A 111,341-nucleotide genomic window follows, 5' to 3' on the forward strand; every position below is an offset into this window, starting at 1 on the left:
CACCAGCACCAACAAACAGAAACCCCAGCACGGCAACAAGAAGAAGTCCACCAACCCGAGACCCCGCCGAACAGGTTAAAACTCAAGCTAGGGCGCGATCGGCCGGTCCAGGAGCCGGGACAGCACAACCGTCGACACGGTCCGGTCGATGATCTCGACGGCCCTGAGCCGCTCCAGCGCGGTCTCCAGGTGGTGGATGTCCGCGGCCCGCAGGTGCACGATCGCGTCCGCGGCCCCGGACACCGTGTAGGCCGCGCTGACCTCGGCCATCGGCTCCAGCCGGTGCTGGATGTCGTGCGGCGCGACGTTGCCCTTGCAGTGCACCTCGACGAAGGCCTCGGTGCCCCACCCCAGCGCCTCCGGGTCCACCACCGCCGTGAACCCCCGCAGCACCCCCGTGTCCAGCAGCTTGTCGACCCGCCGCTTCACCGCGGGAGCACTCAGACCCACCTCCTTCCCGATCTCCGCGTAGCTGGAACGGGCGTTGGCCATGAGGCACGAAATGATTCGCTGGTCGATGCTGTCCACACGCAACATTCTGCCCTAGTTAACGCAATGTCGCGGCGTTGATCGATGGTCTAACCGCCCTTTACATTTCGATCCATGACCGTATCCATCTCCGGGCCCGGCGAGCCGATCACGCTCGACATCGCCGCACCCCTCGCGCCGACGCGCATGCCGACGACCCGTCGGTACCTCATGTGCCCGCCGACGTACTTCACGGTGGAGTACGCCATCAACCCGTGGATGGATCCCACGAAGCCCACCAGCACAACGCTGGCCGTGGAGCAGTGGACCGCGCTCAAGGAGACCTACGAACGCCTGGGCCACGACGTGCAGGTGATCGACCCGGTCCCCGGCCTCCCCGACATGGTCTTCTCGGCCAACAGCGGCACCGTCATCGACGGCCGAGTCCTCGGCTCGAGGTTCAGGGCCTCCCAGCGCTCGGCCGAAGCCGACCACTTCCGCCGCTGGTTCCTGTCATCGGGCTACAAGTCCGTAGTCATGCCCACCGCCGTGAACGAGGCAGAGGGCGACTTCACCTGGACCGGCTCCCTGCTCCTCGCCGGCACCGGCTTCCGCACGGACCCCGGCGCACACTCGGAGGCCCAGGAGGTCCTCGGCGTCCCGGTCGTGTCCCTGCAGTTGGTCGACCCGCGCTTCTACCACCTCGACGTGGCCTTGTTCATGCTCGACGACCAGTCCCCGTCACCCCTGGTCGCCTACTACCCGGAGGCCTTCTCTCCGGGATCCCAGCAGGTCCTGCGCCGCCTCTTCCCGGACGCCGTCATCGCCAACGACGACGACGCCGTGTGCCTCGGCCTGAACGCGGTGTCCGACGGCAAGCACGTCGTCATGCCGGTGGAGGCCACGCATCTCGCCGAGCAGGTGGCGCGGCGCGGGTTCGAGCCCGTGTTCGTGGACATCTCGGAGCTGCGCAAGTCGGGCGGCGGCCCGAAGTGCTGCACGATGGAACTCCGGGACTGATCGGTCACTCTTCGCGGTTCTCGTCTGCGCTGGTCGAAGGCTCTAGATGGGGTCTTCACCAGCGCAGACTCATGTTCCGGGCTCTGGACGGCTCCGTCGCTGACCGACGCATGCCGTTCCGTCGATCTTGTCGTTGGAGCTGTCCTGCAAGCCGTGGCCGGCGTATCGCTGCAGCGATACGACCTGTCGGTGCAGCGCATCGAAGTACGTGGAATGCCGAGGCCGATTGGCCCGCGGGCTTGATCTGCGCTCAGTAAAGGCTGAACCAGCCTTCGCCAGCGCGCAGATCAGTCTCGCGTCGCGTCCCGACTCTTGAACGACTCACACGCTTTGCAGCGGCGGATACGGATCGTCGGATGCCGGCGGGGGCGTGAGCTTGGCGTTGAGTGCCTGAGCTTCCTCGAGCTGGTCTTCCAGGGTGATGATGCGGCACGCCGCATCCAATCCCGTGCCCTGATCGACCAATGCACGCACGCGGGCTGCCAGACGCAGTTGGTGGCGGCTGTACCGGCGGTGCCCGCCGGCTGAGCGCTGGGGCTCGATGAGATTCGCCTCGTCGAGGCTGCGCAGGAAGTTCGCCGTCGTACCGAGCAACTCCGCGGCCCGGCCCATCGTGTAGGCGGGGTAGTGCTCGTCGTCGAACTTCTCCGCTGCTGTCTGCGGTTCGTTCTCATTGCTGTCTGGGGTCATCGCGCCTCCGCATCACGAGGGGCCCCGGTGCAGTAGCACCGGGGCCCCAAGGGTTGTTGGGTTTCACTTCCACCTAGCCGACCGTGAGATCGGCATCCTCTTTCCGCATGCCCCGTACTGCAAGCGGGCGCTGCGGGGATCGCGTGTGCGTAACCGAAGACCACCTTCCAATCTGATGGAACCGCGGTACCCGTCCGGCCGAGTTCAGCCGAAGGCGGGCGATCCGATGGTGTGCAACCCTTCCCTTCTCCTCTGAGTACTGACTTTTCTTCTCTCACGTGGCTGTCGGCACCGGACCTCTTGCACATGCCGGATTCACCTCACCGACCGCCCCTGGTCACCTGCCAGAACCCCTTCTACTGATCGGCTCCGGCACATCTGACCGTCTTGCACTTGCAACTGCGATTTCAACTTCGAACTGCTACTTGCACTTGCGACTTCAACTTCGGAACTGCCACTTGCTGATCACGCGGTCGTCGGCTCCGGGGTCTTGCACTGCGTCCGGTCTTGCCCTGCCGACTTCCCTTGGTCGCGAGCCTCAAGCCCTGGAACTACGAACTCAGGCGCGCCTGACCGTCTTGCACTTGCTTCACGGGTAGTTCGTCATCTCCCGTGTCATGTTCTCTCTCGTCCAACAAGGAGAACACTACACACGCCAGACGGACAATGTCTACTCCCATCACCATAGATTTGCTCGATCGGGTGACGGAGCTGTGCTGACCTGGTCTGATTCGATCAGTCCGTCGGGTGGTGAGGGGGGTGCTGTGACCGGCCAGGAACAGCACGAGTACAAGGCGTCGCTGAGAGTGTTCAGCGAGTCGCTGGCGCTGCCGGACCTCGTTGCCGCCCTTGGCGAACCCACCAGGAGCTATGACATCGGCGACCTGGTGAGTCCACGGCGCCTCGACAGCCTTCGTCGGACCAGCGCCTACTGGTCTCTTGGCAGCCGGGCGCAGCGCACAGACCCACTCGACGAACACATCGCAGAACTGGTCACGTTCGTCGACGCGCACAGGCGTGAGATCGACGCACTCAGAGACAGGGCCCAGATCGACGTCTTCTGCGGAGTCTTCACTGGCGACGACACGAAGGCGGCTTCACTCTCACGTCCGGCCTGATGCGCAGGCTGGGCGAGCTCAACCTCGACGTTGGCTTCGACCTGTACTAGCTCGTCAGGCTTCCTCGCACCTGAACGGCCTCAGCCTTCTAGTTCCCACCGCACGAAGCGCATCGTCGAGGTGAAACCGGCCCGCTCGAAGATGCCGAACGCCCCAGTCGAGTTCTCTGAGTCCACGCTGAGCAGCGCGCGGTCATAACCCTGCTCGGAGGCCGCCCGAAGCGCACGGCCAAGCAGAGCGCTCGCAACGCCACGGTTCCGATAGCCGGGCAACGTTACGATGGCCGCGAGGCTGCCTCGTTCCAGGTCCGCGTAAGGGTCGATCAGCTCGGTGAGGGTGTCCTCCGCCGTGTAGTTCTCGCCGATCTTGTCGACGGCCTCGACGGCATTGAGGAGGTCGGCTGACGGCTGGGCGTCTTCCCAGGTCAGCGAGCGTGAGGCCTTCGATCATGCCCCGAACTTGTTCGGGCCCGAGCGGGCTGTCGCTTCAGTTGTCTGCCTGCGCGAAGCCTCAACATCCGGTGGCCGCAGTAACTTCGGACGAGTGCCCAACATCCTCGCGATCGGCTTCGACCCCCACACAATCCCCGGCTTCGACCCCGCGCCGGTCGCCGCCGGCATCGAGCAGGCCAGCAGGGCGTTCGCCGAGCTGGGCCTGGCCGAGGACCTCTTCCTCATCGACTACGCGGAACTGGACGGCCGCGCCCAGGCCAAGCTCGTCGAGAAGCTCGAATCCAGGAAGTACGACTGCGTCCTGATCGGTGGCGGCATCCGCAAGGGACCCGGTCTGCTGGAGCTCTTCCAGGTCGTCGTCAACGAGGTGCACCGGCGTCAGCCCCAAGCCGCGATCGCGTTCAACGACAGCCCCGGCGACAGCCCGGACTGGGTTCTCAAGGCGCTCGAGCAGAAGCGCAACCGTTAACCCACGACATCGGGTGAACCGGACGGGCGGCTTCTCCGTACCCCTCGTCAGACCAGAAAAACGCTGTCCAGCGATCAAGTCCCCGCAGGTCAGCACCCCGCACCCCAACACCCACTACGAAGCGTGACGGCATCACTCGATCGCGTGGTCGTGGACGTACCCAATAACGAGAGCCGGACTAGCAACGAACTAACAGACAGCTCCGCCAGTTCGTCAGGAGGCCACGATGAACTTACGCAGGACTCACGCGGCTAGTTGACTGTCTGTCAGCAACGGATAGCCCAGCTCATCGGAACGTGACGAGAGTCACCGAACGGGCGCTCAAGCTTGCCTGCGCTCGTGACGCGAGGTTACGTTCTCGCCCGCCGATAACGGTTTGGTCACCGGCAGGACACAGGAGCCCTAGTACTCAGGGTCCTGAGTCCGGCTCGGAATCCCCCGCCGAGACAGCCCGGTGGCCAAGCTCCCCGACGCAGGAGGCTCCCCCTTGGCCCGGCACAGCAAGGCCGATGGCCGAACCGTGTACACGGTCGTGCCCAGACAAGAAGTCAAGCCCGGCGCTCACCGCGTCGAGGACGACAAGGTTCCGCTTGCCCACCGTGTGAGCGCGATCGTCGTCGCCGCAGGTGTCGCCGCCGGCACCGCGGCCATCGCCAACGCCGCCACCAGCGGCCCTTCGACCGAACTCGCCGCGGGTGCGGCCGAGCTGGGTGCTCTTCCCGACCAGCAGGCCAAGACCATCCAGACGGTTCACGACGTGAACCCCGGCAGCCAGGTCGGCCGTCTCCTGCAGTTCCAGCAGATGTACGCGCAGCAGACGTTCCAGCAGGCCACGAAGGTCGCCGCGGACGCGCACGCCCAGCGCGAGGCGGCCGCCAAGGCCGAGGCCGAGCGTCAGATCGAGATGCGCAAGCCCGCCAAGCAGCGCGAGGTCGAGGGCTGGATCAAGGAAGCCATCAAGATCCTGCAGGCCAACGGCACCAACATCGACAACGGCTCCGTCGACGAGATCTACACGATCATCATGAAGGAGTCGAACGGCAACCCCAACGCCGTCAACAACTGGGACTCCAACGCGCTGCGCGGCACGCCGTCCAAGGGCCTGATGCAGTGCATCGACCCGACGTTCCGCGCGTACAAGCTGGCCGGGTACGACAACATCCTCGCGCCGGTCGACAACATCATCGCGGGCGTTCGCTACACCTACGCGCGCTATGGCGGCTTCCACAACCACCCAGGTCTGGTCTCCATGAACCTCGGCGGCGGGTACCTGGGGTACTAAAGGAGCGGAATACGCCGTGTCGGGGTGCGGGAAACCTATCGGCGGACGATGCTGTCAAACAGGTTCACCCACAAGCATGGCGGCCCTAGCGGGCACACGCCCGGTAGTGCTCCCATCGAACGCGATCCCCGAACGCAGGGAGTGGCCGATGAACGAGCAACAGGCACGCGACGACGAGCTGGAGAAGATCCGCTCGGAGGCGACGAGTTGGCTGGCCAAGATGGCCAAGGCCCAACATCGTCCGAACGTCGAGCAACGCAGGCCTGAGCACGACGCCATGACACCCGCGAAGAAGTAGGCAGGAAACGACAGAAGCGCCCCGGTCACGACCGGGGCGCTTCTGTTTTCGCCTGGGGTCACGGCCGGAGCCACCAGGCGTCTCACAGAGGCGGAGCCTCCCGCTCGAACGCGGCCCACAGGAGCTTCAGCGGGTGGTCCGCCGGGTGCTTCGCCAGCGCGTCGGTGCGCGCGAACACGCCCACGAGCCGTTCCAGCGAATCGTCGACGAGTTGCACCACGCGCAGGCCGCTTCCCTCGCGCAGCTCGTTGTTCGCCGCCACCACCCCGAGGCCGGACGTCACGATCATCGCGCCCTTGACGAGGTTGGAGCGGAGCAGGGAGATGCCGTACTGGATCTCGTCGATCTCCGCGGCGATGTCGAGCCCCTGCCGGTAGTCGGGGCCGAACCAGCCGCGCAGGAACTCCGCGATCAACCCGGCGCCCGGCACGACCAGCGGCACCGACCGCAACGCGGGCACGCGCACGCGGTCCCCGACGACCGTCTCCGGCAGGTTCGTCAGCAGGGCGAGGCCGCCCCGCCGCCACTGGATCACCTCGAACTCGGGGCGCTCCCAGCCCTGGCCGGCCCGCGTCACGACGCTGCCGCAGACGACGTCGACCTCCTGCGTCTCCAGCTTCGTCCAGATGTCCTTGGTGCGGATGTGCACGACCTTGAGGTCCACGTCGCGCTCCTGGAACTCGTCCGCCACGTGGTGCCACGCCTTCGCGAGCGTGTCGAGCATGTATCGCGTCGTGCCGACGGTGACGGTCGTGCCGAGCTTGCGGCGGCACTCGTGAATTCCGTCCAGCCACTCCGCGAGCGTCTCCCGCGCCAATTCGACGAGTGACTCACCGGTCGGCGTGAACAGCACGTCTTTTCCCCGGCCCTGCTTCACCACGAGCGCTTCGCCGCACAGTTCCAGGAAGTTCCTGTTCAACGTGTCGAGCTGCTTCTGCACGCTCGACTGCTCGCGTCCCAACGCCCGCGCCGCGCGTAGGGCCGAACGGGTCTCGTGCACCGTGAGGAGGGTCCTGAGCTGGTCCATCGTGGTATCCAGTAGTGCACCGGGCATGTTCAGCAAACGGTGCAGCGAGGTGCTGGTGGGGAGCACCAACTGGGACGAGCCGGACATCGGGTCCTCTCCTGTGTTCTGTCGATCAGTTGAACTGAACTTGACCGCATTTCGCCGACAAATTATCTGCAGATCCTGTCGGCAAATCCCTGGACACCAATCTCGCGGTGTACAAAACTATCTGCGGCGACCACGCGTGGGAGCCGATTCCGGGGGGAATCATTGGGGGGTGGGGGTCCGCCAGGCGCAAGCCGGCGGGCCCCCAAGTATTACCCTCGCCAGTTGTGACGGCTTCCGCTCGCCTGGAATGGGGCACCACCTACCAGGTCACCGTGCTCGAACTCGGACTCGCCTGCTGTGGGGTCGAAGTGATGGCAGCTCTCGACCGCCTTCCCGACCTCGGCGTCACGCCGGTCGACGGCGCGGGCGAGGCGCACGTTCTCGTTGTCTCCGGCACGGTCACGGACGTCATGTTGCCCGCTGTCCTCCGCAGTTACGAGGCCATGCCCGAACCCCGCTACGTGATCTCCGTGGGCGCCTGCAGCAACACCGGCGGTCCGTACTGGGATTCCTACAGCGTCACCAAGGGAATCGACCAGGCCCTGCCGGTCCACGTCGCCGTTCCCGGTTGCCCGCCGCGGCCCGAAGCACTGCTCGAAGGCCTGAAGGCACTGCACAAGCTGGTGAACGCATGACGACCCCCAAGACCGCCTTCGGTCAGACCGTCCACCACGTGGAGCTCGCCGGCTGGCTCGCCACGGCCACGGCCCACCACGCCGACGGCTACGTGATGTTCGACTGGCTCGGCGTCGAGGACGCGGGCCGGCCGGGTGCCGCGGGTCAGCGCCACGCGGTGTTCCTGCACGTGATCAACCCGCAGACGCGCGAGGGCGTGATGCTGCGGACCGAGATCACCGAGACCGACGCGCTGCCGAGCGTGGCGCACCTCTGGAAGGGTGCGCAGTGGCACGAGCGCGAGGCCGCGGAGATGTTCGGCGTCACGGTCGACGGCAAGCCTGAACACCTGCTGCTCCCGGACAGCTTCCAGGGCCACCCGCTGCGCAAGGACTTCGTGCTGGCTTCTCGCGTCGTACGCCCCTGGCCGGGCGCGCTGGAGCCCGGCGAGGACAACACGAGCGCCCCGAGCCGCCGCCGCACCGCACCACCTGGCGTTCCGGACCCGTCCTGGGGCCCGCGCCGTGAAGAGGAGAGCACGTCGTGACGAACCTTCCACCGCGCACGAGGGGCGTCATCGCGCTGCTGGAGGCCAACTGCACGGTCTGCATGATCTGCGCGCGCGAGTGTCCTGACTGGTGCATCCACATCACGTCGCACACCGAGGTCGAGCAGCAGCCCGGCAGCGCCCGCCCGCGCAGCCGCAACGTGCTCGACCGGTTCGCGATCGACTACGGCCAGTGTCTCTACTGCGGCATCTGCGTCGAGGTCTGCCCGTTCGACGCCCTGCACTGGGCGCCGGAGTTCGGCTATCCGGGCACGGGCTCGATCGACGGCGAGGGTGCCGTCGCGGAGCTCGTCCACGAACGGGACGTGCTGTCCACATGGGTCGAGAAGGTGCCGACACCGCCTCCGCTCGACCCGGCCGCGGAGGCCGCGCCCGAAACCGCCACCGGAACCGGACGGCGGCCTGGTTCGTTGAGGGGTAGGACGTGAAACCCGGAGGCGAAAACCGTGCACAAGCACTTCAACGGGTTGAAGACGGCCGTGTTGCTCGGCGGGATGAGCGCTCTGATCGTGCTGGTCAGCAGCCTGTTCGGCCGGACGGCACTGGTCATCGGCCTGGTGTTGGCCTTGGGCGTGAACGCCTACGCGTACTTCAACTCGGACAGGATCGCGCTGCGTGCGATGCGGGCGGTGCCCGTGTCGCAAGTGGAGCAACCAGTGCTCTACGCCATCGTGCGTGAGCTGTCGCAGAAGGCGCGCCAGCCCATGCCCAGGCTCTTCCTGAGCCCGACGATCGCGCCGAACGCGTTCGCCACGGGCCGCAACCCGCGCAACGCCGCTGTGTGCTGCACCACGGGCATCCTCGACCTGCTCGACGAACGCGAGCTGCGCGCCGTGATCGGCCACGAGCTCGCGCACGTCTACAACCGCGACATCCTGATCAGCTGCGTGGCCGGAGCACTGGCCGGCGTGATCACGATGCTCGCCAACCTGGCCCTGTTCGCCGGGATCTTCGGCGGCGGCGACTCCGACGACGACGGCCCCGGCCCGCTCGGACTGCTGCTGATCGCGCTGCTCGGCCCGATCGCCGCGACCGTCGTGCGCCTGGCCGTGAGCCGCTCGCGCGAGTTCCAGGCCGACCAGTCGGGCTCGGAGCTCACCGGCGACCCGCTGGCCCTGGCCTCAGCGCTGCGCAAGATCGAGCTGGGGACGCGGGCGGCGCCGCTCGCACCGGAGCCGCAGGTGGTGTCGCAGAGCCACTTGATGATCGCGAACCCGTTCCGTTCGGGGGAACAGCTCACGAAGTGGTTCTCGACCCACCCGCCGATCGCCGACCGCATCCGCAGGCTCGAGGAGATGGCGCGCAGGGCCGGTTAACGCCCTGCCGTCGCCACGGCCATGAGGTACTCGCCGTACCCGGACTTGCCGAGCTTCTCGCCGAGCGCGTAGCACTCCTGCGCGGAGATGAAGCCCATGCGCAGCGCGATCTCCTCGGGACACGCGATGCGCACGCCGGTCCGGTGCTCCAGCACCTGCACGAACTGCCCGGCCTCGAGCAGCGAGTCGTGCGTGCCGGTGTCGAGCCACGCGAACCCGCGGCTCAGGTCCACGAGCTGCGCCCGGCCCTCGCGCAGGTAGGCGAGGTTGACGTCGGTGATCTCCAGCTCACCCCGCGGCGACGGCGTGAGCTGCCGCGCGATGTCGAGCACACCGTTGTCGTAGAAGTAGAGCCCGGTGATCGCCCGGTTCGACTTCGGCTTCGCGGGCTTCTCCTCGATGGACAACAGCTTGCCCGTCGCGTCGACCTCGCCCACGCCGTACCGCTCGGGGTCTTTCACCTGGTAGCCGAACAGCACGCAGCCGTCCAAAGAGGACGCGTGGTGCTGCAGCGTGGTGGAGAAGCCCTGGCCGTAGAAGATGTTGTCGCCCAGCACCAGCGCCACGTCGTCGTCACCGACGAAGTCCGCGCCGATGAGGAACGCCTCCGCGAGCCCGTTGGGCGCGGCCTGCTCCGCGTAGGAGAAGGCCATGCCCCACTGCGACCCGTCGCCGAGCAACCGCCGGAACAGCGGTAAGTCGGTCGGCGTGGAGATGATCAACACCTCGCGAATGCCGGCCAGCATCAGCACCGACAGCGGGTAGTAGATCATCGGCTTGTCGTACACCGGCAGCAGCTGCTTGGAGACGGCCTGCGTGATCGGGTGCAGGCGCGACCCACTGCCACCGGCGAGGACGATGCCCTTCACCGGTAGTTGGTGAACTGGAGGGCGATGCCGAAGTCGGAGTTCTTCAGCAGGGCGATGACGTCCTGCAGGTGGTCCTTCTTCTTGCCGGACACCCGCAGCTGGTCGCCCTGGATCTGCGCCTGCACGCCCTTGGGCGCCTCGTCGCGGATCTTCTTGGCGATCTCCTTGGCCTTCTCGGACGTGATGCCCTGCACGAGGTTTCCCGTGACCTTGAACACCTTTCCGGAGATCGCGGGCTCACCCACCTCGAACGCCTTCATCGAGATGTTGCGCTTGACCAGCTTCTCCTGGAAGACGTCGATCGCCGCCTTGCAGCGCTCCTCGGTCTCGGAGGTGAAGGTGATCGCCTCCTCGCCGGCCCAGGCCACTGTGGTGTTGGTCCCGCGGAAGTCGAAGCGGGTACTCAGCTCCTTCGAGGCCTGGTTGAGCGCGTTGTCGACCTCCTGCCGGTCCACCTTGCTCACCACGTCGAACGACGGGTCCGCCACGACTTCACTCCTCAACGATCTCGGGATCACAGCCAGCGTCGATGCTACTGGGGGACCCCGATTTGGGGCCTCCCGAAGGGGTTATGTATTGTTCTGCCCGCACCGTTACGGCGGTGTGGGGCGGGTTGCCCGAGCGGCCAATGGGAGCGGACTGTAAATCCGTCGCGAAAGCTACAGAGGTTCGAATCCTCTACCCGCCACGCAAGACCGATGGGCCTCTGACCGGACTGGTCAGGGGCCCATCGTCGTACCGGACCGAGGGGGCTCTCAGTGCGTGCGCAGATGGCGACGGAAGCCGGCAGAACGACGGCGCCGAGCGAGGACCGGGCGTTGGTCGGCCCGAACCTGCTCGCCGTGCTCGACGGGGTGACGGCGAAGCCCGAGACCGGGTGCGAGCACGGTGTCGGCTGGTTCGCCGACCAGCTCTCCGGGGAGATCCTGCGGTTCGCGCACCTCGAACCTGGCGTGGCGCTCGCGAAGGCCGTCGAAGAGGCCGCTGAGCTGCACTCCGGCACCTGCGACCTCGATCATCCGGACTCGCCCAGCGTGGCGATCGCGATGGTGCAGACGAAGGACGACGTGCTGCGGTACCTCGTGCTCGGGGACGCCACGGTCGTGGTCGACACCAAGAGCGAGTTGCTCGTGGTCACTGACACGCAGACGAAGCGCACGGCCGGTGCGAAGGTCGCGGACGTGGCGCACGCGTTGACGGGTGAGGTGCCGTTGCAGGACGTGCGGCGCGTCGCGATCCTGTCCGACGGGGCCGCGCGGGCGGTCGACCTGTTCAATCTCTTCGATTGGCGTCAGGCGCTCGAACTGATGGCGGCGAACGGGCCGGACGACCTCATCCGCAGAATGCGCGGTCGAAAAGGAAGACGCCAAGGCCGTCGAATGGCCGCGCAAGAAGATTTCCGACGACGCGACTGTCGTGTACCTCGACCGCTAGTCGGCGGCGTCTGCGTCAATGCCTCGGCGCGGGCTCGACACCGCGGCGGCGAGCGATCGCGCGCATGTTCTCCTCGCCCCAGTTGCCCAGCGCGTCCAGCGCCTCGTTCAGCCGTGCTCCGAGCGGTGTCAGCGAGTACTCGACGCGGGGCGGGACCTCGTGGAACACCTCGCGGTGCACGATCTCGTCGGCCTCCATCTCGCGCAGCACCTGGATCAGCATCTTCTCGCTGATGCCGGACACCGACCTGCGCAGCTCGCCCGTGCGCATGGGGCCGTGGTGCAGCGCCCAGAGGATCAGCGCCTTCCACCGGCCACCGATCACGTCGATCGCCGCGTCGAGACCGCACGAATACTGCCGTGGCTTCATGCTGGATCCTTACCAAAAAGTGGGTACCTGACAAAATAGTAGGTACTTGTCGATCCGCCAGTGTCGGAACGAGCATTCACGGCATGGGGAACAAGAAAACCGTGAGCGTGCTCGGCCTCGGCCGGATGGGCAACGCGCTGGCGAAGGCCCTGGTCGGCCAGGGCTACGAAGTGACCGTGTGGAACCGCACTCCCAAGACAGTGCCGAACACCAGAAGTGTTGCCACTCTGGAAGAAGCGTTCAAGAGCGACGTCGTCGTCACCTGCCTGTCCACGTACGACGTTCAACAACCCTTGCTCACCAACGAGATCAAGACGCTCGTCAACCTGACGTCCGGCACGCCGGAGCAGGCCCGTGCCACCGCGCAGTGGGCGAAGACCAACGGTGTCGAGTACGTCGACGGCGTGATCATGGCTGTGCCGCAGCAGATCGGCACGCCGCAGGCGAAGATCTTCTTCGGCGGCAGCGAGAACCACCACGTGCTGCAGGCCTTCGGCGAGCCGGTGTACGTCGGTGAGGACGCTGGGCTCGCCGCGCTCTACGACCTGGCCCTGCTCGGCCTCATGTGGGCCACGTTCGGCGGCTACCTGCAGGCGGTCGCCTTGATGGGCAGCGAGGGCATCGCGCCGCAGCGGTTCACGCCGATGGCCATGAGCTGGTTGAACGAGATGAGCACCCTCCTGCCCGAGATGGGGGAGGAGACGCAGACCAGGCAGTACGAGACCGAGGTGTCCGCGTTGGACATCAACGTTGCTGGACTGCGCATGCTCACCGAGGCCAACCGCGAACAGGGCCTCGACACCACCATCCCGCAGGCCCTGCACGACCTGTTCGAACGCGCCCAGCGCAACGGCCACGGCGCGCACAGCATCGCGAGTGTCATCGAGGAGATCCGGAAGTGAAGTACCTGGGGAAGAAGGCCGTTGTCACCGGCGGCACGCACGGCATGGGCCGGGCGACGGTCGACAAGCTGATCGAGGGTGGCGCCGAGGTGCTGCTCACGGGGCGCAGCACGGAGAAGGCCGAGGGCATCAAGGCGCACGCCGTCGCGTCGGACGCGGCGAACCTCGACGACATCGTCAAGCTCGGAACCGAAGTGCGGGAACGGTTGCAGGAGATCGACCTGCTCTTCATCAACGTCGGCTACTCGACGCTGACCCCGTTCCCCGACGCCACCGAGCGCGACTACGACCGCACGTTCGACATCAACACCAAGGGTGCGTTCTTCACCGCGCAGCAGCTGGCTCCGCTCATCAAGGAGGGCGGCGCGATCGTCTTCACGACGAGTGTCGCCACGGAGCAGGGCGCGGAGGGGCTGACCCTGTACGCGGCGGCCAAGGCGGCCGTGCGGTCCTTCGCGCGGGGGTTCGCCGCGGAACTGGCCCCGCGCGGGATCAGGGTCAACGTCGTCAGTCCCGGCTTCATCGACACCCCGTCCATGGGTGTCGTCGGTGCGCCGCCTGAGGTGCTGCAGGAGTTCAAGGAGCTGGGCGACCGCATCACACCGCTCAAGCGCCACGGCACGATGGACGAGGTCGCGGACGCGGTGCTCTTCCTGGGGTTCGACGCCACCTTCACGACCGGTGCCGAACTCGCCGTCGACGGCGGACTGGGCCAGGGGATCAGCGCCTAGAAAAAATCTTCGGACGACCTGTCACACCTTCGTCGCCCTCCGGGTCGACCAAGCAGGAAGACGACGAAGGAGAACGAAGATGAGGATCGCCAACCCGATCATGTCCGTGCCCGGCGCGATGAAGGCCCTGCTGGACCTGTCGGAGGCAGCCGGGAAGACGGGTCTGGACAAGGACTACGTCGAGTTGATCTGCCTGCGCGTCAGCATCATGAACGGCTGCGGCACGTGCATCGACTACCACACCAAGCTGCTGCGTGAGGCGAAGGTGGCGGACGAGAAGGTCTACGCCGTCGCGGGGTGGCGGGACGTGCCGTACTACACCGCCGCCGAGAAGGCGGGGTTCGCGCTCGCGGAGCAGATCACGCACGTTCATGTGAGCGACGAAGTGTGGGACGAGGCGGCGAAGCACTACACCGAGGAGCAGCTCGCCGGTCTCGTGATCGCCATCGGCGCGATCAACCTGTGGAACCGCATGAACGTGGCCACGGCGCAGAAGGTGGCCTGAGCAAAAAGGTTGAAGCCGGCGCGCAAGAGCTTCCTCTCTCTTGCGTGCCGGCCTCAGCGCGGAGCCTACCCCATGTCGAACAGATGTTCGATCACTGGGCGATCAACACGCGGATCAAATCGCGGCGAGTGCCGCCCGGCCGTCGTCGGTCAGTTCCGCGCAGACGCGAAGGCCGAAGCTCGTCGGCTGCGAAGGGCGCAGCAGTCCCGCGTGCACGAGGTCGTGCGTCGCCATGCGGTCGCAACAGGGCAGCCCGTCGACGTACAGGTCGGGCTCCGTGCCGCCGGTCACCTCGGCACGTCCTGCGGCGACAGCCCGCAGCATCGCTCTCGCTCTACCGCTGAGTTCCATCTCGACCCCCCAGGTGTGGTGTCCGAATCCGCTATCCCCTTTGTCGGAATAGAGTCCGGATTCGTTCCACAAGTACGGGTTCGTTCGGGTTCTTCGCTTGTGTGAACGGGTAGATCATGTCTCACTAGGCCGATCGGGTTGCGCCGACACGCCGGAGGAAGAGCGCAGCGCGGGGCGGCGAACCCACAGCGTCCAGCGTGGCCGGTAGCCCTGCGAGTACCAGAACGGCGTCGAGCGCGGGTTCGGCAACGCGTGGTGCAGCAGGGTCGATGCCACTCCGGCCGCGTCCAGGATGCCGTGCGCGTGAGCTGCCAGAGCGCTGCCCGCACCCGTGCCCCGCACATCCGGCCGCACGCCGAGATGACCGAGGTAGGCGAACGGCCGCGCCGACGCGTACTTCTCCATCCATCCCGCCTCCCGCGGCATGTCGACGTAGATCATGCCGACGGGCGTGTCGCCGCTGAGCGCCAGCCACATCGCCTCGTGATCGCGGCCGAGCACCTCGGCCAGCGCCGTGCGCAGGTGTTCGACGGTGTTCGGGCGCTCGGTCACCAGACCGAACTGGGCGTCGTACCGGACGGTGTGCAGGTTCAGTTCGACGGCGGCGTCCAGGTCCGCGGCCGTGGCGGCGCGGATGCTCACGCCGGACGGCCTCGGCGCCGGCGAACGGCCGGCGAGGCGTTCGGCCACCACCGTGAGCGGCGCGAATCCCCGGTCGATCAACGTCCGCGCGTCGCCCGTCTCGTGGCTGGGCAGCTGCACGATCGCCGCGGTGTCCGGGTCGTCCAGGCCGGTGAGGCGGGCGTCCCACTCGTCGAGCAACGCCGGCAGGTCCCAGCCCGGCTGCCAGGTCAGGCCGTGCGTGCGCAGGGGGCCCCAGGTCGGGAGCAGGGAGTCGGGGTCGGTCTCGCGGTAGGAGAAGATCTCGCTCACACCCCATCTGACCATGGCAGGGTCGGTCGGGTGGAGATCTACGTCGTGGACTCGTTCACCAGCAAGCCCTTCGCGGGCAACCCCGCCGGAGTCGTGCTCCTCACCGAACCGCGCGACGACGCCTGGATGCAGCACGTCGCCGCCGAGATGAAGCACGCCGAGACGGCCTTCGTCACCCCGGACAACCACCTCCGCTGGTTCACGCCGGAGGTCGAGGTCGACCTCTGCGGGCATGCCACCCTCGCCACCGCGCACGTGCTGGGCGGAGAGCAGGCGTTCACCACGCGTAGTGGGGTGCTCACATGCGCAAATGACGATGGGTGGATCCGGATGGACTTCCCGGCGGACCCCCCAGAGTTGACTGACCCGCCAATCGGTCTAGCGGAAGCGCTGCCACATGCGACGATCAAGTCCGTGTCGCGCGGGCGGTTCGACTTCCTGATCGAGTTGGAAAGCGCGGCGGAAGTCCGTTCCTTGCGACCCGACGTCCAAGCACTGGCACAAATCCAGTCACGCGGAGTAATCGTGACGGCGGTCGGAGACGGCGACGCGGACATCGTCAGCCGGTGCTTCTACCCGGCCGTCGGCATCCCGGAGGACCCCGTCACCGGATCGGCCCACTGCACCCTTGCGTCCTATTGGGTGTCTCGGCTTCAGCGCGCTGACCTGCTGGCGGAGCAGGCGTCGCCGCGCGGGGGGTTCGTCAGGACGACCCTCGCCCAAGATCGCGTACTGCTCTCGGGGCAGGCCGTGACGGTGCTCCGGGGACAGCTGAACGTGTAGTCACGTCTGGGTGAATCAAAGTCACTAGGGGTGCTCGACCTGCCATTTCGTCCCCCGAGCGGGGTACATTGGTGCCCCTGGAGGGGTCCTGATCGCGAAGTGCGGGACCCCTCAGTCACGCCTAGAGGTCCCCCACCCAGGCCGACGAGGAGGCTGGATGTCCGACCGAGCGTCGGCCCCCGTGTCGGACTCGGCCGCCTGGTCGGCCAAGTCGACCAACCGCGCGTTCAGCGCGTTCGCCGTCACCCTCCTGGTGGCCGGCGTCGCCTGCGCGGGCATGGTCGCGGCCTGGCTCCCGGAGAAGGAGACCACCTCCCTCTTCTGGATCGGCCCCCTTCTCGTCGTCGGCTTCCTGCTGGCGGAACAGCTCGCGATCAACGTCGACGTCCGCAGCGGCGTCGCGTGGACGATCTCCTTCACCGAGATCCCGCTGGTCCTGGGCCTGCTGGTTGCCCCGTTCGAGATCGTGCTCGCCGCGCACGTGGTCGCCGGCGTGGGAACGTTGCTCGGCAGGCGCATCCTCGACCGGGCCGTCTACAACGCGGGCCTCATGTTCATGGAGATCTCCGTGGCGTTCGCCGCTGCGGAGGCCGTGAACCGGATGATCGGCGCGGGCGGTCCGTTCTGGGCCGGAGCTTTCGTCGGCACGATCACCGTGCCGCTTCTCGCGAGCGTGCTGGGCCTCTGCGCGTTGCGTCTCATGGGCAAGTCGATGCGCGTGGGCAACAGCGTCCGTCTCGTGCTGCAGACGCTGGTCGTCGCGCTGCTGAACACCTCGGCCGGCCTCGTCGGCTACCAGATCGTCGCCACCACGCCGTGGGGCGCCGCCCTGATCATCCTGGTGCTCGCGGGCATCGTGGCCACCTACTTCGCCTACTCCGGGCTGCTGCGCGAACAGCGCGACCTGGAGGCGTTGAGCGAGGTCAGCCTCCGCGTCGCGAGGTCGGGACAACACGGCACCGGCCCGCGCCAGCCCGACGACGACCTCACCTCGGGCGTCGAAGAGGACGAGTGGCAGCTCATCGCGGAACGCATCCGCGAGCAGCTCAACGCGAACAGGGTCGTGCTGCGCCTGCGCACCGACCCGCAGGAAGCCATGATCACCCTCGTCGCCGGCGAACCGCTGCCCGACGAGATGACCGCGACGGACCCCCGTGCCGTGCGCGAAGACCCCGTACTTCAGTTGCCGGGCACGCACGTCCGCTACTACCGCGTGGCCGACGCGACCGAGGACGTCACCGAGGCACTGCTGCGCCGCGACGCGCAGGAAGCCCTGGTCGTCCCGTTGCGCGGCGCGACCCAGCTGCTCGGTGCCGTCGAGGCGCACGACCGGCTCTCGCGCTGGCGCGGTTTCGGCAAGGCGGACATCCAGCTGCTGCGCACGCTGGCCTCACACCTCGCGACGGCCGTCGACAACCGCCGCCTGCTCGCCCGCCTGCGCCACGACGCCTACCACGACCCGCTGACCGGCCTGCTGAACCGCGCGGGCCTCCGCGAGGCGTGCGCGGAGCCGTTGCGCGAGTCCCAGAAGGCAGTGGTGCTGCGCATCGACCTCGACATCCTGTCGACGGTCTCCGACGCGCTGGGCCAGGCCTGGGGCAACCGCATGGTCGTGGCCGCCGGACGCCGGCTGCGCGACGCCCTCGGAGCGGACGTGCCGCTGGCGCGCCTGGAGGGTGGCGCGTTCGCCGCGTACCTCGACGACGAGCGCGCTGAGACCGCCCACGAGACCGCGGAACGGTTGCGCGCCGGGCTTTCCGTGCCGTACCCGGTCGACCGCCTGACCGTCGAGGCCTCCGCGGTCGTGGGGTACGCGTCCAAAGCGGACTCCGAGACCGAGGACCCGGACCCCGACGTGTTGCTGCAGCGGGCCGATGTCGCCGTGCGTGCGACGTCCGAGGGCACGCCCGTGAAGGCCTACGCGCCGTCGATGGGCCACCTGTTCCTGCGCCGCTTCCAGCTCGTGACGCAGTTCCGCCAGGCCGTCGAGACCGGGCAGATCTCGGTGCACTACCAGCCGAAGGTCGCCCTGCCCTCACGTCAGGTCGTGGGCGCGGAAGCGTTGGTGCGCTGGACACATCCGGAGTTCGGCCGCGTCGACCCGGACGAGTTCGTGCCGGCCGTCGAGGCCACCGGTCTCGTGGACGTGCTGACGGACTTCGTGATGGACCGCGCGCTGGAACGCGTGCGCCGCTGGCTCGACCGCGGCCTGCGGATGTCCATCGCGGTGAACCTCTCCGTGCGGACGCTGGGCGACGAGGACTTCCCGAACCGCGTCGAGGCCGCCCTGGAGCGCCACGACGTGCCGTCGGGTCTGCTGACCTTCGAGCTCACCGAGTCGGGCGTCATGGCCGATCCCGAGCGCGCTTTGCCGGTGCTGCGGCGCCTGCACGCGATCGGCGTCGTGCTGGCGGTCGACGACTTCGGCACCGGCTACTCGTCGCTGGCCTACCTGCGCCAGCTGCCGGTGGACGAGGTGAAGATCGACAAGTCGTTCGTGCTCGGCATGGGCACGGACCTCGGCGACATGGCCGTGGTCCGGTCGATCGTGGAGCTCGGCCACTCGCTCGGTCTCGTGGTCGTGGCGGAGGGCGTCGAGGACGACGCCGCGCGCGACCAGCTGGTGGGCATGGGCTGCGACGTCGCTCAGGGCTACCTGATCTCCCGGCCGCTGTCCGAAGATCGCTTCGAGGCCTGGCTGCGAGCCCGAACGGTGCAGGTCAGGGGTGCTCGCGATGAGACGGTGCTCACCTTGGTCCACTAAGAGGACCCCCGGATTTCGTTCTTGGTTGCCGCGTGTTGTAGAGTTCTCCTCGCTCGGCAAGAACGAAAGAGCAAGCCCCTTTAGCTCAGTCGGCAGAGCGTCTCCATGGTAAGGAGAAGGTCTACGGTTCGATTCCGTAAAGGGGCTCCACTACTGGCCGCAGTGCTGAGCGCTGCGGCTTGTAGTTGTGTTGAAGGTTGTGTCAAAGCGGTGTAGCTCAGTTGGTAGAGCAAGCGGCTCATAATCGCTGTGTCGCCGGTTCAAGTCCGGCCACCGCTACTTCACAAGATCCCCGCCAGGCGGTAAGCCCGTACTGGGTGTTCGGGGCCCGTGTGCTCTCAGGAAGGCAAGGACCGTGGCTGCAACCGACGTACGCCCCAAGATCACCCTCGCGTGCGAGGAGTGCAAGCACCGGAACTACATCACCAGGAAGAACCGGCGCAACGACCCGGACCGCCTGGAGATCAAGAAGTTCTGCCCGAACTGCAAGACGCACCGCGCGCACAAGGAAACCCGCTGAGCGCGTAACCAGTCTTCGACGAGGCCCGTCCCACACCGTGGGGCGGGCCTCGTCGCATATAGGCTCCTTCGGTGCCTCTCGACCCCGCTTTCACCGGACGTAGTTATCCGCCGTCGCAGCCCTACGACGTGAGCCGCGAGAAGATCCGCGAGTTCGCCGACGCCATCGGCGCGACCAGCCCGGCCTACCGCGACGCCGAAGCCGCGAAGGCGTTGGGGCACAGGGACGTCATCGCGCCGCCGACGTTCGCGATCGTCGTGTCGATGAAGACCAACGAGACGGTCATGTTCGACCCGGAGCTGCAGCTCGACTACAGCCGCGTCGTGCACGGCGACCAGAACTTCGTCCACCACCGGCCCATCACCGCGGGCGACCAGCTCGTGTGCGTGGCGCACATCGACGCCATCACGTCCCGCATGGGCAACGACATGGTGACCGTGCGGACGGAGATCAGCACGGTCGGCGGCGAGCCCGTCACCACCGCCAAGTCGATGCTCGTCGTGAGGGGAGAAGACGCGTGACGTACGAGGTTGGCACCGAACTGCCGGCGCTGTCCGTGCGCCTCAGGCGCGACGACCTGGTGCGCTACGCGGGCGCCTCGCTGGACTTCAACCCGATCCACTGGAACGAGAAGACCGCGAAGGACGTCGGCCTGCCGGACGTGATCGCGCACGGCATGCTGACCATGGCCGTGGCCTCGCGGATCGTCACGGAGTGGCTCGGCGACCCCGGCGCGATCGTCGAGTACGGCTGCCGCTTCGGCCGGCCCGTCGTGGTGCCCAACGACGACGAGGGCGCGCTCGTCGAGGTGACCGCGAAGGTCACCAAGGCCTTCGAGGACGGAACTGTGAAGGTCAACATCAACGCGGCTTTTGACGGCAAGTCGGTGTTGACGGGTGCCTTCGCGCGCGTGCGGGTCGGCTGATCTTGTGATCAAGAACACCACCGGGCGACGCGGTCCGGTGGTGTTTGCGGTGTTCACGGGAGATTCGAGCCGGTGTGGCACCGCAGTTGCACGACCCTGATTCGTGTTCTCGGCTCGCATATGGGTAGGCTGTGCGACAGGCCGCTCGGCAAGTGCTTGAGCGGTCTGGTTGGAATGGACGGGGCAGGTTACCGTACACTTCCTGCTTGGCCAGGGGATCCCACTCGGGATCTCAAAGGGGTGTAGCTCAACTGGCAGAGCAGCGGTCTCCAAAACCGCAGGTTGCAGGTTCAAGTCCTGTCGCCCCTGCTGTCGAAGCGCGTCATGGGTGGAGTGGAGGCACGGCATGGTCGAGGGCCGCGAGCAGGACCAGCCGGAGGAGCGCGAAGGCGCTGTCCGGCCGTCCACTGCTGCGGCGCGACGTGAGCGTCGTGCCTCCTCTCGCCCGGCCGCCCGCAAGGACGGCAGCAGCGCTGAGTCGAAGAAGAGCGTCGCCAAGTCCGACTCCTCGGACGAGGACGCGAAGAAGGGTCGCCCGACCAAGACCCGTGAAGGACAGGAGAAGCGTCCCTCGCTGATCGGGCGGTTCTTCCGCTACATCCGCGAGGTCATCGGCGAACTCCGCAAGGTGATCTGGCCGACGCGCAAGCAGCTCGTCACCTACACCGGCGTCGTGCTGGTGTTCGTGGTCTTCATGGTTGCGCTGGTGTGGGCTCTCGACCTCGGCTTCGGCGCGGCTGTTTTCGAGTTGTTCGGCTGAGCCGGACAGCTGCCGCTGCAATCAGGAAGCGAGATCCACAGTGACCTCCGATAACGGCGTCGACGCCCAGGAGAAGACCGACCTCATCGACGACGAGGTGTCCGAGGACATCGCGGTCGACGAGACGGTCGAGTCGGAGGCTGTGGACTCCGAGGACGCGGACACCGCGGACGAGTCCGAAGAGGACGCCGACGTTCTCGCGATCGACGAGACGCCGATCGACGAAGAGCCCGAAGACCCCGCCGAAGAGCTGCGTCAGGCCCTGCGCCGCGCGCCCGGCGACTGGTACGTCGTGCACTCGTACGCCGGCTACGAGAACAAGGTCAAGGCGAACCTCGAGACTCGTATCCACACGCTCGACATGGAGGACTACATCTTCCAGGTCGAGGTGCCGACCGAAGAGGTCACCGAGATCAAGAACGGCCAGCGCAAGCTGGTGCAGCGCAAGGTGCTGCCCGGCTACATCCTGGTCCGCATGGAGCTCACCGACGCGTCCTGGAGCGCCGTCCGCAACACGCCGGGCGTGACCGGGTTCGTCGGAGCCACCTCGAAGCCCTCGCCCCTCACGATCGACGAGGTGCTGAAGTTCCTGCTCCCGCAGCAGGAGCAGAAGCCGGCCGAGGGCAAGAAGACCGCTTCCACCACCGTGTCGAAGCCGACCATCGAGGTCGACTTCGAGGTCGGCGAGTCGGTCACGGTCATGGACGGCCCGTTCGCCACGCTGCCCGCCACGATCAGCGAGGTCAACGCGGACGGCCAGAAGCTGAAGGTCCTGGTGTCGATCTTCGGCCGGGAAACGCCGGTCGAGCTGTCGTTCAGCCAGGTCTCCAAGATCTGAGCGGTTTTCCCTGACCGGAAGACCGATCGGCCACGCTGCGGCTGGCAGAGCCGCGCGCGGACACTGCAATAACAGGAAGTACGGACAATGCCTCCCAAGAAGAAGAAGCTGTCAGCGATCATCAAGCTGCAGATCAAGGCTGGTGCCGCCAACCCGGCGCCTCCCGTTGGTCCCGCGCTGGGTCAGCACGGCGTCAACATCATGGAGTTCTGCAAGGCCTACAACGCCGCGACCGAGTCGCAGCGCGGTCAGGTCGTGCCGGTTGAGATCTCCGTGTACGAAGACCGCTCGTTCGACTTCAAGCTGAAGACCCCTCCGGCCGCGCGACTCATCCTCGCCGCCGCTGGTGTCGACAAGGGCAGCGGCGAGCCCCACCGCGTCAAAGTCGCCAAGGTGACCATGGAGCAGGTGCGCAGCATCGCGCAGGTCAAGATGGTCGACCTGAACGCGAACGACATCGACCAGGCGGCGAAGATCATCGCCGGCACCGCCCGTTCCATGGGCATCACGGTCGAAGGCTGACCACACCCTCTTTCTAGCAAGCGTGGGAGAGCCGAGCGCGGCTCAATCACCACGAACTGATCCACGGTAAGGACAGAGAATGAAGCGCAGCAAGGCCTACAAGGCCTCCGCAGAGCTGGTGGACCGGGAGCGGCTGTACTCGCCGCTGGAGGCCGCCAAGCTCGCCAAGGAAACGTCCAAGGTGAAGCTCGACGCCACTGTCGAGGTCGCGATTCGCCTCGGCGTCGACCCTCGCAAGGCCGACCAGATGGTCCGCGGCACCGTGAATCTGCCGCACGGTACGGGCAAGACCGCCCGCGTGATCGTCTTCGCAACCGGTGACAAGGCCGCTGAGGCCGAGGCCGCCGGTGCGGACGCTGTCGGCTCCGAGGACCTGATCGAGCGCATTCAGGGTGGCTGGCTCGACTTCGACGCCGCGATCGCGACCCCCGACCAGATGGCCAAGGTCGGTCGCATCGCCCGCATCCTCGGCCCGCGTGGCCTGATGCCGAACCCCAAGACCGGCACCGTCACCCCCGACGTCTCGAAGGCCGTCAACGAGATCAAGGGCGGAAAGATCAACTTCCGCGTTGACAAGCAGGCCAACCTGCACTTCGTCATCGGCAAGGTGTCGTTCGACTCCGAGAAGCTGGTCGAGAACTACGCGGCCGCGCTGGACGAGATCCTCCGCGCCAAGCCGTCCGCGGCCAAGGGCCGGTACGTCAAGAAGGTCACCGTCTCCACGACGATGGGCCCTGGCATCCCGGTCGACCCGAACCGCACGCGCAACATGCTGTCGGACGAGGCCTGAGCCTCTCCGGTTCGGTAGCTAGCTCTTGAAAAGGCCCCCGGTTCGCCGGGGGCCTTTTCGCATGTCAGGACTGGTGCCGGGGAAACGCCTGCCGGTAGTCGCTCGGCGAGCGCCCCACCTGCTTCAGGAAGTGGTGGCGGAGGTTGTTCGCCGTGCCGATACCGCTCAGGGCCGCGATCTTCTCCACGGACAGGTCGGTGGACTCCAGCAACGCCTGCGCCCGCGTGATGCGTTCGTTGAGCAGCCACTGCAGCGGCGTCGTGCCGGTGGTGGCGTGGAGCTTGCGGTAGAAGGTCCGCGGGCTCATCGAGGCTCGGCGGGCCAGGGTCTCGATGGTCAGCGGCTCGTCCAGGCGAGCGCGGGCCCAGTCGAGCACCGGGGTCAGGCCCTCCTCGTCGCTGGCCGGGACGGAGAGGTCGACGTACTGGCCCAGGTTGCCGGGGCGGTGGCCGGGAACCACCATCCGGCGGGCGAGCTGGTTGGCGACGTGGGCGCCCAGGTCGCGGCGGACCAGGTGCAGGCAGAGGTCGAGGCCGGCGCTCATGCCCGCGCTGGTCAGCACGTCACCCTCGTCGATGTAGAGCTTCGAGGCGTCGACCTGGATGTTCGGGTAGCGCTCGGCCAGCAGCGCGGTGTGCATCCAGTGCGCGGTGGCCTTCTTCCCGTCGAGCAGACCGGCTTCGGCCAGTGCGTACGCGCCCACGCACGCCGACACGATGCGCGCGCCGTTGTCGTGCGCCCTGCGCAGCGCGGAGATCAGCTCGGGCGGGACGGGCGCGTTCTCCTCGAAGACCTCGTCCGGCACCCACGACACGATGACGGTGTCCGCGTGCACGATGTCTTCCAGCCCATGAGCGCTGTTGAGGGTGAAGCCCGGCACGGTGTCGCGACTGCGGTTTCCGGTGCCGCACAACCACAACTCGTACCAGGGATCGGCGAGGTCCGGCTGCGGCGTGCCGAAGACGGCGGCGGGAATGCCCAGCTCGTAGAGGTCCGCGACGCCGAAGTCGCTGGGCACGACCAGGGCGACTGATCCAGCGCTCATGCGATCCAGCCTATGGCAGGAATTTGGCGAAAGGGGTCATTCCGGTCACTGGTCGAGTTGATCACGTGCGGCGAGGCTGAACGTATGACATCTGAAGCGATCACCGTGCTGGGTCTCGGCAACCTCGGACGCGCGCTGGCGGAGGCGTTCCTGCGGGAGGGCCACCCCGTGACGGTCTGGAACCGTTCTGCCGCAAAGGCTTCCGAACTCAAGGTGCCCGGTGCCGTCGTCGCCGGGACCGCGGCGGAGGCGATCGCGGCCAGTGGGCTCGTGATCGTGGCCGTGCTCGACCACGCAGCGGCACAACGGGTTCTCAGCGGTGTGGACGTGCGCGGACGGGCGCTGGTGAACCTCACCTCCGGTACTCCGGACGAGGCTCGTGAACTGGCCGGCTGGGCCGAGGCGAACGGAGCCGATTACCTGCACGGCGCCGTGTACGCGGTGCCCCAGACGATCGGCACCGACGCGTCGTCGATCATCTACAGCGGCTCCCCGGCCGTGTCCGAGCGTTGGCAGAAGCAGTTGGCGCTGCTGGGAAAGGTCACGTTCCTGGGTGCCGACGCGGGCCGCGCCTCCGGGTACGACGTGGCGATCCTCGTCGGGATGTACGGCCTGATCGGCGGCTTCCTGCACGCGGCGGCACTGGCGCGGACCAACGGCATCAAGACCACCGAGCTCACGCCGATGTTGTTGTCCTGGCTGACGGACCTGCACCCCGCGCTCTCCACGTTCGCGGCGGAGATCGACGGCGCGAGCTACGGCAACGCGGAGTCGAGCCTGGCGATGAACCAGACGGGGCTGGCCATGCTCATCCGCGCGGCCGCGGCGCAGGGCGTTCCGTTCGCGGCGCTCGACTCGCTCAAGGCGCTCGTCGACCAGCAGGTCGACGCCGGGCGCGGGCAGGAGAGCCTCGCCCGCGCCGTCGAGTCATTGGGCGTGGGGTCACAAGGGCTTGCGGGCTGACAGCAGGAAGATCGTCACCGAGGCCTGGAAGCCACCGTCGCGCAAATCGGTCAGCCAGCGCTCACCGTCCTCGCGCTCGATGGCGCCCGCGCGGATCGCTCGTTCCGTGTTGCGGGTGAGGGCGAGGGTGTAGTCCGCCCTGGCGAAGTCGCGCAGCACCGTCGTCGCCGCGCGGACGTCCTCGACCTCGAAGCCCGCCTCCCGCGCGAGGCGCCCGAGCCGGCGGCCGATCGTGGCGTTGCGGACCATGGTCGAGCAGACGAACCGGTTGAACGCCCTGTTCATCTCCAGGTCGCCGTCGACGATCAGGGCGTCCCAGTCGGGTTCGGCGATGCGCAGCAGGCCGCCCGGCTTCAGGGCCCGGTGGAGCTCGGCGAGGACGCCGGACGGGTTCTCGACGTGCTGCAACGCGGTCCATGCGAGCGCGGTCGGCGGTGCCGTCGTCCACGGGAAGCGCGTGGGCGTCTCCCTGGCGGACCTCCACCTGCGGGTAGTAGTTGAGCAGGCTGCTCGCCGCCGCCACCATCACCGGGTCCACGTCGACGCCGATGACGCGGCCGGACGTCGTGACCGCGTCGGCCATCACCGGCAGGTCCGTGCCGGGGCCGCAGCCGAGGTCGAGGACCGTGTCGCCGGGCCTCAGGTCGAGCGAGACGAGGAGCTGGTGCTTGTAGTCACGGCCTAGTTCGGCGGCGTCCGCCATGTACTCGACCTTGTCGGGGCTGGGCACCCCCCAGTGCGTTTGCCATGCACCCCAATCAACCACAGGTGCTGGGCGACCAGTCGGTGATGACCCAACCGGCGCCGACCTTCTCCACGACGAACAAGCCCAGGCGCGGGCCGCCCTCGACGGTCAGTGCGCAGGAGTCGATGGTGACCTTGGTGGTCGTCGGCGTCTTGAGCATGTCCGGCGGGAACAGCACCTGCTGGTACCTGTCGACGCTGGTGACCTTGGTCTTCAGGTCCTTGACCGCAGCGGCGCAATCGCTTGCGCCGTAAGCGTTCGCGAACTTCTGGCGGGTGTCGTCGCGCAGGAAGAGCGTGCAGGCGCGTGTCGTGTCGGCGAACGACACGTGCTTGTAGAACATGCCGACGGTGCCCTGCAGCCCGGCCGGCGCGGTGAGGCCCTGCGCCGCGCCGGTCACGCCGCCGCTGTCCTGCGCGATGTCACCGGGGTCGTCCACGCCGAAGAAGTGGTTGTAGGCCCAGACCGCGGAGAAGACGACGAGGAGGAAGAAGAGCGCGCGCCAGAAGATGCCGCTGCCGAGCACCGCGAGCCACCAGCGCTTGCCGCCGGGCTGCTTCGGGGCCTGCGGGGCCTGGCCCGTCGCCTCCTGGTAGCGCTGGAACTCCTGGAACCGTTGGAACTCCTGGAACTGCCGCAGCTGCTCCGGGTCCACCGGCGGGGCGGGTGGCTGCGGGGCAGGCGGCTGGCGGGGTGCGAGGTCCTTGCCGGGCTCGTCGGTCACACGTCACATCATGCCGATTTGGAGCGGCAGGACACAGTCGAGTACTGTTTTGGATGGTTCTACCGAAGACCGCAGGTTTTCTCCGCGAGGAGAACGAAGGCCCCGTTGCAACACGGGCGGCCCGCGCAGGGAGGACGAGGCTCAGTTCTTGCGTGACGCCCCGTGCTGCTTGTGCGCGAGGGCGTTTTTGTTGTTTCGGGACCTTCTCCAGGCCGGCGGTCTAATCCCAGCCCAGAGAGGAGGCGATCATGGCGAAGCCCACGAAGGTTACGGCGGTCGCTGAGCTTGCGGACCAGTTCCGCACCAGCTCAGCAGCGGTTGTCACCGAGTACCGTGGCCTCTCCATGGCGCAGCTCACCACGCTGCGTCGCGCTCTCGGCGCGGGCACCAAGTACACCGTCGCGAAGAACACGCTGGTCAAGCTGGCCGCTGCGGACGCCGGTGTGGAGGGCCTCGAGGCCCTTCTTTCCGGTCCGACCGCCATCGCGTTCGTCGAGGGCGAGCCCGTCGACGCCGCCAAGGCGATCCGCGACTTCGCGAAGGACAACAAGGCCCTGATCATCAAGGGCGGCTACATGGATGGCCGCCCGCTCTCGGTTGACGAGGTCACCGCTATCGCGGACCTCGAAACCCGTGAGGTGCTGCTCGCGAAGCTCGCGGGCGCGATGAAGGGCAACCTGGCCAAGGCCGCGGGTCTGTTCAACGCCCCGGCTTCCCAGGTCGCTCGCTTGGCCGCTGCCCTGCAGGAGAAGAAGGCCGCTGCGGCTCCCGCCGCCGAGGCCGACGCTCCCGCCGAAAGCTGATCACCCAAAGACACGCCCGACGCTTTCGCGCGGGAGATTAGAAAGGACCGCCGATCATGGCGAAGCTCAGCACCGAAGAGCTGCTCGACGCGTTCAAGGAGATGACCCTCCTCGAGCTGTCCGAGTTCGTGAAGCAGTTCGAGACGACCTTCGAGGTCACCGCCGCGGCGCCCGTCGCCGTTGCCGCCGCTGCCGGCCCCGCCGCCGGTGGCGCTGACGAGGCCGAGGAGCAGAGCGAGTTCAACGTCGTTCTCGAGTCCGCCGGCGACAAGAAGATCCAGGTCATCAAGGTCGTCCGCGAGGTCGTCTCGGGCCTGGGCCTGAAGGAGGCCAAGGAGCTCGTCGAGTCCGCTCCGAAGGCGATCCTCGAGGGCGTGGCCAAGGACGTCGCCGACGCCGCCAAGGAGAAGCTCGAGGCTGCCGGCGCCAAGATCACCGTCAAGTGATCTCAGCCCCCTCGGGGGCTGGCGTTCTGCCTTGTAGTGCTTGAACGGGCGTGCACCCCTTTGGGGGTGTGCGCCCGTTTTTGTGTTTCTGGGGCGCGGCTGTTGTGGGCTGGTTTGCGGGCGGCCTGGTTGCGTTGCGTGCTGCCCCCAGGGCCCCTGGCAATCTGATCAGGGGTCCCACTGCTCAGCCCGTTCAGCACGGACGGCTCGCCTTCGGCCTCGCGGGTCGTTGTGTGTTTGGAGTCACAGCGGTCTCGAAAATGCCGGTTGTCAGGCAATGGGTCCAGGTGTTGGTGACCGTTTTGCGAGGTCACGCTCTGTGGCGTTATCTGAACGCAACCGCCGTTAGGCCAACTGGTGAGTAACCTGCCGCGAACGAACTCGTTGCCCAGGTGTGACGCCGATCGCTGCGGCGTCCTCGGGCGTGTGCGGAGGTGCGGATGGGCGTCGAGGTGGTCGTCGAGGGTTTGACCAAGTCCTTCGGCAAGCAGACCATCTGGCAGGACGTCACGCTCACGTTGCCGCCGGGTGAGGTCAGCGTGATGCTCGGGCCGTCCGGTACCGGCAAGAGCGTGTTCCTGAAGTCGTTGGTGGGGCTGCTCAAGCCTGAGCAGGGCAAGATCATCATCAACGGGACGGATCTGGTTCGGTGCTCTGAGCACCGGTTGTACGAGATTCGGAAGATGTTCGGCGTGCTGTTCCAGGACGGCGCGTTGTTCGGGTCGATGAACCTGTACGACAACATCGCGTTTCCGCTTCGGGAGCACACTCGCAAGACCGAGGCCGAGGTTCGGCGGATCGTCCTCGAGAAGATGGAGATGGTCGGTCTCGTCGGGGCGGAGAAGAAGCTGCCCGGTGAGATCTCCGGCGGTATGCGCAAGCGGGCTGGTCTTGCCCGTGCGCTGGTGCTCGACCCCGAGATCATTCTGTGCGACGAACCCGACTCCGGGTTGGACCCGGTGCGCACCGCGTACCTCAGTCAGTTGCTGATCGACCTGAACGCCCAGATCGACGCGACCATCCTGATCGTCACGCACAACATCAACATTGCTCGTACCGTGCCGGACAACCTGGGGATGTTGTTCCGGCGCGAGCTCGTCATGTTCGGGCCGCGCGAAGTGCTGCTGACCAGTGACGAGCCTGTTGTCGAGCAGTTCCTCAACGGGCGGCGGCTCGGGCCCATCGGCATGTCCGAGGAGAAGGACACGGCCACGATGGCGGCCGAGCAGGCCCATGCGGACGCCGGGCACTCGGACGGCTCCACGTCCGAGGACGTCCGGGGGATCATCCCGCAGATCGAGCCGACGCCGGGGCTGCCGTTCCGGGATGCTGTCCGGCGGCGCAAGGACCGGGTCATGACGATCATCCACCAGCTGCCGCACCAGGCTCAGCAGGGGATCATCGAGAGCCTCACGGCCGAGGAGCAGCTGCGGTACGGCGTGCACGCCGGGGCTCCTGCTGCGGCGCCCACGCCCAGCCCGTGGCCTCGGCACGGTGGTGTGCTGTGAGCACGCAGACCTCGTTCCCCGGCGCCGGCGCGCTGCGGGAGACCGGGAAGTTGTGCCAGCTCGGGATCGACGTCGTGCGCACGACGTTCCGGCGGCCGTTCCAGCTTCGCGAGTTCATCCAGCAGAGCTGGTTCATCGTCAGCGTGACGGTGCTGCCTACGGCGCTCGTGTCGATTCCGTTCGGCGCGGTCATCGCGTTGCAGCTGGGGTCGTTGACGCGGCAGATCGGCGCGCAGTCGTTCACGGGTGCGGCCAGCGTGCTGGCGATCATCCAGCAGGCCAGTCCGATCGTGACGGCGCTGCTGATCGCCGGGGCCGGTGGCTCGGCCATCTGCGCGGACCTCGGGGCGCGGAAGATCCGCGAGGAGATCGACGCGATGGAGGTGCTCGGCGTCTCGCCGATCCATCGGCTCGTGGTGCCCAGGGTGCTGGCGGCGATGCTGGTGTCCGTGCTGCTCAACGGCATGGTGAGCGTCGTCGGTGTGATGGGCGGCTACTTCTTCAACGTGATCATGCAGGACGGCACGCCGGGCGCCTACCTCGCGAGCTTCAGCGCGCTGGCCCAGCTGCCCGACCTGTGGATCAGTGAGCTCAAGGCGCTGATCTTCGGGTTCATTGCGGGCATCGTCGCTGCTTACCGGGGCCTCAACCCGGCCGGCGGGCCCAAGGGCGTGGGTGACGCGGTGAACCAGGCCGTGGTCATCACGTTCCTGCTGCTGTTCTTCGTCAACTTCGTCCTCACCACGATCTACCTGCAGGTCGTGCCCGCGAAGGGGAGCTGATGGCGAACAAGGTGCTGTCCACCCTCGACGGGTTCGGCGACCAGCTGTCGTTCTACATCAAGGCGCTGGCGTGGACGCCCCGCGCGCTCAAGCGGTACTCCAAGGAGACGATGCGGCTGCTGGCCGAGGTCAGCTTCGGGTCGGGAGCGCTCGCGGTCATCGGCGGCACGATCGGCGTGATGGTCGGGTTGTCCGTGTTCACGGGCACCGTCGTGGGTCTTCAGGGCTTCACGGCGCTCAACCAGATCGGCACCAGTGCCTTCGCCGGGTTCGTGTCGGCCTACTTCAACACGCGCGAGATCGCGCCGCTCGTGGCCGGGCTGGCGTTGTCGGCGACCGTCGGGTCCGGGTTCACGGCGCAGCTGGGTGCCATGCGGATCTCCGAGGAGATCGACGCGCTGGAGGTCATGGGCATCCCCAGCCTGCCGTTCCTGGTCACCACGAGGATCATCGCCGGGTTCGTCGCGATCATCCCGCTGTACGTGATCGGGCTGCTGACCAGTTATCTGGCCGCTCGCACGATCACCGTGGAGTTCTACGGGCAGTCAGCCGGTACGTACGACCACTACTTCAACCTGTTCCTACCGCCGATCGACGTGCTCTGGTCGTTCGGCAAGGTGCTGGTCTTCGCGGTCGTGATCATCATGACCCACTGCTACTACGGCTACCGCGCGTCCGGCGGTCCGGCCGGCGTCGGGGTGGCGGTCGGGCGCGCGGTGCGGACCGCGATCGTCACGACGGCACTGCTCGACTTCTTCCTGAGCCTCGCGATCTGGGGCGCGACGACGACGGTGAGGATCGCCGGATGAGGAAACGCGTGCTGGGAATCGCCTTTCTCCTCGCGATCGCCATGTTCCTGTCGCTCACGGTGGCGCTCTACAAGGACGCCTTCGGCGACTACGTGAAGGTCACGCTCAAGACCGACCACATCGGCAACCAGCTGCAGACCGCGAGCGACGTCAAGGTGCGCGGGCTGATCGTCGGCTCGGTGAAGGCCGTCCGCACCCGCGGTGACGGTGCCGAGCTGGAACTCGCGCTGCTGCCGGACAAGGTCGAGCAGATCCCCGCCAACGTCAGCGCGCGCCTGCTGCCCAAGACGTTGTTCGGCGAGCGGTACGTGAACCTCGTGCTGCCGCAGCAGAAGAGCGCGGCCATCACCCAGGGCGCCGTCATCGAGCAGGACCGGACGAGCAGCGCCATCGAGCTCGAACGCGTGCTCGACAACCTGATGCCGGTGCTGCAGGCGATCCAGCCGGAGAAGCTCGCCACGACGCTCACCGCGTTGTCGCAGGCGCTCGACGGTCGGGGCAAGCCGCTCGGCGAGACCCTGGTGTCGCTCGACTCCTACCTCGGTGAGCTCAACCCGCAGCTGCCCGCGCTGAAGGAGAACATCTCCAAGCTCGCGGACGTCGCGAACGTCTACTCCGACGCCGCGCCGGACCTGTTGCAGGCGCTCAACGACATGACCACGACGACCAAGACCGTGGTCGACCAGCGGGAGAACCTGCTCGCGCTCTACGGCTCGCTGACCACGACGTCGCAGGACGTCACCAGCTTCGTCACGGTCAACAAGAACAACATCATCTCGCTCGCCGACACCAGCCGCCCGACGCTGGAGCTGCTCGCGAAGTACGCGCCCGAGTACCCGTGCCTGCTCAAGGGGCTCACGGAGTTCGAGCCGATCATCAGCAAGGCGTTCGGCGAGGGCACCAACGAGCCGGGCCTGCACATCACGCTGGAGATCACGCAGAACCGCGGCAAGTACAAGCCGAACCTCGACGAGCCCGAGTACCGGGACAAGCGCGGACCGCGTTGCTACGACCTGATCCCGCGGCCGAACCCGTTCCCGCAGTACCCGCCGGAGGGGCCGGTGCAGGACGGGTCGAGCTCGCCGCCGCCCGCGCGCGTCGCGAACGACGGAGTGCTGCCGCCCGCCACCGCGGGCAACGTGACCGTGCCGCAGTCCGCCGACGTGCTGCGGCTCGCCAACTCGCCCGAGGAGGCCAGGTTGATCGCGGCGCTCTTCGGACCGCGCATCGGCGTCGAACCCCAGGACATGCCCGGCTGGTCGAGCCTCCTGCTCGGGCCACTGGTCCGCGGAACGGAGGTGACCGTCAAGTGAAGGGACTGCTGGCCCCGCTGCTCAAGCTGATCGCCTTCGCGGTGGTCACGATCCTCGCCACGTCGTTGCTCGCGGTCACCATCGCCAACGTGAACCTGGCCAGTGCCACCGAGTACAAGGCCCAGTTCACCGACGTCACCGCGCTGAACGAGGGTGACGACATCCGCATCGCCGGCGTCCGCGTCGGGCAGGTCGACGGGATCAAGGTGGTCGACCGCAAGACCGCCGAGGTGGAGTTCTCGATCGACGGCGACCGCAAGCTGCCCGAGGCGGTGACCGCGACGATCAAGTACCGCAACCTGGTGGGGCAGCGGTACATCGCGCTCGAGTCCGGTACCGGTGACACCAAGGCGGTGCTGCCCGAGGGCGGCACGATCCCGCTGGAGCGCACGAAGGCCGCGCTCGACCTCACCGTGCTGTTCAACGGCTTCAAGCCGCTCTTCCAGGCCCTGTCGCCGGACGACGTGAACAAGCTGTCGTTCGAGATCATCCAGGTGCTGCAGGGAGAAGGCAGCACGATCGACAGCCTGCTGCAGCACACGGCCTCGCTGACCAGCACGCTGGCGAGCAAGGACAAGGTGATCGGCGAGGTCGTCGACAACCTCAACACCGCGCTGGAGACCGTGAACTCGCGCGACGAGGACTTCAACAACCTCGTGATCACGTTGCAGACGCTGGTCTCCGGGCTCGCCCAGGACCGCCAGCCGATCGGTGAGGCGATCACCGCGCTCGGCGACCTGACCCAGGCCACCTCCGGCCTGCTGGAGCAGGGCCGCGAGCCGCTGAAGAACGACATCGCGCAGCTCGGCATCGTCTCGAAGACGCTGGGCGACAACGAGGTGCTCGTCGACCGCATGTTGCAGCGCCTGCCCAACAAGCTGGAGACGATCACGCGGACCGCGACCTACGGTTCGTGGTTCAACTTCTACCTGTGCGAGGCCAGCGGCCAGATCGCCGTGCCGCCGGTCATCAACAACCCGATCCCGATCACGGCGTTGCCGGTGACACAGCAGAGGTGCCGCCGATGAGGACGAGCAACCCGATCAGGACCGGCGCGATCAGCCTGACGCTGATCGCCCTGCTGCTGCTGGCCGCGTTCTACTCCGACGACCTGCCGATCGTCGGCGGCGGCACGAGCTACGCCGCGGACTTCAGCGAGGCCGCGGGGCTGGTGCCGGGCAACGAGGTCCGCGTCGCCGGCGTGAAGGTCGGCAAGGTCACCAAGGTCAGGCTCAACGGCGACCGGGTGCGGGTGACGTTCAAGGTCAAGGACGCCTGGGTGGGCGACCGGACGACCGCGATGATCCGCATCAAGACGTTGCTGGGGCAGAAGTTCCTGGCACTGGACCCGCAGGGCACCCAGCCGCTGTCGCCCGGCAACCCGATCCCCAAGGAACGCACGCTCGCGCCGTACGACGTGAACGAGGCGTTCAACGGACTCGCGACGACCGTCGGCCAGATCGACACCAAGCAGCTCGCGGACAGCTTCACGGTCCTCTCGGACACCTTCAAGAACTCGCCGGAGCACGTCCGGGGCGCGCTGGACGGCCTGTCCGCGTTGTCCAAGACGATCTCCTCGCGCGACGAGCAGCTGGCGAAGTTGCTGGACAACACCCGGCAGCTGACGAAGACGCTGGCCGACCGCAACGCCGAGTTCGAGAAGCTGCTGTCGGACGGCAACCTCCTGCTCGGTGAGCTGCGCAAGCGCCGCGAGGCGATCAGCGCGCTGCTGACCGGCACGCGGAACCTGTCCCGTGAGCTCAGCGGTCTGGTGAACGACAACCAGAACCAGCTCAAGCCGGCGCTGGAACAGCTCGGCAGGGTCACCACGATCCTGGAGCGCAACCAGGAGAACCTCGACCGCAGCCTCGCGCTGATGGCGCCGTTCTACCGGGTGTTCGCGAACACCCTGGGCAACGGTCGCTGGTTCGACACCTACATCTGCGGTCTGCTGCCGCCCTCGGTGAACCTCGGTGTCGTCGGGTTCAACGAGGAAGGCTGCCTGCCTCCGGGGGTGCAGCGATGACTACAGCAGCTCACAGCAAGGTCGGCCGGTTCATCGCGATCGCGTGCGTCCTCGCGCTCGTCGTGACGGCAGGGCTCTGGTGGGTCTTCAACGGGATGAACGGCCGCAAGGTCACCGCGCACTTCGCGGCGGCCGTCGGCGTCTACCCCGGCGGGGACGTGCGGATCCTCGGCGTGAAGGTCGGCACGATCGACGAGGTCACGCCCGAGGGCAAGACCGTGAAGGTCGTCTTCACCGTCGACCGCGACGTGCGGGTGCCGGAGAATGCGCAGGCCGTCGTGGTCTCGCCGAGCGTGGTCAGCGACCGGTACGTGCAGCTCGCGCCCGCCTACACCGGCGGGCCGACGCTGGGCGAGGACGCCGTGATCCCGCGCGAGCGCACCGCGACGCCGGTCGAGCTGGACGAGCTGTACTCGTCGCTCGACAAGCTCACGACCGCGCTGGGGCCCAACGGCGCGAACGCCGACGGGGCGCTGGCGGACCTGCTGAACTCGGCGGCGCGCAACCTCGAAGGCAACGGCCAGGCGCTCAACGACACGCTGAAGAACCTCGGCCAGGCCACCCGGACCCTGTCCGGGTCCAAAGAGGACCTGTTCGCCACCGTGGACAACCTGCAGAAGTTCACCGCCATGCTGGCCGCGAACGACAGCCAGGTGCGCGACTTCAACAAGCAGCTCGCGGACGTGTCCAAGATGCTCGCCGACGAACGCGGCGACCTCGGTGCCGCGCTCTCGGAGCTCGCGACCGCGCTGGGGCTGGTGCAGGGGTTCATCAAGGACAACCGCGAGGTGCTCAAGTCCAACGTGGACAAGCTCGCCTCGATCACGCAGGTGCTGGTGAACCAGCGGGCCGCGCTGGCGGAGACGCTCGACGTCGCCCCGCTGGCCCTGGGCAACCTGCAGAACTCCTACAACGCGGCGTCCGGCACGCTCGACACCCGCGCGAACATCAACGAGCTGAACCAGCCGCCGATCGTGCTGATCTGCAAGCTGATCCAGCAGGCGACGCCGAACAACGTGCCGCCGGTGCTGGCGAACACCTGCAAGCAGCTGGAACCGATCCTGACCGGCGTGGTGCCGCTGAAGCCGCCGGCCGAGGTCCTCAGCGACCTCAACGCGGGCAAGCTGCCGTTGCCCCTGCCGCTCGCGGGGGTGCCGCAGTGAGGAAGCTGGTCGTAGGACTGACGGCGTTGTTGCTGGTCTCGGGCTGCGGCTCGGGCGGGTTCGACGGCGTCTACAACATGCCGTTGCCGGGTGGTGCCGACGTCGGTGATCACCCGTACCGGGTCAAGGCGCAGTTCAAGGACGTTCTCGACCTGGTGCCGCAGGCGGGCGTGAAGGTCAACGACGTACCGGTCGGGCGGGTCGAGAAGATCGACCTGGGTGCCGACGGCTGGACCGCCGAGGTGACCATGCTGGTCAACGGCGACGTGCAGCTCCCGGCGAACGCGTTCGCGAAGCTGCGCCAGTCCGCGTTGCTCGGCGAGAAGTTCGTCGAGCTGGGCAAGCCCAAGGACGCGGCAGGCAAGCTCGCCGACAACGCCGTGATCCCGTTGGACAGGACCAACCGCAACCCCGAGGTCGAAGAGGTCTTCGGAGCGTTGTCGATGCTGCTCAACGGCGGTGGTGTCGCGCAGCTGCAGAACATCACCAAGGAGCTCAACGCGGCGATGGAGGGCAACGAGCAGGAGATCCGCTCGTTGCTGGGCAACCTCAACACGTTCGTCGGGGAGCTCGACAAGCACAAGGCGGAGATCGTCCGCGCGCTCGACTCGATGAACCGGCTGGCGGGCACTCTGGCGCAGCAGCGCGACAAGATCGCGGTCGCGCTGACGGACCTGGAGCCCGGCCTGAAGGTGCTTGCCGAGCAGCGCACGCAGCTCGTGACGTTGCTGCAGTCGCTGGACAAGCTCTCCGACGTCGCCACGGACACGATCAACAGGAGCCGTGACGACATCGTGGCGGACCTGAAGGCGTTGCAGCCGACGCTCACGAAGCTCGTCGAGTCGGGGCAGAACCTGCCGAAGTCGCTGGAGCTGCTGCTGACCTACCCGTTCCCGGACGAGGCGGTCGACGGCATCAAGGGCGACTACACCAACGCGTTCATCGACCTCGACCTGAACCTCGGCACGGTGCTCGACAACCTCGGCAGGTCGCGGCAGTCGCCGATCGACTCGCTGATCCCGTCGCAGGGCACGCCGCTGCCGATGCCGAACATCCCGCTGCCGAACCCCGGGCAGGGCACCGGGTCCGGGCTGGGCGACCTGCTCGGCGGGCTGCTGGGAGGTGGTCGCAAGTGATCCTGCGGTCGACGAAGCTCAAGATCGGCGCGTTCGTGCTGGTCGCGCTGCTGGGCATCTCGTACGTCAGCGCCACCTACGTCGGTCTGTTCAAGTCGTCGCCGACGGTCGTGACGATGCAGCTCGCTGATTCGGGTGGCATCTTCACCAACGCCGAGGTGACCTACCGCGGCGTGACCATCGGGCGGGTCGGGCAGCTGCGGCTGACCTCCGACGGCATCGAGGTCGACCTGGAGCTGGACGCCGACGCGCCACGTGTGCCGTCCGCGACCGAGGCCGTCGTGGCCAACCGGTCGGCCGTGGGCGAGCAGTACGTGGACCTGCGGCCGAAGAGCGACGGCGCGCCGTACCTGGAGGCCGGGTCGGTCATCCCGAGGTCGGCGACCCGCACGCCTCCGCCGGTCGACGGGTTGCTGTCCAACCTGGACGCCTTCGCCTCCTCGGTGCCGACGGACTCCCTGAAGACCGTGGTCGACGAGCTGCACACGGCGTTCAGCGGGACCGGTGGCGACCTGCAGGTGCTGATCGACAACACCGCGGCGTTCACGGCCGCGGCTCGCGAACACCTGCCGCAGACCACGCGGCTGCTGCAGGACGGGCGGATCGTGCTGGCCACGCAGGCCGCTTCCGGTGGCGCCATCCGGTCGTTCAGCGGAGACCTGCGGTTGCTCGCCGAGCAGCTCAAGGCCTCCGACGGCGACCTGCGGCGGTTGATCGTGGCCGTGCCGCCGGCGTCCGAGCAGGTGTCGGCGTTGCTCAAGGAGAGCGGGCCGAACCTCGGGGTGGTCTTCGCGAACCTGCTGACCACGTCGAACATCCTCGTGACCAGGCGTGATGGTCTGGAGCAGATCGCGGTGACGTACCCCATCGCCGTCGGTGGCGGGTTCTCCGTGGCGCCGGGCGACGGGTCGGCGCACTTCGGGCTGGCCCTGAACGTGTTCGACCCGATGCCGTGCACCGTCGGGTACGAGGGCACGACGATTCGTCCCGGTGGCGACACCTCTGCCGCGCCGCTGAACACGCAGGCGTACTGCGCTCTCGCGCGCGGGTCTGCGACCTCGGTGCGAGGCTCGCAGAATGCGCCATATGGTGGAACGCCGACCACGCCGGTCGGCAACGCGACGACGCAGCCCGGCCAGGAGCCGACGGGGCAGACCGCGGGGCCGGAGGTGCCGTTGCTGACGTCGCTGGGCCAGCTGCTGGGCTTGCCGGAGGGGAAGAAGTAGTGCGGATCTTCACGGTGACCGCCGTCGTCCTGGCGGTGCTGACGTTCGGCTTCGCCGCGTACTCGGGCGTGGCCTGGTACTCGGCGGCGCACTCGTCCGAGTCGGAGTTCGCCGCGGTGCGCGACGAGGCCCTGCGGTCCGGCCAGGTCGGCGTCACGAACTTCCTGACCCTCGACTACAAGAAGGTCGACGAGGACCTGCAGCGCTGGCTCAACTCGTCCACCGGAGACCTGCGCGCCGAGATCGACAAGGACAAGGACTCGCGCAAGAAGCAGCTGGTCGACGCCAAGTCCGTGACGACGTCGAAGGTGCTGGACGCCGCGATCACCGAGCTGGACGACCGCTCCGGCAGCGCGTCGATGATCGCCGTGGTCGAGAGCACCGTGACGCCCGACGGCGGCCAGAAGGTCACCAAGATCAACCGGTACCTGACCAAGCTCACCCGCACCGAGGACGGCTGGAAGCTGAGCCAGCTGGGCCCGCTGCGGTCAGGCGTCTGATCCGGCCAGAGCTGATTGGAACGAGTGCACGTGCCCCCTTCCCGCCGCCGCCCCATCCCCACGCCGCCCGCCGGAGGCCGTCCCAAGGTCGCCGGCCTGAACCGGCGCGCGTCGTCCGCAGAGCCCGCGGTGGAGCCCGCTGCTGAGCCCGCGGTGGAGGACGTGACGCCGGAGGCCGTGCCCGAGCCGGTGGCCGAGGAGGCGGACCTCAAGGCGCCGAAGGCCGTCGAGTGGACGCCGCCGCCCATCAAGTCGCTCGTGATGAAGCCGGCCGCCCCGAAGGAGCCCGCCTCCGAGGAGCCCGCCTCCGCCGAGCCGGTCACCGGGAAGGCCGGCCTGAAGGACGGCTGGGTGCTCCCGGTCGCGCTGCTCGTGGTCGCGGTGCTGCTGGGCGGCCTGGGCACGTTCTTCCTGGTGAAGTCGCGCTCGGTGTCCTACGACGCCGCCCTGGTCGACTCGGTCACCACCTCGGAGGTCAACGGCCAGGTCCGCGAGGCCGTGGAGAAGTCGTTCTCGTACAACTTCGCCGACGTCGAGTCGACCGAGAAGGCCGCCAGGGAACTGCTCACCGGCAAGGCCCTGTGCCAGTACAACGCCGTGTTCGGCCCGGTGAAGGAGGTCGCGCCGCAGCAGAAGCTCGTCGTGACCGTCCGTGTGGTGTCATCAGCCGTGTCGTCGCTCAAGGGCGACCGCGCCACCGTGCTCGTGTTCGCCGACCAGGTCACCACCCGCACCACCGACAACCAGTCGGGCGGGGGCACCGCCATGCTCCGCGTGAGCGCGGTCGAAGACGGCGACCGGTGGAAGATCGACAACATGGAGATGTTCGGGGCCACGGCGGACCAGAACCGCCAACTCCAGGGCTGCTGACGCCCGAGGACGCACGCCCGTCGCTTCTCGCGTTCAGGGTCGGCCGCCGTGCGTCTCTGCTTGCGCGCACGGCGCTGCTCTCGCGCGCACGCCGTGGCTCGCGCGCATGGCTTGCTCTCGTGCGCACGACCTAGCTCGCGCGCACGGCTTTGCAGGCACCCTCTCGGCCCGCCTGCGGCTGCCCGGCTGCCGCCGTCCCGCCCCGATCCCGGCACCCTCCCTCCGGAACGCCCGCCGCCCCGGCCGCAGCTGATCGTTTGGCCCGGCCCGGTGTCGGGTACCTGATCTCCGTCCCCTAAGATCAACTTCGCTGCGAGGACGTCACAGGAGCCCCAGATGCACCGTGGACACGTCCTCCGCCAGCCCCGACACGCGTGATCTCGGTCACACAAATCTCGTGGCCCTCTGTAAGTCCACTTGAGGCCGTCAACTTCCCACCAAAACGGCCGCACACGTGTTTGTGCAGGTCAAATGGGTGACTTCAAGTAAACAGCGCTCCATCCAGAGGGTGGATCGAGGCGCAACATCTTGACTGGGCGCTCATGCAGGGTCACTCTGTCGGTGAGCAAGAGGAGGGTCCTTCCAGGTGCCTCTCGACAGTCGCCGTGCGCGTGGCTAGACTGCCCCTTTGCGCTGCCCATTTTCCGCTTGCCCTTCGCCGAGAGCGTGGATTAGTCGAGCAGCGCCGCACCCTTGACAGCCGTGCTAGTTCGCTCTAGCCAGCTATTTGTCCCTGGAAGGACGCATCTTGGCGATCTCTCGCGCGACCAAGGCCACTGCTGCGACCAACTCCACGTCGGGGATCCCTGGAGCGCCGAAGCGGGTTTCGTTCGCGAAGATTAACGAGCCGCTTTCGACGCCCAACCTGCTTGACCTGCAGATCCAGTCCTTTGAGTGGCTGACCGGCGACGAGGCGTGGTTCCAGCGCCGCGTCGACGCCGGCGACGAGACTCCGACGGGCGGCCTCGAAGAGGTCCTCAACGAGATCTCGCCGATCGAGGACTTCTCCGGCTCCATGTCACTGTCCTTCTCCGACCCGCGCTTCGACGAGGTCAAGGCCTCGACCGAAGAGTGCAAGGACAAGGACATGACGTACGCGGCACCGTTGTTCGTCACGGCGGAGTTCACCAACCACACCACTGGCGAGATCAAGAGCCAGACGGTGTTCATGGGTGACTTCCCGATGATGACGAACAAGGGCACGTTCATCATCAACGGCACCGAGCGCGTGGTGGTCTCCCAGCTCGTGCGCTCGCCCGGTGTGTACTACGACACCGCGGTCGACAAGACGACCGACAAGGACGTCTTCAGCGTCAAGATCATCCCGTCCCGGGGTGCTTGGCTGGAGTTCGACGTCGACAAGCGCGACACCGTCGGTGTCCGCATCGACCGGAAGCGTCGCCAGCCGGTGACGGTGCTGTTGAAGGCTCTGGGCTGGAGCACGGAGCAGATTCGCGAGCGGTTCGCGTTCAGCGAGACGTTGCTGACCACGCTCGAGAAGGACCACACCGCGGGTACCGACGAGGCGTTGCTCGACATCTACCGCAAGCTGCGTCCGGGCGAGCCGCCGACGAAGGAGTCGGCGCAGGCCCTGCTGGAGAACCTGTTCTTCAAGGACAAGCGCTACGACCTGGCGAAGGTTGGCCGTTACAAGGTCAACAAGAAGCTGGGCCTGGACACCGACATCAACACCGGTGTCCTCACCGAGGACGACATCGTCACGACGATCGAGTACCTCGTTCGCCTGCACGCGGGTGAGACGATGATGGACGCCGCCGCAGGTGGCGACGTGCCCGTCGAGGTCGACGACATCGACCACTTCGGCAACCGTCGTCTGCGCACCGTCGGCGAGCTGATCCAGAACCAGATCCGCGTCGGTCTGTCCCGCATGGAGCGCGTCGTCCGCGAGCGCATGACCACGCAGGACGTCGAGGCCATCACGCCGCAGACCCTGATCAACATCCGTCCCGTCGTGGCGGCGATCAAGGAGTTCTTCGGCACCTCGCAGCTGTCGCAGTTCATGGACCAGACGAACCCGCTCGCGGGTCTGACCCACAAGCGCCGCCTGTCGGCTCTGGGTCCCGGTGGTCTGTCCCGTGAGCGCGCCGGCATGGAGGTCCGCGACGTCCACCCGTCGCACTACGGCCGCATGTGCCCGATCGAGACGCCGGAAGGCCCGAACATCGGCCTGATCGGTTCGCTCTCGAGCTACGCGCGGGTCAACCCGTTCGGCTTCATCGAGACGCCGTACCGCAAGGTCGTCGACGGCCGGGTCACCGACCAGATCGACTACCTGACCGCGGACGAGGAAGACCGCTTCGTCAAGGCGCAGGCGAACTCGCCGGTCGACGACGAGGGCAACTTCACCGACGACCGCGTCCTGGTCCGCAAGAAGGGCGGCGAGGTCGAGTTCATCGACCCGACCGACGTCGACTACATGGACGTCTCGCCGCGCCAGATGGTGTCGGCCGCGACCGCCATGATCCCGTTCCTCGAGCACGACGACGCGAACCGCGCCCTGATGGGTGCGAACATGCAGCGTCAGGCCGTCCCGCTGCTCCGCTCCGAGTCGCCGCTCGTCGGCACCGGCATGGAGCTGCGTGCCGCGGTCGACGCCGGTGACGTCGTCGTCGCGAAGAAGACGGGTGTGGTCGAGGAGGTCTCCGCCGACTACATCACCGTCATGGCCGACGACGGTGCGCGCAACACCTACGCGCTGCACAAGTTCCGTCGCTCGAACCAGGGCACCTGCATCAACCAGAAGCCCATCGTGAACGAGGGCGACCGGATCGAGGCGGGTCAGGTCCTGGCCGACGGTCCTTGCACCGAGAACGCCGAGATGGCGCTCGGCAAGAACCTGCTCGTGGCGATCATGCCGTGGGAAGGCCACAACTACGAGGACGCGATCATCCTGTCGCAGCGCCTCGTGCAGGACGACGTTCTCACCTCGATCCACATCGAGGAGCACGAGATCGACGCCCGCGACACGAAGCTCGGCGCCGAGGAGATCACCCGGGACATCCCGAACGTCTCCGAAGAGGTCCTGGCCGACCTGGACGAGCGCGGCATCATCCGCATCGGTGCCGAGGTCCAGCCCGGCGACATCCTCGTCGGCAAGGTCACGCCCAAGGGCGAGACCGAGCTGACGCCCGAGGAGCGCCTGCTCCGCGCGATCTTCGGTGAGAAGGCGCGCGAGGTGCGCGACACGTCGCTGAAGGTGCCGCACGGTGAGTACGGCAAGGTCATCGGCATCCGCGTCTTCTCGCGTGAGGACGACGACGAGCTGCCTCCGGGCGTGAACGAGCTCGTCCGCGTCTACGTGGCCCAGAAGCGCAAGATCCAGGACGGCGACAAGCTCGCCGGCCGCCACGGCAACAAGGGCGTCATCGGCAAGATCCTCCCCGCGGAGGACATGCCGTTCCTCGAGGACGGCACGCCGGTCGACATCATCCTGAACACGCACGGTGTGCCGCGGCGTATGAACATCGGCCAGGTGCTGGAGACCCACCTCGGGTGGATCGCCAAGCAGGGCTGGAGCATCAACGGGGACCCGGACTGGGCGAAGAACCTGTCCGAGGACCTGATGGATGTCGAGCCCGGCACCAAGACCGCGACCCCCGTGTTCGACGGCGCGAAGGAAGAGGAGATCACGGGCCTGCTCGGCTCGACGATCCCGAACCGCGACGGCGAGCGCATGGTCAAGGAGAACGGGAAGGCGCAGCTCTTCGACGGCCGCTCCGGCGAGCCGTACCCGTTCCCCGTGTCGGTCGGCTACATGTACATCCTGAAGCTGCTGCACCTGGTGGACGACAAGATCCACGCGCGTTCGACCGGCCCGTACTCGATGATCACGCAGCAGCCGCTGGGTGGTAAGGCGCAGTTCGGTGGTCAGCGTTTCGGTGAGATGGAGTGCTGGGCGATGCAGGCGTACGGCGCCGCATACACCCTGCAGGAACTTCTCACCATCAAGTCCGACGACGTGCTCGGCCGCGTGAAGGTCTACGAGGCCATCGTCAAGGGCGAGAACATCCCGGAACCCGGTATCCCGGAGTCCTTCAAGGTGCTGCTCAAGGAGCTGCAGTCGCTCTGCCTCAACGTCGAGGTGCTGTCTTCGGACGGTGCCGCGATCGAGATGCGCGACGGCGACGACGAAGACCTGGAGCGCGCGGCCGCGAACCTCGGCATCAACCTGTCGAGGTCCGAGTCGCCCTCCGTGGACGACGTCGTCAACTAGTCACCTCGCCGGTCGGTGAGAGGGATGCCTCCCGCGTCCCTCTCGCCGGCCCTCCGACCAGCTCCTTTGCCACCGATATAAAAAGGGGAAGAGAGTAGACGTGCTCGACGTCAACTTCTTCGATGAGCTCCGCATCGGTCTCGCGACCGCGGACGACATCCGCCAGTGGTCTTTTGGCGAGGTCAAGAAGCCCGAGACCATCAACTACCGCACGCTCAAGCCTGAGAAGGACGGCTTGTTCTGCGAGAAGATCTTCGGTCCCACCCGGGACTGGGAGTGCTACTGCGGCAAGTACAAGCGCGTGCGCTTCAAGGGCATCATCTGTGAGCGCTGCGGCGTCGAGGTGACCCGTGCGAAGGTGCGTCGTGAGCGCATGGGCCACATCGAGCTCGCCGCTCCGGTCACGCACATCTGGTACTTCAAGGGCGTCCCCAGCCGGTTGGGCTACTTGCTCGACCTGGCCCCCAAGGACCTCGAGAAGATCATTTACTTCGCCGCCTACGTCATCGTGGGCGTGAACGCCGAGCTGCGCCACAACGACCTGCCGACGCTCGAGAGCGAGATGCAGGTCGAGCGCAAGCGCGTCGAGAACCGCCGCGACGCCGACGTGGAGGCCCGCGCCCAGAAGCTCGAGGCCGACCTGGCCGAGCTCGAGGCCGAGGGTGCCAAGTCCGACGTGCGCCGCAAGGTCAAGGAGGGTGGCGAACGTGAGATGCGCCAGCTCCGCGACCGCGCCCAGCGCGAGCTGGACCGCCTCGACGAGATCTGGTCCACGTTCACCAAGCTGGACAAGGCCCAGCTGATCGCGGACGAGCTGCTCTACCGCGAGCTCTACGACCGCTACGGCGACTACTTCACCGGTGCCATGGGCGCGGAGGCCATCCAGAAGCTCCTGGGTGACTACGACGTCGACGCCGAGTCCGAGATCCTGCGCGAGACCATCCGCAGCGGCAAGGGCCAGAAGAAGCTGCGTGCGCTCAAGCGCCTCAAGGTCGTTGCCGCCTTCCAGGCGACCCGCAACAACCCGCAGGGCATGGTCCTGGACTGCGTCCCGGTCATCCCGCCGGACCTGCGCCCGATGGTGCAGCTCGACGGTGGCCGTTTCGCGACGTCCGACCTGAACGACCTGTACCGCCGCGTGATCAACCGCAACAACCGCCTCAAGCGACTGATCGACCTCGGCGCGCCCGAGATCATCGTCAACAACGAGAAGCGGATGCTGCAGGAGGCCGTCGACGCGCTGTTCGACAACGGCCGCCGTGGTCGTCCGGTGACGGGTCCGGGCAACCGGCCCCTGAAGTCGCTGTCCGACCTGCTGAAGGGCAAGCAGGGCCGGTTCCGCCAGAACCTGCTCGGCAAGCGCGTCGACTACTCCGGCCGTTCGGTCATCGTGGTCGGCCCGCAGCTCAAGCTGCACCAGTGCGGTCTGCCCAAGCAGATGGCCCTGGAGCTCTTCAAGCCGTTCGTGATGAAGCGGCTCGTCGACCTCAACCACGCGCAGAACATCAAGTCCGCCAAGCGGATGGTCGAGCGTGCGCGCCCGGCCGTGTGGGACGTGCTGGAAGAGGTCATCACCGAGCACCCGGTGCTGCTCAACCGCGCACCCACGCTGCACCGCCTCGGCATCCAGGCCTTCGAGCCCCAGCTGGTCGAGGGCAAGGCCATCCAGCTGCACCCGCTGGTCTGTGAAGCGTTCAACGCCGACTTCGACGGTGACCAGATGGCAGTCCACCTGCCGCTGTCCGCCGAGGCGCAGGCCGAGGCCCGCGTCCTGATGCTGTCGTCGAACAACATCCTGTCCCCGGCGTCCGGCAAGCCGCTGGCCATGCCGCGTCTGGACATGGTGACGGGTCTGTACCACCTGACCCGGCACAAGGTCGGCGACATCGGCGAGGGTCACTCGTACTCGTCGCCCGCCGAGGCCCTGATGGCGTTCGACCGCAAGGTCCTGGGCCTGCAGGCGATGGTGAAGATCCGCGTCTCCGACAAGAACCCGCCCAAGGGCCAGGAGCCCGAAGGCTGGGAGCCCGGTCAGCCGTGGCTCGCGGAGACGACGCTGGGTCGCGTGCTGTTCAACGAGATCCTGCCGCAGGACTACGCCTTCATCAACGAGGTCATGCCCAAGAAGCGGCAGGCCGTGATCATCAACGACCTCGCCGAGCGGTACCCGATGGTCACCGTCGCCCGGACGCTGGACAAGCTGAAGGACGCCGGTTTCCACTGGGCCACCCGCTCCGGTGTCACGGTCGCGATCTCGGACGTCCTCGTCCCGGCGGCGAAGCAGGACATCCTCGAGGAGCACGAGCGCCTCGCGGACGCCGTCGAGAAGCGCTACCAGCGCGGCCAGCTCTCCCACGAGGAGCGCAACTCCGAGCTGGTCAAGGTGTGGACGAAGGCCACCGAGCAGGTCCACGAGATCATGGAAGACAACTTCCCCGAGGACAACTCGATCCGCGTCATCGTGCAGTCCGGCGCCGCCGGCAACATGACGCAGGTCCGTTCGCTCGCGGGTATGCGTGGTCTCGTCACCAACCCGAAGGGTGAGTACATCCCGCGCCCGATCAAGAACTCGTTCCGCGAGGGCTTGTCGGTGCTGGAGTACTTCATCGCGACGCACGGTGCCCGTAAGGGTCTGGCCGACACCGCGCTGCGCACCGCCGACTCGGGTTACCTGACCCGTCGTCTGGTGGACGTCTCGCAGGACGTCATCATCCGCGAGGTCGACTGCGGCACCACCCGTGGTGTGCAGATGACCGTCGGCGAGCAGCTGGGCGACAAGGTCGGCATGCACGAGTTCGCGCAGACCTCGGTCTACGCGCGCACCGTCGCGGACGACATCACCGACGCCCAGGGCAACCTGGTCCTGAACCGCGGCGACGACCTCGGCGACCCGGCGCTCGCGTCGCTGGTCGAGGCCGGCATCCTCCGCGTGAAGGTGCGCTCGGTGCTGACCTGCGAGTCCGCGGTCGGCGTGTGCGCGTCCTGCTACGGCCGCTCGATGGCCACCGGCCAGCTGGTCGACGTCGGCGAGGCCGTCGGCATCGTCGCCGCCCAGTCGATCGGTGAGCCCGGCACGCAGCTGACGATGCGTACGTTCCACCAGGGTGGTGTGGCCGGTGACGACATCACGACCGGTCTGCCCCGTGTCCAGGAGCTCTTCGAGGCCCGCGTCCCGAAGGGCAAGGCGCCGATCGCCGACGTCGACGGCCGCGTCCGCATCGAGGACGGCGACCGCTTCTGGAAGATCACGCTGATCCCGGACGACGGCTCCGAGGAGATCGTGTTCGAGAAGCTGTCCAAGCGTCAGCGTCTCGCCAACACGGCCACCGGCCCGCTGCAGGACGGCGACCACGTGTCCGTCGGCCAGCAGCTGCTGGAAGGTACGCCGGACCCGCACGAGGTCCTGCGTGTCATGGGCCCGCGCGAAGCCCAGCTGCACCTCGTTCAGGAAGTGCAGAAGGTCTACCGCGCCCAGGGTGTGGCGATCCACGACAAGCACATCGAGGTCATCGTCCGGCAGATGCTCCGCCGGGTCACGATCATCGACTCCGGAGCGACCGAGTTCCTGCCGGGTTCGCTGGTCGAGCGTGCGGACTTCGAGTCGGGCAACCGCGCCGTCGTCGCCGAAGGTGGCGAGCCGGCTGCCGGCCGTCCGGTGCTGATGGGTATCACGAAGGCGTCTTTGGCCACCGACTCGTGGCTGTCTGCCGCCTCGTTCCAGGAGACCACTCGCGTTTTGACGGACGCTGCCATCAACGGGCGTTCTGACAAGCTGATCGGTCTCAAGGAGAACGTGATCATCGGTAAGTTGATCCCGGCTGGTACGGGTATCAACCGCTACCGCAACATCCAGGTCCAGCCGACCGAGGAGGCGCGGGCTGCTGCCTACGCCATTCCTTCTTACGACGACGGGTACTACACGCCTGACGTCTTCGGGACTGGGACTGGTGCTGCGGTGCCGTTGGACGACTACGACTTCGGGCGGGATTACCGCTAGTTGTTGAGCTGGACGGCCCCTGGAGCTTTTGCTTCGGGGGCCGTTTTGCTTTGTTCCCTTGGTTGCGGGCGGCCTGTTCCTGTTGCGTGCTTTCTCTGGGGGGCGCTGCCCCCAGACCCCCGGCAATCTGATCGGGGGGTGGCGCCGTGCGCGGGTTGATGGCACGCCTGTTGGGTTGGGCGGCTGCCGGTTGCTTAGCGGTGCGCGTTGGCGGTGGGGTCCCGTCACGAGCCGGGCCAAGAGCGGGCCACACCTGAGGAGGGGTGTCAAGCGGACGAAAAGCGTGTCCGCTTGACACCCTTCTTCAGGTGCAGCAAGTGCTATGGCGCGACTCGTGATGGGACCCCACCGCCCTTGCCTTGTGGAAGGACGGCTCGCCTTCGGCTTCGCTGTGGGCTGGCTGCTAGTTACTACCGGTGGGCGGGACTGCCGGTTCGTTCAGCGATGGGATTTTCGCCTTGAAGGCCTTGATCATGGCGTCTCGGCCGATCGAGTTGAACTGCTTGCCCAGGGTTCGCATGATCGAGTTTGCTGTGGGGCGGTAGAGGCCCGTTTTGTAGTAGCGGGCGCCCTCCACCGGGGCGATCACGCCGCCGTCCGGGGAAGGCTGGCCCAGGTATTCCCCCCACTTTGCGCCGGTGGGGTCCATGGTCACGTTGACTTCTCGTGGTTCGGTGCCCGTGTAGTTGGCGTACGGGTAGTCGTACTCGTCTGCCAGGCCGCCGATCGAGTGGCCCAGCTCGTGGATTGTGATTTGGCCCGCTTGTGCGTTTGAGCCTGAGGCGGTTGCCACTGAGCCGCCTGCGCCGCCGTACTTCGCGGTGTTGCCCAGGGCGATCACCTGGTCCGACTGGGGGGCCAGGGCTGCGAATTCCTTTGCCTTGGTCTCGTTCACGCAGAGGAGGCGTTCTGTGTTCGCGTCTCGGCCTTGGCACCAGAAGCCCATGTCCAGGGCGGTGTTCTTCAGCAGGCCCTTTGTCGGGTCGTGGTCCACGCCCGACTCTGCGGAGACCACGTTGATCTGCCAGACGTTGAAGTACTGCTTGTAGGTGGCGAAGGGCTCTACTGCTGAGAGTTCTTCCCACTTGCTCTTCACGTTCGCGGCGTAGGTTGCCAGGTCTTCGGCTGTGTAGCCGTCGCCTACGAAGACGAGGTCGAAGCGGTCTGATGAGTCGCCGGTCACCTGTACCGGGACCACGTCCGCTGCGGCCAGGGCGTGGAAGTCCGTCGACTTCTCCGCTGGGGCCTTCGGGGTTAGTGCCTGGGTGATGGAGCCGTCTTCGTTGAAGACTTCCCGCCATTCCATCGCCGGGGCAGCGCCGCCGGCCGGTACCTGCGCGAACAGTGCCAGTGCTGACATGGTCAGCGCTGGGAGGAGCAGCCGGGAACGTTGCATGTGTTGACGCTAAGCAACCGTGATGTCACCCACAAGCGGCAACTGTCGGTATTTTCGGCCCAAGCCTTGTGTTGGGTCAAAGCCATGCCGGTGGTCGCGTGATCTGGGCAACTACCTACTCTGAGGTCTGTGAACCCCACCGATCTGGCGATCTCCGGGCCGTTGCTGCTGGCCACCGGGGTTGCTTTGCTCGCGGGATTTGTCTCGTTCGCGTCGCCTTGCGTGGTGCCGCTCGTGCCCGGGTACTTGGCTTACCTCGCTGGGCTGGTCGGTGCTGAGGCGCCTCGGGTCGAGGCCAACGAGCCGGCTCGGCAGGGGCGGTGGCGGGTGGCCGGTGCCTCGTTGCTGTTCGTGCTCGGGTTCACCGTCGTCTTCGCGCTGGCCTCGATGGCCATTCTCGGCGCTTCGGACCTGCTGTTGCTCAACGCTGATCTGTTCCAGCGCATCGGTGGGGTCGTCACGATCCTGATGGGACTGGTGTTCATCGGGTTCGTTCCGGCGCTGCAGAAGGACGTGCGGTTCCACACCAAGCCCAACGCCGGGCTGCTCGGGGCGCCTTTGCTCGGGGCCGTGTTCGCGCTCGGGTGGGCGCCCTGTCTCGGGCCGACGCTGGCCGGGGTGCTCGCCGTCGCGCGGAGCACCGAGGTCGGGTCGTCGACTGTGCGCGGGGCTGTTCTGGTGCTCGCGTACTGCCTGGGGCTCGGGTTGCCGTTCGTGGTCCTCGCGCTCGGTGCGCGGTGGGCGCTGGGTGTGACGAAGTGGCTGCGCACGCACGCCCGGCAGGTGCAGATCTTCGGTGGCGTACTGCTGATCGGAGTCGGGATCGCGCTGGTCACCGGGCTCTGGGGTGAGTTCGTCGGGTGGCTGCGCTACTCGTTCGTCGACGTCGTGAGGCTGCCGCTCTAGTGATCGCCTTCCTCCGCAACACGTGGCGCGGGCTCACCTCGATGAGGACCGCGCTGACCCTGCTGTTCCTGCTCGCGCTCGCGGCGATGCCCGGTGCGTTGCTGCCGCAGCTGTCGCTGAACGCGGCGAAGGTCGACGAGTACGTCGCCCAGCGCGGCTGGTGGGGGCAGTTGCTGCTCAAGCTCGGGTTCTTCGAGGTGTACGCGACGCCGTGGTTCGCGGCGATCTACCTGCTGCTGTTCACGTCTCTCGTCGGGTGTCTGCTTCCCCGCACGTTCGAGTACTTCAAGCAGATGCGCGCGAAGCCCGTGCTGACGCCGCGCAACCTCTCGCGCATGCCGCACCACGCGCAGGCCGAGCTCGACGTGACGCCGGACGAGGCCCTTGCGCGGGCGAAGAAGGCCATGCGCGGCTGGCGGATGGAGACCGGCGAGGACACGGTCAGCGCGGAGCGCGGGTTCCTGCGCGAGACCGGCAACCTGGTCTTCCACTTCGCGCTGCTGGGCCTGCTGGTGTCGTTCGCGCTGGGCAAGATGTTCAACTACGAGGGCCAGGTCATCGTCCAGGCCGACGGCGGCCAGTTCTGCAACGGCGGCATCTTCAACTACGACCAGTTCCGTCCGGGCCTGCGGGTCGACGGCACGGACCTCACCCCGTTCTGCGTCGAGATCGGCAAGTTCTCCGCCGAGTACCTCGACAACGGTCAGCCCGTCGGTTACCAGGCGGACATCCGCTACCAGTCGGGCGCGGACCTCGAGTCGAACACGTGGAAGCCGTACACGCTGCAGGTCAACCACCCGCTGCGCACCGAAGGCGACCGGCTCTACCTGCTCGGCCACGGGTACACGCCGACGTTCACGGTGACGTTCCCGAACGGCGAGAAGCGCACGCAGGGCATCCAGTGGCTGCCGACCGACCAGCTCACGCTGGCCTCTGAGGGCACCACGAAGTTCGACCCGCCCGGCGTCACGGACTCGGAGACGCGGCGCAAGAACCAGATCGCGGTGACGGGCCTGCTGGCGCCGACGCCGTTGCTGCACGGCAGCATCCTGAACTCGAAGTTCCCGGCGTTGAACAACCCGATGGTCGCCGTCGACGTGTACCGCGGTGATCTCGGCGTGGACGACGGGCGCGGCCAGTCGATCTTCTCGATCGACCAGAAGATGGTCGAGCAGGGGCGGCTGGCGAAGGTCGCGCGCAAGAACCTCGCTCTGGGCGAGGAGATCGTGCTCGACGACGGTACGAAGGTGCGCTTCGACGCCGTGAACGACTGGGTTTCGTTGCAGGTGTCGCACGACCCGACCCAGGGTTACGTGCTGGCGTTCGCCATCTTGATCATCCTCGGCCTGGGGGTCTCGCTGACCGTCAAGCGCCGCAGGGTGTGGGTGCGTGCGACTCGTCTCGAGGACGGGCGTACTTTGGTTGAGGTCGGCGGGCTCGCCCGCACTGACCAGGCAGGATACGGCGAGGAGTTCACGCGGCTGGCCCGCGCGGTGCTGAACGAGGAGAAGTCCTGATGCCGGTTGACGAGACCCTCGCGACCTACAGCGACTGGCTGTACCGCAGCGCGCTGGGTGTCTACCTCTTCGCGGTCCTGCTCTACGCGGTGGAGCAGGCCTTCGCCCGCGCGCCGCGCAAGGCGCTGGTCGGAGCCGGTGGGCCGGACGTCCTCACCGACGCGCCGAAGAGCGAGCTGACCAGGTCCGAGCGCATCGGCCGCATGGGCGCCGCGATGACGGTCCTCGGCGCGGTGCTGCACCTCGGCTCGCTGGTCATGCGCGGTCTGTCGGCCGGGCGCGCGCCCTGGGGCAACATGTACGAGTACATGTCGCTGCTGTGCCTCGCGGCCGTGGTGACGTGGATCGTGCTGATGGTGAAGTTCCCGATCCGCCGTCTCGGCGTGTTCGTGCTGCCGCCGATCCTGACCCTGCTGTTCCTCGGTGGCACTGTGCTCTACGCCGAGGCCGCGCCCGTCCAGCCGGCGCTGCGGTCGTACTGGCTGGTGATCCACGTCTCGGTGATCTCGATCTCGTCCGGCATGCTGCTGATCCCCGGCGTGACGTCGATCCTCTACCTGCTCAAGGACACCAACTCCGACCGCTTCCCGAAGCTGCCGTCCGCCGACGTGCTCGACCGGATGTCCTACCGGACCACCGTGCTGGCGTTCCCGCTGTTCACGGCCGGGATCATCCTCGGGGCGATCTGGGCGGAAGCGGCGTGGGGCCGGTTCTGGGGCTGGGACCCGAAGGAGACGGTCGCGTTCGTCTCGTGGGTGGTCTACGCGGCGTATCTGCACGCGCGCGCGACGGCCGGATGGCGTGGCCGTGGGGCCGCTTGGATCAACATCGTGGGCTTCGCCCTGAACGTGTTCAACCTGTTCTTCATCAACTTGGTCACCACCGGGTTGCATTCGTACGCAGGTCTCTAACGAGTTAGCCCCCAGGTCGATGGAACCGTTGCCGGTTGCGTACCGTCGCAACCTGGGGGTCGGGGAAGTCTCGGTCCCTCTTGCTCAGGGAGGGCCACAGCGGTGACATGGCAACCACCGGGTGAGGAACAGGGCTCCGGCCCGCAGTACGTCGACCCGCAGGCGGCGGCCTACCTCGACCCGCAGCAGTCCGGCCCGCAGCACGTCAGCGGCGGCCAATCAGGCCCGTACAACCTGGCCGGCCAGTCCGGCGCGTACCAGGCGCCCGGCAACGCCTCCGGCCCGTATCCGGTGCCGGGCAGCGCCTCCGGCCCGTACCAGGTGCCGGGCAACGCGTCGGGTCCGTACCCGGTGCCCGGTTCGCAGTCCGGTGCGTACCAGGTGGGTGGCGGCCAGTCGGGTGCTCATCCGGTGGGCGCCGGCCCCGACAACACCGCGCAGTACGGCCACTTCGCCGGCCAGCAGTACCCGAACAACTTCCCGCAGCAGCAGTACCGCTCGCAGGCGCAGGACGTCTCGTCGCAGCAGCTGATCAAGAAGGAGAAGCGTCCGCCGACGTCCGGCTGGCGCAAGTCCCTGCACTCGATCACCGGCGGTGCCATCAACCTCGGCGAGAGCCCGGCCGACGTGCGGCGCCGTGAGCTGATCGCGCGGATCAACCAGCCGCTGCGCGGGTGCTACAAGATCGCGATGCTGTCCCTCAAGGGCGGTGTCGGCAAGACCACGACGACCACCACGCTCGGCTCGACGTTCTCGTCGCTGCGCGGTGACCGCGTGGTCGCCGTCGACGCGAACCCCGACCGCGGCACGCTGGCGTTGAAGATCCCGCGGGAGACCACGGCGACCGTGCGTCACCTGCTGCGCGACGCCCCGCGGATCACGAAGTACAGCGACGTGCGCGCGTACACCTCGCAGTCACCCGCACGGCTCGAGGTGCTGGCGTCCGAGCAGGACCCGGCCGTGTCGGAGGCGTTCAGCGAGGACGACTACCGGCGCACGGTGGCGTTGCTGGAGCACTTCTACAACATCGTGCTGACCGACTGCGGCACCGGCTTGATGCACTCCGCCATGAAGGGCGTGCTGGACGAGGCGGACTCGCTGGTCCTGGTGTCGTCCGGCTCGGTCGACGGCGCGCAGACGTCGGCGGCCACGCTCGACTGGCTGGAGGCGCACGGCTACCGCGACCTGGTCGCGAAGTCCGTCTGCGTGATCAACTCGGTGCGCCCGAAGTCGGGCAAGGTCGACCTCGACAAGCTCGCCGCGCACTTCCAGCAGCGATGCCGTGCCGTGGTCCGCCTGCCGTTCGACGCGCACCTCGAAGAGGGCGCCGAGATCGCGCTGGACCAGCTCGCGCCGGAGACCCGTCTGGCCTTGCTGGAACTCGCCGCGGTGGTCGCGGACGACTTCCCGCACTCCTGAACGGGTTCTCGACAGTGGCGGAAAGGGGTCCTGGAACCAGGGCCCCTTTTCCGTTCACTCGTCGCGCTTGCGCTGCTCGTCGAGCTTGCGCAGGAACTCCGGGTCGTCGTCGGGCGCGATCACCTTGCGGCCTGGGGTGTACTCCGAGTGCTGCGGGGCGAACGCTCGCCACACGAGCACAGCCACGGTGAGCGCACCGATCACCGCCAGCAGGTAGATCATCGTGTCGCCACCTCCCTTTGCCACGAGATTACCCGCGGCACAGGAGTAATACGGTTTCAGTGGCGAACGGGTTCAGTTGCCTCGGTCGTGAGCTCCGACAGCAGAGCCTTCACCTCGGTCTCACGGAACCTGCGATGTCCTCCAGGGGTGCGGATCGAGCCGATGCGACCTGCGGTGGCCCATCGGGTCACGGTCTTCGGGTCGACCCGGAACAGATTGGCGACTTCCCCAGGCGTCAAGAGCCGCTCGGTGGCTGCAGTCACTCGTCCTCCTCAGATCAGACGTTCCGGTCTGATCGTGGCATCTGACCCATCAGGTACTCGAACGCTTGTTGTTTGGTAAAGAGGTAGTAAGGGACGAGCGGGGCGAACCGGACAGTGTTTGATGGCCGCTGCTCCGCAGACGGCGGCGACCGACGCGAACTCGCAGCCCACGTGGCCGGGTAGCCAGCGCGGACTCGCGGCTTTGTATGGCCGGGTGCCCGGCGCGAACCTGCGGCTTGTGCGGGTGGGCGGTTGGCGGGGACTCGCGGCTTCTGTGACCGCTGCTACGTGCGTGTACGCGTGAGGCATAGGGTGTCGCGGGTGGATGCTCTTGATCGGCAGATCATCGCCGCCCTGCGGGCCAACGGACGGGCCACGTACGCCGACCTCGGCAGGCAGGTCGGCCTGTCCGCGTCCGCCGTGCACGAGCGGGTCGGGAAGCTCGAGTCCAGCGGTGTGATCGTCGGCTACCACGCCGTTGTCGACCCCAGCGCGGTCGGTCTGGGCGTGACCGCGCTCATCGGCATCCATCCGACCGACATCGCGGACGACAACGAGGTCGCGGTCGCGCTGGCCGAGCTGCACGAGGTCGAGTCCTGCTACCGGGTCGCGGGCGACGAGTCGTTCATCGTGAAGGTCAGGGTGTCGACGGTGGACGACCTGGAGCGTGCTCTCGGGCGGTTGCGGCGCATCCCCGGCGTGGCCCGCACGCGTACGACCGTGGTGCTCTCCACGAGGTTCGAGGGGCGCCCGAACACCGGAGACGAAGAAGGCGACGTAACCTGAACGGGTGCTCGCTCGTGATGTGACGCTCTACGTCCTCGCCCGCCTCGGCCTCGTGGCCGTGGTGATGGGCGCGCTCATGTTGGTCAAGGTTCCTTTGCTCCCCGCCCTCGCCGTGGGCGTGGTCGTGGCGTTGCCGGCTTCGCTGTTCATCTTCAAGGGGTTGCGGCAGCGGGTGGCGGTGGGCCTGGGCGAGCACCAGGCGGCGCGCAAGGCCGAGCGCGACAAGCTGCGCTCCGAACTGCGTGGTGACGAAGGTCCTCTCACTCGGGCGTAGGCCGTTCGCGCGGTTATCGTGCCGCTGTGAGTACCTCCGTTGACCGCGTTTGCAGCAGGACCAGGCACTGGGTGTGCGAGGCCGTCGGGATCATCGAGGCGGACGCGAACCGCAGCGCTGACACGCACCTCCTGCGCTACCCGTTGCCGCTCGAGTGGGGCATCGACCTCTACCTGAAGGACGAGTCGACGCACCCGACCGGGTCGTTGAAGCACCGGTTGGCGCGCTCGTTGTTCCTCTACGCGATCTGCAACGGCTGGATCACCGGTGGCACGCCCGTGATCGAGGCCTCCTCCGGTTCGACGGCGGTGTCCGAGGCGTACTTCGCGCGGCTGCTGGGGCTGCCGTTCATCGCGGTGATGCCCCGCTCGACCTCGGCGGAGAAGGTCGCGCTGATCGAGCGCCAGGGCGGCAGGTGCCACTTCATCGACGAGCCTTCGGCGCTCTACGACGAGTCGCGCCGGCTGGCCGCCGAGCTCGGCGGCCACTTCATGGACCAGTTCACGCACGCCGAGCGCGCGACGGACTGGCGGGGCAACAACAACATCGCCGAGTCGATCTTCGAGCAGATGAGGCTGGAGCCGTCGCCGGAGCCCGACTGGATCGTCGTCGGCGCGGGCACGGGCGGCACGTCCGCCACGATCGGCCGGTACATCCACTACCAGAAGCTGAACACGCGCCTGGCCGTCGTCGACCCCGAGCACTCGGTCTTCTTCGACGCGTGGCGCGACGGCAACCGCGACCTGGTCGCGACGAGGGGCTCCGGCATCGAGGGCATCGGCCGGCCGCGGGTGGAACCGTCGTTCATCGGCGAGGTCATCGACCGGATGATCAAGGTGCCGGACGCGGCGTCCGTCGCGACGATCCGGTACGTCGAGGACCTGCTCGGCCGCCGGGTCGGCGGGTCCACCGGGACGAATCTCTGGGGAGCGTTCCAGATCGTGGCCGAGATGCGGCAGTCTCGCACTCGCGGGAGTGTGGTGACCCTGCTGTGCGACGGTGGCGAGCGTTACGCGAACACCTACTACGACGACACATGGGTATCGGCACAGGGCATGCACCTCGCCCCGTGCCTCGAACGCCTGAACAACTTCCACCGCACGGGGAACTGGTGACGAGAGCTGTGCGTCACAGCGTGACCTGAGCACCTGAGTCCGCAGGGGGGACGCTGTGTCGTCGCTGTTCACCGACGCGGCCGAGTTGCGCGCGTACGCCGAGTACCTGCGCACCGAGGCCAAAGAGTTCGAGACGATCCGCAAGTACGTCCACGCCACGGCGTGCGACAAGGCGGGCTTCACGGGCCTGCTCTCGTTGCTGCAGCCAGGTGTGGACGTCGTGCGGGCCCTGTTCGACGAGTCGCTCGACTTCGGCAAGTCGAAGCTCGAGGGCGCGGCCACGGCGGTGGACGCGACGGCGAAGGTCTACGACGACATCGACGCCGCTCAGCGGCGCATCTTCGACGGGTTGCTGAAGTGACGACGGCCTACCAGTCCCCGCGCCCGGTCGCCGCGTCCCTCAAGCAGCCCGAGGTCGACACGGCGTCGCTCAACGACGTCCTGCGCGACCAGGGCTGGGGCGTCCAGGCGGTGAACTGGGTGTTCGAGGCGGTGACCGGCGAAAGCCTGGTCGCAGCGATCATCACGCCGATCACCGGCGACTGGTCGAAGATCCGTGCCGACGGCGACGCGTGGCGCATGGTCGGCAACGCCATGAACGACGTCTCGTACAACCTCACCGACGCCGTGGGCAAGGTGCGCGACCACTGGGACGGCGACGCGGCCCGCGCCCACGAGAGGTACATCGCGCTCGGCTGGAAGGCCGGACTCCTCGCCGAGATGGGCGTGGCCCAGCTGATCGCGAAGGGCTTCGACACCGTCGCGTCCGGCGCCGAGGCCCTCGGCAAGCAAGCCGCTCGCCTGCTGGACTACCTGGTCAACAAGCTGCTCGAAGCCGCCGCCACCGTCTGGATCCCGGTGGCCGGCTGGATCAAGGCCGCCGAGATGGTCTGGAACGCGTACCAGATCTACCGGCGCGTCATGGACATCATCGACACGGTCCAGAAGCTGATCTCCGACGTGAAGGCGCTCTTCGACGCCGTCGGCCGCGTCTTCTCCGCCATCGGCAAGCTGAAGGACGCCGACTCCCTGGCCGAGGCGATGAACGCCACCCAGGAGGTGGCCGAGGCGGGCCGCGACGTCCGCAACGCCGTGAACGACATCCACGACGACTTCTCGTCCATCAAGGAGTCGGCCACCGAGATCGCCGACCGCGGCAACGACATCGGCTCGAAGGTCCGCGAGATCTACACCCCGCCCGGCGGCACGGAGGACACCAAACCCGCCGCCGTCTCCGCGGTCGCACCCGGCGGCGCCCCGGTAGCCGCCCCGCCGACCCTGCCCACCTCCGCGGACGCTCCCACCACCACCCACGCGGCGACCGCGGCGGGCCCTGCCGCGTCGGCACCACCTTCGCTGGGCGGAGGCGGCGGTGGCGCTCCGACCGCCATGCCCGGCTCCGGTTCGGGCGGCGCTCCGTCCGGCGGCCACTCCGGCTCGCCGGGTGCCCCGATCCGCCCGGACACCACGCACGCGGCAGGCGCGGCCCCCGCCGCGGCGCCGCCGTCGTCCCACCAGACCCCCATGGGCGGCGCGATGCCGATGGGCGCCCCGATGGCCCCCGGTGCGGGCGGCGGCGACCAGACCAGGAGCTCAGGCTCCCGTCCCGGCGCGGGTGGCGTCCCGGCGTTTCCCAGCGCGGGCAGCCCGACCGGCACCCCCAAGCCCACCGGCCTGCCCACGCCTCCCGGCCACGGCTCAGGCCTCCCCACCCCGCCCAACCAGGGAACGCCGCCCGCCGGCACCCGCCCCGGCTCGGGCCTGCCCACGCCGCCGTCCGGCCCCGGCACCTCGGGCAGCCACCCAGGTGCCGCGGGCACGCACCCGACCCCAGGCGCGGGCTCGCACACGACTCCGGGCTCCGGCACGCACCCGACCCCGGGTTCTGCGGGAACGCACCCAGGCGGTGCGGGCTTGCCGACCCCGCCCAACTCGGGCGCCCCCGGCACCCACCCGACGCCCGGTGGCGCAGGCGGCGGGCTTCCGACGCCCCCTGAACACCCGAGCGCCAGCTCCGGCACGGCAACGGCCCCGCCTCCCACCAACACCGGAGGCGGTCTCCCGTCGCCTCCCGGCCACCCGGCTCCGAGCGCGGGCGGCGGCCTGCCGTCGCCTCCCGGCCACCCGAGCCCCACGGCGGGCGCGGACCACTCGGCGCCGTCCGGCACCACGCCGTCCGACTCGTCGCCCTCGCGTCCCCACGACGGGGGCGCTTCGGCCGGTGGCGGATTGCCTTCGCCTCCCGGCCACCCGAGCCCCACGGCGGGCGCGGACCACTCGGCGCCGTCCGGCACCACGCCGACCGACTCGTCGTCCCAGCGTCCCCACGACGGCGGCACTCCGGCCGACGGCGGCACGCGTCCCCACGACACCGCGCCCAACGGGTCGACGGACACCAAGCCGCACGACAGCGACCCGAAGCCCCACGACGGCGACGCCAAGCCACACGACACCGATACGCGTCCCGAAGACACCAAGCCCCACGACACCGACACGAGCGGCGCCGAAGACGTCAGGCCCGCCGACCCCCAGCCCGGCCAGGACAACACCCCGGCCGGGAACGACACCGACCCCAAGCCCGGCAACGACGACGCCACCCCCGGACAGAACGGCAACGGTGACGGCGGCAGCACGCCGCCGCCCACCGGCCCGGACCTCAAGGGCCACTTCGACGCCGCCGCGATGGCCGCGCAGGGCCAGGGCTACCAGCACCAGCTGGACCAGATCCTGCCCAACCCGGCCGACCGCGACCGCTACGTCGAGCTGAGCCAGAAGCTGTCCACCGACCTGAGCGCGGACGAGGCCCAGCACGTGGCCGACGTCCGCAACCAGATCAAAGTCGACACCGGCGACATCGTCACCAAGGCCCTCAACCAGAGCGCCCTCAGCACCTACCTGCCCGACCAGCCGCACGCCCCCGGCAGCCAGAAGGAGACCTGGCAGAACCAGATGGGCGGCTCGGTCGCCCGCGGCCAGGACGTGGTCGACGTCAACACCCCGCAGGGCCTGCGGGACGGCCTCGCGCTCGACGACAAGGGCAAGGGCTGGACGCCCATCCCCGAGGGCGCGCCGAACGCGATGCAGCTCCGCTACGAGGTCACCGACCAGAACGCGGGCGCGCACAACGTGCCGTTCGGCGGGCCGAAGAAGGACGTGCCCGACTACAACCTGGTCGGACCGCAGCCGGAGGGCGCGTACCAGTCGCCGCAGGAGCAGGCGCACTACGAGGCGTCGCAGAAGCAGATGGCGGCGGCCGGCGGGTCGGCCAAGGTCTACGACGGCTACGACCCGTTCACCGGCACCGGGTACACGATGGGCGGCATGCCGGAGTGGCGCGTCGACGGCGGCACACCGTTGCCCGATCGTGCCGAGATCTGGCAGGTCAACGCGGACGGAACTGAGAAACTGCACGCCGTGTACGACCGCAAGTTCGGCTGGACGAAGCTCTGATGACCTACTACTCCCAGGAGATGGCCGAGTACCGCGGCGAGGTCTACTTCGCGGGCAGCGAGGGGGACGACGTCTGGATCCGCAAGATCCCGGGTGTCACCTACGCCAACGCCGAAGGGTTCCAGACGTACGGCAACCGCGAGCTCAAGACCGTGGCCGTCGCGGACCTCGACGCCTGGTACCGCGAGACGATGAAGGCCACCTGGCGCGGGCAGCCGTTCAACGTCATCAGGACTGACAACGGCAAGGCCGAGGCCGGGTACGCGGGCGGCGAGTACGTGTGGGCCGCGCAGAACGGGCTCGAAGGCGACCAGTACAACGGCTACACGGCCACGCTCGACGTCGGCGAGCTCACTGACGTGCAGGTCGACCGCACCGATTTCCTGGCGCGGTGGAAGGAGAAGAACGCGGGATGAGCACCCCTCAGGCCGTGCGCAAGGCGGCCGGCATCGGGCCGGAGACGATCCTGCAGAAGATCGTCCACCCCGCGATCGCGCAGCTCTACCTGGGCAACGTCGTGGTGCCCGGCAAGTTCGAGCCGCACCGGGCCGCCGGGTTCGTGACGCGCGGTCAGGACTTCCCGCAGGGCACCTCCGACCAGTTCGCGGAGGTCTTCGGCGTCGACAAGGTCGCGGACTGGCCGAAGGGCACGCAGTACCTGCTGCGCTTCCTGGCCCACACCACCGAGCTCTTCGACACGAGCTTCGGCGGCCCGACGCTCGACGGCGCGCAGAAGATGGGCACCACCCGCGTCTACCCGCTCCCGTTCACCGGCACGGGATACACGCCGAGCGCCAACCCCGTCCCCGAGTACGTCATGGAGCTCGCGGAACTCCCGGCGGGCACGGAACTCTGGCGCTTCGAACCGGACGGCACCGGCCGCAGCGTCGGCAAGTACGTCAACCGGCAGACCGGCTGGATCCCGACCGGTGACGTCGGCTTCGGTCCCGGGAAGTACTGGCAGGCACCGGTTCCGCACCGGCCGACCGTCCGCCGTGGACTGATCGGCAAGTACCGGGGCCAGGACTTCGACATCGACTTCGGGCCCGCACCCGGATCGGTCCTCCTGCACCCGCTCGCCGGGCAGCCCGCGCCGCCGGACTTCACCGAGGAGGGCGGCGTCCAGTTCCTCGAGGTGCCGGACGCGGTCGTCGAGGACCTTCAACTGGTCCGCACGCTCTGCACGTACCGGGGTGCGGAGTTCGAGATCATCGGCGTCCTCGGCGAGCAGGCCGTGCTGCACTTCGTCGGCGAGAACTACGAAACGGCGCAGCAGCTGGGTCTGTCCGAAGTAGACTTCCGGCAGTGGCGCACCCTCGCTCAGCGCAACGAGGTGAGTGACATCCGCGGTGACGCCAGGCCGATCCAGCGCGGGCTCTTCGCGAGGGAGAACTGAGATGACCACCCCGAACGACAGCTGGAAGTCCGCGGAGCTGCGAGCGGCCGAGGCGCAGGTCGACGCGCGCTTCAAGGAGGCGCAGGACCTCGCGAACCGCCTCAAGGAAACGCCGCTGCCGCCCGTCCCGCCCGTCGACTTCAAGGCGATCGCCCAGCAGGTCGAACGGGCCGCGCAGGAACGGGACGCGCCCGAACAGCTCAAAGCGTTGAAGCGCAAGGTGGACGCGGGCGAGTTCACCTGGGAGGACGTCGTCTCCGGCAAGGCCGCGCAGGACCCCGACGTGCAGGCCATGCAGCAGGAGAACGTCAACAAGATGAAGCAGGCGTTCCAGATGCTGCAGGAGGGCATGACCGCCGAGGAGATCATGGAGGCGCAGCGGCCGCGCAGGGACGGGGACGACGGTGACCAGCTCGACCCCGACATCTTCACGGAGGACAAGTGGTGATGTCGGCCTGGCGAACACCGGACGTTCTCGCGGCGGAGGACTTCTTGAAGAACGCGGTCGCCGAGGCGGACCGCGCGATGCGGACCGCCCAGCAGGGCCTCAAGGGCAAGGAACCGTCCACTGAGGACATCCGCAGGGTCATGCAGTTCGCCAAGTCCAGCGAGGCCTCACCGGCGATGCGTCAGCTCGCGGACCGCATCGCGCGCGGCGCCGGCCTGAGCTGGCGGCAGGTCCTCACCGGCGAGGCGGCCCACGATCCGCTGGTGCGCCAGGCACTCGACGCCGACCGCGTCCGGCTGGACGAGCTGATCAAGGGCGAGACGGCCCCGCCGCCACCCCCGCGCAGGCCCGCGCGAACGGACGACGACGAGCCCGTGCAGTTCACCGAGGACGCCTGGTGATACCTGGTAGTGCTACGTCAGGTCGTCGGGGAGACGTGACCGGACGGGGCGCATCGGATCGGGAGCGGTTGGCGGACCGCGGTTCCGGTTAACCCTCTCGCAGCGCCGAGAGGAGAAACATCATGGGGGCCCTGCGATTCGGTCGCGAGCTGGGCAGGAAGATCCGTGGCCCGGAGGCCGCGAAGCGGGATGCCGAGCGTTCGGCAGCGATGGACGCGTGGGCCGTCAGGCACCCCGTGCCGGCCACCCTCCTCGGCGCGGTGGTGTCCGCCTTCGTGGCGTGGGCTGTGGCGGGGCGGTTGGACGCCACGACGACCATGGAGATCATCGTCTGGCAGGTGATCTACATCCCGGTGGGAGTGGTCGCCATGTGGGTCCACATCGCGCGAGCCCGACGCCGCCGCGCGTCCGGCCGGTAGTGCTTCGTCAGTTTGGTCGGTGGTCGTTGCGGTGCAACGGTTCACCGTCAGTCCAGCACCAGACCGGCGCTGACCAGCACGGCCCAGGCCAGCATCGCGATCCCGGTGAACTGCAGCACCGGGATCAGGTCACGGCCACCACGCCCGGCGGCCACCCGCCGCACGGCGGGCAGCAGCACCGGCGCCGCGAGGAACCCGAGCAACGCGTACGGCACCCGCACGACCATGCCCAGCGCGATCAGGAACGGCACGGCCACCAGTGCCAAGTACAGCCTGCGCGTGTCCTTGTCGCCCAGCACCACGGCCAGGGTCCGCTTGCCCGACACGGCGTCCGTCGGGATGTCGCGCAGGTTGTTCGCCACCAGCACCGCGGCCGAGATCGACCCCATCGCGATGGACGCCCCGATGCCGATGCCGGTGATCTCGCCGGTCTGCACGTACAGCGTGCCCAGCACCGCGGCCGGGCCGAAGAAGAGGAACACCGCGATCTCGCCGAGGCCCGCGTAGCCGTACGGACGCTTGCCGCCCGTGTAGAACCACGCCCCCGCGATGCACACGGCACCGAACGCGAGCAGCCACCAGTACCCGGACAACACCACCAGCACGACACCGGCCAGCGCGCCCACGCCGAGCGAGATGAACGCCGCCAGCCGCACCTTCGACGCCTCGGCCGCACCCGACCCGGTCAGGCGGAACGGCCCCACCCGGTTGTCGTCCGTGCCGCGGATGCCGTCGGAGTAGTCGTTCGCGAAGTTCACGCCGACCTGGAACGCGACCGAGACGATCAGCGCGAGCACCGTGTAGAGCACGTTGAACTCGTCGATGTGGTGCGCCGCAGCGGCTCCCACGACCACCGGTGCGATCGAGTTCGGCAGCGTGCGCGGGCGGGTCCCCTGGATCCACTGGACGACTGAGGCCATGCCCACATCCTCCGGTATGGCTCCTGAGGACCCGCCAAGGGGTGTATCAGCAGGCAGTGGCGCCTGAGACGCCCGCCACGTACGCCTTCGCGATGTGCTTGCCGGACGCGATGCGGTACCAGACGTTCGAGGTGCCCTGCGTGCCCGTCACCGACTGGCCGGTGAGCTGGCAGGTCACCCTGACCTGCGCGTAGTTCGCGGCGACGCCGACCTGCGACGCCGTGGAGGTGGCGCCGCTGCGGACGTTCACCGTGCCGGCGGCGTCGGACGTGCGGACCGTCCCGACAGGACCGGAGCCGGTCCACAGGTACGTCACGGTCACCCAGGAGTTCGTGGTCAGCTTGAGGCCGTCCCAGAACGTGCCGTCGGCGAGGTCGATGCCCGCCGGGTTGGCGACCTCGCGCCCGAACTGGTCCTTGCCGCCGTTGTAGTTGTTCTCGTACGCGGCCTGCGCCTGGGGCTTGCCCTGCGGCAGGTCCTTCCACATCTCACGGGTCGCGGACGGGTTCCAGTAGTCGTCCTTGGTGTTCCACGGGCCGACGTCCCACACGGGCGCCCATTCACAACGGCCGTTCGACGCGCACACCTGCACGCTGTAGTTGCCGGAGTTCTTGGCCGCCAGGCCACGCCGCGACGGCAGTGCCACGAAGTGGTCGCGCGAACGGATCACGTGCCCGTTCGCCGTGGTGCCACCGACGAGGCCCTCTCGCGTCGCGTACACGCGGTACGAACGTCCAGCCGCCGCAACGGAGACGTCGTCCGCGGCCACGGTCGCGGGCACCTGCTTCGCGGTCAGCTTCACCCGCGATGCCTTGCCACTGCTCAAAACCACGCGGGTCTCGATGGTGGACGTGGTCACCGGCAACGTCGCCGGCGCCTCCAGCCACTCGGTCCACTGACCGTCCGCACGCAGGCCGCGCACGTCGACGACACCATCGCCGGTCACCGCCGCCGTGACCGCGTTGGCGGGCTGGGCGAGTCTGTGCGAGCCGAGCTCGATCAGGCCCGTGCGCGGGGAACCGCCCCACGTGACGGCGCGGCCGCTGACGTCGGCGGTCCACTCGTTCGAGGCAGGGGCCGCCTGGGCGGGAGACGCCAGTCCGGCCACCAGAGCGGCGCCCGCGACCAGCGGTATCAGGTAGCGCATGAAGAAACCCCCATCGCTAACGCGCGCGGCTAGGGTTTCCGCACGCTTCGCGGCGAGGGTTGTCCTCAGCGGTAAAGGTTCACCTAAAAGACGCGACAACAGCCGTTCGGTCGACTTTGCCGGGCCCGCGCAACGGCAGCTCGTGCACGAACCGCACCAGCTTCGGCGCCGCCGCCCGTCCCACGGCCTCGACCACCACGGCCCTCAACTCGTCGACCGACGGCTCCGCCCCGCGCGCGACGACGACAGCGGCCACGACCTGGCCCCACTCGTCGTCCGGCACGCCGACCACACACGCCTCCAGCACGCCCTCGACGGTCGCCAGAGCCCGTTCCACCAGCACCGGCGGCACCTTCTCGCCGCCCGTGACGATCACGTCGTCCGCGCGTCCCAGCACCTCCAGCCGCCCGTCGCGCAGCCGTCCGAGATCGCCGGTGCGGAACCACTCGCCGAACGGCTCCGGGTTGCCGCGATAGCCCAGCGCCAGCACCGGCCCGCTGATCTCGATCAGGTCGTCGGTGCGCAACGAGACGTCCCGCAGCGGTTCGCCGTCGTACACGCACCCGCCGGACGTCTCGCTCATGCCGTACGTCGTGACGACCTGCACGCCCAGAGCGCGCGCCTGCTGCAACAGCGTCGGCGGGGTGGCCGCCCCGCCGATCAGCACGCCGTCGAACTGCCGCAGCGCCTCCAGGCCCGGCCCCTCGCCCACGACGAGCCGGGAGAGCTGGGTCGGCACGAGCGCCGTGTAGTGGCGTCCAGGCTGGGCCAGCACCGGTCGCGCGGCCTGTGCGAAACCCATGGCGCGGAAGCCCTTCGACATGTCGAGCACGCCGGGCGTGGTGCCGGCGACGATCGACCGCACCAGCACCTGCGCGCCGGCGATGTGGCCGGTCGGCAACGCCAGCAGCCACGTGCCGGGCCCGCCCAGCCGCTCGTGGGTGGCCTCCGCGGACGTCGTCAGGGCGTCCGCGTCGAGCAGCACCGTCTTCGGCTCGCCGGTCGACCCGGAGGTCGGCACACCGAGGACGGCCCGCTTCTCCCAGCCGTCGAGCGGGCCGTCGACCAGGGGTTCGCCACCGGCCAGGGCCGCGCGCAGTTCGTCGAGCATGGGCACCTGCTCAGAAGTAGTACGGGTAGTTCGACCAGTCCGGGGCGCGCTTCTCCAGGAACGAGTCGCGGCCCTCGACCGCCTCGTCGGTCATGTACGCGAGCCGCGTCGTCTCGCCGGCGAAGATCTGCTGTCCCACGAGACCGTCGTCGATCAGGTTGAACGCGTACTTCAGCATCCGCTGGGCGGTCGGCGACTTGCCGTTGATCTCGCGCGCCCACCGCAGCGCCGTGGTCTCCAGCTCGGCGTGCGGCACGACCTCGTTGACCGCGCCCATCTTGTACATGTCCTCGGCCGAGTACGTGCGGCCGAGGAAGAAGATCTCGCGGGCGAACTTCTGCCCGACCTGCCGGGCGAGGTAGGCCGACCCGTAGCCGCCGTCGAACGAGCCGACGTCCGCGTCGGTCTGCTTGAACTTGGCGTGCTCGGCGCTCGCGATCGTGAGGTCGCACACCACGTGCAGGCTGTGCCCGCCGCCCGCGGCCCAGCCGGGCACGACCGCGATGACGACCTTCGGCATGAACCTGATCAGCCGCTGGCACTCCAGGATGTGCAACCGGCCCGCGCGCGCCGGGTCGACGCTCTCGGCCGTCTCACCGGAGGCGTACTGGTAGCCGCTGCGGCCACGAATTCGCTGGTCACCGCCACTGCAGAAGGCCCAGCCGCCGTCCTTGGGGCTCGGCCCGTTGCCGGTCAGCAGCACGCATCCGACGTCGGACGACATCCGCGCGTGGTCCAGTGCCCGGTACAGCTCGTCCACCGTGTGCGGCCGGAACGCGTTGCGCACCTCGGGCCGGTTGAACGCGATGCGGACGGTGCCCTGGTCGAGCGCGCGGTGGTACGTGATGTCGGTGAAGTCGAAGCCCTCGATCGGCTTCCACAACGACGGGTCGAAGAGCTCCTGATCTGCCACGGACCAGACTCTAGTGCCGCGACCGGCAACCTTCGCCGCGCCTTCCGGCGTTCAGCAGGGCGCCTCGCGGCACCGGCCCCACGCCCGAATCCAACCAGGATGAGGACGTGGGGCCGGCACCGCGATGCACCCGTCTGACCGCCGAAATACGGGGCAAAGGCTGCCGGTCGCGGCACTGGCCTTTCGCTCCTGAGACCAGCGGGTGACCTCTCAGCGCGGTCCGGTGACAATTGGGGGATGAACCCGTCCACGACGCAGGCGAGGGTGATCGTCGACGAACTGGTGCGCAACGGCGTGCGTCACGCCGTCCTGTGCCCCGGTTCGCGCAACGCCCCGCTGTCGTTCGCGCTGCACCAGGCCGAGCAGAAAGGCCTGCTCACGGTGCACGTGCGCATCGACGAGCGCAGCGGCGGATTCCTCGCTCTGGGCCTCGCGAAGACCGGTGAGCCGGCCGTGGTGACGTGCACGAGCGGCACCGCCGTCGTGAACCTGCACCCCGCGGTCGTCGAGGCGCAGCTGACGAACGTGCCGCTGATCGCGCTGACCGCGGACCGTCCGGTCGACCTCTACCGCACCGGCTCCAGCCAGACGATCAACCAGCACGACGTCCTCGGCATCCCGACGCTGCACATGCCGGAAGGCGCCGATGAGGCCGTGACGCGGTCGTTGATCTGCCGCGCCATCGCCACGGACGGCCCGTCGCACGTCAACGTGCCTTTCCGGCCGCCTCTGACGCCGTCCGACGAGTTGTGGCCCTCCTCGGATCGCGGCGCGTGGACGGAGACGGATCGCACGTTCACCGTCGAGACCAGGCCCTCCTCGCTGCCCGCCCGCACGCTGGTGCTGCTCGGGGACGACCGCCCGGAACGGCTGCTGAAGGCCTCGCGGCTCGGCTGGCCGGTGATCGCCGAGCCGACCGCGCCCGGTGGCCTGCGACACGGGTCGTTGCTGCTCAACGCGGGCCTGCCGGAGCACCTGCGGCCCGACGCGGTGCTCGTCGTCGGTCGCGTCACCCTGTCGAGGGGTCAGCAGGCGGTGCTTGGAGCGACTCCAATCGTGCACGCCGTGGGTGACCAGGCCCAGTGGCCGGACGTCCCGTTCACCGCCACGCGAGCCTCCACCTGGCTGCCCGAGCCTGCCGCGACCGACGGCGAGTGGCTGCAGGCGTGGCAGAGCGCGGTGAAGAGCGTCAGCGTGGCCGTCGACGACCTGCTGGACGCCGCGCCGTGGCCGACCGGCCTGCACGTCGCGCGCGACCTGATGCAGGCGATGCCGTCCGGTTCGCTGCTGTTCGTGGGCTCGTCCAACCCGATCCGCGACGTCGACTTCGCGTCCGAACGCCGCTCGGACGTCGTCGTGCACGCCAACCGCGGTGCCGCGGGCATCGACGGGAGCGTTTCCACGGCCATCGGGCTCGCCTGGCAGCACGGGGGCCCCGCGTACGCGCTGATGGGCGACCTGACGTTCCTGCACGACAGCAACGGCCTGCTCGCCGACCGCCTGCCGGACCTCACGATCGTCGTCCTCAACGACGACGGGGGCGGGATCTTCTCGTTGCTGGAACAGGGCGCTCCGGAGTACGGCGGAAGTTTCGAACGGATTTTCGGCACTCCGCACGGAACTGACCTGAGCGCTTTGTGCGCGGGCTACCGAATTGCGCACTCCACAGTGGACGATCAGGAGGCGTTCCGTAGCGCGATTGCGGCACCGAAGGGCCTCCAAGTGGTCGAAGTGCAGGCAAAACGCGACGAACTGCGCACGCTGCACCAGCGTCTGAAGGCGACTGTGTCAAACGCTTTCACCAGATAGGAAACATACGTAAGTCGGTGGCTGGTTCTTGATCGTCTGGTTAGCGTCCGCCGCATGTCGATCAGAACCAAGGCGACGGCCGCGGTGGCGTCCGCGGCCGCGATGACGCTCTTCGCGGGAGCGGCGCTGGCGGCGTCTCCGGGCGCTCCCGGCGTCGGCGACCCGTACTTCCCGACCTACGGGAACGGCGGGTACGACGTCTCCCACTACGACATCAGGCTCAACTACAACCCGAACGGCGACCAGCTCTCGGGCACGACGACGATCCTGGCCAAGGCCACGCAGGACCTCACGCAGTTCAACCTGGACTTCCTGCTCAGGGTGAAGTCGGTCCGGGTCAACAACGCGCCGGCCTCGTTCGTCTCCGACGACGGCGAGCTCACGCTCACCCCGCGCGGCGGCGTCCGCAAGGGCCAGGACCTGACGATCGTCGTCACGTACGCCGACTCGCCGTCCACCGTGAAGGACCGCAACGGCTACACGGCCTGGACGAAGACCCCCGACGGCGCCCTGGCCATCGGCGAGCCGGAGATCTCGGCGTGGTGGTACCCGGCCAACGACCACCCGACCGACAAGGCCACCTTCGACGTCAACGTCGCCGTCCCGACCGGCGTCGAGGCGATCTCGAACGGCACGTTCGTCGGCCAGACCGGCCAGATCAACGGCTACACCCGCTGGAACTGGCGCAGCACCAAGCCGCAGGCGACGTACCTGACGTTCCTGTCGATCGGCCAGTTCGAGATCCGCCAGTCCACCGCGCCCAACGGCCAGCCCGTCCTGAACGCCTACTCCGAGCGCCTCGGCGAGCACACCGACGCGGCCAAGGCGAGCATCGAGCGCACGCCCGAGGTCACCGAGTTCCTGGCGGACAACTTCGGCCCGTACCCGTTCGAAGCGCAGGGCGGCGTCGTGACGCCGGACCTCGGCTACGCGCTGGAGAACCAGACCCGCTCGAACTACGACGACGCGTTCTTCCGCCGCGGCGCCAACACCTACGTCGTCGCGCACGAGATCGCCCACCAGTGGTTCGGCGACTCCGTGTCCGTCCACCACTGGAAGGACATCTGGCTGAACGAGGGCTTCGCCTCCTACGCCGAGTTCCTGTGGTCGGAGCACGTCGGTGAGGGCACGGCGCAGGAGAACGCCGACTTCACCTACGACTCGTACCCGGCAGACAGCGAGTTCTGGAACGTCCTGCCCGGCGACCCCGGTGCGGCGAACGTGTTCGACGGCGCCGTCTACGACCGCGGTGCGCTGGCCGTCCACGCCCTGCGCGTGGCCGTCGGCGACGAGAAGTTCTTCGAGATCCTGAAGACCTGGGTCGCGGAGAAGAAGTACTCGGACGCCACCGTCGAGGAGTTCATCGCCCTGGCGGAGCGGGTCTCCGGTCAGCAGCTCGACCAGCTCTTCCAGACGTGGCTGTTCACCAAGGGCAAGCCGGCCGAGGCCCCCGGCCGTTCGGCCGACGTGGCGTCGAAGACGCTGTCGGTCACCGCGGAGCCGAAGTCGCGCGCCAAGATCAAGCTGACGCACGAACTGCTGGACGCCCACAAGTAACTCGCTCTTTCAACGAGCCGTGCAAGCCGCTTCGGTGGGTTGCACGGCTCGTGACGTACAGCCCTGGATCGGGTGCTGTTCCTTAGTTCAAACGGGTGTAAGTAGTCGTACTGATCCGCTCCCCGGCCAACTTGCTTTACGGTCAAACGATAGATCGCAGTGCACGTGGGGGAGTGAACCTGTGACCGGTGAGAGCAGCGCACAGGAAAGCGCCCAGGCCTATGCCTTGGAGCGCTACTACGCACAGTTCGGCGGCCCCTTGATGGGCATCATGACCGGCGGCGTCAGTACGATCATGGCTGCGGCCAAGTCGGTGCAAGCCGCCTCCGAGGCGGGCGCACTCCAACACGATCCGGAGGCCGTCGACACAGCGATCAAGAAGCTGAATGACTTCGAGACCGTGCTAGCCAAGATGCACCGACGATCGAGGATTCTTGGCAGCAAGACTCCGCTGGGCGGCGGTTATGCAGAAGAAGTCGGAAACTTCAACAAAAAGATCGGCGAGGTGGCCGGCGAAAAGGTGATTCCCGACCTGATCGAGGCAATCCGTGAACTTAAGGCCCAGTTGGACAAGAGCCGCAAGTCTTACCGGAACGTGGAAGAGGGCACGTCCGGCACGTTTAAGCAACTCTGACAGGAAGTCAATGAACCGCACGCGTATCGTCATAGCGGGACTCGCCTTGTTCGCCACGGCGTGCAGTAGCGGTGTTACCGACGGCGACGCCAAGCCCGTCACCACCTCTGAGACGCAGACGACTACGTCATCGAGTTCGTCGGGCGACGGAGCACTCGTAGGCCTCAAGCCCTGTGAACTGGTAACTGGAACTGAGGCAAGTGGTCTCGGGCTCGGCTCACCAGAGCCACGAAGGGCCGCTGGTGCGGACACCTGCGAGTGGGAGAGCAACGACTCCGGCGGCCTTACAGTCGCCCTGAACACGACGATCGGTGCGGAGAGCCTCAATTACAAAACCAGTAACAAGACTCCGCTGAAGGTTGGGAAGTACGACGGTTTCATCGCCAGGCCAAAAGAGGACAGCGGGCTTTGCGACGTGGTGATCTCAGTAACCGACTCGTCCAGTGTGCAGGTGGTCGCAAACGCGGACGTTGCCAATCGCAATTCCGCGAAAGCTTGTGAGCTTGCCCAGAAGTCGGCTGATTTTGTCGCCGCCAAGCTGCCTTGATCTGATCTGTTCAGTCTTGAGGGGATGACCGATGCCGCACGAGAGGCCGCAGATTCCGCACCCGAACGCAAACTATCCGGGACACAGCCACTCTGCCATGCACAAGCAGGCGATGGACGGTAACGATCCGGGCTCGGCGGGTGAGATCGCAGCCGAGTGGAAGTCGATCTCAAACGATCTGGTGGACGTCGCCGTCGGGCTCAACACCGTGGTCAACGGTCTGCGCGCTGGCTGGACGGGTTCTGCGGGCGCGGCGGCCTCCCAAGCACTGACGAAGGTCGGAAACTTCACCGACCAGCTTTCCTCGTCGTTCTCGGCCACAAGCGGTGTGATCAACCGGCAGGTCGAGGCCGCGGAGTCGACGAAGAACAAGTTCCCCAAGGAAGTGCCGTACAACCCGGGCGAGATGCTGCGCGAAGCCGCCACCAGCATGAACCCGTTCAAGATGGTGGCCGCGCCGTTCGAGATGATGGCGCAGCGGGAGAAGTCGCAGGCCGCCAAGCAGGAGGCCGAGCGGGTCATGCAGGAGCGTGACAACTCGCTCGCCGCAGCGGCTGCGGGGATGCCCACGTTCGAGGAAGCCCCGCAGTTGCCCAATGGCGACCAGGGCGTCACGACGATGAGCAGCACGACGTACGCGCACACCACCAACTCCGTGAACTCGCCTGCCCAGTTCGGAAACCCCGGTATCGGCAACCCGGCTGTCGGCACTCCAGGTATCGGCACTCCCGGCATCAGCAACCTGGGCAGCCCCGGACTGAACAACGGCACCACCAACACCTCGTGGGCCGCTCCGCCGGTCACCCAGCCCAACCCGCAGGGGAACAACCAGCTTCCCAACGGCGGCAACCCGAACGACCGCAAGCCGTTCATGCCCGGTCCCGGCCCGATCCCACCTGGCCTCAGGCCGAACGACCCGCGCGCTGCCGGCCGTGGCGGAAACGGTTCCGGCGGAGGAGGCCGTGGTGCACCAATCGCCGGTGGCGCAGGCGGCGGCGGTCGCGGCGCAGGCGGATTCGGTGCGGGAAGTGCTGGAGGCGCCGGTTCGGCGGCAGGGCGCGGCAGCTTCGGGCCCTCCAATCCCGGTGGTGCCGCTGTAGTTGCTCACGGTCCGGAGGGGGCCGCGCGTGGTGGTGGCAGTGCGGCATCCGCGGGCCGGGCCGGTGCAACGGGCCCTGTCGGTGCGGGCGGTGCGGGCGCTGGTGCGGGCAACGGCGAGGAAGACAAGGAACACAAGTCGAACTACCTCGTGCCCACGGACGAGTACTTCGACGACGACCGGATGGTCGCACCGCCGGTGATCGGCGGCTGACGAAGTAAGTCGGTAGCGCACAACGCCCGGTGACGAGCACGATCAACGAGTGAACCCTCGTGTCGCGCTCGTCACCGGCGCCGGCTCCGGAATCGGCGCCGGAACAGCAAAAGCTCTAGCCGCCCTCGGCCATCACGTGGCCGTGGTCGACCTCAACGACCGCGCACACGCCGTCGCCGCCCAGATCACCGAGTCCGGCGGAACAGCCCTCGCGGTGCAGGCCGACATCAGCGACCCCGACGCCGTGACCCAGGCCGTGGACGAGGTGACCGCGAAGCTGGGCCCGGTAGGAATCCTGGTCAACAACGCCGGCTTCGCCAGGGACAACATGGTCCTCGACATGCCGCTGTCCGACTGGGACGCCGTGATGAACACGCACCTGCGCGGCAGCTTCCTGATGCTCAAGGCCACCGCCCCGGCCATGCGCGACGCCGGCTGGGGCCGCATCGTCAACATCTCCAGCATCTCCGCGCTGGTGGACGACGACCGCGCCAACTACGTCGCCGCCAAGGCGGGCCTGGAGGGATTCACCCGAGCCACGGCCCTCGACCTCGCCCCGTTCGGCATCACCGTGAACGCGATCGGCCCCGGCGTGGTGGTGACCGAGATGACCAAGGTGTCCGCCGCCCGTGCGGGCCGCACCCTCGACGAACACGTCGAGGTGCAACGGAAGTCGATCCCGCGCGGCCGCGTCGGCACGCCACACGACATCGCACGTGCCGTGTTGTTCTTCGCGGCGGAGGACGCGGACTACGTGACCGGGCAGGTCATCTATGTCAGCGGAGGGCCGCACGGTTGAGCGAGGACGCCCCGGCATGGGCCTACGAGCGGGCAGAAGTTCGTCCGCACGACCCTCGTTGGGCGGCCCGAGCGAAGACGGAAGGCGAGTAGCTCAAGCGGATCCTCGCGCCATGGCTGGTCGACGGGGTCGAGCACATCGGGTCGACGGCCGTCCCCGGCCTCGCGGCCAAACCGATCGTCGACGTGATGGCCTCGGTGTCCGACCTGGACACCGTCGCCGAGCAGGCCTCCGCGAGTTTGGCCGCCCACGGCTGGGCCTACGTGCCCCCGGAACTCGACAACCGCCCGTGGCGACGCTTCTACGTCAAACCGGACCAGGCAGGACAACACCGAGAAGCCCACCTGCACCTGATCCAGGCAGGCCACCAGAGGTGGACCGACCAGATCCGCTTCCGCGACGCCCTGAGAAACAACGCAACCCTCGCCCAGGCCTACGAAGACCTGAAACGCCAACTAGCCGACCAAACCGGTCACGACCGTGAGGCGTACACGAAGGGCAAGGCGGAGTTCGTGGCTAAAGCCCTTCAAGGGCCTCACGCATAGGCCGCATCTTGGCGTGCGCTTCCTGCACCTCGATATCAGGATCAGAGTCGGCCACCAACCCGCACCCGGCGAACAACCGAGCCGTCGACCCGGAAATCTGCGCACAGCGCAAAGCGATCCCGAGCTCACCGTCGCCGTTCCCGTCGATCCACCCGACCGGCCCGGCATACCGCCCGCGATCCATCCCCTCCAGCTGCGAGATCAACCACGTCGCGTCCAGCCGAGGCGTCCCGCCCACGGCGGCGGTCGGATGCACGGCCTCGCCGAGATGCAGCAACGAGGTGGACGACTCAAGGGTCCCGATCACATCGGAAGACAGGTGCGAGACGTTGGGCAGCCTCAGCACGGAAGGCCCCTCGACCGACATGGTCGCGCAGAACGGCCGCAGGGTGTCCGCGAGAGAGCGGACCGCGTAGTCGTGCTCTTCGAGGTTCTTCTCTGACGACATAAGCGCCGCGGCGAGCTCCTCGTTCGAAATCCCGTCGTGCGGCCAGGTGGTGCCGGCCAGCACCCGCGAGTCCACGACCGAACCGGTCCTGCGCAGCAGCAACTCGGGCGTCGCGCCGACCAGTCCGTCGACGGCGTAGGCCCAGCACTCCGGGTAGCGCCGCGCCAAGCCCTGCAGCACGAACCGTTGATCCAGCGGCTTGTCCGTCAGTGCCACCAGGTCGTGTGCCAGCACCACCTTGTCCAGGTCGCCCGCGCGCATCCGTACGACGGCCTCGCGCACGGCTTCGCGGTACTGCGTGACCGGCAGTTGTCCGTTCGCGTAACGCACCGAGGACGGGCGCGAGAGAGGCTCGACGTACGGCGCCGGGTCTGAGGCGCCGATCGTGGTGATCCACTGCTCGCCGTTGCGTCGTCCGACTACGACCTCGGGCACGATCAGCACCGAGTTGCCCGGTGAGTCGGCGAAGGCCATCGAGACGAACGCCACCGGGCCGCTGCCCGGCACGCCCAGTTCGTCGTCCACGTCGAGATGTGCGCAGAACTCCTGCCACCACTTGTCGGCCTGTGCGAACCGGTCCGGGCCGCTGACCTCCAGACGAGCTGCCTCTCCCCAGCCGACCAGGCCGGAACCATCGCGGACCCAGGCCAGGGCGTGCTCCGGGGTCGGCAGCAGTCCGAGCAGGTCACCGGCGGTGTCCCGCTTCGACCGGACGCGGATTCGCTGCCGTGCTCGCGATGTCGGTGCTGAGGTCACGCTTCGACTGTATGGACATCAACCTGAAAGCGCGGCATCCGCCCGGCTCTAGACTTCTCAGTTGTGGTGGACGACGCAGTGACCAAGACGCCCCGCGGTGTACGCGTCCGCCGTGCGGTCTGCAAAGCATTGTTCGTCGTCGGTGGCGTGATCACGCTCGTGTGCGTGCTTCTGCCCATTGCCTGCTGGCGTGACGACGTTGCGATCGAACGGTCGATGGGACAGGCGGTCGCGCAGGTCGACTCCGTGTCCTTCAACCGGACCGTTGTGCGCTACGCCACACCGGACGGGCGCGTGATCATCCCGTCACAGGGCGTGCTCTACCCGGCAGGGCTCAGCGTCGGGGACAACGTGCGGGTCGAGTACGACCAGACCAACCCCGAACTCACGCGCGTCGCCGGCCGGACGGCGGTGCTCAGCCTGCTTCCCGTCGGAACCTTCCTCGTGTCCGTCTGGATCGTCATCGCCGCGGTTGTGACAGTTCTACGCAGATTCGGCACTCGGGTGTAACATCGGGGTATGGCGGATGACCTGGAGCTGCGCTTCGAGCGCACTGTGCAGTCCGAGGCGCGCATCGAACCGCGCGACTGGATGCCCGACGGCTACCGCAAGACCCTGATCAGGCAGATCGCCCAGCACGCGCACTCCGAGATCATCGGGATGCAGCCGGAGGGCAACTGGATCAGTCGCGCGCCCTCGTTGCGGCGCAAGGCGATCCTGTTGGCCAAGGTGCAGGACGAGGCCGGGCACGGCCTGTACCTGTACTCGGCGACCGAGACACTTGGCGCCGACCGCGAGGACCTGACGACCAAGCTCATCGAGGGCCGCCAGAAGTACTCGTCGATCTTCAACTACCCGACGCTCACGTTCGCCGACGTCGGCGTGATCGGCTGGCTGGTCGACGGTGCCGCGATCTGCAACCAGGTGCCGCTGTGCCGCACGTCCTATGGGCCGTACGCGCGCGCCATGATCCGCATCTGCAAGGAAGAGTCGTTCCACCAGCGTCAGGGCTACGAGCTCCTGATGACGATGATGCGCGGCACCCAGCAGCAGCGCGACATGGTCCAGGACTCGGTGAACCGCTGGTGGTGGCCGGCGCTGATGATGTTCGGCCCGCCGGATGCGGAGTCCACGAACACCGAGCAGTCCATGGCGTGGCGGATCAAGCGCGACACCAACGACGAGCTGCGGCAGAAGTTCGTGAACATGAGCGTGCCGCAGGCCGAGGCGCTCGGCGTGACTTTCCCGGACCCCGAGCTCAAGTGGAACGCCGACCGCGGCGAGTACGACTTCGGTCAGCCGGACTGGGACGAGTTCTGGCAGGTCGTGAAGGGTGGCGGCGTCTGCAACGAGCAGCGCATCGCCCACCGCCGCAAGGCGCACGAGGACGGTGCGTGGGTCCGTGAAGCCGCGGCCGCGCACGCCGCGAAGCACGCACGTAAGGAAGGTGCCGCGTGAGCACGTCTTGGCCGCTGTGGGAAGTCTTCGTGCGCGGCAAGCGCGGGCTGAACCACGTGCACGTCGGTTCGCTGCACGCGCCGGACGCCGAGATGGCGCTGCGCAACGCCCGTGACGTCTACACGCGTCGCAACGAGGGCGTGTCGATCTGGGTCGTGCCCGCGACGGAGATCACCGCGTCCTCGCCGGACGAGAAGGACCCGTTCTTCGCGCCCGCGGGGGACAAGGTCTACCGGCACCCGACGTTCTACGCGATTCCCGAGGACGTGCCGCACCTATGAGCTTCGACAACGCTTACGAGTCCTTGCTCGGTGGCGAGGACGCGCATTGGGCGTTCGGAACGGGCTTTTCGGAGGCCCTTTCCGGCGTCAACCGCGAGTTCCCCGCGGGCGTCGATCGCGAAGCTCTCGCCGCGTACTGCCTGATGCTCGGCGACGACGCGTTGATCTTCTCGCAGCGGCTCTCGGAGTGGTGCTCGCGCGCTCCCGAGCTGGAAGAGGACATCGCCCTCGCCAACATCGCGCTGGACCTGCTCGGCCAGGCCCGCATGCTGCTGACGCGCGCCGGTGAGGTGCTCGGCCGTGACGAGGACGCCCTGGCGTACCTGCGCGACGAACGCGAGTTCCGCAACGTCCACCTGGCCGAGATCGACTGCGGTCCCGGCCCCGGCGGCGACTTCGCGACGACCATCGCGCGTCTGCTGGTGTTCTCGTCGTGGCGTCTCGCGCTGTTCTCACGCCTGCGCGGCTCGGCCGACCCGGTGCTCGCCGCGATCGCCGAGAAGGGCCTCAAAGAGCTGGCCTACCACCGCGACCACGCCGCCCAGTGGACCGTTCGCCTCGGCGACGGCACCGACGAGTCGCACCGCCGCATGCAGGCCGGGCTCGAGCGCGTGTGGCCGTTCGTGGACGAACTGTTCGCGACGCACCCGGTCGAGACGGCGCTGGCCGGTGTCGCGGTCGACCCGGCTTCGCTTCGGTCCGAAGTGGACGGTGTGCTGGAGGCGGTGCTGAGCGCCGCCGGTCTCACGCGTCCGACCGACACCCGCGCCGCCCGTGTGGCGGGCATGGCGGGCCGCGACGGCGTGCACACCGAGGCCATGGGCTACCTGCTCGCCGAGATGCAGCACCTGCACCGCTCGCTGCCGGGAGCGGTCTGGTGACGACGGCACTGGAGGTCGCGTCGGCCGTGCGGGACCCGGAACTCCCGGTCCTCACGCTCGCCGACCTCGGCGTGCTCCGCGACGTCTCCGAAGAGGACGGTCGCGTCGTCGTCACCATCACCCCGACCTACTCCGGCTGCCCCGCGATCGACGAGATGGGCGCCGACCTGCGCCGATCACTCGCCGGCGCGGGCTACGCCGAGGTCGAGGTGCGCGTGTCGCTGTCCCCGGCCTGGACCACGGACTGGATCAGCGAGGAGGGCCGTTCGAAGCTGGCCGCTGCCGGCATCGCGCCGCCGTCCCGCATCGGTCCCGCGGTCGCGGGCCCGGTGCCGCTGAACCTCGTGCCGCCGTCACGCCAGGTCGCGTGCCCGCAGTGCGGTTCGCTGAACACCTCGGAGATTTCTCGGTTCGGCTCGACCGCGTGCAAGGCCCTGCGCCGCTGCCACGCGTGCGCCGAACCGTTCGAGCACGTCAAGGAGATCTGAGTTGTCGTCGCGCCGAGCCGCCTTCCACAAGCTCACCGTCGCCCGCGTCGACCGCCTCTGCGACGACGCCGTGGCCGTCACCTTCGACGTGCCCGCCGATCTCTCGGACGAGTTCGCGTTCGCGGCCGGCCAGTACCTGACCCTGCGCCAGGGCGACGAACGCCGCTCGTACTCGATCTGCGCGCCGGCGGGCGCTGCTCCGCGAATCGGCGTGCGCCGCGTCGACGGCGGCCAGTTCTCGACCTGGCTGGTGGACAGCGTCGCCCCCGGTGACGTGCTGGAAGTCCTGCCGCCGCTGGGCAAGTTCACCCCGTCCGGCACGGGCACGCACCACGGCCTGGTCGTCGCCGGCTCCGGCATCACCCCGGCCCTGTCGATCGCCGCCACGGTCCTCGCCACCGGCGCCCGCGTGACCCTGATGTACGGCAACCGCAGCACCAACACCGTGATGTTCGCCGACGAACTGGCCGACCTGAAGGACCGCTACCCGGCCACGTTCCAGCTCATCCACGTCCTGTCCCGCGAACCGCGCGACGTCGAGCTGTTCACCGGCCGCCTGACCGCCGCCAAGCTGACAGCCCTGTTCGGCAGCGTCGTCCCGTTCGACGCCATCGACGAGTGGTGGCTGTGCGGCCCCTACGAGATGGTGCAGGACGCCACGGCCGTGCTGCGCGATCGCGGCGTGCCCACCGACCGCGTGCACCACGAACTCTTCTACGTGGACGAACCGCCGCCCCCGCCGCGCCGTGCGGAGGCCGTCATCGACGCCGCCGCTTCGGTCACGGTCGTGCTGGACGGCAAGTCGACCACGCTGCCGTTGCCGGCGGACGAGCCGATCCTCGACGCCGCCCAGCGCGTCCGCGCCGACCTGCCGTTCGCCTGCAAGGGCGGGGTCTGCGGCACGTGCCGGGCCTTGGTGACCGAGGGCAGCGTCGAGATGCGGCGCAACTACGCGCTCGACGAGTCCGAGGTGGCGGCCGGGTTCGTGCTGACCTGTCAGGCGCTGCCGACCAGCGAGTGCGTGACGGTCGACTTCGACGCCTGATCGGAGTAGCTCGTTACTCCTTTGAGACCATATGGTCCATGTGGCATGGATTTCTGGACGAGTCGCGTCGAGGTGCGACCTACCTCGTTGTCGCGGTCGTAGTCCGACCGCGCGAGCTGGACGCGGTCCGTTCTGCGTTGCGTCGGCTGGTCAGGCCTGGCCAACGTCGCGTGCACTTCAAGAAGGAAAGTGACTCACGCAGGCGAGAGATCGTCTCCAGGCTGCGCGAAATGGGCATGCGGGCGGCTGTGTGGACCGTTCGGGACTCGGACGACATCCGCGCGCGTCAGCTTTGCTTGTCGGCTGCGGCGGCATGGCTGCACGAACTCGGTGTCACTCGGTTGGCGATCGAAAGCTGTGCACACCAGGACCTGCGTGACAGGCAGACGCTCGCGGCAGCCCTGGAGAAGGTGGACGAGCCGTTCACCTACGAGCACCTGCGGCCGGCGGAAGATCCGGTTCTGTGGGCGAGTGACGCGCTCGCGTGGTGCTTCGGAGCGGGAGGCGACTGGCGGCAACGGGTCCAGTCGATGCTCGACGCGGTGGTGAGGCTTGACCAGTGCCCAGAAAGCGCGAAACCCGGCAACCGACCGTCCGGACGGTGAACCGGGTCCACTTCCGGCTCCTACTGGAACCGACACGTCTATATTAGCACGTTACGAATAAGCCCCACGAATATTCGTGAGCATGGCACGATCGCTGGCATGGGGATCGTCGTCCGCACAGCGCTCTGGGGTGCCGCAATCGGCACCCTGCTGATGGGCGCCTTCGTCACGGTCATCGACCTGGCGGTTCCGAGCGACAAACCGCCGTCCTCGCCCCTCATCACGATCCTCGCGATCCTCGTGGTCGCCTTCATGACCGGCGCCATCCCCGGCGCGGTCCTCGGCACCGGCGTCGGCTTCATCCGCCGCTCCGTCCAGCGGCCGCGGCAGATGCCGAGGCCGATGCACCCGCCGATCCCGCAGCAGCCCTACGACATGTGGTCCGACCTGGTCGAACGCTGTGCCGCGTCCACGCGCAGGGTCGCGGCGGCGGTGCAGACCGTGCCGCAGTCGGCGGCCAAGGACTGGCTGCAGCGGATCAGCGAGCAGCTCGTGAAGGAGCTCGACGACGTGCGCGGCATCGCGCAGCTCGGGCGGGCGCTCGGCGCGGTCGACCAGCAGCACCCGGTCTACCAGCGGCTGCTCAAGGCCTCGCACGACTTCCACCAGTTCGAGAACGAGGTCGGGCGCGTGGCGCTGCAGATGTTCGACCACCCCGAGCTGGACGAGGCGCGCACGCACCTCGAAGTGCTGGAGAAGCAGCTCCCTCAGCTCTCGGCCTGAAGCGCCGACTGCCACCAGCCCAGCACCTCGTCCGCCGCTTCAGGAGCGGCGACGAGCAGGCCGTCCACGGGTAGTTGGGCGCCCTCACCGCGTCGGTCGAGCACGATCGCACCCGACTCCACGGCCAGTGACACCGCTCCGGCGACGTCCCATTCGTGATAGCCGTGCAGCACGGCAGCTGCGACGTGGCCCAACGCCACCTGTGCGACGGCGAGCGCTTTTGAACCGAGAACGCGCACGCCTGTGCCTGCTATCGCTGCTGTGGAGATGAACTCGCCCATGCCCGGCCACGGGCCGGAACGTGTCATCTCGGTGCACACGACGAGAGAGTCGCCTTGGCGTTCGGTCAGGCGCACGGGCGTGCCGTTCGCACGCATGCCACGGCCACGCGCGGCGGCGTAGATCTGCGCGCGGTACGGGTCGGCGACGACGCCGACGACGGGGCCCCAGCGGTCCACCAGGGCGAGGCTGTAGGCACACCAGGGCATGCCCGCCGTGTAGTTCGCGGTGCCGTCGACGGGGTCGACGACCCAGCGGAACTCCGAGTCGCCGGGGACGTCCGGGTCGGAGTTCTCACAGAACACGGGGATCGTGGGGAACTCGGCGGTGAGCACGCGCCGGGTGTGGCGTTCCAGGGTGCGGTCGGTGTCGGTGACCCAGTCGAACGGTGACTCGCCGGAGTCGGGACGCACGCCGCGGCCGGCGGTGGCCATGATGACGTCCGAGGCGTCGTTCGCCAGGCGACCGGCCACTTCCAGCGCGATGGACACCAGGCCGGGCTCTACCGGGTGCGCGGGGCGGGACGACAAGACGGTCATGCTGGCCTAGTTTCACCGCGCCGGATGTCCGGCAACCCAAGCGGAGATGACGAATCGACGATCACCTGGCCACGACGTGAGGTGTTCCGTCCGCGTCAAATCTCAGGTCACGCGGACTTCATGCGGGCACCTCATGGTGTCCCTGTGCGCGTAGCGATCGTGACCGAGAGCTTCCTGCCCCAGGTGAACGGGGTCACCAACTCGGTGCTCCGGGTCCTGGAGCACCTGCGCCGCAACGGCCATCAGGCGATGGTCGTTGCGCCGGGCGCGGGTGCCGACGAGCACCACGGCACGCCTGTCGTCAGAGTCTCCTCCGTCGACGTGCCCATGGTGACGAGTCTTCCCATCGGCGTGCCGAGCCCGAGAGTGCTCCACGCCCTCGCCGACTTCCAGCCCGACGTGGTCCACCTCGCGTCGCCGTTCGTGCTCGGCGCGTACGGCCTCAGAGCCGCGCGCAAGCTCGACGTGCCCACCGTCGCGGTCTACCAGACCGATGTGGCCGGTTTCGCGGGCAACTACGGCCTGGGCCTCACCAAACGCGCCGCGTGGCGCTGGACCAGACGCCTCCACTCGCTCGCCGACCGCACGCTCGCCCCGTCCAGTTCGGCGGTGGAGGCGCTGGAACAGCACGGCGTCCCGCGCGTGCACCGGTGGGGCAGGGGCGTGGACATCGACCTCTTCCACCCCCGTCCGAGGCACAACGACGAGCTGACCATCGGGTACGTCGGCCGTCTTGCGCCGGAGAAGCAGGTCAACCGGCTCAAGGAGCTGCACGACCTGCCGGGCGTGAAGCTGCGGATCGTGGGGGACGGGCCTGACCGCGAGCAGCTCGAGAAGGACATGCCGAACGCGGAGTTCCTGGGCTTCCGCACCGGGCAGGAGCTCGCGGAGGCCTACGCGTCGTTGGACGTCTTCATCCACACGGGCCCGCACGAGACGTTCTGCCAGGCCGTGCAGGAGGCGCTGGCGACCGGCCTGCCGGTGCTGGCACCGAACGCGGGCGGCCCACGGGACCTGGTCAGGCACGGCCGCACCGGGTACCTCTTCGAGGAGGACATCGCCCAGTACGTGGACCTGCTGCGAGACCCGATGCTGCGCAAGCGGTTCGGCCTCGCGGCTCGCAAGTCGGTGCTCACCCGCACCTGGCCCGCCATCTGCGACCAGCTGATGGGCCACTACGCAGCAGTCATCGGACTCACTCACCAGGCGGCCGCTTGAGGATCGTTCAGCTCGCCAACTTCTACGGCCCCAAGTCGGGCGGCCTCCGCACGGCGCTGCACCACCTCGGCACCGGGTACGCGCAGGAAGGCCACGAGGTGGTGCTCGTCGTACCGGGCGACCGCCACGCCGACGAGGAACTGCCCGGCGGCGTGCGCCGGATCACGCTGCCCGCGGTCAAGGTCCCGTACACCGGCGGCTACCGGGTGGTGGACCCGTGGCGGGTGAAGTCGTTGATGGAACACCTCGAGCCCGAACGCCTGGAGGTCTCCGACCGGCTCACGTTGCGCGGCATGGGCGCGTGGGCGAGCGAACGCGGCATCCCGAACGTCGTGATCTCCCACGAACGCCTGGACCGCCTGCTCCGGTTCGTGCTGCCCGCCACCCCGGCCGAACGCGGCGCCGACTGGGCGAACCGCCGCATGGCCGCCTCCTACGACACCGTCGTCTGCACGACGGCGTTCGCCCGCGAGGAGTTCGACCGCATCGGTGCCACGAACGTCACCCAGGTACCGCTGGGCGTCGACCTGGCCACCTTCACCCCCACGCGCCACTCCGCCTCGCTGCGTCACGACCTGTTGCAGGGCGAGGAAAATCTGCTCATCCACTGTGGACGCCTGTCGCCGGAGAAGCACGTCGAACGCTCCGTCGACACCCTGGCCGAACTCCACGAACAGGGCCACTCCGCACGCCTGGTGATCGCCGGCGACGGCCCGCGCCGCTCGTTCCTCGAGAAGCGCGCGGCGGGCCTGCCGGTGACGTTCCTGGGCTTCGTGAACTCACGCCTCGACGTGGCCTCCCTGCTCGCCTCGGCGGACCTGTCGCTCGCGCCGGGCCCGCACGAGACGTTCGGCCTGGCCGCCCTGGAGGCCCTGGCCAGCGGCACCCCGGTCGTCGTGAGCCGGAGCAGCGCGCTGAAGGAGATCGTCCAGCCGTCCTGCGGCGCGGCCGTCTCCGACGACGCTCCCGCCTTCGCCTCAGCGGCCCGTCACCTGCTGGAATCGGGTTCCCGAGAAGCGGCGCGGGCCCGCGCCGAGGAGTACCCGTGGCACGCGGCGGTCGACGGCATGCTCACCGCCTTGAAGGTGCCCTGAACAAGATCTCAGCGACGCTGACTTAGTCTCTAGTCATGTCGCGAGCCGGCCTGGACAAGAACCCCCGCGAGGTAGCCGAGATGTTCGACGGCGTGGCCAAGGGCTACGACCGCACGAACTCGGTCATGACGCTGGGCTTCGACCGCCGCTGGCGGGAGTGGAGCAGGCGCGTCCTCGACGCCCGCCCCGGCGAGAAGGTCCTCGACCTGGCCGCGGGCACCGCGGTCTCCACCGTCGAGTACGCCGCGTCCGGCGCCTGGTGCGTCGCCGCGGACTTCTCCGTCGGCATGCTCGCCTCCGGCGCCCACCGCCGAGTCCCGAAGGTGGCCGCGGACGCCCTGCGCCTGCCCTTCAAGGACGACTCCTTCGACGCCGTCACGGTGTCCTTCGGCATCCGCAACTTCAACGACACCGTCGTGGCCCTACGCGAAATGGCCCGTGTGACCAAGCCGGGCGGCCGCATGGTCATCTGCGAGGTCTCGACGCCGGTCTGGAAGCCGTTCCGCGTCGTCTACATGCGCTACCTGCTCAAACTGCTCCCGCTCATCGCGAAGTTCGTGTCCTCGAACCCCGCCGCCTACTCGTACCTGTCGGAGTCGATGGCGACCTGGCCGGACCAGCGCACGCTCGGCGAGCTCATCTCGCAGGCGGGCTGGGAGGACGTGGCCTGGTTCAACCTGACCGGCGGCATGGTGGCCCTGCACCGCGCGACCAAGCCGAAGCCCGCCCCCTCCGCCCCCTCCGCCCCCTCCGCCCCCTCCGCCCCAATCGCCTGACCTCTCTGCCGTTACCTCACGCGGGGCCCTCCCGTACCGACATGCAGTACGAGAGCGCCCCACGTGCCGCTCAAACAGGCCGCCACAGCGTCGCGCTGACGTTCGGGCGTGGACGCTGTGCCGCCACGCTGTAGGCGCCACGCAGCTCTGCCAGGACCTTCGCGGGCTCTTTCTTCAGACGCGAGGGAACGGTGTGCACGGTCATCACGCCGTTGGCGAGCAGCGCGGAATGTTGAGCCATCGTGTGTGCGTAATCGTTCGGGGAGAGGTGGAACTCTACCGAGTCGATCTGCCACGCCAGCCCGACTTCCTCCCACCAGGCGTCGACGATGGCCAGCTGACATCCGGTAGCTGACCGGATCAAGACGTTCCACGTAGGCGCGGGCAGAGCGGAGTGCCTGATCAACGAACGTGACCACGCTTCCGCCGCGGACCGGACGCCGTCGCTGATCTCCTCCAGCACACGCCGAGGCAGAGCCGTGCCGCCCAACCGGAGATCCCGCAACTCGGCCGCGACGTCCTCGGCGGAGCAGAGCTGTTTCTGCACGGCGTCCGCGATGAAGGCTCGGATCACGTCGAGACGGGACTCCCGCCGAGCTGCGTCGACGAGCGCGCGGTTGAGGGCGGCCACTGGAAAACCGTTGATCATGGTGCCCGTCCACGGACGATTCGTGCGTTCGACGAGCATGGAACCCTGGCTGGTCACCCGGCGCCCGTGAGGGACCAGGACGTGGATTCGCTGATCGTCCGGAGTGCGCCGGACGCCGTGGAGCCGCACGGCCTCCAACCCGGTCAGAAACGTAAGCGGACCTGCTCTCAGCAGTGCACCCCGAACCAGTTGTCTGCGGCTTGGCGATCCGCCGGTGAGCAGGTACACGCCGAGGAACAGACGTGTCCAGCCGCCTCCTGGGCGGCACTTGTGAGCCAGGGTGTTGCCGCTGAAGCCGAGACCCAGCAGGTCACGACGGGTCGCGACGCCGTCTTCGAACCAGTCGCTCAGCACCGCGTAGTCGATGGACCGCTTCTTCACCATCTGACCAATCATCAACACACGGCGGCACAGCTCAAGCAGCACTGATCAACATGTGGACAACTCGCGATCTTCAAAGGCACGCGGGGCCCTTTCGTACTGTCATGCGGTACGGGAGGGCCCCGCGTGCCGGAATGGCGGGAGCGGCTGGCAGCTCTGGTCTCGGCGAGCGACGGTTAGAGTCGCGGAGGAGTCACGGCACACGTTAGGGAGTCTGGATGAGCAGGCGCGGGATCAACGAGGACGCCGACGTCATCGTGGTGGGTGCTGGACCGGCGGGCTCGACCGCGGCCACCTACCTCGCCAGGGCGGGCCTCGACGTCCTCCTCCTGGAGAAGAGCACCTTCCCGAGGGAGAAGGTCTGCGGCGACGGCCTCACGCCCCGGGGCGTCAAGCAGCTCATCGACCTGGGCATCGACACCCGCGAGAGCAACGGCTGGCTCCACAACAAGGGCCTCCGCGTCGTGGGCGGCGGCGTGACGATGGAACTGGACTGGCCGGACCTGGCCACCTTCCCGAACTACGGCGTCGTGCGTCCTCGCCTGGACTTCGACGAGATGCTCGCGAACGCCGCCAAGGCGGCCGGTGCGCGCATGCACGAGCACACGACGGTCACCAAGGCCATCGTCGAGAACGGCCGGGTCGTGGGTGTAGAGGCGAAGCAGGGACCGGAAAAGAACCCGGTCACCTACAAAGCCCCCATCGTCGTCGGGTGTGACGGTGTGTCAGCACGCCTCGCCCTGAGCATCGGCCTCCAGAAGGACGACGACAAGCCGATGGGCGTGGCGGTCCGCCGCTACTACAACAGCCCGCGCACCAAGGACGACTACCTCGAGTCGCACCTCGAGCTGTGGGCGCCGGACGGGCAGCTGCTGCCCGGCTACGGCTGGATCTTCGGCATGGGCGACGGCAGCGTGAACGTCGGCCTGGGCATTCTCAGCACGTCGAAGGCCTACGGCACCACCGACTACCGGCAGCTCCTGCGCAGCTGGCTGGACGGCACGCCGGAGGAGTGGGGCTTCCGCGAGGAGAACGCGACCAGCCGGATCGGTGGCGCGGCGCTGCCCATGGGGCTCAACCGCAAGCCGCACTACCGGGCGGGCATGGTGCTCGTCGGCGACGCCGGCGGCATGGTCAACCCGTTCAACGGCGAGGGCATCGGCTACGCCATGGAGTCGGCCAAGATCGCGTCCGAGTCGATCGTCCAGGCGCTCGCGCGCACCGGCGTCAACCGTGAACGGGCGTTGCACGGCTACCCGGTCCGCATCGAGGAAGCGCTCGGCAGTTACTACCGGCTCGGGAACGTCTTCTCCAAGCTCATCGGTAACCCGGCGATCATGCGGACCGCAACGAAGTACGGAATGCCGCGGAAACGCCTGATGAAACTCGTGCTCAAGCTACTGGCGGGCCTCTACGACCCCAAGGACGGGGACTCAATGGACCGCCTGATCGTGGCCGCCACGAAGCTCGCTCCCAGCGCGTAAATTACTCCGAATAGGTGACGGCACCGGCTCAATACGAGCCGGTGCCGTTTCGCATGTGTCGGGCAAGTTAAACGCGCAGGTCAGACCCTGTGATCCAGGTCATTTACAGGCGTTCTACACTGGCGATCGAGCTTGTGAATCACTTCACAACAGTGTGATCAAGCTTGTGAACTGTTTCACAAGCGTTTGTTAGGTTCGCCTAACAAACGTGTCGTAGAACAACACCCTTAGGGTGCGGGCGACCGCGAGGAAAGGACGACGGAGCGTGCTTGACCCTTACCTCCCCCTCGTATTGATGTTCGCGCTCGCCGGAGCGTTCGCACTGTTCTCGGTGACCGCGGCTCCCTACATCGGACCGCGCCGCTACAACAAGGCGAAGCTCGACGCGTACGAGTGCGGCATCGAGCCGAGCCCGCAGCCGGTCGTGGGTGGTGGGCGCATGCCCGTCGCCTACTACCTGACGGCGATGCTGTTCATCTTGTTCGACATCGAAATGGTCTTCCTCTACCCGTTCGCCGTAGCGGCCGACAAGCTCGGCCTGTTCGGGCTGGTGGAGATCGTCCTGTTCGTCGCCACGGTCGGCTTCGCGTACGTCTACGTGTGGCGTCGCGGCGGCCTCGACTGGAACTGAGGAAGTCATGGGTCTCGAGGAGAAGCTCCCGAACGGCATCCTGCTGGTCAGCGTCGAGAAGCTGGTCAACTGGACCCGCAAGTCCTCGCTCTGGCCTGCCACCTTCGGCCTGGCCTGCTGCGCCATCGAGATGATGACGACGGGTGGTCCGCGGTACGACCTGGCCCGCTTCGGCATGGAGGTCTTCCGGGCCTCACCGCGCCAGGCGGACCTGATGATCGTGGCCGGCCGCGTCACCAACAAGATGGCGCCGGTGCTGCGGCAGATCTACGACCAGATGCCCGAGCCGCGCTGGGTGCTGGCCATGGGCGTGTGCGCCAGCACTGGCGGCATGTTCAACAACTACGCGGTGGTGCAGGGCGTCGACCACGTCGTGCCCGTCGACATGTACCTGCCGGGCTGCCCGCCGCGGCCGGAGATGCTGATGGACGCGATCCTCAAGATCCACGCCAAGATCATGGACGAGCCGCTGAACGCCGTGCGCGCCAAGGCACTCGCCGACTCGGGCTACCGCACCGATCTCATCCCGTCCTCCGAGCGTTTTGCGAGGAAGAAGTGACCGAGCCAGGGGGAGAGCACTCCAGCGTCAACCGCGCGGGAGAGGATCTCGAGAAGACCAACCCGGACGAGGCGAAGGCGAAAGCGCCGATCCTCGCGGGCAAGGAGCGCCAGGGCCTCTTCGGTGTCACCGGCTCCGGTGACACGTCCGGCTTCGGTGGCCTGCGCCTGCCCGCCCACGTGGCCGCTCCGTCCGAGCGCCCGTTCGGCGGCTGGTTCGACGAGGTCGCGGACGAGCTGTTCGCCTCGATCGCGGAGAAGGGCCTGCCCGCCGACACGGTGCAGCAGGTGACGGTCGACCGCGGCGAGATCACCTTCTACCTCCGGCCGGAGACGCTGCTGGAGGTGGCGCGCATCTGCCGCGACACCCCGTCGCTGCGCTTCGAGCTCTGCAGCTCGGTGTCCGGTGTGGACTACGGCGCCGACGTGCCGCAGCGCCTGCACTCGGTCACGCACCTCACGTCGATGACGTACCGCCGCCGCATCCGGCTGGAAGTCGCCGTCGACGTCGAGCACCCGCACGTGCCGAGTCTCGTCGGGGTCTACCCGACGGCGGACTGGCAGGAGCGCGAGACCTGGGACATGTTCGGGATCGTCTACGACGGTCACCCCGGACTGACCCGCATCCTCATGCCGGACGACTGGGACGGACACCCCCAGCGCAAGGACTACCCGCTGGGCGGCATCCCGGTGGAGTACAAGGGCGCGGAGATTCCTCCGCCGGACCAGAGGCGGTCCTACTCATGACCGAGCGGCTTTCCGACGTCACCACCGGGACGAACACCAGCGCGACCGGCAGCGACAGCACGGACGACGTCAACACCCGCACCGAGACTCCCGAGATCGCGGACTCCCGGAAGACCACCGAGGGCACCGTCTACACGGTGACCGGCGGCGACTGGGACGAGGTGCTCGCGGACGCGGTCCACGACGAGCGCATCGTCATGAACCTCGGCCCGCAGCACCCCTCGACCCACGGCGTGCTCCGCCTGGTCCTGGAGCTCGAGGGCGAGACGGTCACCCACGCCCGCAGCGTGATCGGCTACTTGCACACCGGTATCGAGAAGAACGTCGAGTACCGGAACTGGGTCCAGGGCGTCACGTTCGTGACGCGCACGGACTACCTCGCGCCGCTGCACCACGAAGCCGCGTACTGCATGGCCGTCGAGAAGCTGCTCGGCGTCACGGTGCCGGACAAGGCGCAGGCGATCCGCGTGCTGCTGATGGAGATCAACCGCATCAGCTCGCACCTCGTCGCGCTCGCCACCGGCGGCATGGAGCTCGGTGCCCTCACCGGCATGACCTCCGGCTTCCGCGAGCGCGAAGAGGCCCTGCACCTGCTGGAGCACCTCACCGGCCTGCGGATGAACCACGCGTTCATCCGTCCCGGCGGCCTCGCGCAGGACCTCCCGGCCGACGCGGTCGAGAAGATCACCGGCTTCGTCAAGATCATGGAAAAGCGGCTGCCGGACTACGACAAGCTGCTCACCGGTCAGCCGATCTGGCGCAACCGCCTCGCGGGCGTGGGTTACCTGCCCGTCGACGCGTGCCTCGCGCTCGGCATCACCGGCCCGATCCTGCGCTCCGCCGGCCTCGCCTGGGACCTGCGCAAGATCGAGCCGTACAGCGGCTACGAGAACTACCAGTTCGAAGTGCCGACCTCGAACGCGGCGGACTGCTTCGCGCGGTACCTGCTGCGCCTGGAGGAGATGCACCAGTCGCTGCGGATCATCAAGCAGGTCGTGAAGACCCTGCCCACCGGTCCGGTGATGGTCGAGGACGCGAAGATCGCGTGGCCGGCGCAGCTCACGATCGGCAGCGACGGCATGGGCAACTCGCTCGAGCACGTCCGCAAGATCATGGGCCAGTCCATGGAGTCCCTGATCCACCACTTCAAGCTGGTGACCGAGGGCTTCAAGGTTCCGCCGGGCCAGGTGTACGTGCCGGTCGAGTCGCCGCGCGGCGAGCTGGGCTACCACGTGGTCTCCGACGGCGGCACCAGGCCGATGCGCGTGCACCTGCGCGAACCAAGCTTCGTGAACCTCCAGTCGATGCCCGCGATGTGCGAGGGCGGCATGGTCGCCGACGTCATCGCGTCCGTCGCCTCGATCGACCCCGTGATGGGTGGTTGCGACCGATGACTCAGGCACAGGAAACCGCTTTCGACCAGTCGACTGTGGACAGGGCGCAGGCGATCATCGCCCGCTACCCGCAGGCCCGCAGCGCGCTGCTCCCGATGCTGCACCTCGTGCAGTCGGTCGAGGGCTACGTCTCCCAGGACGGCATCCGGTTCTGCGCCGGGCAGCTCGACCTGAGCGAGGCCGAGGTCAGCGCGGTCGCGACGTTCTACACGATGTACAAGCGCCGTCCCTGCGGTGAGCACCTCGTCAGCGTGTGCACGAACACGCTGTGCGCGGCGCTCGGCGGCGACGAGATCTACTCGACGCTCAAGAGCCACCTCGGCGTGGGCCACGAGGAGACCGCGGGCGAGCCGGGCACGCCGGGCTCGATCACGCTGGAGCACGCCGAGTGCCTCGCCGCGTGCGACCTCGGCCCGGTGCTCCAGGTGAACTACGAGTTCTACGACAACCAGACGCCGGACAAGGCCCTGGGACTCGTGAAGGCGTTGCAGTCGGGGGAGAAGCCCGCCCCGACGCGCGGTGCCCCGCTCACCGACTTCAAGCAGGCCGAGCTCCAGCTCGCCGGGTTCTTCGAGGGTCGCGACGCCGACCTCGACGGCCCGTCGGCGGCGCCGGAGACGCTGGCCGGTGCGCAGATCGCCAAGGAACGCGGCTGGGACGCGCCGAACACGCCGTCCAACGCCGAGTTCCCCGCCCTGCCGGAAAAGAAGTAGGGAAAACAATGGTTGACCCGCTGACTCCTGTTCTCACCAAGCGCTGGACCGAGCCCAAGTCCTGGACCATCGAGACCTACGAGCGCACCGGTGGCTACACCGCCCTGCCCAAGGCGCTGAAGGCCCACCCGGACCAGCTCATCCAGCAGTGCAAGGACTCCGGACTGCGCGGCCGCGGCGGCGCGGGGTTCCCCACCGGCATGAAGTGGGGCTTCATCCCGCAGGGCGACGGCAAGCCGCACTACCTCGTCATCAACGCCGACGAGGGTGAGCCCGGCACCTGCAAGGACATCCCGCTGATGATGGCGGACCCGCACTCGCTGATCGAGGGCGTGATCATCACGTCGTACGCGATCCGCGCGAACTTCGCGGCGATCTACGTCCGCGGTGAGGTCCTGCACTGCATCCGCCGCCTCAACGCGGCGGTGCGCGAGGCGTACGCCAAGGGCTACCTGGGCAAGAACATCCTCGGCAGCGGGTTCGACCTCGACGTCGTGATCCACGCCGGCGCCGGCGCGTACATCTGCGGCGAGGAGACCGCGCTGCTCGACTCGCTGGAGGGCCGCCGCGGTCAGCCGCGGCTCAAGCCGCCGTTCCCCGCGACCTCGGGCCTCTACGCGTCGCCCACCGTCGTGAACAACGTGGAGACCATCGCGTCGGTCCCCTTCATCGTCAACGGTGGCGCCGACTGGTTCCGCGAGATGGGTCGCGACCGGTCGCCCGGTCCGAAGATCTACTCGCTGTCCGGCCACGTCACGCGGCCCGGCCAGTACGAGGCGCCGATGGGCACCACGCTCCGGCAGCTGCTGGACATGGCCGGCGGCATGAAGGACGGCATCCCGCTGAAGTTCTGGACGCCGGGCGGCTCGTCCACCCCGCTGTTCACCGCGGAGCACCTCGACGTGCCGCTGGACTTCGAAGGTGCCGCCGAGGCCGGCTCCATGCTGGGCACCACCGCCCTGCAGATCTTCAACGAGACCGTGTCCGTGCCGTGGGCCGTCATGAAGTGGACGGAGTTCTACAAGCACGAGTCGTGCGGCAAGTGCACGCCGTGCCGCGAGGGCACGTACTGGCTCGTGCAGATCCTGCAGCGGATGGTGGCCGGCAACGGGACGGCGAGCGACATCGACACGTTGCTCGACGTCTGCGACAACATCCTCGGCCGCTCGTTCTGCGCGCTCGGTGACGGTGCTGTCAGCCCGATCACCAGTGGCATCAAGTACTTCAAGGACGAGTTCCTGGCGCTGTGCGACCAGAACTCCAAGGTCCTGGCTGGAGCGAACGCATGACCATCGCGCCTGACAAGCCCACCGCCGAGCTCGTCGTCCCCGAAGGGCACGTGAAGCTCGTCATCGACGGCGTCGAGGTCGTCGCGCCCAAGGGTGAGCTGCTGATCCGCACGGCCGAGCGCCTCGGCACGGTCATCCCGCGCTTCTGCGACCACCCGCTGCTGGAGCCCGCGGGCGCCTGCCGCCAGTGCCTCGTCGAGGTCGAGATGGGCGGCCGGCCGATGCCGAAGCCGCAGGCCTCCTGCACGATGACGGTCGCGGACGGCATGGTCGTGAAGACCCAGCTGACCTCGCCGGTCGCGGACAAGGCCCAGCAGGGTGTGATGGAGCTGCTGCTCATCAACCACCCGCTGGACTGCCCGATCTGCGACAAGGGCGGTGAGTGCCCGCTGCAGAACCAGGCGATCGCCCACGGCCGCAGCGACTCCCGCTTCCACGAGCACAAGCGGACGTTCCCGAAGCCGATCAACATCTCGACGCAGGTGCTGCTCGACCGCGAGCGCTGCGTGCTCTGCCAGCGCTGCACCCGGTTCTCCGCGCAGATCGCCGGCGACCCGTTCATCGAGCTGCTGGAGCGCGGTGCGCTGCAGCAGATCGGCACGGCGCCGGAGAAGCCGTTCCAGTCGTACTTCTCCGGCAACACCATCCAGATCTGCCCGGTCGGCGCTCTCACGTCGGCGGCCTACCGCTTCCGCGCCCGGCCGTTCGACCTCGTGTCGACGCCGAGCATCTGCGAGCACTGCTCCTCCGGTTGTGCCGAGCGCACCGACTGGCGGCGCGGCAAGGTGCAGCGCAAGCTCGCCGGCGACGACCCGCAGGTCAACGAGGAGTGGATCTGCGACAAGGGCCGGTTCGCCTTCCGCTACGCCACCGCCGACGACCGCATCAAGCGGCCGCTGGTGCGCGACAAGGAGAGCGGCGAGCTGCGCGAGTCGTCCTGGACCGAGGCGCTGCAGGTCGCGGCGGCCGGTCTGGCGGCGGCACGGGACGCGCACGGCGTCGGTGTCCTCACCGGTGGCCGGCTGACCGTCGAGGACGCCTACGCGTACTCGAAGTTCGCCCGGATCGCGTTGCACACCAACGACATCGACTTCCGCGCCCGGCCGCACAGCGCCGAGGAGCTGGAGTTCCTGTCCGGTACCACGGTGTTCACGAACCCGGACAACGGCGTCACCTTCCAGGGCATCGAGAAGGCACCGGCCGCGTTGCTGGTCGCGTTCGAGCCCGAGGAGGAAGCGCCGATCGTCTTCCTGCGCCTGCGCAAGGCCGCTCGCAACGGCGCCACGAAGGTCTTCCACCTCGGCCAGTTCACGACCCCGGCCGTGGAGAAGACGTTCGGCACGCTGCTCGCCTGCGTGCCCGGTGCCGAGGCGAACGCCATCAACGCGTTGCCGGAGCACGCTTCCGACGTCGTCGAGCTGCTGTCCAAGCCCGGTGCGGTGATCCTGGTCGGCGAACGCGCCGCCGCCATCCCCGGCGCGTTCACCGCGGTCGCCCGCCTGGCCGAGCGCACGGGCGCCCAGGTCGCGTGGATTCCCCGCCGTGCCGGTGAGCGCGGCGCGCTCGCGGTCGGTGCCACGCCGAACCTGCTGCCCGGCGGCCGCCACGTCGCGAACGCCGCCGCGCGCACCGAGGTCGAGCGCACCTGGGGTGTCGAGGAGGGCTCGCTGCCCGCGACGCCCGGCCGCGACACCACGGGCATCCTCGAAGCCGCCGCGAACGGCGAGCTGTCCGGTCTGCTGATCGGCGGCGTCGACCCGTTCGACCTGCCGGACCCGCGGCTCGCGGAGAAGGCGCTGGCGGCGGCCGGTTTCATCGTGAGCCTGGAGTTGCGGCCGAGCGCGGTCACCGCGCACGCGGACGTCGTGCTCCCGATCGCCCCGGCGGTCGAGAAGTCCGGCAGCTACCTCAACTGGGAGGGCCGCCGCCGCGAGTTCGGCACGACCCTCGACGGCACCAGCGCCCTGCCGGACTGCCGCGTGCTCGACACCCTCGCGGTGGAGATGGACGCGGACCTGTTCACGCAGACGCCCGCCGCCTCGGCCGCCGACCTGGCACGCCTGGGCGAGGGCACGCCGAGCGGTTCCTCGCTCAACGTCGCCGCGCCGCTGGTGTCCCCGGCCGGTCCCGGCAAGGCCGTGCTCGCCACGTGGCACCGCCTGATCGGCAACGGCTCGCTGCAGGTGGACGAGCCGCACCTCGCCGGCACGGCCCGCCCGGTCGTCGCGAAGATCGCGGAGACCACCGCCCAGCAGTTCGGCCTCGAGTCCGGCGGGTACGTGACGGTCTCCACCGAGCGTGGCGCGATCACGCTCCCGGTCGAGACCGACGACCTGCCCGAGGGCGTCATCTGGCTGCCCACCAACTCGGGTGACGTGACCGTCCGGGCCACTCTCGGCGCGGGCCACGGCTCGATCGTCTCCGTCAGCGGAGGAACGTCATGACCCAGCACTTCCACGCGGCGGAGATCGGTGAGACCGCCAAGCTCCTCGCGGACGACCCGGTCTGGCTCATCCTGGTCAAGGTCGTCGCGATCTTCGCGTTCCTCGTGGTCATGACCCTGTTCATGATCAACTGGGAGCGCAAGGTCGTCGCGCGGATGCAGCACCGTCCCGGCCCCAACCGGGTCGGCCCGAACGGCTGGCTGCAGTCGCTCGCGGACGGTCTGAAGCTCGCGTTCAAGGAGGACATCCGCCCCGTCCTCGCGGACAAGTGGGTGTTCTTCCTCGCGCCGGTGATCTCCTGCATCCCCGCGTTCCTCGCGTTCTCGGTGATCCCGCTCGCGGGTGAGGTCAACCTGTTCGGCGAGCAGACCGCGCTGCAGCTCGTCGACCTCCCGGTCGGCGTGCTCGTGGTGCTGGCCTGCTCCTCGATCGGCGTCTACGGCATCGTGCTGTCCGGCTGGGCCTCCGGCTCGCCGTACCCGCTGCTCGGCGCGCTGCGGTCGGCCGCGCAGGTGATCTCCTACGAGATCGCGATGGGCCTGTCGATCGTCGCGGTGATCATGTTCACCGGCTCGATGTCGACCGGTGACATCGTCGGCGCGCAGGCGACCACCGTGCTCGGGTTCGCGCCCGGCTGGTTCGGTCTGCTGCTCTTCCCCAGCTTCGCGATCTACGTCGTGTCGATGGTCGGCGAGACCAACCGCGCCCCGTTCGACCTCCCCGAGGCCGAGTCGGAGCTCGTCGGTGGTTTCCACACGGAGTACAGCTCGCTGAAGTTCGCGCTGTTCTTCCTCGCCGAGTACGTCAACATGGTCACCGTCTCGGCGCTCGCGACCACGCTCTTCCTCGGCGGCTACCACGCCCCGTGGAGCGGCGAGTTCATGAACACCGGCTGGTGGGGCCTGCTCTGGTTCATCATCAAGACGCTGGGCTTCCTGTTCATCTTCATCTGGCTGCGCGGCACGCTTCCCCGCATGCGCTACGACCAGTTCATGCGCCTGGGCTGGAAGGTGCTGGTCCCGACCAGCCTCATCTGGATCATGGCCGTCGCGGTCATCCGCACCGGCGCGATCCAGCAGCTCTCCACGGCGCAGCGGCTCATCGCGCTGGGCGTGATCGTCGGCCTCGTGCTGCTGGTCTCGTTCCTGCTGCCGGACAAGAAGGTCCAGGACACCAAGGGCGTTCCGCTCGCGGGTTCCGGCTTCCCCGTGCCGCCGCTCGACCTCGTCGTTCCCAAGGCCGCGCCCAAGCGCAAGGTCAAGGTCGCCAACATCCCCGCGGACAAGGCAGCCGTCACCACCGGTAAGGAGGCTGAGTAGGGATGTTCGAGTCCCTGAAAGGCTTCGGAGTCACCTTCGGCACCATGTTCAAGAAGGTGGTGACGGAGGAGTACCCCGAGGTCAAGAAGGTGACCGCGCCGCGGTTCCACGGCCGTCACCAGCTGAACCGGCACCCGGACGGGCTGGAGAAGTGCGTCGGCTGCGAGCTGTGCGCGTGGGCCTGCCCGGCGGACGCGATCTTCGTCGAGGGTGGCGACAACACCGAGGACGCGCGTTACTCGCCCGGTGAGCGCTACGGCATGGACTACCAGATCAACTACCTGCGGTGCATCGGCTGCGGCCTGTGCATCGAGGCGTGCCCGACCCGTTCGCTCACGATGACGAACGAGTACGAGCTCGCCGACGACAACCGGCAGGACCTGATCTTCACCAAGGAAGACCTGCTCGCTCCGCTGCTGCCCGGCATGGAGCAGCCGCCGCACCCGATGCGGCTGGGCAACAACGAGAACGACTACTACGTGAACGGCCCGCAGCTCGCGAAGGAGGCCGGGCAGTGAGCCTCCTGACCTTCCTCGCGCAGCAGCAGCCCGAACCGGTGCAGCGCGTGGTCGACACCGTCACCACGGGCGAGGCGATCACGTTCTGGGTGCTCGGCCCGCTCGCGCTGGCCGGAGCGCTCGGCATGCTCTTCGCGCGCAACGCGGTGCACTCCGCCCTGTGGCTCGTCGTGACGATGCTCAGCCTCGGTGTGCTGTACATGGTCCAGCAGGCGCCGTTCCTCGGCTTCGTGCAGATCATCGTCTACACCGGCGCGATCATGATGCTGTTCCTGTTCGTGCTGATGATGGTCGGTCGGGACAGTTCGGACTCCGTCGTCGAGGTGATCCGGGGCCAGCGCCTCGCGGCCGCGTTGCTCGGCATCGGGTTCGCCGTGATCCTGGTCGGCTCCGTCGGCCGCGCGCTGACCTCGGTCCAGCCCCGCGGTCTGGCCGAGGCGAACACCACCAACGGCGGCAACGTCGGCAACATCGGCCAGAAGCTCTTCACGGACTACCTGTTCGCGTTCGAGCTCACGTCGGCGCTGCTGATCACCGCCGCGCTCGGCGCGATGATCCTGGCGTTCGTCGGCCGCGACGGGAAGCCCGCCAAGAAGACGCAGAAGGAACTCGTCGAGGAGCGCTTCCAGGACGGCACGCGGGTCGGCTCGCTGCCCGGCCCCGGCGTCTTCGCCACCGCCAACTCGGTGGCCACCCCCGCACTGCTGCCCGACGGCACCGTGGCGGAGGAGTCGCTGTTCGAGGTCATCGAGGCGACCGACAAGTCCACGCTCTCGGACGACGTCGCCGACGTGGCCGGCACCGGGCACGTGGCCGACGCGCACGCGCTCAAGGGAAGTGAGTCGTGACTCCCACGTACTACCTGCTGCTGTCGGCACTGCTGTTCAGCATCGGCGCCGTCGGCGTCCTGGTGCGCCGCAACGCCATCGTGGTCTTCATGTGCGTCGAGCTCATGCTCAACGCGGTCAACCTGAGCCTCGTGACGTTCGCGCGCATCAACGGCTCGCTCGACGGTCAGGTGATGGCGTTCTTCGTGATGGTCGTCGCCGCGGCGGAGGTCGTCGTCGGCCTCGCGATCATCATGTCCATCTTCCGGACGCGTCGCTCGGCCTCGGTCGACGACTCGAACCTGCTGAAGTACTGAGGGGTCACCGGTGACGGAACCTGTTGTCGCCAGCGGGGTCGCGAGCTTCGCCTGGTTGTTGCTCGCGCTGCCCGCGTTCGGTGCGGCGGTGCTGTTGGTCAGTGGCAGGCGCGCCGACAAGTGGGGCCACCTGCTCGGCAGCGCCACGCTGCTGGCGTCGTTCGGCTACGCGCTCGCGTTGTTCTTCTCCACGCTCGGCGTCTCGAACCCCGAGGAGCGGGTGCAGAACCTGCACCTGTTCAACTGGATCGACGTCAACGCGCTGACCGTCGCGTTCGGACTGCGGATCGACCCGCTGTCGCTGACGTTCGTGCTGCTGATCACCGGTGTGGGCTCGCTGATCCACATCTACTCGATCGGCTACATGGCGCACGAGGAAGGCAGGCGGAAGTTCTTCGCCTACCTCAACCTCTTCGTCTCGGCGATGCTCCTGCTGGTGCTGGGCAACGGCTTCGTGACCCTGTACTTCGGCTGGGAGGGCGTCGGTCTCGCCTCGTACCTGCTGATCGGCTGGTACCAGTACAAGCCGGAAGCGGCATCGGCGGCCAAGAAGGCCTTCCTGATGAACCGCGTCGGTGACCTGGGCCTCGCGATCGCGATCTTCCTGATGTTCAACCGGCTCGGGACGACGCAGTACACCGAGGTCTTCAGCCGCGTCAGCGAGTTCTCCTCGGCCGAGGTCCTCGCCATCACGCTGCTGCTGCTCCTGGGTGCCTGCGGCAAGTCCGGTCAGTTCCCGCTCCAGGCCTGGTTGCCGGACGCGATGGCCGGCCCGACCCCGGTGTCCGCCCTGATCCACGCGGCGACGATGGTCACCGCGGGCGTCTACCTGATCGCCCGCTCCAACCCGCTCTACAACCTGAGCGAGGACGGCCGCCTGGTCGTCATGATCATCGGTGCGGTCACGCTGCTGATCGGCTGCATCATCGGTTGCGCCTACGACGACTTCAAGAAGGTCCTGGCGTACTCGACGGTCTCGCAGATCGGTTACATGATCCTCGCGGTGGGCCTCGGCCCGATCGGGTACGCGCTGGGCATCATGCACCTGCTGACGCACGGCTTCTTCAAGGCCGGGCTCTTCCTCGGTGCCGGTTCGGTCATGCACGGCATGAACGACGAGGGCAACATCCGCCGGATGGGCGGGCTCTACAAGTTCCTGCCGATCACCTTCGTCACCTGGACGCTCGGCTACCTCGCGCTGATCGGCATCCCGCCGTTCGCGGGTTACTTCTCGAAGGACGCCATCATCGCGGCGGCGTTCACCGGGGAGGGCTGGCGCCCGTACGTCTTCGGCGGGGTCGCGCTGCTCGGTGCCGCGCTGACCGCGTTCTACATGACGCGCCTGCTGATCCTCGTCTTCCTGGGCAAGCCCCGCTGGAAGGAACTGAAGTCCGAGGACGGCCGCGAGTACCACCCGCACGAGTCCCCGCTGACGATGACCATCCCGATGATCATCCTCGCGGTCGGCTCGGTCGCCGGTGGCTGGTTCCTCTCCTCCGGCGGACGTCTGGCCGGCTGGCTGGAGCCCTCGCTGGGCGAGCTCAAGGAAGAGCACGGCGTGATCTCGCACGGCATGGTCGGCATCCTGACCGTCGTGCTCGCGCTGCTCGGCGCCGGACTCGCGTTCCTGCTCTTCGGCCGCCGCAAGCAGCCGGTCGAGCGGCCGGCGCGGGTGGCCTGGCCGGTGCGCGCGGCCCGTGCGGACCTCTACGGCAACGCACTGAACGAGGCCCTCTTCGCGCGGCCGGGCACCTGGCTCACCCGCGCGCTGGTGTTCCTCGACCTGAAGGGCGTCGACGGTCTGGTCAACGGGACCGCGGCGCTGCTCGGCGGTAGCTCCGGCCGGTTGCGCAGGCTGCAGACCGGGTTCGTCCGCTCCTACGCACTGTCCATGCTGCTGGGCTCGATCTTCGTGCTCGGAGCGCTCCTGGTGGTGAGGTTCTCGTGACCTGGGTTCTGATCGCACTGCTGGTGGTGCCGCTGGTCGGCGCGCTGGTGGTGGCGTTCCTGCGCAAGGACGACAAGAAGGCCAAGCTCGTCGCGCTGGCGTTCTCGCTCGTCGAGCTCGTGCTCGCCGGTCTGCTGTGGTTCGCCTACGACCCGGACGGCGACCGCATCCAGCTCGCCAGCGGCGTGGACTGGATCCCGGCGTTCGGCGTGCGGCTGCAGTTCGGCATCGACGGCATCGCGCTGGTGATGATCGCGGTCATCGCGCTGCTGATCCCGCTGGTGATCGGTGCCGGCTGGACGGAGAAGCTGCCCGCCGGCCGTTCGCAGGGCGGGTACCTCTCGCTGATCCTCATCCAGGAGGCCGTGACGGTCGCGGTGTTCGCCGCCACCGACGTCTTCCTGTTCTACGTGCTCTTCGAAGTCATGCTGATCCCGATGTACTTCCTGATCGGCGGCTACGGCGGCGCGCGCAGGCAGTACGCGGCGGTCAAGTTCTTCCTGTACTCGTTCCTCGGCGGCCTGATCATGCTGGCCTCCGCGATCGGCGCCTACGCGATGGCGTCGGACGAGCTGGGCAAGGGCACGTTCGACTGGGCGACCCTGGTGACCGTGGTCCGCGACGCCGACTCGACGACGCAGACCTGGCTGTTCCTCGGCTTCTTCCTGGCATTCGCGATCAAGGCGCCGCTCGTGCCGTTCCACACCTGGCTGCCCGACGCCGCGGCCGAGGCGCCCATCGGCGTCACGGTGATCGTCGTCGGCATCCTGGACAAGGTCGGCACGTTCGGCATGCTGCGCTACCTGCTGCCGATGTTCCCGGAGGCGTCGAAGAACCTGGCGCCGTTCGTGCTCGTGCTCGCGGTGGCCGGTGTCCTCTACGGATCGCTGCTCGCCACGGGTCAGCGCGACATGAAGCGGTTCCTGGCCTACGTCTCGATCGCCCACTTCGGCTTCATCGCGCTCGGCATCTTCTCGTTCACGTCGCAGGCGGGCGTGGGCTCGGTGTCGTACATGCTCAACCACTCGATCTCGACCGGCATGCTGATCCTGGTGGTCGGCATGGTGATCGCGCGCGGTGGTTCGTCGCTGATCGCCGACTACGGCGGCATGTCGAAGGTGGCCCCGCTGCTGGCGGGCATGCTGCTGCTGGCGGGTCTCACCACGCTGTCGCTGCCGGGCACGAACTCGTTCGTCTCGGAGTTCCTGGTGCTGATCGGCTCGTTCCCGACCCAGCCGGTGTTCACGATCATCGCGACGGTCGGCATGGTGCTCGCGGCGCTCTACGTGCTGTGGCTCTACCAGCGGATCATGACCGGCCCGCTGCGCGGCGACGCGCTCGTGGCCGCGGCCGCCGGTCCGGGTGCCGTCGGCGATCCGGAGAAGAAGACCACCATCGGCGACCTCACCAAGCGCGAGATCGCCGTGCTGGCACCGCTCGTTGTCATCGTGCTGGCGCTCGGGTTCTACCCGCAGCCGGTGCTCGACGTCATCACCCCGACTGTGGGGGCGACGCTGACCGAGGTCGGCGTGACCGACCCGGTCACCGTGCAGGAAGGCAAGTGACGTGAACCTTCTCGTCGCTCAGGCGCAACAGATCGAGGCGCCGGAGATCCATTACGGCGCCATCGCGCCGCTGCTGATCGTGCTCGGTGCGGCGTGCATCAGCGTGCTGCTGGAAGCGTTGCTGCCCAAGCACCAGCGGTGGGCCGTGCAGCTCGTGCTCACGCTCCTGACCCTGGTCGGTGCCGTCGGCTCGCTGATCCTCTACGCGACGTCGGAGCGTCCCGAGCAGGGCGTGGCGACGCTGGCGGGGGCGATCGCGGTCGACTCGCCGTCGCTGTTCCTGTGGGCCACGTTGCTGGTGCTGGGCTTCGGTTCGGTGCTGCTGATCGCCGATCGCTCGGTGGAGCCGGGTGGCGCGTTCGTGGCGCAGGCCGCGATCCGTCCCGGCACCGTGCAGGACCGCGCGCAGGCGACGAAGACCGGCATGCAGACCGAGGTCTTCCCGCTCACGCTGTTCGCGCTCGGCGGCATGATGACGTTCGTCGCGGCGAACGACCTGCTGACGATGTTCATCGCGCTGGAAGTCCTGTCCCTGCCGCTGTACCTGCTGTGCGGTCTGGCTCGCCGCCGTCGCCTGCTCTCGCAGGAAGCGGCCGTGAAGTACTTCCTGCTCGGCGCTTTCGCGTCCGCGTTCTTCCTCTACGGCGTGGCCCTGCTGTACGGCTACGCGGGTTCGGTGAAGCTCTCGGCCATCGCGACCGCCGCCGGCGGCACGGACCGTTCCGACACGCTGCTGTTCGCGGGCTTCGGCCTGCTGGTGGTGGGCCTGCTGTTCAAGGCCGCCGTCGGTCCGTTCCACGCCTGGACCCCGGACGTGTACCAGGGCGCGCCGACGCCGGTGACGGCGTTCATGGCCGCGTGCACCAAGGTCGCTGCCTTCGGCGGCATCCTGCGCGTGCTCACGGTGGCGTTCGAGAACACGCAGTGGGAATGGCGTGGCGTGCTCTACGGCGTCGCGGTCGTCTCGATGGTGATCGGCGCGATCCTCGGCCTCACCCAGACCGACGTGAAGCGCATGATCGCGTACTCCTCGGTGGCGCACGCGGGCTTCCTGCTGATCGGCTCCATCGCCCTGACGCCGGAAGGCGGCGCACCGGGCGTGAGCGCGACCATGTTCTACCTGCTGGCGTACGGCTTCACCACGATCGCCGCGTTCGGCATCGTGTCGCTGGTCCGCAACTCCGACGGCGAGGCGACGCACCTGTCGCAATGGGCGGGTCTCGCGAAGCGGTCGCCGATCGTGGCGGCCACCTTCACGTTCCTGTTGCTGGCCCTGGCCGGCATTCCGCTGACGTCCGGCTTCATCGGCAAGTTCGTCGTGTTCAGCGCGGCGATCGAAGCCGGCCTGACGCCGCTCGTGGTGATCGCCCTGGTGGCCTCGGCCGTCGCGGCGTTCTTCTACCTGCGGGTGATCGTGCTGATGTACTTCAGCGACCCGGCTCCGGACGGCCCGACCGTGACGGTGCCCGGCGCGTTCACCACGATCGCGATCACGTTGGGCGCGGTGGTGACCTTGGTGCTCGGTTTGTGGCCCACCTTCGTGCTCGATTGGGCGGGTACCGGCTCCTTCCTCAGCTAGGTGTACGTAGTCTGCTGGTGTGACCAGTAGCGAGCATGAGGGACCGGGGTTCGCGTTGGTGGACCCCGTGCTCACCGAGGTAGTCCAGGAAGGCCTGGCCGAGGTGGAGCGCATCCTGCACGACGTCGTGCAGAGCGAGTTCCACCCGGTCACGGAAACCTCGCTTCACCTTGTGGAGGCGGGCGGGAAGCGCATCCGCCCGCTCTTCACACTGCTCGCATCGCAGTTCGGCGCCGACTGGGACCGGGAAAAGGTCATCACGGCGGCCGCTGTGGTCGAGCTCACCCACCTCGCGACGCTCTACCACGACGACGTCATGGACGAGGCGACCATGCGGCGCGGAGCGGTCTCCGCGAACGTCAAGTGGGACAACAGCATCGCGATCCTGACGGGCGACTTCCTCTTCGCCCACGCGTCCCGGCTGACCGCCGATCTGGGTACGGACGCGGCGCGGATCATCGCGGAGACCTTCTCGGTCCTGGTGACCGGACAGATGCGCGAGACCGTCGGCCCGAAGCCCGGCGAGGACGCGATCTCCCACTACCTCAAGGTGATCGAGGAGAAGACCGGCGTCCTGATCGCCACCGCGGCCAGGTTCGGCGGCATGTTCTCCGACGCGACCGAGGAGCAGACCGACGCGCTGCGCCGCTACGCCGAGGTGATCGGGGCGGCGTTCCAGATCTCCGACGACGTGATCGACATCGCGTCACCGTCCGTCGAGTCGGGCAAGACCCCGGGCACCGACCTGCGCGAAGGCGTGAAGACGCTGCCGATGCTCTACGCGCTGGCCGATCCGTCCGAGACGCGCCTGGCCGAGCTGCTGGCCGGACCGATCACCGAGGACGAGCTGGTGGACGAGGCCCTCGGCCTGCTGCGCAAGTCCTCCGGCATGGACAAGGCCCGCGAGATCCTCGACGACTACGCGGACCGGGCCCGCACGGAGCTGGGCAAGCTGCCCGAGTGCGCCGCGCGCAACGCCCTGGAAGAGCTCGCCACCTACGTAGTGGAGCGCTCCCGCTAACTGCTCGCTGACCGCACGCGGGGACCTTTCGTACCGTCATGGAGTACGAAAGGTCCCCGCGTGCGGTTCTTCAGCGCGTCGAACGTGAAGATCGCCAGGGCCAGCCACACCAGGGCGAACCCGATCCGCCTGCTGGCCGGCATCGGTTCGTGCACGACGAACACGCCCCAGGCGAACTGCAGCACCGGAGCGAGGTACTGCAGCATGCCCATCGTGATCAGCGGAATCCGTTGCGCGCCCGCGCCGAACAGCACCAGCGGGATCGCCGTGACGATGCCGGTGCTCAGGATCAGCAGCGTGTGGCCGGTGCCTTCGGTGGTGAAGGTGTTCGCGCTGCCGAGGACCAGCAGGTAGACCAGCGCGAACGGGACGATCACGATGCTCTCCGCGGTGAGGCTCGTGATGGCGTCCAGCGGCACCTTCTTCTTCAGCAGCCCGTAGACGCCGAACGAGCAGGCCAGGATCAGCGAGATGATCGGCAGCCTGCCGTAGTCGACGGTGAGGACGATCACAGCGACGATCACCACAGCGATCGCTACGGTCTGCGGCAACCGCACGCGTTCCTTCAGGAAGATCATTCCGAGCGCCACGCTCACCAGTGGCGTGATGAAGTAGCCGAGCGCCGCTTCCACGACGTGGTGGCTGTTGACCGCGTAGATGTAGGTGCCCCAGTTCACCGTGATCAACGCGGCCGCTGCGGTAACGATCAGCCAGCCTTTTCCTGATAGTTCGAGGAAAGGCCGCCACCGTCGGAGGATCATGACGACGATGGCGAGCGTGACGAACGACCAGACGATCCGGTGTGCGAGCACCTCGATCGGCTGGGCGGGTACGAGGAGTGGCCAGTACGCCGGGAACAAGCCCCAGAGGACGTAGGCGAGTGCGCCGTACGTGAGCCCTCGCCCCTGGGTGTGAACTTCTGGCGAAGTGGTGGCCGAGGTTGTCAGAGGGGGCACAAAATCCCACTCTACGCTGGGCTTTCCGCCCGTTATTTGCGCTGAACGGCGTAGTGACGGAGCATCATCGAAGGCACTGTAGTTTGGCCGTGCTCACCCTTCCGAGTGAGTGGTCGGTGTGGTCGTAGAAGGGGCTTACCCGTGAACATCTTCGGGCAGGTCTGGCTGTGGAGCCTGCTGTCCTTCGTTGCGGGAGTACTGCTCACCTGGTTGGTGATGGTGCGCCCCGCACGCAAGCAGATTGCCGACCTGGATGATCAACTTCTCGACGCGCGCCGGAGCGCCGCACCGGTTGCGGCGTCCACCACCGTCGACGACTTCGTGGTCGACGAGTGGGACGCGCCGCCGCCGCGGTCGCTGAGCGACGAGGTGCTGACGCCGCCCACGGCCGTGCCGGCACTGCCTCCCGCTCCCGCGCCGTACCAGGAGCCGCCCGCCTACTTCGGCGAGCCCGTGCCGGCTCCCGCTCCGCCGCCGCTCCACGTTCCGCCGCTTCCGGTGGTCGAGGAGCCCGAGCAGGCGTCTCACGAGCAGGAGTCCCACGAGCAGGCCCCGTACGAGCACACGCCGTACGAGCAGGAGTCGTTCGAGCGGGAGTCGTCTGAGCGGGAGTCGTCCGAACGGGAGTCGTTCGAGCAGCAGTCGTTCGAGACGACCACCTTCGAGGCCCAGCCCGAGGCGGAGGAGGAGCCGGCCGCCCAGGTCCGCCAGTACCTCGAGCCCGAAGAGGCGCAGCGCCGCTTCGAGGAGCAGCTGGCCGAGCAGAAGGCACGCGCCGACGCCGAGGACGACCGCCCGCGCTCGCTGTTCGAGCGACTCGGGCCGGGGGAGGTCCCCGCCGAGACGCCGGCCGAGCAGACCACGGTCCTGTCGCAGTCCGGGCTGGAGGCCGCGGACTTCGACGAGGAGCCCGAGCTCCCGTCCGAGCAGACGTCGCACGTGCCCCTGGTCGCCGAGCCCGGCGCGCCGGCCCGCGTACCGACCGCGGGCCCGGAGGTCGACGAGCAGTCCGACGACTTCATCTACCAGCCTCGCGAGGTCTGGGCGCAGGACGAGCCCGAGACCTACCTCGACGAGGCCGCCGAGCAGGAGGACGAGCCCGCCCGCACCCGCTCCGAGCAGACGACGTTCATCGCCGTCGAGGAGAGCAGCTGGCCGGACAACGACCTCACCGGTGAGTACCCCGGCCTTCGCGACGAGATCTCCGGCCAGCTGGACGGGTTCACCGAGCCGCGGTCCGAGGTGGAGCCGGAGTCCCCGGCCGAGCAGACCGGGCTGATCGAGCCGATCGTCGAACCGGTGGACCTGGACGCGCCGAGCGTGCGCAACGGTGTCTTCGAGTCGACGCTGGCCGAGGAGCAGGAGCGGCACACCGAGCCGGAGCCCGAGCCGGAGCCCGAGCGGGAGTCCGAGCCGGAGCCGGAGTCGGCGCGCGAGCAGCACGAGCAGTACGAGCAGCACGAGCAGTACGAGCAGCACGAGCCCGAGCGGGTCTTCGAGGAGTTCGTCGAGCCCGAGTACACCGGGTCGTTCTCCCAGCCGTTCATGACCCCCGGTGCCCCGCCGCCCGCGCCGTTCTCGGCGTTCGAGCCGCGGGTGGAGTCCGAGGAGCCCCAGGAGCGTTCGGTCCGCGCCGTCGGTGCCGCGTTCTCCCACGGGACCGAGACCCCCGCCGCACCGCCCGCCCCGGCCGCGCCTGCTCCGGTCGCCGAACAGCCGCGTTCGCTGTTCGAGCCGCTGCTCGACGCCGACGAGCCGTTGCCGGCCCTCGGCCAGACCCGCAAGCTGCCGGACACCAGCAACGACCAGCCGTTCGTGCCGAAGTTCGTGCCGAGCGACGAGCCGCTGCTCGCCGCCCCGCCGGAGCCGGAGCCGGAGCCCGTCGACCTGCCGCAGCGCCACACCGAGGCGGGTCTGCCGATCCGCGAGGCCCGGCGCACCACGCCGCAGCGTCAGCAGAGCTTCCCCGCGTTCTCGGCGTTCGAGCAGCCGAAGCAGGAGGCCCCGCCCACGCCGTCGCTCCCGCAGCGGCCCCGTCCGGTCGGCTACTCGCCGTCCACCGGCGGCCGCCCGAACGGAACGCCCGCGGGCCCGGCGCCGACGCGCTTCCAGCAGCCGGAGGGCTTCAACCCGCGCTCGCCGTTCGGTCCCGGCTCGGTGCTGCCGAAGTCGGACGGTCACGCGCCGGCCGCGGACTTCTCGGTGAAGGCCACGCTCACCGGCCGTCGTTACTACAGCGAGGGTTCGGCGAACTTCGGCGACACCCGCGCGGACGTGTGGTTCCGCACCGAGGCCGACGCGGAGAAGGCCGGGTTCCGCCCGGCTCCGTGATCGATCACCGCGACAAAAAGGCCCCCACCGCGTTCGGTGGGGGCCTTTCGGTTGTTCCGGGGTCAGCCGACCACGGTCCAGGTGTCCTTGCCGTGCAACAGCTTGCTCAGGTCCGCGGCCTTGGTGGCCTTGGCCTCGTTGACCTGCGCGCGCACTCCGTCGTCGTACGTCGTGCGGTCCGCACGGCGGAACACGCCCGTGACGGTGTGCGTGAGGTCCTGCGTCGACAGCCGCGAGAGCGCGAACGACAGGTTCAGGTCCGACGCGTCGTGCACGACGATGTCGCTCGCGTCCACGTCCGCGGACTTGGCGACCGCGAGCCCGAAGCCCTCGCGGACCACGCAGTACTCGCCCTCACGGCCGAACCTGATCGGCTCGCCGTCGACGACGTGGATGATCCGCCGCTGTGCCTCGTCCGCGTCCTTCAGCACGTCGAACGCGCCGTCGTTGAAGATGGGGCAGTTCTGGTAGATCTCCACGAGCGCCGAGCCGCGGTGTTCCGCCGCCTGGCGCAGCACCGAGGTGAGACCGGCCTTGTCCGAGTCGAGCGCCCGGCCCACGAAGGAGGCCTCCGCGCCCAGCGCCAGCGACACCGGGTTGAACGGGTGGTCGACCGAGCCGATCGGCGTCGACTTGGTGACCTTGCCCGGCTCCGAGGTCGGCGAGTACTGGCCCTTGGTGAGGCCGTAGATCCTGTTGTTGAACAGCAGGATCTTGAGGTTCACGTTGCGCCGCAGCGTGTGGATCAGGTGGTTGCCGCCGATGGACAGCGCGTCACCGTCACCCGTCACCACCCACACGCTCAGGTCCGGCCGCGCCACGGCGAGACCCGTGGCGATGGCCGGCGCACGGCCGTGGATGGAGTGCATGCCGTACGTGTTCATGTAGTACGGGAAGCGGGACGAGCACCCGATGCCCGAGACGAACACGATGTTCTCGCGCTTGAGACCCAGCGACGGCAGGAACGACTGCATGGTGTTGAGCACGATGTAGTCGCCACAGCCGGGGCACCAGCGGACTTCCTGGTCGGACTTGTAGTCCCTGGCCGTCTGCTTCTCGTCGGTGGTGGGAACTCCGGTCAGTCCCGGGATTCCGAGGTCGATCGAGGTCACGCCGACACCCCCTTGATCACGTCAGCGAGCACGTCCTGCAGCTCCTCCGCCTTGAAGGGAAGGCCCTGCACCTTGGTGTAGGAGATCGCGTCCACCAGGTACTTCGCCCTCAACAGCAACGCCAGCTGTCCCAGGTTCATTTCCGGCACGACGACCTTCTCGTACGACTTCAGCACGTCACCCAGGTTCTTGGGGAACGGGTTGAGGTGCCGCAGGTGCGCGTGCGCGACGGGGAGGCCGAGCTTGCGGACCCGCCGTGCCGCGGCGCCGATCGGGCCGTAGGACGAACCCCAGCCGACGACCAGGACCTTCGCGTTGCCGTCCGGGTCCTCGACCACGACGTCCGGCACCTCGATGCCGTCGATCTTGGCCTGGCGCAGGCGAACCATCTTGTCGTGGTTCTCCGGGTCGTACGAGATGTTGCCGGTGACGTCCTGCTTCTCCAGACCGCCGATGCGGTGCTGCAGGCCAGGAGTGCCGGGCACGGCCCACGGACGTGCCAGCGTCTCCGGGTCGCGGGAGTACGGCTGGAAGTTCTCCGGGTCCGTCGCGAACTCGACCGTGAGGTCGGGCAGCGTCTCGACGTCGGGGATCAGCCACGGCTCGGAGCCGTTCGCGATCGCGCCGTCACTGAGGAACAGCACCGGAGTGCGGTACTTCAGCGCGATCCTGGTCGCGTCGACCACGGCGTCGAAGCAGTCCGAGGGGGACTGCGGCGCCACGATCGGCACCGGCGACTCGCCGTTGCGGCCGAACATCGCCTGCAGCAGGTCGGCCTGCTCGGTCTTCGTCGGCAGACCGGTGGACGGGCCACCGCGCTGCACGTCGATCACGAGCAGCGGCAGTTCGGTCATCACGCCGAGGCCGATGGTCTCGGACTTCAGCGCGATGCCGGGGCCGGACGTCGACGTCACGCCGATCGCCCCGCCGTAGGACGCGCCGAGGGCGATGCCGATGCCCGCGATCTCGTCCTCGGCCTGCACCGTGGTGATGTCGAAGTTCTTGTGCTTGCTCAGCTCGTGCAGGATGTCCGACGCCGGCGTGATCGGGTACGTGCCGAGCACGACGGGCAGCTTCGCGAGCTGGGCCGCCGCGACGATGCCGTACGCCGTCGCCGTGTTGCCGGTGATCTGGCGGTAGGTGCCGACGTTGAGCTTCGCGGGCGCCACCTCGTAGGTGACGGCGAAGGCCTCGGTCGTCTCGCCGTAGTAGAAGCCGGCGCGGAAGGCCAGGACGTTGGCCTCGGCGATGTCCGGCTTCTTCGCGAACTTCTCGCGCAGGAACCGTTCCGTGCCCTCGGTCGGCCGGTGGTACATCCACGACAGCAGGCCGAGCGCGAACATGTTCTTCGCGCGTTCGGCGTCCTTCTTGCCGAGACCGGTCTCTTCGAGGGCGCCGATGGTCAGCGTCGCCATGGCGACCTTGTGGACCTGGAACCTCTCGAGCGAGTCGTCCTCGAGCGGGTTCGAGTCGTACCCGACCTTCGTCAGGTTCCGCTTCGAGAACTCGTCGGTGTTGACGATGAGGATGCCGCCGTCCGGCAGGTCGACGACGTTCGCCTTGAGCGCGGCCGGGTTCATCGCGACGAGAACGTCGGGACGGTCGCCGGGCGTCAGGATGTCGTAGTCGGCGAAGTGCAGCTGGAACGACGACACACCGGGCAGGGTCCCCTGTGGTGCGCGGATCTCGGCGGGGAAGTTGGGCTGCGTGGCGAGGTCGTTGCCGAACGCCGCCGCTTCCGACGTGAACCGGTCTCCGGTGAGCTGCATGCCATCACCGGAGTCGCCGGCGAAGCGGATCACAACGCGATCCAGCTTGCGGGTCTCAGTGCTCATTCCTACGCCGATACCTCTCTCCAAGGGTGGCCGTGCCCCACCACGAGGGTAGTCGCCAGGACCGCCTGCGAGACGGGCCGTGTACCACCAGGCGAGACGAACTGTCCCATCTGCCGCAACGGGTCCTTAACTCAACGGTAAGCACAGCACTACCAGCGGATACCCGAATGCGGCAGACGTCACCCTCGATACCTGTTACCCAAGGTAACACTTACCGTCCGCTGATCCGAGCCTTCATCGCGGCAAGCCTCGCAGCGAACTCTGGAGTGTCGATCGAAGCGACCTGTGGGATCAGCTCGAGCGCGACCGCTTCCGCGTGGTCGTGCATTGCATCGGTCGCCCGCATCGTCGCCTTGATGGTCCGGACGAGTTCAGCCGGAGCCTCGGCGGAGGCCTTCGCCAGCTCTTTCGCCACTGACAGTGGGTCTTCGGCCCTGGCGTAGGCCAGTCCGAGCGCAACGGCCTGGTCGGCGTCGAGGATCTGCCCGAACAAGGTCATCGCCGTGGCGGTCTGAGGGCCGACGAGCCTCTGCAGCATCCACGTCATGCCGCCACCGGGGTGGATGCCGAGCTGCAGGAACCGCGCGTCGAACCGCGCCTTCGGCCCGGCGATCCGGACGTCCGCGGCCAGCGCGAGGTTGAGCCCCGCGCCCACCGCGGCCCCGTTGACCGCGGCGATCGTGGGGATCTTCGCGTTGGCCACGGCGAGAAAGCCCTTGTAGATCCGCTTGAGCCCCTCGTCCTTGGAGTTGCCGAGCTGCGTGAGGTCCGCGCCGGCGCAGAACGCCGGCGGCGCGCCCGTGATGACCAGCGCGTTGGCGTCCCGTTCCGCTTCCCCGACCTTGTCCGCGAGCTCCTGCGACAGGTCGATGGTCAGTGCGTTGCGCCGCTCCGGATCGTTGATCGTGATCACGGCGACGGAATCGTGGTGCTCCAGCAGAACCTCAGCCATGCCTCGCACCCTAGGGCGTGTCCCGTAAGTCTCGTCCGCGATAGTCGCGGCCGAGGGCCCCGGAGACGGCACGGCCGCAAAGCCCGAATAAGCCCGGTATGAGGGCATTGCGGCGGCACCGCCTCCGGGTCTCTCGACCGTGACTCTCATCGAACGGACTTACGGGACACGCCCTAGCTTGAGTTTTAACCTCTGAGTGGCTGGGTGAGACCCCGGGTGATCATGGGTGAAGCCCTTGGTCGATTCTTCTTCTTGCGACAGACGAAG

Annotated in this window: 111 protein-coding genes, 4 tRNA genes and 3 pseudogenes; 91 read left to right on the top strand and 27 right to left on the bottom strand. The window is 68.0% G+C overall.

From position 1 onward, the window contains the following. Positions 1–87: 87 nt before the first annotated feature. Positions 88–528, bottom strand: a complete 441-nt coding sequence (locus tag AB0M48_RS39720) for an Lrp/AsnC family transcriptional regulator (RefSeq protein WP_089915782.1) — start codon at positions 526–528, stop codon at positions 88–90. Between the two features lie 147 nt (positions 529–675). Between AB0M48_RS39720 and ddaH the strand changes: the two genes are divergently transcribed. Then, a complete protein-coding gene (gene ddaH / locus AB0M48_RS39725; protein WP_363852904.1) occupies positions 676–1,488 on the top strand; it encodes a dimethylargininase in 813 nt (270 codons plus the stop codon). A gap of 321 nt (positions 1,489–1,809) precedes the next feature. Here ddaH and AB0M48_RS39730 read toward each other — a convergent pair whose 3' ends face one another. Next, entirely contained in the window at positions 1,810–2,178 is a 369-nt protein-coding gene (locus tag AB0M48_RS39730) for a MerR family transcriptional regulator (RefSeq protein WP_363852652.1), read from the bottom strand. Between the two features lie 764 nt (positions 2,179–2,942). Here AB0M48_RS39730 and AB0M48_RS39735 point away from each other — a divergent pair. Then, positions 2,943–3,296, top strand: coding sequence for a DUF4279 domain-containing protein (locus tag AB0M48_RS39735; RefSeq protein ID WP_363852655.1), 354 nt, complete (start codon positions 2,943–2,945; stop codon positions 3,294–3,296). An 80-nt stretch (positions 3,297–3,376) separates the two neighbouring features. On the opposite strand, the gene AB0M48_RS39740 is transcribed toward AB0M48_RS39735, so the two are convergent. Next, positions 3,377–3,724 (bottom strand): GNAT family N-acetyltransferase, encoded by a 348-nt coding sequence (locus AB0M48_RS39740; RefSeq protein ID WP_363852907.1) that lies wholly within the window; start codon positions 3,722–3,724, stop codon positions 3,377–3,379. A gap of 115 nt (positions 3,725–3,839) precedes the next feature. Between AB0M48_RS39740 and AB0M48_RS39745 the strand changes: the two genes are divergently transcribed. The 3 genes and pseudogenes from AB0M48_RS39745 (at position 3,840) to AB0M48_RS39755 (ending at position 5,797) form a co-directional block, all read left to right on the top strand. After that, positions 3,840–4,217 (top strand): hypothetical protein, encoded by a 378-nt coding sequence (locus AB0M48_RS39745; RefSeq protein WP_363852658.1) that lies wholly within the window; start codon positions 3,840–3,842, stop codon positions 4,215–4,217. Between the two features lie 931 nt (positions 4,218–5,148). Continuing rightward, positions 5,149–5,499, top strand: a pseudogene (locus AB0M48_RS39750) (transglycosylase SLT domain-containing protein); the annotation flags it as partial. 148 nt (positions 5,500–5,647) lie between these two features. Then, positions 5,648–5,797, top strand: coding sequence for a hypothetical protein (locus AB0M48_RS39755; protein ID WP_157512956.1), 150 nt, complete (start codon positions 5,648–5,650; stop codon positions 5,795–5,797). A gap of 82 nt (positions 5,798–5,879) precedes the next feature. Here the strand turns inward: AB0M48_RS39755 and AB0M48_RS39760 are convergent, their stop codons facing one another. Beyond that, positions 5,880–6,911, bottom strand: coding sequence for a LysR family transcriptional regulator (locus AB0M48_RS39760; protein WP_363852661.1), 1,032 nt, complete (start codon positions 6,909–6,911; stop codon positions 5,880–5,882). Positions 6,912–7,135: 224 nt separating this feature from the next. On the opposite strand from AB0M48_RS39760, the gene nuoB reads away from it, so the two are divergent. The 4 genes from nuoB to htpX are packed head-to-tail and all read left to right on the top strand — an operon-like array spanning position 7,136 to position 9,410. After that, entirely contained in the window at positions 7,136–7,546 is a 411-nt protein-coding gene (nuoB, locus tag AB0M48_RS39765; protein WP_363852664.1) for an NADH-quinone oxidoreductase subunit NuoB, read from the top strand. Then, positions 7,543–8,073 carry an NADH-quinone oxidoreductase subunit C gene (locus AB0M48_RS39770; RefSeq protein ID WP_363852667.1) on the top strand — a complete coding sequence of 177 codons (531 nt, stop codon included), beginning with the start codon at positions 7,543–7,545 and terminating at the stop codon, positions 8,071–8,073. Before nuoB ends, AB0M48_RS39770 begins: the two co-directional genes overlap by 4 nt. Next, positions 8,070–8,522 (top strand): 4Fe-4S binding protein, encoded by a 453-nt coding sequence (locus AB0M48_RS39775; protein ID WP_363852670.1) that lies wholly within the window; start codon positions 8,070–8,072, stop codon positions 8,520–8,522. Before AB0M48_RS39770 ends, AB0M48_RS39775 begins: the two co-directional genes overlap by 4 nt. 18 nt (positions 8,523–8,540) lie before the next feature. Next, positions 8,541–9,410 carry a zinc metalloprotease HtpX gene (htpX, locus tag AB0M48_RS39780; RefSeq protein WP_363852673.1) on the top strand — a complete coding sequence of 290 codons (870 nt, stop codon included), beginning with the start codon at positions 8,541–8,543 and terminating at the stop codon, positions 9,408–9,410. Here htpX and rfbA read toward each other — a convergent pair. Both rfbA and AB0M48_RS39790 read right to left on the bottom strand, forming a co-directional pair. Beyond that, the gene (rfbA, locus tag AB0M48_RS39785) at positions 9,407–10,279 is read right to left on the bottom strand and encodes a glucose-1-phosphate thymidylyltransferase RfbA (RefSeq protein WP_363852676.1); all 873 of its coding nucleotides are present in this window, start codon (positions 10,277–10,279) and stop codon (positions 9,407–9,409) included. The genes htpX and rfbA overlap by 4 nt on opposite strands. Beyond that, entirely contained in the window at positions 10,276–10,767 is a 492-nt protein-coding gene (locus AB0M48_RS39790) for a YajQ family cyclic di-GMP-binding protein (RefSeq protein ID WP_266043553.1), read from the bottom strand. Before AB0M48_RS39790 ends, rfbA begins: the two co-directional genes overlap by 4 nt. A 119-nt stretch (positions 10,768–10,886) precedes the next feature. Here AB0M48_RS39790 and AB0M48_RS39795 point away from each other — a divergent pair. Next, positions 10,887–10,967: transfer RNA gene (locus AB0M48_RS39795), tRNA-Tyr, on the top strand. An 82-nt stretch (positions 10,968–11,049) separates the two neighbouring features. Further along, positions 11,050–11,496, top strand: a pseudogene (locus AB0M48_RS39800) (hypothetical protein); the annotation flags it as partial. A 232-nt stretch (positions 11,497–11,728) separates the two neighbouring features. On the opposite strand, the gene AB0M48_RS39805 reads toward AB0M48_RS39800, so the two are convergent. Continuing rightward, positions 11,729–12,082, bottom strand: a complete 354-nt coding sequence (locus tag AB0M48_RS39805; protein WP_363852679.1) for a helix-turn-helix domain-containing protein — start codon at positions 12,080–12,082, stop codon at positions 11,729–11,731. Positions 12,083–12,165: 83 nt separating this feature from the next. On the opposite strand from AB0M48_RS39805, the gene AB0M48_RS39810 reads away from it, so the two are divergent. The 3 genes from AB0M48_RS39810 (at position 12,166) to AB0M48_RS39820 (ending at position 14,220) form a co-directional block, all read left to right on the top strand. Further along, on the top strand, positions 12,166–12,984 hold the full coding sequence (locus AB0M48_RS39810) for an NAD(P)-binding domain-containing protein (protein WP_363852681.1): 819 nt from the start codon (positions 12,166–12,168) through the stop codon (positions 12,982–12,984). Then, positions 12,981–13,715 (top strand): SDR family oxidoreductase, encoded by a 735-nt coding sequence (locus AB0M48_RS39815; protein ID WP_363852684.1) that lies wholly within the window; start codon positions 12,981–12,983, stop codon positions 13,713–13,715. Before AB0M48_RS39810 ends, AB0M48_RS39815 begins: the two co-directional genes overlap by 4 nt. A 79-nt stretch (positions 13,716–13,794) precedes the next feature. Beyond that, complete coding sequence (locus tag AB0M48_RS39820; RefSeq protein ID WP_363852687.1) at positions 13,795–14,220, top strand: carboxymuconolactone decarboxylase family protein; 426 nt, start codon at positions 13,795–13,797, stop codon at positions 14,218–14,220. A 114-nt stretch (positions 14,221–14,334) separates the two neighbouring features. Here the strand turns inward: AB0M48_RS39820 and AB0M48_RS39825 are convergent, their stop codons facing one another. Together AB0M48_RS39825 and AB0M48_RS39830 are read right to left on the bottom strand one after the other, a co-directional pair. Next, positions 14,335–14,544 (bottom strand): hypothetical protein, encoded by a 210-nt coding sequence (locus AB0M48_RS39825; protein ID WP_319989741.1) that lies wholly within the window; start codon positions 14,542–14,544, stop codon positions 14,335–14,337. 141 nt (positions 14,545–14,685) lie between these two features. Further along, positions 14,686–15,519, bottom strand: a complete 834-nt coding sequence (locus AB0M48_RS39830) for a GNAT family N-acetyltransferase (RefSeq protein ID WP_363852690.1) — start codon at positions 15,517–15,519, stop codon at positions 14,686–14,688. Between the two features lie 15 nt (positions 15,520–15,534). On the opposite strand from AB0M48_RS39830, the gene AB0M48_RS39835 reads away from it, so the two are divergent. From AB0M48_RS39835 to rplA, 12 genes are all read left to right on the top strand, one after another. Beyond that, positions 15,535–16,287, top strand: coding sequence for a PhzF family phenazine biosynthesis protein (locus tag AB0M48_RS39835; protein ID WP_363852693.1), 753 nt, complete (start codon positions 15,535–15,537; stop codon positions 16,285–16,287). A gap of 157 nt (positions 16,288–16,444) precedes the next feature. After that, positions 16,445–19,051: an EAL domain-containing protein gene (locus tag AB0M48_RS39840; protein ID WP_363852696.1), complete on the top strand. Its 2,607-nt coding sequence runs from the start codon at positions 16,445–16,447 to the stop codon at positions 19,049–19,051. A gap of 74 nt (positions 19,052–19,125) precedes the next feature. Continuing rightward, a tRNA-Thr gene (locus AB0M48_RS39845) sits at positions 19,126–19,201 on the top strand. Positions 19,202–19,257: 56 nt separating this feature from the next. Further along, positions 19,258–19,330, top strand: a tRNA-Met gene (locus AB0M48_RS39850). 76 nt (positions 19,331–19,406) lie between these two features. Next, positions 19,407–19,571: a 50S ribosomal protein L33 gene (gene rpmG, locus AB0M48_RS39855; RefSeq protein ID WP_015105301.1), complete on the top strand. Its 165-nt coding sequence runs from the start codon at positions 19,407–19,409 to the stop codon at positions 19,569–19,571. A 71-nt stretch (positions 19,572–19,642) separates the two neighbouring features. Further along, on the top strand, positions 19,643–20,092 hold the full coding sequence (locus AB0M48_RS39860; protein ID WP_363852698.1) for a MaoC family dehydratase N-terminal domain-containing protein: 450 nt from the start codon (positions 19,643–19,645) through the stop codon (positions 20,090–20,092). Continuing rightward, on the top strand, positions 20,089–20,496 hold the full coding sequence (locus tag AB0M48_RS39865; protein ID WP_363852701.1) for a MaoC/PaaZ C-terminal domain-containing protein: 408 nt from the start codon (positions 20,089–20,091) through the stop codon (positions 20,494–20,496). The genes AB0M48_RS39860 and AB0M48_RS39865 overlap by 4 nt, the downstream gene beginning before the upstream one ends. Positions 20,497–20,732: 236 nt before the next feature. Beyond that, a tRNA-Trp gene (locus tag AB0M48_RS39870) sits at positions 20,733–20,805 on the top strand. Positions 20,806–20,842: 37 nt separating this feature from the next. After that, on the top strand, positions 20,843–21,256 hold the full coding sequence (secE, locus tag AB0M48_RS39875; protein WP_363852704.1) for a preprotein translocase subunit SecE: 414 nt from the start codon (positions 20,843–20,845) through the stop codon (positions 21,254–21,256). A gap of 40 nt (positions 21,257–21,296) precedes the next feature. Beyond that, a complete protein-coding gene (gene nusG / locus AB0M48_RS39880) occupies positions 21,297–22,094 on the top strand; it encodes a transcription termination/antitermination protein NusG (protein ID WP_363852707.1) in 798 nt (265 codons plus the stop codon). 87 nt (positions 22,095–22,181) lie between these two features. Further along, on the top strand, positions 22,182–22,616 hold the full coding sequence (gene rplK / locus AB0M48_RS39885) for a 50S ribosomal protein L11 (RefSeq protein WP_030478269.1): 435 nt from the start codon (positions 22,182–22,184) through the stop codon (positions 22,614–22,616). Between the two features lie 79 nt (positions 22,617–22,695). Continuing rightward, entirely contained in the window at positions 22,696–23,406 is a 711-nt protein-coding gene (gene rplA / locus AB0M48_RS39890; RefSeq protein ID WP_266043538.1) for a 50S ribosomal protein L1, read from the top strand. A gap of 64 nt (positions 23,407–23,470) precedes the next feature. Here rplA and AB0M48_RS39895 read toward each other — a convergent pair whose 3' ends face one another. Further along, positions 23,471–24,451, bottom strand: a complete 981-nt coding sequence (locus AB0M48_RS39895) for a helix-turn-helix domain-containing protein (protein WP_363852711.1) — start codon at positions 24,449–24,451, stop codon at positions 23,471–23,473. Positions 24,452–24,535: 84 nt separating this feature from the next. On the opposite strand from AB0M48_RS39895, the gene AB0M48_RS39900 reads away from it, so the two are divergent. Further along, positions 24,536–25,414, top strand: coding sequence for an NAD(P)-binding domain-containing protein (locus AB0M48_RS39900; RefSeq protein WP_363852713.1), 879 nt, complete (start codon positions 24,536–24,538; stop codon positions 25,412–25,414). On the opposite strand, the gene AB0M48_RS39905 is transcribed toward AB0M48_RS39900, so the two are convergent. The 3 genes and pseudogenes from AB0M48_RS39905 to AB0M48_RS39915 form a co-directional block, all read right to left on the bottom strand. Continuing rightward, the gene (locus AB0M48_RS39905; RefSeq protein ID WP_363852716.1) at positions 25,394–25,822 is read right to left on the bottom strand and encodes a hypothetical protein; all 429 of its coding nucleotides are present in this window, start codon (positions 25,820–25,822) and stop codon (positions 25,394–25,396) included. The two genes, AB0M48_RS39900 and AB0M48_RS39905, sit on opposite strands and share 21 nt — an antisense overlap. Before the next feature lie 73 nt (positions 25,823–25,895). After that, positions 25,896–26,117: pseudogene (locus tag AB0M48_RS39910) on the bottom strand (methyltransferase domain-containing protein); the annotation flags it as partial. A 55-nt stretch (positions 26,118–26,172) separates the two neighbouring features. Next, positions 26,173–26,883, bottom strand: a complete 711-nt coding sequence (locus AB0M48_RS39915; protein ID WP_363852719.1) for a hypothetical protein — start codon at positions 26,881–26,883, stop codon at positions 26,173–26,175. 248 nt (positions 26,884–27,131) lie between these two features. On the opposite strand from AB0M48_RS39915, the gene rplJ reads away from it, so the two are divergent. From rplJ to AB0M48_RS39990, 15 genes are all read left to right on the top strand, one after another. Continuing rightward, positions 27,132–27,686, top strand: a complete 555-nt coding sequence (gene rplJ, locus AB0M48_RS39920; protein WP_045309760.1) for a 50S ribosomal protein L10 — start codon at positions 27,132–27,134, stop codon at positions 27,684–27,686. Positions 27,687–27,742: 56 nt separating this feature from the next. Next, complete coding sequence (gene rplL / locus AB0M48_RS39925) at positions 27,743–28,132, top strand: 50S ribosomal protein L7/L12 (protein WP_189160134.1); 390 nt, start codon at positions 27,743–27,745, stop codon at positions 28,130–28,132. Between the two features lie 440 nt (positions 28,133–28,572). After that, positions 28,573–29,640 (top strand): ATP-binding cassette domain-containing protein, encoded by a 1,068-nt coding sequence (locus AB0M48_RS39930; protein WP_363852724.1) that lies wholly within the window; start codon positions 28,573–28,575, stop codon positions 29,638–29,640. After that, positions 29,637–30,422, top strand: a complete 786-nt coding sequence (locus AB0M48_RS39935) for an ABC transporter permease (protein WP_363852726.1) — start codon at positions 29,637–29,639, stop codon at positions 30,420–30,422. The genes AB0M48_RS39930 and AB0M48_RS39935 overlap by 4 nt, the downstream gene beginning before the upstream one ends. Beyond that, positions 30,422–31,231, top strand: a complete 810-nt coding sequence (locus tag AB0M48_RS39940; protein ID WP_093606336.1) for an ABC transporter permease — start codon at positions 30,422–30,424, stop codon at positions 31,229–31,231. Before AB0M48_RS39935 ends, AB0M48_RS39940 begins: the two co-directional genes overlap by 1 nt. After that, a complete protein-coding gene (locus AB0M48_RS39945) occupies positions 31,228–32,544 on the top strand; it encodes an MCE family protein (RefSeq protein ID WP_363852730.1) in 1,317 nt (438 codons plus the stop codon). Before AB0M48_RS39940 ends, AB0M48_RS39945 begins: the two co-directional genes overlap by 4 nt. Further along, positions 32,541–33,572 carry an MCE family protein gene (locus AB0M48_RS39950; protein WP_363852733.1) on the top strand — a complete coding sequence of 344 codons (1,032 nt, stop codon included), beginning with the start codon at positions 32,541–32,543 and terminating at the stop codon, positions 33,570–33,572. The genes AB0M48_RS39945 and AB0M48_RS39950 overlap by 4 nt, the downstream gene beginning before the upstream one ends. Next, entirely contained in the window at positions 33,569–34,570 is a 1,002-nt protein-coding gene (locus tag AB0M48_RS39955; protein WP_363852736.1) for an MCE family protein, read from the top strand. The genes AB0M48_RS39950 and AB0M48_RS39955 overlap by 4 nt, the downstream gene beginning before the upstream one ends. After that, complete coding sequence (locus AB0M48_RS39960) at positions 34,567–35,733, top strand: MCE family protein (RefSeq protein ID WP_363852739.1); 1,167 nt, start codon at positions 34,567–34,569, stop codon at positions 35,731–35,733. The genes AB0M48_RS39955 and AB0M48_RS39960 overlap by 4 nt, the downstream gene beginning before the upstream one ends. Continuing rightward, positions 35,730–36,869, top strand: a complete 1,140-nt coding sequence (locus tag AB0M48_RS39965; protein WP_363852742.1) for an MCE family protein — start codon at positions 35,730–35,732, stop codon at positions 36,867–36,869. The genes AB0M48_RS39960 and AB0M48_RS39965 overlap by 4 nt, the downstream gene beginning before the upstream one ends. Continuing rightward, positions 36,866–38,095: an MlaD family protein gene (locus AB0M48_RS39970; protein WP_363852745.1), complete on the top strand. Its 1,230-nt coding sequence runs from the start codon at positions 36,866–36,868 to the stop codon at positions 38,093–38,095. The genes AB0M48_RS39965 and AB0M48_RS39970 overlap by 4 nt, the downstream gene beginning before the upstream one ends. Further along, positions 38,095–38,595, top strand: a complete 501-nt coding sequence (locus tag AB0M48_RS39975) for a hypothetical protein (protein ID WP_363852748.1) — start codon at positions 38,095–38,097, stop codon at positions 38,593–38,595. Before AB0M48_RS39970 ends, AB0M48_RS39975 begins: the two co-directional genes overlap by 1 nt. A 30-nt stretch (positions 38,596–38,625) precedes the next feature. After that, positions 38,626–39,465: a hypothetical protein gene (locus AB0M48_RS39980; protein WP_363852751.1), complete on the top strand. Its 840-nt coding sequence runs from the start codon at positions 38,626–38,628 to the stop codon at positions 39,463–39,465. A gap of 748 nt (positions 39,466–40,213) precedes the next feature. Next, positions 40,214–43,699 carry a DNA-directed RNA polymerase subunit beta gene (locus tag AB0M48_RS39985; protein ID WP_363852753.1) on the top strand — a complete coding sequence of 1,162 codons (3,486 nt, stop codon included), beginning with the start codon at positions 40,214–40,216 and terminating at the stop codon, positions 43,697–43,699. A gap of 100 nt (positions 43,700–43,799) precedes the next feature. Next, the gene (locus AB0M48_RS39990; protein ID WP_363852756.1) at positions 43,800–47,696 is read left to right on the top strand and encodes a DNA-directed RNA polymerase subunit beta'; all 3,897 of its coding nucleotides are present in this window, start codon (positions 43,800–43,802) and stop codon (positions 47,694–47,696) included. 403 nt (positions 47,697–48,099) lie between these two features. Here the strand turns inward: AB0M48_RS39990 and AB0M48_RS39995 are convergent, their stop codons facing one another. Next, positions 48,100–49,092: a M64 family metallopeptidase gene (locus tag AB0M48_RS39995; RefSeq protein ID WP_363852759.1), complete on the bottom strand. Its 993-nt coding sequence runs from the start codon at positions 49,090–49,092 to the stop codon at positions 48,100–48,102. Positions 49,093–49,212: 120 nt separating this feature from the next. On the opposite strand from AB0M48_RS39995, the gene AB0M48_RS40000 reads away from it, so the two are divergent. From AB0M48_RS40000 to AB0M48_RS40015, 4 genes are all read left to right on the top strand, one after another. Then, the gene (locus tag AB0M48_RS40000; RefSeq protein ID WP_363852909.1) at positions 49,213–49,998 is read left to right on the top strand and encodes a cytochrome c biogenesis CcdA family protein; all 786 of its coding nucleotides are present in this window, start codon (positions 49,213–49,215) and stop codon (positions 49,996–49,998) included. Between the two features lie 41 nt (positions 49,999–50,039). Continuing rightward, a complete protein-coding gene (locus AB0M48_RS40005; protein ID WP_363852912.1) occupies positions 50,040–51,515 on the top strand; it encodes a cytochrome c biogenesis protein ResB in 1,476 nt (491 codons plus the stop codon). Next, positions 51,515–52,426, top strand: coding sequence for a c-type cytochrome biogenesis protein CcsB (gene ccsB / locus AB0M48_RS40010; protein WP_363852762.1), 912 nt, complete (start codon positions 51,515–51,517; stop codon positions 52,424–52,426). The genes AB0M48_RS40005 and ccsB overlap by 1 nt, the downstream gene beginning before the upstream one ends. 102 nt (positions 52,427–52,528) lie before the next feature. Then, positions 52,529–53,845, top strand: a complete 1,317-nt coding sequence (locus tag AB0M48_RS40015) for an AAA family ATPase (RefSeq protein WP_363852764.1) — start codon at positions 52,529–52,531, stop codon at positions 53,843–53,845. Positions 53,846–53,899: 54 nt separating this feature from the next. Here the strand turns inward: AB0M48_RS40015 and AB0M48_RS40020 are convergent, their stop codons facing one another. Together AB0M48_RS40020 and AB0M48_RS40025 are read right to left on the bottom strand one after the other, a co-directional pair. Continuing rightward, complete coding sequence (locus tag AB0M48_RS40020) at positions 53,900–54,067, bottom strand: hypothetical protein (protein ID WP_086667950.1); 168 nt, start codon at positions 54,065–54,067, stop codon at positions 53,900–53,902. Positions 54,068–54,123: 56 nt separating this feature from the next. Further along, complete coding sequence (locus AB0M48_RS40025; RefSeq protein ID WP_030473853.1) at positions 54,124–54,330, bottom strand: BldC family transcriptional regulator; 207 nt, start codon at positions 54,328–54,330, stop codon at positions 54,124–54,126. Between the two features lie 321 nt (positions 54,331–54,651). On the opposite strand from AB0M48_RS40025, the gene AB0M48_RS40030 reads away from it, so the two are divergent. The 10 genes from AB0M48_RS40030 (at position 54,652) to AB0M48_RS40075 (ending at position 62,619) form a co-directional block, all read left to right on the top strand. Continuing rightward, the gene (locus tag AB0M48_RS40030) at positions 54,652–55,116 is read left to right on the top strand and encodes an Lrp/AsnC family transcriptional regulator (RefSeq protein ID WP_030478192.1); all 465 of its coding nucleotides are present in this window, start codon (positions 54,652–54,654) and stop codon (positions 55,114–55,116) included. Positions 55,117–55,120: 4 nt separating this feature from the next. Beyond that, a complete protein-coding gene (locus tag AB0M48_RS40035) occupies positions 55,121–55,390 on the top strand; it encodes a DUF4229 domain-containing protein (protein ID WP_363852769.1) in 270 nt (89 codons plus the stop codon). 26 nt (positions 55,391–55,416) lie between these two features. Beyond that, positions 55,417–56,505, top strand: a complete 1,089-nt coding sequence (locus tag AB0M48_RS40040; RefSeq protein WP_319989023.1) for a PLP-dependent cysteine synthase family protein — start codon at positions 55,417–55,419, stop codon at positions 56,503–56,505. 55 nt (positions 56,506–56,560) lie between these two features. Continuing rightward, on the top strand, positions 56,561–56,866 hold the full coding sequence (locus AB0M48_RS40045) for a hypothetical protein (protein ID WP_363852773.1): 306 nt from the start codon (positions 56,561–56,563) through the stop codon (positions 56,864–56,866). After that, positions 56,863–59,955, top strand: a complete 3,093-nt coding sequence (locus AB0M48_RS40050) for a hypothetical protein (protein WP_363852776.1) — start codon at positions 56,863–56,865, stop codon at positions 59,953–59,955. The genes AB0M48_RS40045 and AB0M48_RS40050 overlap by 4 nt, the downstream gene beginning before the upstream one ends. Then, positions 59,955–60,371 carry a hypothetical protein gene (locus AB0M48_RS40055; protein WP_363852779.1) on the top strand — a complete coding sequence of 139 codons (417 nt, stop codon included), beginning with the start codon at positions 59,955–59,957 and terminating at the stop codon, positions 60,369–60,371. Before AB0M48_RS40050 ends, AB0M48_RS40055 begins: the two co-directional genes overlap by 1 nt. Further along, a complete protein-coding gene (locus tag AB0M48_RS40060; protein ID WP_363852782.1) occupies positions 60,368–61,351 on the top strand; it encodes a hypothetical protein in 984 nt (327 codons plus the stop codon). Before AB0M48_RS40055 ends, AB0M48_RS40060 begins: the two co-directional genes overlap by 4 nt. Before the next feature lies 1 nt (position 61,352). Continuing rightward, a complete protein-coding gene (locus tag AB0M48_RS40065) occupies positions 61,353–61,799 on the top strand; it encodes a hypothetical protein (protein ID WP_363852785.1) in 447 nt (148 codons plus the stop codon). Beyond that, positions 61,799–62,200, top strand: coding sequence for a hypothetical protein (locus AB0M48_RS40070; RefSeq protein ID WP_363852788.1), 402 nt, complete (start codon positions 61,799–61,801; stop codon positions 62,198–62,200). The genes AB0M48_RS40065 and AB0M48_RS40070 overlap by 1 nt, the downstream gene beginning before the upstream one ends. A 122-nt stretch (positions 62,201–62,322) precedes the next feature. Continuing rightward, positions 62,323–62,619: a hypothetical protein gene (locus AB0M48_RS40075; RefSeq protein WP_363852790.1), complete on the top strand. Its 297-nt coding sequence runs from the start codon at positions 62,323–62,325 to the stop codon at positions 62,617–62,619. Between the two features lie 47 nt (positions 62,620–62,666). Here AB0M48_RS40075 and AB0M48_RS40080 read toward each other — a convergent pair whose 3' ends face one another. The 4 genes from AB0M48_RS40080 to AB0M48_RS40095 form a co-directional block, all read right to left on the bottom strand. Continuing rightward, positions 62,667–63,539: a 1,4-dihydroxy-2-naphthoate polyprenyltransferase gene (locus tag AB0M48_RS40080; RefSeq protein WP_363852793.1), complete on the bottom strand. Its 873-nt coding sequence runs from the start codon at positions 63,537–63,539 to the stop codon at positions 62,667–62,669. Between the two features lie 46 nt (positions 63,540–63,585). Next, on the bottom strand, positions 63,586–64,686 hold the full coding sequence (locus tag AB0M48_RS40085) for a hypothetical protein (RefSeq protein WP_363852796.1): 1,101 nt from the start codon (positions 64,684–64,686) through the stop codon (positions 63,586–63,588). Between the two features lie 79 nt (positions 64,687–64,765). Continuing rightward, on the bottom strand, positions 64,766–65,797 hold the full coding sequence (gene menE, locus AB0M48_RS40090) for an o-succinylbenzoate--CoA ligase (protein ID WP_363852799.1): 1,032 nt from the start codon (positions 65,795–65,797) through the stop codon (positions 64,766–64,768). Between the two features lie 10 nt (positions 65,798–65,807). Next, entirely contained in the window at positions 65,808–66,710 is a 903-nt protein-coding gene (locus AB0M48_RS40095; protein ID WP_363852802.1) for a 1,4-dihydroxy-2-naphthoyl-CoA synthase, read from the bottom strand. Positions 66,711–66,947: 237 nt separating this feature from the next. Here AB0M48_RS40095 and menD point away from each other — a divergent pair, with 237 nt between their 5' ends. The 7 genes from menD to AB0M48_RS40130 all read left to right on the top strand — a co-directional run bounded on the left by menD (position 66,948) and on the right by AB0M48_RS40130 (position 73,913). Then, positions 66,948–68,519, top strand: a complete 1,572-nt coding sequence (menD, locus tag AB0M48_RS40100; protein ID WP_363852805.1) for a 2-succinyl-5-enolpyruvyl-6-hydroxy-3-cyclohexene-1-carboxylic-acid synthase — start codon at positions 66,948–66,950, stop codon at positions 68,517–68,519. Positions 68,520–68,573: 54 nt separating this feature from the next. Then, positions 68,574–70,076 carry a M1 family metallopeptidase gene (locus AB0M48_RS40105; RefSeq protein ID WP_363852807.1) on the top strand — a complete coding sequence of 501 codons (1,503 nt, stop codon included), beginning with the start codon at positions 68,574–68,576 and terminating at the stop codon, positions 70,074–70,076. A gap of 181 nt (positions 70,077–70,257) precedes the next feature. Further along, entirely contained in the window at positions 70,258–70,710 is a 453-nt protein-coding gene (locus tag AB0M48_RS40110) for a hypothetical protein (RefSeq protein WP_363852810.1), read from the top strand. 10 nt (positions 70,711–70,720) lie between these two features. Next, the gene (locus AB0M48_RS40115; protein ID WP_363852813.1) at positions 70,721–71,257 is read left to right on the top strand and encodes a DUF3558 domain-containing protein; all 537 of its coding nucleotides are present in this window, start codon (positions 70,721–70,723) and stop codon (positions 71,255–71,257) included. A gap of 112 nt (positions 71,258–71,369) precedes the next feature. After that, positions 71,370–72,569 carry a hypothetical protein gene (locus AB0M48_RS40120; RefSeq protein WP_363852816.1) on the top strand — a complete coding sequence of 400 codons (1,200 nt, stop codon included), beginning with the start codon at positions 71,370–71,372 and terminating at the stop codon, positions 72,567–72,569. Between the two features lie 49 nt (positions 72,570–72,618). After that, positions 72,619–73,368 carry an SDR family oxidoreductase gene (locus AB0M48_RS40125; RefSeq protein ID WP_363852818.1) on the top strand — a complete coding sequence of 250 codons (750 nt, stop codon included), beginning with the start codon at positions 72,619–72,621 and terminating at the stop codon, positions 73,366–73,368. Positions 73,369–73,505: 137 nt separating this feature from the next. Next, on the top strand, positions 73,506–73,913 hold the full coding sequence (locus AB0M48_RS40130) for a GrpB family protein (protein WP_363852915.1): 408 nt from the start codon (positions 73,506–73,508) through the stop codon (positions 73,911–73,913). Here the strand turns inward: AB0M48_RS40130 and AB0M48_RS40135 are convergent. Beyond that, positions 73,885–75,117: an isochorismate synthase gene (locus AB0M48_RS40135; RefSeq protein WP_363852821.1), complete on the bottom strand. Its 1,233-nt coding sequence runs from the start codon at positions 75,115–75,117 to the stop codon at positions 73,885–73,887. The two genes, AB0M48_RS40130 and AB0M48_RS40135, sit on opposite strands and share 29 nt — an antisense overlap. Positions 75,118–75,195: 78 nt before the next feature. On the opposite strand from AB0M48_RS40135, the gene AB0M48_RS40140 reads away from it, so the two are divergent. From AB0M48_RS40140 to AB0M48_RS40175, 8 genes are all read left to right on the top strand, one after another. After that, positions 75,196–75,627 carry a DUF3592 domain-containing protein gene (locus AB0M48_RS40140; RefSeq protein ID WP_319989002.1) on the top strand — a complete coding sequence of 144 codons (432 nt, stop codon included), beginning with the start codon at positions 75,196–75,198 and terminating at the stop codon, positions 75,625–75,627. Positions 75,628–75,636: 9 nt separating this feature from the next. Continuing rightward, positions 75,637–76,575 carry a 1,2-phenylacetyl-CoA epoxidase subunit PaaA gene (paaA, locus tag AB0M48_RS40145; protein ID WP_363852825.1) on the top strand — a complete coding sequence of 313 codons (939 nt, stop codon included), beginning with the start codon at positions 75,637–75,639 and terminating at the stop codon, positions 76,573–76,575. Continuing rightward, positions 76,572–76,856, top strand: a complete 285-nt coding sequence (gene paaB, locus AB0M48_RS40150) for a 1,2-phenylacetyl-CoA epoxidase subunit PaaB (protein ID WP_090065945.1) — start codon at positions 76,572–76,574, stop codon at positions 76,854–76,856. The genes paaA and paaB overlap by 4 nt, the downstream gene beginning before the upstream one ends. After that, positions 76,853–77,737 (top strand): 1,2-phenylacetyl-CoA epoxidase subunit PaaC, encoded by an 885-nt coding sequence (paaC, locus tag AB0M48_RS40155; RefSeq protein WP_363852828.1) that lies wholly within the window; start codon positions 76,853–76,855, stop codon positions 77,735–77,737. The genes paaB and paaC overlap by 4 nt, the downstream gene beginning before the upstream one ends. Next, on the top strand, positions 77,734–78,225 hold the full coding sequence (gene paaD / locus AB0M48_RS40160; protein ID WP_363852831.1) for a 1,2-phenylacetyl-CoA epoxidase subunit PaaD: 492 nt from the start codon (positions 77,734–77,736) through the stop codon (positions 78,223–78,225). The genes paaC and paaD overlap by 4 nt, the downstream gene beginning before the upstream one ends. A 1-nt stretch (position 78,226) precedes the next feature. Continuing rightward, positions 78,227–79,270, top strand: a complete 1,044-nt coding sequence (gene paaE, locus AB0M48_RS40165) for a 1,2-phenylacetyl-CoA epoxidase subunit PaaE (RefSeq protein WP_363852834.1) — start codon at positions 78,227–78,229, stop codon at positions 79,268–79,270. Positions 79,271–79,611: 341 nt separating this feature from the next. After that, positions 79,612–79,875, top strand: coding sequence for a hypothetical protein (locus AB0M48_RS40170; RefSeq protein ID WP_363852837.1), 264 nt, complete (start codon positions 79,612–79,614; stop codon positions 79,873–79,875). A gap of 99 nt (positions 79,876–79,974) precedes the next feature. Beyond that, a complete protein-coding gene (locus AB0M48_RS40175) occupies positions 79,975–80,598 on the top strand; it encodes a hypothetical protein (protein ID WP_363852840.1) in 624 nt (207 codons plus the stop codon). Here the strand turns inward: AB0M48_RS40175 and AB0M48_RS40180 are convergent. Further along, the gene (locus tag AB0M48_RS40180) at positions 80,583–81,416 is read right to left on the bottom strand and encodes an inositol monophosphatase (protein ID WP_363852843.1); all 834 of its coding nucleotides are present in this window, start codon (positions 81,414–81,416) and stop codon (positions 80,583–80,585) included. The genes AB0M48_RS40175 and AB0M48_RS40180 overlap by 16 nt on opposite strands. A gap of 144 nt (positions 81,417–81,560) precedes the next feature. Between AB0M48_RS40180 and AB0M48_RS40185 the strand changes: the two genes are divergently transcribed. From AB0M48_RS40185 to AB0M48_RS40195, 3 genes are read left to right on the top strand one after another with little or no spacing between them, the layout of a single operon-like run. Then, positions 81,561–82,634, top strand: a complete 1,074-nt coding sequence (locus AB0M48_RS40185; RefSeq protein WP_363852846.1) for a glycosyltransferase family 1 protein — start codon at positions 81,561–81,563, stop codon at positions 82,632–82,634. Continuing rightward, entirely contained in the window at positions 82,631–83,728 is a 1,098-nt protein-coding gene (locus tag AB0M48_RS40190) for a glycosyltransferase (protein WP_363852849.1), read from the top strand. The genes AB0M48_RS40185 and AB0M48_RS40190 overlap by 4 nt, the downstream gene beginning before the upstream one ends. Positions 83,729–83,763: 35 nt before the next feature. Further along, positions 83,764–84,504 (top strand): demethylmenaquinone methyltransferase, encoded by a 741-nt coding sequence (locus AB0M48_RS40195; protein WP_363852852.1) that lies wholly within the window; start codon positions 83,764–83,766, stop codon positions 84,502–84,504. 70 nt (positions 84,505–84,574) lie between these two features. Here AB0M48_RS40195 and AB0M48_RS40200 read toward each other — a convergent pair whose 3' ends face one another. Beyond that, positions 84,575–85,537 (bottom strand): hypothetical protein, encoded by a 963-nt coding sequence (locus AB0M48_RS40200; protein ID WP_363852855.1) that lies wholly within the window; start codon positions 85,535–85,537, stop codon positions 84,575–84,577. A 215-nt stretch (positions 85,538–85,752) separates the two neighbouring features. Between AB0M48_RS40200 and AB0M48_RS40205 the strand changes: the two genes are divergently transcribed. The 16 genes from AB0M48_RS40205 to AB0M48_RS40280 all read left to right on the top strand — a co-directional run bounded on the left by AB0M48_RS40205 (position 85,753) and on the right by AB0M48_RS40280 (position 103,888). After that, positions 85,753–87,018, top strand: a complete 1,266-nt coding sequence (locus tag AB0M48_RS40205; RefSeq protein WP_363852858.1) for a geranylgeranyl reductase family protein — start codon at positions 85,753–85,755, stop codon at positions 87,016–87,018. A gap of 265 nt (positions 87,019–87,283) precedes the next feature. Next, the gene (locus tag AB0M48_RS40210) at positions 87,284–87,649 is read left to right on the top strand and encodes an NADH-quinone oxidoreductase subunit A (RefSeq protein ID WP_030478224.1); all 366 of its coding nucleotides are present in this window, start codon (positions 87,284–87,286) and stop codon (positions 87,647–87,649) included. 7 nt (positions 87,650–87,656) lie between these two features. After that, complete coding sequence (locus AB0M48_RS40215; protein ID WP_086666372.1) at positions 87,657–88,208, top strand: NADH-quinone oxidoreductase subunit B; 552 nt, start codon at positions 87,657–87,659, stop codon at positions 88,206–88,208. Continuing rightward, entirely contained in the window at positions 88,205–88,954 is a 750-nt protein-coding gene (locus tag AB0M48_RS40220; RefSeq protein ID WP_363852866.1) for an NADH-quinone oxidoreductase subunit C, read from the top strand. The genes AB0M48_RS40215 and AB0M48_RS40220 overlap by 4 nt, the downstream gene beginning before the upstream one ends. Beyond that, complete coding sequence (locus AB0M48_RS40225) at positions 88,951–90,348, top strand: NADH-quinone oxidoreductase subunit D (protein ID WP_363852869.1); 1,398 nt, start codon at positions 88,951–88,953, stop codon at positions 90,346–90,348. The genes AB0M48_RS40220 and AB0M48_RS40225 overlap by 4 nt, the downstream gene beginning before the upstream one ends. After that, positions 90,345–91,061 (top strand): NADH-quinone oxidoreductase subunit NuoE, encoded by a 717-nt coding sequence (nuoE, locus tag AB0M48_RS40230; RefSeq protein WP_363852872.1) that lies wholly within the window; start codon positions 90,345–90,347, stop codon positions 91,059–91,061. Before AB0M48_RS40225 ends, nuoE begins: the two co-directional genes overlap by 4 nt. A gap of 8 nt (positions 91,062–91,069) precedes the next feature. After that, positions 91,070–92,350 carry an NADH-quinone oxidoreductase subunit NuoF gene (gene nuoF / locus AB0M48_RS40235; RefSeq protein WP_363852874.1) on the top strand — a complete coding sequence of 427 codons (1,281 nt, stop codon included), beginning with the start codon at positions 91,070–91,072 and terminating at the stop codon, positions 92,348–92,350. Beyond that, positions 92,347–94,794, top strand: a complete 2,448-nt coding sequence (locus AB0M48_RS40240; RefSeq protein WP_363852877.1) for an NADH-quinone oxidoreductase subunit G — start codon at positions 92,347–92,349, stop codon at positions 94,792–94,794. The genes nuoF and AB0M48_RS40240 overlap by 4 nt, the downstream gene beginning before the upstream one ends. Before the next feature lie 23 nt (positions 94,795–94,817). After that, complete coding sequence (nuoH, locus tag AB0M48_RS40245; protein ID WP_363852918.1) at positions 94,818–96,113, top strand: NADH-quinone oxidoreductase subunit NuoH; 1,296 nt, start codon at positions 94,818–94,820, stop codon at positions 96,111–96,113. Between the two features lie 2 nt (positions 96,114–96,115). Beyond that, positions 96,116–96,631: an NADH-quinone oxidoreductase subunit NuoI gene (gene nuoI / locus AB0M48_RS40250; RefSeq protein WP_266043570.1), complete on the top strand. Its 516-nt coding sequence runs from the start codon at positions 96,116–96,118 to the stop codon at positions 96,629–96,631. A 5-nt stretch (positions 96,632–96,636) separates the two neighbouring features. Then, complete coding sequence (locus tag AB0M48_RS40255; RefSeq protein ID WP_363852921.1) at positions 96,637–97,479, top strand: NADH-quinone oxidoreductase subunit J; 843 nt, start codon at positions 96,637–96,639, stop codon at positions 97,477–97,479. Continuing rightward, positions 97,476–97,775 carry an NADH-quinone oxidoreductase subunit NuoK gene (nuoK, locus tag AB0M48_RS40260; protein WP_030473209.1) on the top strand — a complete coding sequence of 100 codons (300 nt, stop codon included), beginning with the start codon at positions 97,476–97,478 and terminating at the stop codon, positions 97,773–97,775. The genes AB0M48_RS40255 and nuoK overlap by 4 nt, the downstream gene beginning before the upstream one ends. A 10-nt stretch (positions 97,776–97,785) precedes the next feature. Next, complete coding sequence (gene nuoL / locus AB0M48_RS40265) at positions 97,786–99,723, top strand: NADH-quinone oxidoreductase subunit L (RefSeq protein WP_363852881.1); 1,938 nt, start codon at positions 97,786–97,788, stop codon at positions 99,721–99,723. Next, positions 99,720–101,288 (top strand): NADH-quinone oxidoreductase subunit M, encoded by a 1,569-nt coding sequence (locus AB0M48_RS40270; protein WP_363852884.1) that lies wholly within the window; start codon positions 99,720–99,722, stop codon positions 101,286–101,288. The genes nuoL and AB0M48_RS40270 overlap by 4 nt, the downstream gene beginning before the upstream one ends. 1 nt (position 101,289) lies before the next feature. Further along, positions 101,290–102,867, top strand: a complete 1,578-nt coding sequence (gene nuoN / locus AB0M48_RS40275) for an NADH-quinone oxidoreductase subunit NuoN (protein ID WP_363852886.1) — start codon at positions 101,290–101,292, stop codon at positions 102,865–102,867. A 55-nt stretch (positions 102,868–102,922) separates the two neighbouring features. Further along, positions 102,923–103,888: a polyprenyl synthetase family protein gene (locus tag AB0M48_RS40280; RefSeq protein WP_363852924.1), complete on the top strand. Its 966-nt coding sequence runs from the start codon at positions 102,923–102,925 to the stop codon at positions 103,886–103,888. On the opposite strand, the gene rarD is transcribed toward AB0M48_RS40280, so the two are convergent. Further along, positions 103,885–104,844, bottom strand: coding sequence for an EamA family transporter RarD (gene rarD / locus AB0M48_RS40285; RefSeq protein ID WP_363852889.1), 960 nt, complete (start codon positions 104,842–104,844; stop codon positions 103,885–103,887). The two genes, AB0M48_RS40280 and rarD, sit on opposite strands and share 4 nt — an antisense overlap. Before the next feature lie 141 nt (positions 104,845–104,985). Here rarD and AB0M48_RS40290 point away from each other — a divergent pair, with 141 nt between their 5' ends. Then, positions 104,986–107,175 carry a hypothetical protein gene (locus AB0M48_RS40290; protein WP_363852892.1) on the top strand — a complete coding sequence of 730 codons (2,190 nt, stop codon included), beginning with the start codon at positions 104,986–104,988 and terminating at the stop codon, positions 107,173–107,175. Positions 107,176–107,237: 62 nt separating this feature from the next. Here the strand turns inward: AB0M48_RS40290 and AB0M48_RS40295 are convergent, their stop codons facing one another. The 3 genes from AB0M48_RS40295 to AB0M48_RS40305 all read right to left on the bottom strand — a co-directional run bounded on the left by AB0M48_RS40295 (position 107,238) and on the right by AB0M48_RS40305 (position 111,074). After that, positions 107,238–108,287 carry a thiamine pyrophosphate-dependent enzyme gene (locus AB0M48_RS40295; RefSeq protein ID WP_363852895.1) on the bottom strand — a complete coding sequence of 350 codons (1,050 nt, stop codon included), beginning with the start codon at positions 108,285–108,287 and terminating at the stop codon, positions 107,238–107,240. Continuing rightward, complete coding sequence (locus tag AB0M48_RS40300; protein WP_363852898.1) at positions 108,284–110,122, bottom strand: 2-oxoacid:acceptor oxidoreductase subunit alpha; 1,839 nt, start codon at positions 110,120–110,122, stop codon at positions 108,284–108,286. The genes AB0M48_RS40295 and AB0M48_RS40300 overlap by 4 nt, the downstream gene beginning before the upstream one ends. A 211-nt stretch (positions 110,123–110,333) precedes the next feature. Continuing rightward, complete coding sequence (locus AB0M48_RS40305; protein WP_363852901.1) at positions 110,334–111,074, bottom strand: enoyl-CoA hydratase; 741 nt, start codon at positions 111,072–111,074, stop codon at positions 110,334–110,336. Positions 111,075–111,341: the final 267 nt, after the last annotated feature.

The organism is Lentzea sp. NPDC051208, from assembly GCF_040682435.1.
Classification (GTDB): Bacteria; Actinomycetota; Actinomycetes; order Mycobacteriales; family Pseudonocardiaceae; genus Lentzea; species Lentzea kristufekii.

Bases quoted from the DNA above. Each gene is read 5' to 3' on its own strand.
- ddaH (WP_363852904.1), top strand. From the start codon at position 676: ATGCCGACGACCCGTCGGTACCTCATGTGCCCGCCGACGTACTTCACG.
- AB0M48_RS39730 (WP_363852652.1), bottom strand. From the start codon at position 2,178: ATGACCCCAGACAGCAATGAGAACGAACCGCAGACAGCAGCGGAGAAG.
- AB0M48_RS39755 (WP_157512956.1), top strand. From the start codon at position 5,648: ATGAACGAGCAACAGGCACGCGACGACGAGCTGGAGAAGATCCGCTCG.
- AB0M48_RS39760 (WP_363852661.1), bottom strand. From the start codon at position 6,911: ATGTCCGGCTCGTCCCAGTTGGTGCTCCCCACCAGCACCTCGCTGCAC.
- AB0M48_RS39770 (WP_363852667.1), top strand. From the start codon at position 7,543: ATGACGACCCCCAAGACCGCCTTCGGTCAGACCGTCCACCACGTGGAG.
- AB0M48_RS39805 (WP_363852679.1), bottom strand. From the start codon at position 12,082: ATGAAGCCACGGCAGTATTCGTGCGGTCTCGACGCGGCGATCGACGTG.
- AB0M48_RS39810 (WP_363852681.1), top strand. From the start codon at position 12,166: ATGGGGAACAAGAAAACCGTGAGCGTGCTCGGCCTCGGCCGGATGGGC.
- AB0M48_RS39820 (WP_363852687.1), top strand. From the start codon at position 13,795: ATGAGGATCGCCAACCCGATCATGTCCGTGCCCGGCGCGATGAAGGCC.
- AB0M48_RS39825 (WP_319989741.1), bottom strand. From the start codon at position 14,544: ATGCTGCGGGCTGTCGCCGCAGGACGTGCCGAGGTGACCGGCGGCACG.
- AB0M48_RS39830 (WP_363852690.1), bottom strand. From the start codon at position 15,519: ATGGTCAGATGGGGTGTGAGCGAGATCTTCTCCTACCGCGAGACCGAC.
- AB0M48_RS39840 (WP_363852696.1), top strand. From the start codon at position 16,445: ATGTCCGACCGAGCGTCGGCCCCCGTGTCGGACTCGGCCGCCTGGTCG.
- secE (WP_363852704.1), top strand. From the start codon at position 20,843: ATGGTCGAGGGCCGCGAGCAGGACCAGCCGGAGGAGCGCGAAGGCGCT.
- rplK (WP_030478269.1), top strand. From the start codon at position 22,182: ATGCCTCCCAAGAAGAAGAAGCTGTCAGCGATCATCAAGCTGCAGATC.
- rplA (WP_266043538.1), top strand. From the start codon at position 22,696: ATGAAGCGCAGCAAGGCCTACAAGGCCTCCGCAGAGCTGGTGGACCGG.
- AB0M48_RS39895 (WP_363852711.1), bottom strand. From the start codon at position 24,451: ATGAGCGCTGGATCAGTCGCCCTGGTCGTGCCCAGCGACTTCGGCGTC.
- AB0M48_RS39900 (WP_363852713.1), top strand. From the start codon at position 24,536: ATGACATCTGAAGCGATCACCGTGCTGGGTCTCGGCAACCTCGGACGC.
- rplJ (WP_045309760.1), top strand. From the start codon at position 27,132: ATGGCGAAGCCCACGAAGGTTACGGCGGTCGCTGAGCTTGCGGACCAG.
- rplL (WP_189160134.1), top strand. From the start codon at position 27,743: ATGGCGAAGCTCAGCACCGAAGAGCTGCTCGACGCGTTCAAGGAGATG.
- AB0M48_RS39930 (WP_363852724.1), top strand. From the start codon at position 28,573: ATGGGCGTCGAGGTGGTCGTCGAGGGTTTGACCAAGTCCTTCGGCAAG.
- AB0M48_RS39940 (WP_093606336.1), top strand. From the start codon at position 30,422: ATGGCGAACAAGGTGCTGTCCACCCTCGACGGGTTCGGCGACCAGCTG.
- AB0M48_RS39945 (WP_363852730.1), top strand. From the start codon at position 31,228: ATGAGGAAACGCGTGCTGGGAATCGCCTTTCTCCTCGCGATCGCCATG.
- AB0M48_RS39955 (WP_363852736.1), top strand. From the start codon at position 33,569: ATGAGGACGAGCAACCCGATCAGGACCGGCGCGATCAGCCTGACGCTG.
- AB0M48_RS39960 (WP_363852739.1), top strand. From the start codon at position 34,567: ATGACTACAGCAGCTCACAGCAAGGTCGGCCGGTTCATCGCGATCGCG.
- AB0M48_RS39995 (WP_363852759.1), bottom strand. From the start codon at position 49,092: ATGCAACGTTCCCGGCTGCTCCTCCCAGCGCTGACCATGTCAGCACTG.
- AB0M48_RS40005 (WP_363852912.1), top strand. From the start codon at position 50,040: ATGAGGACCGCGCTGACCCTGCTGTTCCTGCTCGCGCTCGCGGCGATG.
- ccsB (WP_363852762.1), top strand. From the start codon at position 51,515: ATGCCGGTTGACGAGACCCTCGCGACCTACAGCGACTGGCTGTACCGC.
- AB0M48_RS40020 (WP_086667950.1), bottom strand. From the start codon at position 54,067: ATGATCTACCTGCTGGCGGTGATCGGTGCGCTCACCGTGGCTGTGCTC.
- AB0M48_RS40055 (WP_363852779.1), top strand. From the start codon at position 59,955: ATGACCTACTACTCCCAGGAGATGGCCGAGTACCGCGGCGAGGTCTAC.
- AB0M48_RS40060 (WP_363852782.1), top strand. From the start codon at position 60,368: ATGAGCACCCCTCAGGCCGTGCGCAAGGCGGCCGGCATCGGGCCGGAG.
- AB0M48_RS40065 (WP_363852785.1), top strand. From the start codon at position 61,353: ATGACCACCCCGAACGACAGCTGGAAGTCCGCGGAGCTGCGAGCGGCC.
- AB0M48_RS40070 (WP_363852788.1), top strand. From the start codon at position 61,799: ATGTCGGCCTGGCGAACACCGGACGTTCTCGCGGCGGAGGACTTCTTG.
- AB0M48_RS40075 (WP_363852790.1), top strand. From the start codon at position 62,323: ATGGGGGCCCTGCGATTCGGTCGCGAGCTGGGCAGGAAGATCCGTGGC.
- AB0M48_RS40080 (WP_363852793.1), bottom strand. From the start codon at position 63,539: ATGGCCTCAGTCGTCCAGTGGATCCAGGGGACCCGCCCGCGCACGCTG.
- AB0M48_RS40085 (WP_363852796.1), bottom strand. From the start codon at position 64,686: ATGCGCTACCTGATACCGCTGGTCGCGGGCGCCGCTCTGGTGGCCGGA.
- menE (WP_363852799.1), bottom strand. From the start codon at position 65,797: ATGCTCGACGAACTGCGCGCGGCCCTGGCCGGTGGCGAACCCCTGGTC.
- menD (WP_363852805.1), top strand. From the start codon at position 66,948: ATGAACCCGTCCACGACGCAGGCGAGGGTGATCGTCGACGAACTGGTG.
- AB0M48_RS40105 (WP_363852807.1), top strand. From the start codon at position 68,574: ATGTCGATCAGAACCAAGGCGACGGCCGCGGTGGCGTCCGCGGCCGCG.
- AB0M48_RS40115 (WP_363852813.1), top strand. From the start codon at position 70,721: ATGAACCGCACGCGTATCGTCATAGCGGGACTCGCCTTGTTCGCCACG.
- AB0M48_RS40120 (WP_363852816.1), top strand. From the start codon at position 71,370: ATGGACGGTAACGATCCGGGCTCGGCGGGTGAGATCGCAGCCGAGTGG.
- paaA (WP_363852825.1), top strand. From the start codon at position 75,637: ATGGCGGATGACCTGGAGCTGCGCTTCGAGCGCACTGTGCAGTCCGAG.
- paaC (WP_363852828.1), top strand. From the start codon at position 76,853: ATGAGCTTCGACAACGCTTACGAGTCCTTGCTCGGTGGCGAGGACGCG.
- AB0M48_RS40175 (WP_363852840.1), top strand. From the start codon at position 79,975: ATGGGGATCGTCGTCCGCACAGCGCTCTGGGGTGCCGCAATCGGCACC.
- AB0M48_RS40180 (WP_363852843.1), bottom strand. From the start codon at position 81,416: ATGACCGTCTTGTCGTCCCGCCCCGCGCACCCGGTAGAGCCCGGCCTG.
- AB0M48_RS40195 (WP_363852852.1), top strand. From the start codon at position 83,764: ATGTCGCGAGCCGGCCTGGACAAGAACCCCCGCGAGGTAGCCGAGATG.
- AB0M48_RS40200 (WP_363852855.1), bottom strand. From the start codon at position 85,537: ATGGTGAAGAAGCGGTCCATCGACTACGCGGTGCTGAGCGACTGGTTC.
- AB0M48_RS40205 (WP_363852858.1), top strand. From the start codon at position 85,753: ATGAGCAGGCGCGGGATCAACGAGGACGCCGACGTCATCGTGGTGGGT.
- AB0M48_RS40215 (WP_086666372.1), top strand. From the start codon at position 87,657: ATGGGTCTCGAGGAGAAGCTCCCGAACGGCATCCTGCTGGTCAGCGTC.
- AB0M48_RS40225 (WP_363852869.1), top strand. From the start codon at position 88,951: ATGACCGAGCGGCTTTCCGACGTCACCACCGGGACGAACACCAGCGCG.
- nuoE (WP_363852872.1), top strand. From the start codon at position 90,345: ATGACTCAGGCACAGGAAACCGCTTTCGACCAGTCGACTGTGGACAGG.
- nuoF (WP_363852874.1), top strand. From the start codon at position 91,070: ATGGTTGACCCGCTGACTCCTGTTCTCACCAAGCGCTGGACCGAGCCC.
- AB0M48_RS40240 (WP_363852877.1), top strand. From the start codon at position 92,347: ATGACCATCGCGCCTGACAAGCCCACCGCCGAGCTCGTCGTCCCCGAA.
- nuoI (WP_266043570.1), top strand. From the start codon at position 96,116: ATGTTCGAGTCCCTGAAAGGCTTCGGAGTCACCTTCGGCACCATGTTC.
- AB0M48_RS40300 (WP_363852898.1), bottom strand. From the start codon at position 110,122: ATGAGCACTGAGACCCGCAAGCTGGATCGCGTTGTGATCCGCTTCGCC.
- AB0M48_RS40305 (WP_363852901.1), bottom strand. From the start codon at position 111,074: ATGGCTGAGGTTCTGCTGGAGCACCACGATTCCGTCGCCGTGATCACG.